The 111,409-nt window shown below is 68.1% G+C and carries 105 protein-coding genes, 2 tRNA genes and 1 pseudogene (1 of these 108 running past the window's edge); 63 read left to right on the forward strand and 45 right to left on the reverse strand.

The annotated features are described in order from the left end of the window. From ACK4I0_RS00625 to ACK4I0_RS00650, 6 genes and pseudogenes are all read left to right on the forward strand, one after another. Position 1, forward strand: a 1-nt sliver of a protein-coding gene (locus ACK4I0_RS00625) for a MotA/TolQ/ExbB proton channel family protein (RefSeq protein WP_409606973.1). The gene continues 905 nt to the left of window position 1, outside the view; a 1-nt sliver of its 906-nt coding sequence is all that appears in the window; its start codon lies beyond the left edge, outside the window; the stop codon is cut by the window's left edge — 1 of its three bases falls inside, at position 1. Positions 2-6: 5 nt separating this feature from the next. After that, positions 7-441 carry a biopolymer transporter ExbD gene (locus ACK4I0_RS00630; RefSeq protein WP_135065108.1) on the forward strand — a complete coding sequence of 145 codons (435 nt, stop codon included), beginning with the start codon at positions 7-9 and terminating at the stop codon, positions 439-441. Between the two features lie 18 nt (positions 442-459). Beyond that, positions 460-1,182, forward strand: coding sequence for a TonB family protein (locus ACK4I0_RS00635; protein WP_409606974.1), 723 nt, complete (start codon positions 460-462; stop codon positions 1,180-1,182). Between the two features lie 127 nt (positions 1,183-1,309). Then, complete coding sequence (locus ACK4I0_RS00640; protein WP_409606975.1) at positions 1,310-2,068, forward strand: M48 family metallopeptidase; 759 nt, start codon at positions 1,310-1,312, stop codon at positions 2,066-2,068. Positions 2,069-2,156: 88 nt separating this feature from the next. Continuing rightward, positions 2,157-2,233 (forward strand) — tRNA-His (locus tag ACK4I0_RS00645). A 20-nt stretch (positions 2,234-2,253) separates the two neighbouring features. Next, positions 2,254-2,661 (forward strand): annotated as a pseudogene (locus ACK4I0_RS00650) (methyltransferase domain-containing protein); the annotation flags it as partial. A 232-nt stretch (positions 2,662-2,893) separates the two neighbouring features. On the opposite strand, the gene ACK4I0_RS00655 reads toward ACK4I0_RS00650, so the two are convergent. Further along, positions 2,894-4,768: a patatin-like phospholipase family protein gene (locus tag ACK4I0_RS00655; protein ID WP_409606976.1), complete on the reverse strand. Its 1,875-nt coding sequence runs from the start codon at positions 4,766-4,768 to the stop codon at positions 2,894-2,896. A 27-nt stretch (positions 4,769-4,795) separates the two neighbouring features. Then, positions 4,796-5,275, reverse strand: a complete 480-nt coding sequence (gene bamE, locus ACK4I0_RS00660) for an outer membrane protein assembly factor BamE (protein ID WP_409606977.1) — start codon at positions 5,273-5,275, stop codon at positions 4,796-4,798. Positions 5,276-5,360: 85 nt separating this feature from the next. On the opposite strand from bamE, the gene ACK4I0_RS00665 reads away from it, so the two are divergent. The 7 genes from ACK4I0_RS00665 (at position 5,361) to ACK4I0_RS00695 (ending at position 9,507) form a co-directional block, all read left to right on the forward strand. Further along, on the forward strand, positions 5,361-5,900 hold the full coding sequence (locus ACK4I0_RS00665) for a ubiquinol-cytochrome C chaperone family protein (RefSeq protein ID WP_409606978.1): 540 nt from the start codon (positions 5,361-5,363) through the stop codon (positions 5,898-5,900). Further along, the gene (locus ACK4I0_RS00670; RefSeq protein WP_409606979.1) at positions 5,897-6,415 is read left to right on the forward strand and encodes a YceD family protein; all 519 of its coding nucleotides are present in this window, start codon (positions 5,897-5,899) and stop codon (positions 6,413-6,415) included. The genes ACK4I0_RS00665 and ACK4I0_RS00670 overlap by 4 nt, the downstream gene beginning before the upstream one ends. Positions 6,416-6,512: 97 nt before the next feature. Next, entirely contained in the window at positions 6,513-7,586 is a 1,074-nt protein-coding gene (plsX, locus tag ACK4I0_RS00675; RefSeq protein WP_409607309.1) for a phosphate acyltransferase PlsX, read from the forward strand. Next, positions 7,583-8,560, forward strand: coding sequence for a beta-ketoacyl-ACP synthase III (locus ACK4I0_RS00680; RefSeq protein WP_409606980.1), 978 nt, complete (start codon positions 7,583-7,585; stop codon positions 8,558-8,560). The genes plsX and ACK4I0_RS00680 overlap by 4 nt, the downstream gene beginning before the upstream one ends. A gap of 91 nt (positions 8,561-8,651) precedes the next feature. Further along, positions 8,652-8,960, forward strand: a complete 309-nt coding sequence (locus ACK4I0_RS00685) for an integration host factor subunit alpha (RefSeq protein ID WP_135065129.1) — start codon at positions 8,652-8,654, stop codon at positions 8,958-8,960. 3 nt (positions 8,961-8,963) lie between these two features. Further along, complete coding sequence (locus ACK4I0_RS00690; RefSeq protein WP_409606981.1) at positions 8,964-9,368, forward strand: MerR family transcriptional regulator; 405 nt, start codon at positions 8,964-8,966, stop codon at positions 9,366-9,368. Positions 9,369-9,430: 62 nt separating this feature from the next. Further along, positions 9,431-9,507 (forward strand) — tRNA-Pro (locus ACK4I0_RS00695). Between the two features lie 281 nt (positions 9,508-9,788). On the opposite strand, the gene ACK4I0_RS00700 is transcribed toward ACK4I0_RS00695, so the two are convergent. Continuing rightward, complete coding sequence (locus tag ACK4I0_RS00700) at positions 9,789-9,926, reverse strand: hypothetical protein (protein WP_409606982.1); 138 nt, start codon at positions 9,924-9,926, stop codon at positions 9,789-9,791. On the opposite strand from ACK4I0_RS00700, the gene ACK4I0_RS00705 reads away from it, so the two are divergent. The 5 genes from ACK4I0_RS00705 (at position 9,925) to ACK4I0_RS00725 (ending at position 13,760) form a co-directional block, all read left to right on the forward strand. Next, on the forward strand, positions 9,925-11,235 hold the full coding sequence (locus ACK4I0_RS00705; RefSeq protein WP_409606983.1) for a DUF6880 family protein: 1,311 nt from the start codon (positions 9,925-9,927) through the stop codon (positions 11,233-11,235). The two genes, ACK4I0_RS00700 and ACK4I0_RS00705, sit on opposite strands and share 2 nt — an antisense overlap. Positions 11,236-11,453: 218 nt before the next feature. Then, positions 11,454-12,365: an endonuclease/exonuclease/phosphatase family protein gene (locus tag ACK4I0_RS00710; RefSeq protein WP_409606984.1), complete on the forward strand. Its 912-nt coding sequence runs from the start codon at positions 11,454-11,456 to the stop codon at positions 12,363-12,365. Positions 12,366-12,488: 123 nt separating this feature from the next. After that, complete coding sequence (locus tag ACK4I0_RS00715; RefSeq protein ID WP_409606985.1) at positions 12,489-12,842, forward strand: helix-turn-helix domain-containing protein; 354 nt, start codon at positions 12,489-12,491, stop codon at positions 12,840-12,842. A 147-nt stretch (positions 12,843-12,989) separates the two neighbouring features. After that, positions 12,990-13,532, forward strand: coding sequence for an NADPH-dependent FMN reductase (locus tag ACK4I0_RS00720; RefSeq protein WP_409606986.1), 543 nt, complete (start codon positions 12,990-12,992; stop codon positions 13,530-13,532). A 69-nt stretch (positions 13,533-13,601) separates the two neighbouring features. Continuing rightward, complete coding sequence (locus ACK4I0_RS00725) at positions 13,602-13,760, forward strand: hypothetical protein (protein ID WP_409606987.1); 159 nt, start codon at positions 13,602-13,604, stop codon at positions 13,758-13,760. Between the two features lie 150 nt (positions 13,761-13,910). On the opposite strand, the gene ACK4I0_RS00730 is transcribed toward ACK4I0_RS00725, so the two are convergent. After that, a complete protein-coding gene (locus ACK4I0_RS00730; protein ID WP_409606988.1) occupies positions 13,911-14,372 on the reverse strand; it encodes a MucR family transcriptional regulator in 462 nt (153 codons plus the stop codon). 273 nt (positions 14,373-14,645) lie between these two features. On the opposite strand from ACK4I0_RS00730, the gene ACK4I0_RS00735 reads away from it, so the two are divergent. Further along, positions 14,646-17,948, forward strand: coding sequence for a DEAD/DEAH box helicase (locus tag ACK4I0_RS00735; protein ID WP_409606990.1), 3,303 nt, complete (start codon positions 14,646-14,648; stop codon positions 17,946-17,948). 849 nt (positions 17,949-18,797) lie between these two features. Here the strand turns inward: ACK4I0_RS00735 and ACK4I0_RS00740 are convergent. Beyond that, positions 18,798-19,154, reverse strand: a complete 357-nt coding sequence (locus ACK4I0_RS00740; protein ID WP_409607311.1) for a response regulator — start codon at positions 19,152-19,154, stop codon at positions 18,798-18,800. 51 nt (positions 19,155-19,205) lie between these two features. Here ACK4I0_RS00740 and ACK4I0_RS00745 point away from each other — a divergent pair, with 51 nt between their 5' ends. From ACK4I0_RS00745 to ACK4I0_RS00755, 3 genes are read left to right on the forward strand one after another with little or no spacing between them, the layout of a single operon-like run. Further along, the gene (locus ACK4I0_RS00745; protein WP_409606992.1) at positions 19,206-21,677 is read left to right on the forward strand and encodes a CHASE3 domain-containing protein; all 2,472 of its coding nucleotides are present in this window, start codon (positions 19,206-19,208) and stop codon (positions 21,675-21,677) included. Then, complete coding sequence (locus tag ACK4I0_RS00750; RefSeq protein ID WP_409606994.1) at positions 21,674-22,057, forward strand: response regulator; 384 nt, start codon at positions 21,674-21,676, stop codon at positions 22,055-22,057. The genes ACK4I0_RS00745 and ACK4I0_RS00750 overlap by 4 nt, the downstream gene beginning before the upstream one ends. Next, positions 22,054-22,338: an Hpt domain-containing protein gene (locus ACK4I0_RS00755; RefSeq protein ID WP_409606996.1), complete on the forward strand. Its 285-nt coding sequence runs from the start codon at positions 22,054-22,056 to the stop codon at positions 22,336-22,338. Before ACK4I0_RS00750 ends, ACK4I0_RS00755 begins: the two co-directional genes overlap by 4 nt. Here ACK4I0_RS00755 and ACK4I0_RS00760 read toward each other — a convergent pair. From ACK4I0_RS00760 to ACK4I0_RS00775, 4 genes are read right to left on the reverse strand one after another with little or no spacing between them, the layout of a single operon-like run. Beyond that, complete coding sequence (locus tag ACK4I0_RS00760; protein WP_409606998.1) at positions 22,322-23,746, reverse strand: glycosyltransferase family 2 protein; 1,425 nt, start codon at positions 23,744-23,746, stop codon at positions 22,322-22,324. The genes ACK4I0_RS00755 and ACK4I0_RS00760 overlap by 17 nt on opposite strands. Next, positions 23,743-24,798, reverse strand: coding sequence for a HEAT repeat domain-containing protein (locus ACK4I0_RS00765; RefSeq protein WP_409607000.1), 1,056 nt, complete (start codon positions 24,796-24,798; stop codon positions 23,743-23,745). Before ACK4I0_RS00765 ends, ACK4I0_RS00760 begins: the two co-directional genes overlap by 4 nt. A 2-nt stretch (positions 24,799-24,800) precedes the next feature. Beyond that, positions 24,801-25,862, reverse strand: a complete 1,062-nt coding sequence (locus ACK4I0_RS00770) for a YaiO family outer membrane beta-barrel protein (protein ID WP_409607002.1) — start codon at positions 25,860-25,862, stop codon at positions 24,801-24,803. Further along, positions 25,837-26,244, reverse strand: a complete 408-nt coding sequence (locus ACK4I0_RS00775; RefSeq protein WP_409607004.1) for a response regulator transcription factor — start codon at positions 26,242-26,244, stop codon at positions 25,837-25,839. The genes ACK4I0_RS00770 and ACK4I0_RS00775 overlap by 26 nt, the downstream gene beginning before the upstream one ends. A 487-nt stretch (positions 26,245-26,731) precedes the next feature. Here ACK4I0_RS00775 and ACK4I0_RS00780 point away from each other — a divergent pair, with 487 nt between their 5' ends. The 4 genes from ACK4I0_RS00780 (at position 26,732) to ACK4I0_RS00795 (ending at position 30,448) form a co-directional block, all read left to right on the forward strand. Then, on the forward strand, positions 26,732-27,952 hold the full coding sequence (locus tag ACK4I0_RS00780) for an RtcB family protein (protein ID WP_409607006.1): 1,221 nt from the start codon (positions 26,732-26,734) through the stop codon (positions 27,950-27,952). Positions 27,953-28,089: 137 nt separating this feature from the next. After that, positions 28,090-28,677: a hypothetical protein gene (locus tag ACK4I0_RS00785; protein WP_409607008.1), complete on the forward strand. Its 588-nt coding sequence runs from the start codon at positions 28,090-28,092 to the stop codon at positions 28,675-28,677. A 291-nt stretch (positions 28,678-28,968) separates the two neighbouring features. Further along, on the forward strand, positions 28,969-29,871 hold the full coding sequence (locus ACK4I0_RS00790; RefSeq protein WP_409607010.1) for a helix-turn-helix domain-containing protein: 903 nt from the start codon (positions 28,969-28,971) through the stop codon (positions 29,869-29,871). A 49-nt stretch (positions 29,872-29,920) separates the two neighbouring features. Then, on the forward strand, positions 29,921-30,448 hold the full coding sequence (locus ACK4I0_RS00795; protein ID WP_409607012.1) for an SgcJ/EcaC family oxidoreductase: 528 nt from the start codon (positions 29,921-29,923) through the stop codon (positions 30,446-30,448). 169 nt (positions 30,449-30,617) lie between these two features. On the opposite strand, the gene ACK4I0_RS00800 is transcribed toward ACK4I0_RS00795, so the two are convergent. The 3 genes from ACK4I0_RS00800 to ACK4I0_RS00810 form a co-directional block, all read right to left on the reverse strand. Further along, a complete protein-coding gene (locus ACK4I0_RS00800; protein WP_409607014.1) occupies positions 30,618-30,833 on the reverse strand; it encodes a DUF4287 domain-containing protein in 216 nt (71 codons plus the stop codon). 219 nt (positions 30,834-31,052) lie between these two features. Continuing rightward, complete coding sequence (locus ACK4I0_RS00805) at positions 31,053-33,566, reverse strand: ABC transporter permease (protein WP_409607016.1); 2,514 nt, start codon at positions 33,564-33,566, stop codon at positions 31,053-31,055. Beyond that, positions 33,563-34,255: an ABC transporter ATP-binding protein gene (locus ACK4I0_RS00810; protein ID WP_409607018.1), complete on the reverse strand. Its 693-nt coding sequence runs from the start codon at positions 34,253-34,255 to the stop codon at positions 33,563-33,565. The genes ACK4I0_RS00805 and ACK4I0_RS00810 overlap by 4 nt, the downstream gene beginning before the upstream one ends. Positions 34,256-34,495: 240 nt before the next feature. Here ACK4I0_RS00810 and ACK4I0_RS00815 point away from each other — a divergent pair, with 240 nt between their 5' ends. The 3 genes from ACK4I0_RS00815 to ACK4I0_RS00825 all read left to right on the forward strand — a co-directional run bounded on the left by ACK4I0_RS00815 (position 34,496) and on the right by ACK4I0_RS00825 (position 36,651). Then, complete coding sequence (locus ACK4I0_RS00815) at positions 34,496-35,035, forward strand: arylesterase (protein ID WP_409607020.1); 540 nt, start codon at positions 34,496-34,498, stop codon at positions 35,033-35,035. Between the two features lie 514 nt (positions 35,036-35,549). Beyond that, positions 35,550-35,900: a putative quinol monooxygenase gene (locus tag ACK4I0_RS00820; protein ID WP_409607022.1), complete on the forward strand. Its 351-nt coding sequence runs from the start codon at positions 35,550-35,552 to the stop codon at positions 35,898-35,900. Positions 35,901-36,036: 136 nt separating this feature from the next. Next, the gene (locus ACK4I0_RS00825; RefSeq protein ID WP_409607024.1) at positions 36,037-36,651 is read left to right on the forward strand and encodes a glutathione S-transferase family protein; all 615 of its coding nucleotides are present in this window, start codon (positions 36,037-36,039) and stop codon (positions 36,649-36,651) included. 75 nt (positions 36,652-36,726) lie between these two features. Here the strand turns inward: ACK4I0_RS00825 and ACK4I0_RS00830 are convergent, their stop codons facing one another. The 8 genes from ACK4I0_RS00830 to ACK4I0_RS00865 form a co-directional block, all read right to left on the reverse strand. Next, positions 36,727-37,233, reverse strand: a complete 507-nt coding sequence (locus tag ACK4I0_RS00830) for a DUF421 domain-containing protein (RefSeq protein WP_409607026.1) — start codon at positions 37,231-37,233, stop codon at positions 36,727-36,729. Positions 37,234-37,264: 31 nt separating this feature from the next. Then, positions 37,265-37,732, reverse strand: coding sequence for a DUF421 domain-containing protein (locus ACK4I0_RS00835; RefSeq protein ID WP_409607028.1), 468 nt, complete (start codon positions 37,730-37,732; stop codon positions 37,265-37,267). A gap of 275 nt (positions 37,733-38,007) precedes the next feature. After that, positions 38,008-39,300 (reverse strand): ABC transporter permease, encoded by a 1,293-nt coding sequence (locus tag ACK4I0_RS00840; protein ID WP_409607030.1) that lies wholly within the window; start codon positions 39,298-39,300, stop codon positions 38,008-38,010. Continuing rightward, entirely contained in the window at positions 39,297-40,745 is a 1,449-nt protein-coding gene (locus ACK4I0_RS00845) for an ABC transporter permease (protein ID WP_409607032.1), read from the reverse strand. The genes ACK4I0_RS00840 and ACK4I0_RS00845 overlap by 4 nt, the downstream gene beginning before the upstream one ends. Then, a complete protein-coding gene (locus ACK4I0_RS00850; protein ID WP_409607034.1) occupies positions 40,742-41,467 on the reverse strand; it encodes an ABC transporter ATP-binding protein in 726 nt (241 codons plus the stop codon). The genes ACK4I0_RS00845 and ACK4I0_RS00850 overlap by 4 nt, the downstream gene beginning before the upstream one ends. A gap of 8 nt (positions 41,468-41,475) precedes the next feature. Further along, complete coding sequence (locus ACK4I0_RS00855; RefSeq protein WP_409607036.1) at positions 41,476-43,377, reverse strand: TonB-dependent receptor; 1,902 nt, start codon at positions 43,375-43,377, stop codon at positions 41,476-41,478. A gap of 355 nt (positions 43,378-43,732) precedes the next feature. Then, positions 43,733-44,629 carry a DUF5829 family protein gene (locus ACK4I0_RS00860; protein ID WP_409607038.1) on the reverse strand — a complete coding sequence of 299 codons (897 nt, stop codon included), beginning with the start codon at positions 44,627-44,629 and terminating at the stop codon, positions 43,733-43,735. Between the two features lies 1 nt (position 44,630). Further along, a complete protein-coding gene (locus tag ACK4I0_RS00865; protein ID WP_409607040.1) occupies positions 44,631-46,706 on the reverse strand; it encodes a TonB-dependent siderophore receptor in 2,076 nt (691 codons plus the stop codon). 101 nt (positions 46,707-46,807) lie between these two features. Here ACK4I0_RS00865 and ACK4I0_RS00870 point away from each other — a divergent pair, with 101 nt between their 5' ends. The 5 genes from ACK4I0_RS00870 (at position 46,808) to ACK4I0_RS00890 (ending at position 50,679) form a co-directional block, all read left to right on the forward strand. Then, complete coding sequence (locus tag ACK4I0_RS00870) at positions 46,808-47,995, forward strand: ABC transporter substrate-binding protein (protein ID WP_409607042.1); 1,188 nt, start codon at positions 46,808-46,810, stop codon at positions 47,993-47,995. Further along, positions 47,992-48,624: an iron chelate uptake ABC transporter family permease subunit gene (locus tag ACK4I0_RS00875; RefSeq protein ID WP_409607044.1), complete on the forward strand. Its 633-nt coding sequence runs from the start codon at positions 47,992-47,994 to the stop codon at positions 48,622-48,624. Before ACK4I0_RS00870 ends, ACK4I0_RS00875 begins: the two co-directional genes overlap by 4 nt. Then, entirely contained in the window at positions 48,585-49,034 is a 450-nt protein-coding gene (locus tag ACK4I0_RS00880) for an iron chelate uptake ABC transporter family permease subunit (protein ID WP_409607046.1), read from the forward strand. The genes ACK4I0_RS00875 and ACK4I0_RS00880 overlap by 40 nt, the downstream gene beginning before the upstream one ends. Continuing rightward, positions 49,034-50,023, forward strand: a complete 990-nt coding sequence (locus ACK4I0_RS00885; protein WP_409607048.1) for an ABC transporter ATP-binding protein — start codon at positions 49,034-49,036, stop codon at positions 50,021-50,023. The genes ACK4I0_RS00880 and ACK4I0_RS00885 overlap by 1 nt, the downstream gene beginning before the upstream one ends. 302 nt (positions 50,024-50,325) lie before the next feature. After that, positions 50,326-50,679 (forward strand): DUF4440 domain-containing protein, encoded by a 354-nt coding sequence (locus ACK4I0_RS00890; RefSeq protein WP_409607050.1) that lies wholly within the window; start codon positions 50,326-50,328, stop codon positions 50,677-50,679. 460 nt (positions 50,680-51,139) lie between these two features. Here the strand turns inward: ACK4I0_RS00890 and ACK4I0_RS00895 are convergent, their stop codons facing one another. Further along, positions 51,140-51,352, reverse strand: a complete 213-nt coding sequence (locus tag ACK4I0_RS00895) for a hypothetical protein (protein WP_409607052.1) — start codon at positions 51,350-51,352, stop codon at positions 51,140-51,142. 171 nt (positions 51,353-51,523) lie between these two features. On the opposite strand from ACK4I0_RS00895, the gene ACK4I0_RS00900 reads away from it, so the two are divergent. The 3 genes from ACK4I0_RS00900 to ACK4I0_RS00910 all read left to right on the forward strand — a co-directional run bounded on the left by ACK4I0_RS00900 (position 51,524) and on the right by ACK4I0_RS00910 (position 54,094). After that, entirely contained in the window at positions 51,524-52,225 is a 702-nt protein-coding gene (locus tag ACK4I0_RS00900; protein ID WP_409607054.1) for an SOS response-associated peptidase family protein, read from the forward strand. A gap of 24 nt (positions 52,226-52,249) precedes the next feature. Next, positions 52,250-52,525 (forward strand): hypothetical protein, encoded by a 276-nt coding sequence (locus ACK4I0_RS00905; protein WP_409607056.1) that lies wholly within the window; start codon positions 52,250-52,252, stop codon positions 52,523-52,525. A gap of 1,068 nt (positions 52,526-53,593) precedes the next feature. Next, on the forward strand, positions 53,594-54,094 hold the full coding sequence (locus ACK4I0_RS00910) for a hypothetical protein (RefSeq protein ID WP_409607058.1): 501 nt from the start codon (positions 53,594-53,596) through the stop codon (positions 54,092-54,094). 302 nt (positions 54,095-54,396) lie between these two features. Here ACK4I0_RS00910 and ACK4I0_RS00915 read toward each other — a convergent pair whose 3' ends face one another. Both ACK4I0_RS00915 and ACK4I0_RS00920 read right to left on the reverse strand, forming a co-directional pair. Next, positions 54,397-54,795, reverse strand: coding sequence for a host attachment protein (locus tag ACK4I0_RS00915; RefSeq protein WP_409607060.1), 399 nt, complete (start codon positions 54,793-54,795; stop codon positions 54,397-54,399). 146 nt (positions 54,796-54,941) lie between these two features. Beyond that, entirely contained in the window at positions 54,942-55,151 is a 210-nt protein-coding gene (locus tag ACK4I0_RS00920) for a hypothetical protein (RefSeq protein WP_409607062.1), read from the reverse strand. A 230-nt stretch (positions 55,152-55,381) separates the two neighbouring features. Here ACK4I0_RS00920 and ACK4I0_RS00925 point away from each other — a divergent pair, with 230 nt between their 5' ends. Further along, complete coding sequence (locus ACK4I0_RS00925; protein ID WP_409607064.1) at positions 55,382-56,401, forward strand: SDR family oxidoreductase; 1,020 nt, start codon at positions 55,382-55,384, stop codon at positions 56,399-56,401. A gap of 70 nt (positions 56,402-56,471) precedes the next feature. Further along, a complete protein-coding gene (locus tag ACK4I0_RS00930) occupies positions 56,472-56,735 on the forward strand; it encodes a TraR/DksA family transcriptional regulator (RefSeq protein WP_409607066.1) in 264 nt (87 codons plus the stop codon). 619 nt (positions 56,736-57,354) lie between these two features. Here ACK4I0_RS00930 and ACK4I0_RS00935 read toward each other — a convergent pair. Together ACK4I0_RS00935 and ACK4I0_RS00940 are read right to left on the reverse strand one after the other, a co-directional pair. Then, on the reverse strand, positions 57,355-59,046 hold the full coding sequence (locus tag ACK4I0_RS00935; protein ID WP_409607068.1) for an alkaline phosphatase D family protein: 1,692 nt from the start codon (positions 59,044-59,046) through the stop codon (positions 57,355-57,357). 11 nt (positions 59,047-59,057) lie between these two features. Next, complete coding sequence (locus ACK4I0_RS00940) at positions 59,058-61,601, reverse strand: TonB-dependent receptor (RefSeq protein ID WP_409607070.1); 2,544 nt, start codon at positions 61,599-61,601, stop codon at positions 59,058-59,060. A gap of 362 nt (positions 61,602-61,963) precedes the next feature. Here ACK4I0_RS00940 and ACK4I0_RS00945 point away from each other — a divergent pair, with 362 nt between their 5' ends. The 3 genes from ACK4I0_RS00945 to ACK4I0_RS00955 all read left to right on the forward strand — a co-directional run bounded on the left by ACK4I0_RS00945 (position 61,964) and on the right by ACK4I0_RS00955 (position 65,170). Continuing rightward, positions 61,964-63,253, forward strand: coding sequence for a cation:proton antiporter (locus ACK4I0_RS00945; RefSeq protein WP_409607072.1), 1,290 nt, complete (start codon positions 61,964-61,966; stop codon positions 63,251-63,253). 203 nt (positions 63,254-63,456) lie between these two features. Next, the gene (locus ACK4I0_RS00950) at positions 63,457-64,173 is read left to right on the forward strand and encodes an EAL domain-containing protein (RefSeq protein WP_409607073.1); all 717 of its coding nucleotides are present in this window, start codon (positions 63,457-63,459) and stop codon (positions 64,171-64,173) included. A gap of 700 nt (positions 64,174-64,873) precedes the next feature. Further along, positions 64,874-65,170 (forward strand): hypothetical protein, encoded by a 297-nt coding sequence (locus tag ACK4I0_RS00955; RefSeq protein WP_409607075.1) that lies wholly within the window; start codon positions 64,874-64,876, stop codon positions 65,168-65,170. Positions 65,171-65,202: 32 nt separating this feature from the next. Here the strand turns inward: ACK4I0_RS00955 and ACK4I0_RS00960 are convergent, their stop codons facing one another. Both ACK4I0_RS00960 and ACK4I0_RS00965 read right to left on the reverse strand, forming a co-directional pair. Then, complete coding sequence (locus tag ACK4I0_RS00960; protein WP_409607077.1) at positions 65,203-65,904, reverse strand: hypothetical protein; 702 nt, start codon at positions 65,902-65,904, stop codon at positions 65,203-65,205. 498 nt (positions 65,905-66,402) lie between these two features. After that, positions 66,403-66,726 (reverse strand): HPF/RaiA family ribosome-associated protein, encoded by a 324-nt coding sequence (locus ACK4I0_RS00965; protein WP_409607079.1) that lies wholly within the window; start codon positions 66,724-66,726, stop codon positions 66,403-66,405. 248 nt (positions 66,727-66,974) lie between these two features. Between ACK4I0_RS00965 and ACK4I0_RS00970 the strand changes: the two genes are divergently transcribed. Next, positions 66,975-68,768: an ATP-binding protein gene (locus ACK4I0_RS00970; protein ID WP_409607081.1), complete on the forward strand. Its 1,794-nt coding sequence runs from the start codon at positions 66,975-66,977 to the stop codon at positions 68,766-68,768. A gap of 96 nt (positions 68,769-68,864) precedes the next feature. Here ACK4I0_RS00970 and ACK4I0_RS00975 read toward each other — a convergent pair whose 3' ends face one another. Next, positions 68,865-69,104 carry a hypothetical protein gene (locus ACK4I0_RS00975; protein WP_409607083.1) on the reverse strand — a complete coding sequence of 80 codons (240 nt, stop codon included), beginning with the start codon at positions 69,102-69,104 and terminating at the stop codon, positions 68,865-68,867. A 167-nt stretch (positions 69,105-69,271) separates the two neighbouring features. On the opposite strand from ACK4I0_RS00975, the gene ACK4I0_RS00980 reads away from it, so the two are divergent. From ACK4I0_RS00980 to gspM, 14 genes are all read left to right on the forward strand, one after another. Further along, positions 69,272-71,770, forward strand: a complete 2,499-nt coding sequence (locus ACK4I0_RS00980; protein ID WP_409607085.1) for a PQQ-binding-like beta-propeller repeat protein — start codon at positions 69,272-69,274, stop codon at positions 71,768-71,770. Positions 71,771-72,488: 718 nt separating this feature from the next. Further along, a complete protein-coding gene (locus ACK4I0_RS00985; RefSeq protein ID WP_409607087.1) occupies positions 72,489-74,012 on the forward strand; it encodes a hypothetical protein in 1,524 nt (507 codons plus the stop codon). 70 nt (positions 74,013-74,082) lie between these two features. Further along, positions 74,083-76,728: a TonB-dependent receptor domain-containing protein gene (locus ACK4I0_RS00990; RefSeq protein WP_409607089.1), complete on the forward strand. Its 2,646-nt coding sequence runs from the start codon at positions 74,083-74,085 to the stop codon at positions 76,726-76,728. A gap of 112 nt (positions 76,729-76,840) precedes the next feature. Then, positions 76,841-77,647: a type II secretion system protein N gene (locus tag ACK4I0_RS00995; RefSeq protein WP_409607091.1), complete on the forward strand. Its 807-nt coding sequence runs from the start codon at positions 76,841-76,843 to the stop codon at positions 77,645-77,647. Beyond that, the gene (gene gspD / locus ACK4I0_RS01000) at positions 77,647-79,755 is read left to right on the forward strand and encodes a type II secretion system secretin GspD (RefSeq protein WP_409607093.1); all 2,109 of its coding nucleotides are present in this window, start codon (positions 77,647-77,649) and stop codon (positions 79,753-79,755) included. The genes ACK4I0_RS00995 and gspD overlap by 1 nt, the downstream gene beginning before the upstream one ends. Next, positions 79,752-81,233, forward strand: coding sequence for a type II secretion system ATPase GspE (gene gspE, locus ACK4I0_RS01005; RefSeq protein WP_409607095.1), 1,482 nt, complete (start codon positions 79,752-79,754; stop codon positions 81,231-81,233). The genes gspD and gspE overlap by 4 nt, the downstream gene beginning before the upstream one ends. Next, complete coding sequence (gspF, locus tag ACK4I0_RS01010) at positions 81,230-82,447, forward strand: type II secretion system inner membrane protein GspF (RefSeq protein WP_409607097.1); 1,218 nt, start codon at positions 81,230-81,232, stop codon at positions 82,445-82,447. The genes gspE and gspF overlap by 4 nt, the downstream gene beginning before the upstream one ends. A gap of 5 nt (positions 82,448-82,452) precedes the next feature. After that, positions 82,453-82,971 (forward strand): type II secretion system major pseudopilin GspG, encoded by a 519-nt coding sequence (gene gspG / locus ACK4I0_RS01015; RefSeq protein WP_409607099.1) that lies wholly within the window; start codon positions 82,453-82,455, stop codon positions 82,969-82,971. After that, complete coding sequence (locus tag ACK4I0_RS01020; RefSeq protein ID WP_409607101.1) at positions 82,940-83,413, forward strand: GspH/FimT family pseudopilin; 474 nt, start codon at positions 82,940-82,942, stop codon at positions 83,411-83,413. Before gspG ends, ACK4I0_RS01020 begins: the two co-directional genes overlap by 32 nt. After that, the gene (gspI, locus tag ACK4I0_RS01025; protein WP_409607103.1) at positions 83,406-83,762 is read left to right on the forward strand and encodes a type II secretion system minor pseudopilin GspI; all 357 of its coding nucleotides are present in this window, start codon (positions 83,406-83,408) and stop codon (positions 83,760-83,762) included. The genes ACK4I0_RS01020 and gspI overlap by 8 nt, the downstream gene beginning before the upstream one ends. Next, a complete protein-coding gene (gspJ, locus tag ACK4I0_RS01030) occupies positions 83,759-84,349 on the forward strand; it encodes a type II secretion system minor pseudopilin GspJ (protein WP_409607105.1) in 591 nt (196 codons plus the stop codon). Before gspI ends, gspJ begins: the two co-directional genes overlap by 4 nt. A 26-nt stretch (positions 84,350-84,375) precedes the next feature. Continuing rightward, positions 84,376-85,317 (forward strand): type II secretion system minor pseudopilin GspK, encoded by a 942-nt coding sequence (gspK, locus tag ACK4I0_RS01035; protein ID WP_409607107.1) that lies wholly within the window; start codon positions 84,376-84,378, stop codon positions 85,315-85,317. Continuing rightward, complete coding sequence (gene gspL, locus ACK4I0_RS01040; protein ID WP_409607109.1) at positions 85,314-86,399, forward strand: type II secretion system protein GspL; 1,086 nt, start codon at positions 85,314-85,316, stop codon at positions 86,397-86,399. The genes gspK and gspL overlap by 4 nt, the downstream gene beginning before the upstream one ends. Next, on the forward strand, positions 86,396-86,839 hold the full coding sequence (gspM, locus tag ACK4I0_RS01045) for a type II secretion system protein GspM (RefSeq protein ID WP_409607111.1): 444 nt from the start codon (positions 86,396-86,398) through the stop codon (positions 86,837-86,839). Before gspL ends, gspM begins: the two co-directional genes overlap by 4 nt. On the opposite strand, the gene ACK4I0_RS01050 is transcribed toward gspM, so the two are convergent. The 5 genes from ACK4I0_RS01050 to ACK4I0_RS01070 form a co-directional block, all read right to left on the reverse strand. Further along, positions 86,836-87,582, reverse strand: coding sequence for a recombinase family protein (locus ACK4I0_RS01050; protein ID WP_409607113.1), 747 nt, complete (start codon positions 87,580-87,582; stop codon positions 86,836-86,838). The genes gspM and ACK4I0_RS01050 overlap by 4 nt on opposite strands. 375 nt (positions 87,583-87,957) lie before the next feature. Continuing rightward, the gene (locus tag ACK4I0_RS01055; RefSeq protein WP_409607115.1) at positions 87,958-88,596 is read right to left on the reverse strand and encodes a 2'-5' RNA ligase family protein; all 639 of its coding nucleotides are present in this window, start codon (positions 88,594-88,596) and stop codon (positions 87,958-87,960) included. Positions 88,597-88,873: 277 nt separating this feature from the next. Then, positions 88,874-90,223 (reverse strand): ABC1 kinase family protein, encoded by a 1,350-nt coding sequence (locus tag ACK4I0_RS01060; RefSeq protein WP_409607117.1) that lies wholly within the window; start codon positions 90,221-90,223, stop codon positions 88,874-88,876. A 2-nt stretch (positions 90,224-90,225) separates the two neighbouring features. Continuing rightward, positions 90,226-90,720 (reverse strand): DUF427 domain-containing protein, encoded by a 495-nt coding sequence (locus ACK4I0_RS01065; RefSeq protein WP_409607119.1) that lies wholly within the window; start codon positions 90,718-90,720, stop codon positions 90,226-90,228. Then, positions 90,717-91,079, reverse strand: a complete 363-nt coding sequence (locus tag ACK4I0_RS01070; RefSeq protein ID WP_409607121.1) for a thiol-disulfide oxidoreductase DCC family protein — start codon at positions 91,077-91,079, stop codon at positions 90,717-90,719. The genes ACK4I0_RS01065 and ACK4I0_RS01070 overlap by 4 nt, the downstream gene beginning before the upstream one ends. Before the next feature lie 243 nt (positions 91,080-91,322). Between ACK4I0_RS01070 and ACK4I0_RS01075 the strand changes: the two genes are divergently transcribed. Next, entirely contained in the window at positions 91,323-91,784 is a 462-nt protein-coding gene (locus ACK4I0_RS01075) for a DUF3429 domain-containing protein (RefSeq protein WP_409607123.1), read from the forward strand. A gap of 714 nt (positions 91,785-92,498) precedes the next feature. Beyond that, positions 92,499-93,293: an exodeoxyribonuclease III gene (gene xth, locus ACK4I0_RS01080; protein WP_409607125.1), complete on the forward strand. Its 795-nt coding sequence runs from the start codon at positions 92,499-92,501 to the stop codon at positions 93,291-93,293. Between the two features lie 699 nt (positions 93,294-93,992). Here the strand turns inward: xth and ACK4I0_RS01085 are convergent. The 9 genes from ACK4I0_RS01085 to ACK4I0_RS01125 all read right to left on the reverse strand — a co-directional run bounded on the left by ACK4I0_RS01085 (position 93,993) and on the right by ACK4I0_RS01125 (position 103,371). Continuing rightward, the gene (locus tag ACK4I0_RS01085; RefSeq protein WP_409607127.1) at positions 93,993-94,775 is read right to left on the reverse strand and encodes an alpha/beta hydrolase; all 783 of its coding nucleotides are present in this window, start codon (positions 94,773-94,775) and stop codon (positions 93,993-93,995) included. A 174-nt stretch (positions 94,776-94,949) separates the two neighbouring features. Beyond that, complete coding sequence (locus tag ACK4I0_RS01090) at positions 94,950-95,843, reverse strand: alpha-E domain-containing protein (protein ID WP_409607129.1); 894 nt, start codon at positions 95,841-95,843, stop codon at positions 94,950-94,952. Continuing rightward, on the reverse strand, positions 95,840-97,237 hold the full coding sequence (locus ACK4I0_RS01095; protein ID WP_409607313.1) for a circularly permuted type 2 ATP-grasp protein: 1,398 nt from the start codon (positions 97,235-97,237) through the stop codon (positions 95,840-95,842). Before ACK4I0_RS01095 ends, ACK4I0_RS01090 begins: the two co-directional genes overlap by 4 nt. Before the next feature lie 158 nt (positions 97,238-97,395). Further along, a complete protein-coding gene (locus ACK4I0_RS01100) occupies positions 97,396-98,148 on the reverse strand; it encodes a ClpP family protease (RefSeq protein WP_409607131.1) in 753 nt (250 codons plus the stop codon). Between the two features lie 340 nt (positions 98,149-98,488). Continuing rightward, positions 98,489-99,265 carry a transglutaminase-like domain-containing protein gene (locus ACK4I0_RS01105; protein WP_409607133.1) on the reverse strand — a complete coding sequence of 259 codons (777 nt, stop codon included), beginning with the start codon at positions 99,263-99,265 and terminating at the stop codon, positions 98,489-98,491. A 28-nt stretch (positions 99,266-99,293) separates the two neighbouring features. Further along, positions 99,294-100,082, reverse strand: coding sequence for a peptidase (locus ACK4I0_RS01110; RefSeq protein WP_409607135.1), 789 nt, complete (start codon positions 100,080-100,082; stop codon positions 99,294-99,296). Positions 100,083-100,190: 108 nt separating this feature from the next. Then, positions 100,191-101,009 (reverse strand): transglutaminase domain-containing protein, encoded by an 819-nt coding sequence (locus ACK4I0_RS01115; protein WP_409607137.1) that lies wholly within the window; start codon positions 101,007-101,009, stop codon positions 100,191-100,193. A 2-nt stretch (positions 101,010-101,011) separates the two neighbouring features. After that, positions 101,012-101,950, reverse strand: a complete 939-nt coding sequence (locus ACK4I0_RS01120; protein WP_409607139.1) for an alpha-E domain-containing protein — start codon at positions 101,948-101,950, stop codon at positions 101,012-101,014. Then, entirely contained in the window at positions 101,950-103,371 is a 1,422-nt protein-coding gene (locus ACK4I0_RS01125; protein ID WP_409607141.1) for a circularly permuted type 2 ATP-grasp protein, read from the reverse strand. Before ACK4I0_RS01125 ends, ACK4I0_RS01120 begins: the two co-directional genes overlap by 1 nt. Before the next feature lie 234 nt (positions 103,372-103,605). On the opposite strand from ACK4I0_RS01125, the gene ACK4I0_RS01130 reads away from it, so the two are divergent. The 3 genes from ACK4I0_RS01130 to ACK4I0_RS01140 are packed head-to-tail and all read left to right on the forward strand — an operon-like array spanning position 103,606 to position 105,101. Then, positions 103,606-104,052 (forward strand): hypothetical protein, encoded by a 447-nt coding sequence (locus ACK4I0_RS01130; protein WP_409607143.1) that lies wholly within the window; start codon positions 103,606-103,608, stop codon positions 104,050-104,052. Between the two features lie 47 nt (positions 104,053-104,099). Then, entirely contained in the window at positions 104,100-104,801 is a 702-nt protein-coding gene (locus tag ACK4I0_RS01135; RefSeq protein WP_409607145.1) for an SOS response-associated peptidase family protein, read from the forward strand. A gap of 24 nt (positions 104,802-104,825) precedes the next feature. Beyond that, positions 104,826-105,101, forward strand: coding sequence for a hypothetical protein (locus tag ACK4I0_RS01140; RefSeq protein WP_409607147.1), 276 nt, complete (start codon positions 104,826-104,828; stop codon positions 105,099-105,101). A gap of 166 nt (positions 105,102-105,267) precedes the next feature. Here the strand turns inward: ACK4I0_RS01140 and ACK4I0_RS01145 are convergent, their stop codons facing one another. After that, a complete protein-coding gene (locus tag ACK4I0_RS01145; protein WP_409607149.1) occupies positions 105,268-106,026 on the reverse strand; it encodes an alpha/beta hydrolase family protein in 759 nt (252 codons plus the stop codon). Then, complete coding sequence (locus ACK4I0_RS01150) at positions 106,023-107,165, reverse strand: DUF3182 family protein (RefSeq protein WP_409607151.1); 1,143 nt, start codon at positions 107,163-107,165, stop codon at positions 106,023-106,025. The genes ACK4I0_RS01145 and ACK4I0_RS01150 overlap by 4 nt, the downstream gene beginning before the upstream one ends. A gap of 577 nt (positions 107,166-107,742) precedes the next feature. Here ACK4I0_RS01150 and ACK4I0_RS01155 point away from each other — a divergent pair. Next, positions 107,743-109,005 carry a dicarboxylate/amino acid:cation symporter gene (locus ACK4I0_RS01155; RefSeq protein ID WP_409607153.1) on the forward strand — a complete coding sequence of 421 codons (1,263 nt, stop codon included), beginning with the start codon at positions 107,743-107,745 and terminating at the stop codon, positions 109,003-109,005. 389 nt (positions 109,006-109,394) lie between these two features. On the opposite strand, the gene ACK4I0_RS01160 is transcribed toward ACK4I0_RS01155, so the two are convergent. Next, entirely contained in the window at positions 109,395-110,696 is a 1,302-nt protein-coding gene (locus tag ACK4I0_RS01160; protein ID WP_409607155.1) for a mechanosensitive ion channel, read from the reverse strand. Between the last annotated feature and the right edge of the window lie 713 nt (positions 110,697-111,409).

Consider the following 111,409-nt stretch of genomic DNA (forward strand, 5'->3'; position numbering starts at 1 on the left):
AGCTAGATGGGCGCCAAACTCTCCGGTTCGGGGGGTGGCAAGTACGCCATCGAGCAGAACAGCGAGATCAACGTCACGCCGTTCGTGGACGTGATGCTCGTCCTGCTCATCATCTTCATGGTGGCGGCTCCGCTCGCCACCGTGTCGGTGCCCATCGAACTCCCGCGTGCAGTCGCACCGCCGGCGCAGAATCCGCCCACGCCGGTCTTCATCTCGATCCAGAACGACGGCGACGTATATGTCGGCGACTTCCGGAGCAGTGTGGGGACCCTGGGGCAGGACCTGACCGACCAGATCGGTCGGCGCAATCCGGCGGACGAACGCATCTTCATCCGCGCTGACCGCACGACGCGTTACGGTGACTTCATGCAGGTCATGAACGCGTTGCAGGACAACGGTTTCTATTCCGTCGCCCTGGTCGGCGAAGACCAGTCTTCGTAAGGGGCAAAGGCATAAAGCATGACAGCTGAAACCCACGCCCACCGCGATCCGATTCTGGATCCGCCCAAGAAGAAGAAAAAGCTTTCTACGGGCGCCATTGTCGGCATCGCTGTCTCGGCGGCGGTTCACATCGCGGCCGGGGTCTGGCTCTACAAGTCCAAGTTCGAGTTGCAGCCGTTCGAGTATACGGATGAAGCGGTCGACGTGGAGTTGATCGAGCCGGTTCCCCCGCCTCCGCCTCCGCCTCCGCCTCCGCCGCCGCCAACGGATCAACCGCCGCCGCCGAAGCTTCAGGTGCGTCAGCCGGTTGTCCAGACGACGGCTCCGCCGCCGCCGGTGACTTTGCCGATCGAGCCGACGAAGAAGGAAGACCGCGTCGAATATTCGGGTCCGCCCGTCATCGTCCCCGGTCCGCCGCCTCCGCCGGCCCCTCCGGCTCCTCCGCGTCCGTCGGTGATCACGAACGTTCAGTGGTCGCGGGCTCCGCGTCCGACCGAACGGGACTTCCCGACCCGCGCCCTCGAAAGAGGGGTCAGCGGTGCGGCCACCGTGGAATGCACCGCGCGTTCCAACGGCGCTCCGGCCAACTGCCGCGTGGTCTCGGAAGAGCCCTCCGGCCAAGGTTTCGGCGCGGCGGCTGTTCGGGTCGTGTCGCGTGGGCAGCTTTCGCCGCGCACCGTCGACGGCGCCGCGCAGGACGCGACCTTCCGGGTTCGGGTGCCGTTCAACCTCGGCGACTGATCCGGTCGAAACACACAATACTGGGCGCCCCGGGCTTCGGCTCGGGGCGTTTTTTCTTTGTCCTCGGCCGTGGAGCCTTGGCGGTTCGCATGCGTTCTGGCGGACGCATTTCGTGGAGGAACCGCTCATGTCTCTCGTCGCCCGATCCCGCCTTGTCGCCGTCGCCGCCGTGGCGGGCGCGCTCGGCCTCAGCGCCTGCGCCTACAACGAGACCCTGGGACGCAGTCAGTTTCTGCTGGCCGACGAGTCCAGCCTGTCGGCCCAAGCGGACGCCGCCTGGCAAGAGGCGCTGAGGACCCAGAACGTCGTCTCCACCCCGGCGCTGAACGAGCGCGTCCGGCGGGTCGGGGGGCGGATCGTCCAGGCGGCGAACCTGGGCGATCGCTCGTGGGACTACGCCGTGTTCGAGAGCGCCAGCCCCAATGCCTTCGTCCTGCCCAACGCCAAGATCGGCGTGACCACCGGTCTGCTGAACCTAGTGCGCAACGATGACCAACTGGCCGCCGTGCTGGGCCATGAGGTCGGCCATGTCGTCGCGCGTCATGCCGTCGAACGCTATTCGAGCACGGCGCTGGCCAGCGTCGGCCTGCAAGCCGCCCAGGGTGTCGCCGGAAACCGTGCGGAGGCGGTGGGGGCGCTCGGCAGCCTGGGCGCCCAGTACGGCGTGCTGCTGCCCTTCTCGCGGCGCGATGAACTTGAGGCCGACCGGCTTGGCGTCGATTATATGGCGGCGGCAGGCTTCCGCCCGTCCGAAGCCGTGGCCCTGTGGCGGATCATGTCGGAACAGCGTCAAGGTGCGACGCCGCAGTTCGCCTCGACCCACCCTTCGGATCAGACCCGCATCGCGGCGCTGGAGCAGTACATCGCCAGCCGCGGCTGGAGCTGAGGAAATCTTAGCCTCCGCCGTCACGCCCGCTTGATCGCGGCGGTGGGGAAAGCTAGAGAAGCCGCCTCGCGCGGGTTCGTCCGCCTGTGCCGCCTTAGCTCAGTTGGTTAGAGCGCCGGTTTGTGGAACCGGAGGTCCTCAGTTCAAGCCTGAGAGGCGGTACCATTTTCCCTTGAGAGGACGGCATGACCGATCCGCGCTGGGACCCTCTTCAATACAGGCGCTTCGAAGCCGAGCGCGATCGCGCGGCCCTCGATCTAATGCTGCGCCTGCCGCCCGATCTCTTACCGCGCGAGATATGGGACTTGGGATGCGGGACGGGCCAGCATGCTTCCGTCCTGCGTCGCCGCCACCCGCAGGCGCAGGTCCACGGACTGGACGCCAGCGGCGAAATGCTGGCCCAAGCGCGCGCCGCCGATCCGCAGGTGGACTGGCGCCAAGGCGATATCAGCGCCTGGTCGCCCGAAACCTCGCCGGATCTGATCCTGGCCAATGCCTCGCTGCAGTGGTTGCCCGATCACCAAACCCTGCTGCCGCGTCTGGCGGGTTCGCTGGCTCCCGGCGGTGTGCTGGCCGTGCAGATGCCGATGGCCTTCGAGACACGACATCATTCCGTTCTTCGCGCCGTCGCGGCCGAACAACCCTGGGCGTCGGTGACGCAGGCCGTGCGGCCGATCCAGCCCCTTTTGTCGATGGAGCGGATCTGCGACCTTCTAACGCCCGCGTGCGACGAGATCGATCTGTGGAGCACCACCTATCTGCATGTCCTGTCGGGTGACGACGCCGTCCTGGAATGGATGAAGGGCACGGCGCTGCGGCCCTATCTCACTGCCCTGGAGGCGACAGCCTGGGCCGAGCCTTTCCTCGCGGCGCTTTCCGAGCGGCTTTCCGAGGCGTTTGCTCAGCGGCCGACCGGGACGACCCTGCTGCCGTTTCCGCGGCTGTTCCTGATCGCGCGGCGTCGTCTGTCGTGAGGGTGTCGGCCGGTCGGCGCAGCTGCTCGATCGGACGATCCAGCTGCTCCAATGCCTGGCGCATGGCGGCGTACCCGGCCGCTACGGGGATGTCGTAGGCCTTCCAGTCGCGGATATCCATGCCCTCGGGCGTAGGCAGCACCAGCAGGTCCGCGTTCTCCCGTGAGCTCTCCAGGTCGGCGTCCGTCGTGATGGTGGCCGCCCGCATCAGAATCGACACGATCGGCGGACCGCGCTTCCAGGCGCCCGAGGCGATCCAGCGCCACCAGGATGGCGGGTTCTCCAGCGTATGGGCGTCGACGCCGCGCGCCTGGCTCATGTCCACGCCGACAATGGGGCCGGCGTTCAGCTGGCGCATGACGTCCGTGGGGAAGTTCTTCAGCACCGCCCCATCGACCAGGACCTGCCCGTCACGCACCACCGGGGGCATGACGCCCGGAATGGCGATGGAGGCGCGCATGGCTTTGCGCAGAAGGCCCCTGCGATGCACCTCGATCCGCCCCGTGGTCAGGTTCGACGAGACGGCGAAGAAGGGCAGGGGCATATCGGCGATGTCGATGTCGCCATAGGCCTCGCGCAGCAGCCGCGCGACCTTGCCCGCGCGCGTCATGGCGATCATCGGGAAGGCCAGATCGGATAGCGGGTCCGATTTGACGAAGGCGGCCTTGATGCGCGCGTCCAGCTCGGCGTCAGACCAGCGAAGGGCCGGGCCGGCGGCGACAACCGCGCCCATGGAGGATCCGCCCAGGAAGTCGAGCGGCGTTCCCGCTTCCCGCAGCGCCCGGATCGCGCCGATGTGGGCATAGGCTCGCGCCCCGCCGCCCGACAGCACCAGCCCGACCGCCGAGCCGGTGATGACCCGCGCCATGCGTTCGGCGTCAGCGGCCGCGCCTTCGGTGGCGTGGAACCAGCGGCTGGGGTTGAGGGCGTCGATCCAAATGCGGGTATTGGCCGGCCGGGTCATGCGCGGATCACGCAGCAGAATCAGGTCCGTCCTTTGACTGGAGAGGGCCTGAGTGGGGCCATGAGGCAGGACGGCGGGCGGCGCCAGGAGGGCGTTGCCGACCACGAACAGCCGATCCACCTGGCGCGCGCACAGCGCCGCCCAGGCGGGCTCGTCAGCCTCGGCGACATAGAGGACGTAGTCGTGGGCGTCCTCGACGCGCGAGAACCAGTCCGAGGCGGACGACAGGGCCGAATGGTCGATCACTTGGCAGCTGTGGCCCTGAGCCTTGATGGCGGCGGCGATGCGCTCAACGAAGGCCCGGATCGGACGAGGGCGCGCCGAGATGAAGCCGAAGACGCTGGGCTCGCCGCCTGCGCTTGACCGGTCTCTCGCACGGCGGATCATCAGACGCGCCAGTTCGACCATGACTTCGGGGGCGGCGCGGGCAGCCTCGAAGAAGGCTTCGCGCGGCAGGGCGACGATCTCGCTGTCCCGCAGCGCGGCGACAGTGGCCGTGTGCGGAGTCCCGGCCAACAGCGCCATCTCGCCGGTCGGTTCGCCCGGCCGGATGACCCCGATGAGGCGCAGGCCGATCTCGCCCTCCGGCTGGAACACGCCCAGACGACCCGAACGAAGAATGTACAGGGTGTCGGCCTCGGCTCCGGCCGGAAACAGAACTTCGCCGCCGGTTAGAGCGAACCAGCTGGCGCGATCGGCCAGGGGGCCTTCGAAGAGACGCCCCAGGGCGGCGTCCAGAGTATCGGAGCGTTGGGGCGACATCACCGCCCCATTATCGCCGATTCGCCCCTAGTCGGGACGACGCTGGCCCGGCACGTCCTCGTCGGTTCGCGGCAGCTGGCCGCGGCCGACGTTGCCCAGAAGCTGTTCGAGGATGGTCAGCTGGCGACCGCGCGTCGGCGTCTCGCGACCGTTCATGGCGATCTGGCGTCCATCCTCCAGACCGAGAGTGCGAACCGTCGCGACCTGGCCCGAGGTCTTGTCGAAGGTGATCTCCGTCACGCTGCGCTGGGTCACCTGGGGCCGGTTGTAGGTGTATTTCTCGGTCACCTGGCCGATGTAGTACCAGACGCTGTCCGGCTCGAATGTCGATGTCGTCGAGGGCGAACCCAGCTTGGCCAGGACGGTTTCCTTGGTGTCGGTCCCAACCGCCACGTCTTCCGGCTTGGCGTCGATGGCCTGGAAGCCGTTGACCCCGATTGTAGGAGCGCAGGCCGACAGGGCGGCGGCGGCCGAAACGGCGGCGACGAAAGGAAGGAAACGAGCCATTGGCGAGCGCCTGCGCTGGAACAAGGTCTTTGACCTAACCGGACGAGCGTCCTAGTTCAACGGCGCGGCGGAAAAGGGGCCGCTTATGATGCTCAAAAGACTGTTCCGCTCGCGTGATCGCACTCGGCCCGACGCACTGTACGCCGCGGCGGCGGCCCAGGCGCGCACGCCGACCTTCTATACTGACCTGGGCGTCGAGGATCGAATCGATGCGCGGTTCGAGCTCTACACCCTGCATGTGCTGCTTCTGATCCTCCGTCTCCGGGACGAAGAGGGCGCGCGAGCCACCGAAGGGGCGGAGACGGCGCAGGACCTGTTTGACGTCTATGTCTCGGCGCTGGACCACACCCTGCGCGAACTGGGCGTCGGCGACGTCGTCGTCGGCAAGAAGATGCGCAAGCTGGGCGAGTCGCTTTACGGCCGCATGACTGCTTACGAGACCCCGCTGCGCGCCGGCGACGCGGCCGGCCTGGAGCAGGCGATCGCGCGCAACGTCTATGAGGCCGAGATGGCGCCCGGCGCCGCGGCTCTGGCGCGCTACACCCTCGCCAGTCGTGGCGCTCTCGGGGGCCAGACCCTGCCGGAAGTCTTCAAGGCGCCCGCCTGGGCGACGGTGGTCCAATGACCGCGCCCCTGGCCTATAGCGAACCGGTGCGGATGAATCAGGTCGGCACGGGCCTGGCCCGCCGGCTGGAGCCCGACGCCGCGACGCGTCAGCGGATCGCCCGCGCGCTGGACATGGCGGCGCTGGACGCCTTCGCCGTCGATCTGGAGCTGAAGCCGGTCGGTCAAGGGTGGCGGTTGAAAGGTCATATCGAGGCCAGCGGGGCCCAGACCTGCGGCATCACGCTGGAGCCGCTGCCCCTCGCCATCGCCGACGATTTCTCCATCGCCCTGATGGAGGGCGCGCCCGACGAGGACGGCGAGATCGACGTCGATCTGGACGATGATTCGCCTGACCTGATCGAGGACGGCCGCATCGACCTGGGTCAGTATGCGGTCGAGCAGCTGGCGCTGCGGCTGGACCCGTTCCCGCGCAAGCCGGGGGCGGAGTTCGTCCAGCCCCCCGAACCGGTCGAAATTTCGCCTTTCGCGGCCCTCAAGGCGTTGAAGCCGCGCGGAGACGCCGGCGAAGGTTGACCTTGCGTCGGCCCGGTTGCATCCCCACCCTGCGGCGTTATCGTCGCACCCTGACTGTAAGCGCTGCTGCAGACGGCGCGCTGGAGCCCTTTTGGCCTTGCCATCCGACACCGTAATCTCGCTCGACGCCATGGGCGGCGACCACGGCCCGCCTGTCGTCCTGGGCGGCGTGCGCGACTATCTGCGCCAGAACGACTGCACAGGCCTGGCCTTTCTCGTGCACGGCGACGAGGTCGCCATCCGTGCCGAAATCGTGCGGCTGCGTCTCGACGATGCGCCGATCCGGATCAGGCACGCGGAGAAAGTGATCGCCAGCGATGAAAAGCCGGCCCAGGCCATGCGGCGCGGCAAGGGCTCCAGCCTGTGGAACGCCATCGAGGCGGTGAAGACCGGCGAGGCTTCGGCCGCCGTCTCGGCCGGCAACACCGGCGCGCTGATGGCCATCTCCAAGCTGATTCTGCGGATGTCCGCGCCGGGCCTGGAGCGACCCGCCATCGTGGCGTCCTGGCCCACTCTGAAAGGCCATACGGCCGTGCTGGATGTCGGCGCCAATGTCGGCAGCGACGCCGAGCAGCTGATCGAGTTCGCCATCATGGGCGAGGCGTTCCAGTCCGCCGTGCACGGCGTGGCGCGCCCGACCGTCGGCTTGCTGAACATCGGCTCAGAAGACATCAAGGGCCATGACGAAGTGCGCGAGGCCCACGGCATCCTGCGGAGCGGCGCGGTCGATCTGGAGTATCACGGATTCGTCGAGGGCGACGACATCGCCAAGGGCACGGTGGACGTGGTCGTCACCGACGGTTTCACCGGCAACGTCGCGCTCAAGACCGCCGAAGGCACCGCCCGCTTCATCTCGACCCTGCTGAAGGAAGCGCTGGGCTCGGGCCTGCAGTCCAAGGTGGGCGCCCTGATCGCCCTGCCGGCGCTCAAGAAGATGAGCCGCCGCATCGATCCCAACGCCATCAACGGCGGGCCCCTGCTGGGTCTGAACGGCATTGTGGTGAAAAGCCATGGCGGCGCCACGCCCCAGGGTTTCGCCTCGGCCATCCGCGTGGCCGTCAATCTGGCGCGCAGCGATTACACCGCCAAGGTGGCGGCCAATCTGAAGCGGCTCGACGCCGTCTTCGACCATTCCGAGGGCGACAAGCCCGCCGGGGAGACTGTTCAGTGAGCGTCATCCGCAGCGCCGTCACCGGCGTCGGTTCCTATCTGCCCGAACAGGTCGTGACCAACGCCGACCTAGCTAAGATCGTCGACACCACCGACGAATGGATCGTCGAACGCACCGGCATCCGTCAGCGCCATAAGGCCCGCGACGACGAGCCGACCAGCGACCTAGCCGTCGAGGCTGCCCGCCGCGCCCTGCTGCAGGCCGGGCGCGAGGCGTCCGAGGTCGACCTGATCGTGGTCGCCACGACCACGCCAGACATGACCTTTCCCGCCACCGCCTCGATCGTGCAGCGCAAGCTGGGTTGCGGCGTCGGCATCGCCTTCGATGTCCAGGCGGTCTGCTCGGGCTTCGTCTATGCGCTGAGCGTCGCCGACGGATTCGTGGCGCGCGGGCTCGCGAAATGCGCCCTGGTCATCGGCGCCGAGGAGATGACCCGGCTGATGGACTGGACCGACCGCACCACCTGCGTCCTGTTCGGCGACGGCGCCGGCGCCTTTGTGGTCGAGCCGCGCGAAGGGCAGGGCGCCAAGACGGACCAGGGGCTGCTGGGCTTCGCCCTGCGCTGCGACGGGGCCAAGACCGATCTGCTGTACGTCGACGGCGGTCCTGCCACGACCGGCACGGTTGGCCACCTGCGCATGGCCGGCAATCAGGTGTTCCGCCACGCCGTGGTCAACATCGCCGAAGCCATCACCGCCGCGGCGCAGGCTTCGGGCATCGAGATCGCCGACGTCGATTGGTTCGTGCCTCACCAGGCCAACCAACGCATCATCAAGGGCGTGGGCGACCGACTGGGCCTGGACGAGAACAAGGTGATCTCGACCGTCGCCACCCACGCCAACACCTCCGCCGCCTCGATTCCGCTGGCGATGGACGCCGCCATGCAGGATGGCCGCATCAAGACGGGGGATCTGGTGTTGCTCGAGGCGATGGGCGGTGGGCTTACTTGGGGCGCCTGCGCTCTGCGACTTTAGGGGCGGTTTCGGGCCCAAAAGCATTTCACCCCTTTGATTCCCGCAGACTTTGCGTCTTTATGGGCACCCGACAGGGATAGGGGGCGACGCCATGGCCGGACAGCAGACCGTGACACGGGCCGATCTGTGCGAGGCGGTTCACGAGGACGTGGGCCTTTCACGGCAGGAATGCTCTTCGATGGTCGAGCGCACGCTCGAACTGATCGTGGAGTCGCTTGAGCGCGGCGAGACCGTCAAACTGTCGGGCTTCGGCGTGTTTCAGGTGCGCGACAAGCGCGCCCGCATGGGCCGCAATCCCAAGACCGGCGAGCCCGCCGCCATACATCCGCGCCGGGTAATCAGCTTCCGGGCCTCGCAGATCATGAAGAGCCGGGTGCATGACGCACCGGCCGCCGACTGATCCATGGCCGCCAAGGGCCCCAACGCCTTTCGCACCATTTCAGAAGCCGCCGACCAGGTCGGCGTTCCCCAGCACGTCCTGCGTTTCTGGGAGACCAAGTTCGCCTTTATCGCACCGGTAAAGCGCGCCGGCGGCCGGCGCTTCTATCGACCCCAGGACGTGGAGACGCTCAAGGCCGTCAAAAGGCTGCTGCACGACGAAGGCTTCACCATCAAAGGCGTTCAGAAGCTGCACAAGGACGGCGGCCTGACCCGTCTGTTGGGCGAAATGCCAGCCTCTCCGTCGCCGAATAGAGATTCGTTTGCGGTGGCGGGGCCCGCGCAGGGGCGAGATCTGGCCCGGTTGCGGCGCGTCCTGGCCGAGATCGAGACCGCTCACGCCCGCCTGGAATCGGCCTTGGGTCGATAAGGCGCCGATCCCGCGTTTTTGGGTTTGCGGCGACCGAACGGCCCGGCTATACGACCGCCTCTCGGAGCGTGGCGCAGCCTGGTAGCGCACTTGACTGGGGGTCAAGGGGTCGCAGGTTCGAATCCTGTCGCTCCGACCATTTTCTCTCAAGAAAATGAAGATGTTAGAGGGGCCGCTTTTCAGCGGCCCCTTTCTCATTCCGTGATGGGGTCCATTTGGGGTCCACGGCTCGAATCGCGACGCTGACCGGTCCTCTGATCTGCCAAGGCCTGGTCAGACCGTTTCACGACCGTTCAGTCGATAGACGGGCTGATATCGCAGCGTCGTCCCAGGCGGGGCTTTGGTGCTGAACGTCGCTCTTCATGCGGGTGCGCCAGAAACTCTCCAGGCGGGAGCCTGCGCCTTGCCATCCGGCCCCGTTTAGCTCGCGGCGGGATTCGCTTGAATGACCCAGAGCCGCGACTTTCCGTTGAGACGTTGATCCCCCGACGGGCGATCGGATTTGAGATCGCGCGCATTCATCGCCATCTCGATGGCCGAACGGAAGGATTCGTCCATGGCCAAGACCCCGCGGCTGACCAAGACCGTCTCCGCGCGCAACCTGGAACGCCTTGGCGCCGCCCGGCTGGCGGTGCTGCTGGAGGCCGCGGCCGACGCCCAGCCGGCCTTTCGACGTCGGCTGCGGCTGGAGTTGGCCGCCGAAATCGGTGTTGAAGAGCTTGACCTGGAGCTCGGGCGGCGGCTGACGATCCTGAGTCAGAGCCGCGCGAAGGTATCCTGGCGCAAGCGTCCCGAACTCATCCGCGAGCTCGTCGACCTTCTTCGGCTCATCCTGGAGCGGCTCGCCCCGGAGGCGGCCGCCCAGGGCCTGGCGCGTCTGGCGGACTGGATCGAGTTGAGCTCGAGGCTGGCGGCCCGCGTCAAGGATCCGAAGGGCGAGGTGGCGGCGGTTTTCGTCCAGGCGGCGCCCGCCCTGGTGAAGGCGCTCGACGGCGCCGACGCGCCGGACCTCGTGGCACGGCGGACGCTGGAGCGGCCCGAAGCCTGGGCCGTGGTCCTGGGCCCGGCGATTACGGAGATGAGCCCCGGGGCCGCCGCCGGCCTGCTGCGCCGCCTGGGCGCCAGGCCGGACGGGCGGCTCAACCGCCTGCGTCGGCGGCTGGCCGACCGCGCCGGGGACGTCGACGCCTGGGCCGACACCCTGTCGCCCGCGGAGCGGCGTCAGCCCGAGATCATCGCCGACTTGGCCGGACGCCTGGCGCAGGCCGGCCGCGCCGGGCCGGCCCGGGCGGCCCTGGACGCCGTCGCGCGTCTTCCCGGAGGCGACGCGGCGCGGGTGCGCCAGCTGACCCAGGACGCCACGATCGCCGTGCTCGACGCCGAGGGCCGCGACGCGGACGCGCTGGAGGCGCGCTGGGCGCGGTTCGAGTCCCGGCTGACGGTCGAGGCCCTCAGCTCGATCACCGACCGCCTCGACGATTTCGAAGACGTGGTCGCGGCCGACCGGGCCGTCGCCTACGCCGCCCGGGCCTTCGACCTGATGGCCGGACTCGACTTTCTCATGGCCTGGGGCGCCCCGTCCGAAGCCGCCGACGCCATAGAGGCCCGGACCGACGCGCTCCGGGGCGACCGCGAGGAGATGGCCCTGTGGGCCGCCCGACTCGCCGGCCGGCGTCCGCGCGCAGCGCTCCTGCTGCTCAGGGCGCGGCTGGGTCATCTGATCCGGACGGGCGGAGAGGTCGAGGGCTTGGAGGCCGAGGCGGAGGCCTTATCGCATCAGGTTCCCGATCTGCAGCCGCACGCCGACTTCCTGGCGGGGTTCCGCGCGGGATCGCCGGCGGCGATCGGCCGCCGGCGCTGGCGCTGACCACCAGAGACGGGGCGCGGAGCGTTGATTTGGGGTCCAGCTCCAGGCTGGGAGGAGGGCAACTGTATCCGGCGCCTCTACCCCTCCCGGCCCGCCCATGGAGCGGCTGCGAAGAGTAAGGCGCGAGGACGGCCTGACGGCCGGCCGCCGAAACGCGAAGCCCGTTTGGCCCAGGCGCACGGACTGGTCAGACGGCGACGGACGGGCGATAGGACGACATGACCTCCGCCGTCCTCCTGCGGGCCCTCGGCCGCTCTTCACTCGCCCTCGCGCTGTCGGCCCTGGCCGGGTGCGTCAGTCTCGCACCGGATGAAGGCGCTCCGGCGCCCCTGGTCCTGGCCAGCTTCAACATGGAGCATCTGGCCGTGCGGGACGGAGAGGGATGCAGACCGCGGTCCGAAGCGGACTACGCCGCGCTGCGCGGTTATGTCGATCGGGTCGGGGCGGACGTCTTCGCCCTGCAGGAGGTCGAATCCGCTGAGGCGGCGCGGCGCGTCTTCACCCCGGACGCCTGGGTGGTCGTGGTCGAGACGCGGGCCGGCTCCGGCCGGTCGGCCGAATGCCGCGGACTTGCGGGCCGGACCCTCACCGACCAGAGGACCGGTTTCGCGGTGCGTCGCGGCTTGGACTTCGAGCGGCTGCCCGACGTCACGGCGCTTCAGCTGGGCGACGCCGACCTGCGCTCGGGGGTTGACCTCGTCCTGCGGCCCGCAGGAGGACCGGAACTGCGTCTGCTGTCCGTTCACCTGAAGTCCGGCTGCAGTTCGGGCCAGACACAGCCGGCCTGCCCGGTCTTCTTCGAACAGGCCCCGCAGCTCGAGGCCTGGATCGACGCGCGCGCGCGCGAGACCCGGCCGTTTGTGGTGCTCGGCGACTTCAACCGCCGGCTCGCCCTTGCGGGCGATCCCGTCTGGACGGACTGGGATGACGGCGATCCGGCCGAGGCCGACCTGACCCTGGCCGCCGGCGACCAGAAGGCCCGCTGCAATCCGCGCTATCCGGAATTCATCGACCATATCGTGCTCGACCGGCGGGCCTCGCAGCGCCTGGAGCAGTTCGATGAGACCGTCTTCGAGGGACCGGCGCTGAGCGACCATTGCGCCATCTCCGTCCGGCTGCGGATGGACTGAGGCGCCGGGAGCTTTCATGTCGCGCCGACCGGGCGCGGCTGATCTGAGCCCCGGATCGGCTTTCGGACCTTGAAGGCGCGGGAACGACTTGGCGCGCGACGCGGCTTGAGGCCTAATCCCCGCATGTCACGCACGGTCACGGCCTATGATGTGAAACTCGGACAGGCGGTCCGAACGGCGCGCCAGCAGGCGGGTATGGCGCAGAGCGAACTCGCCCGTCGCATCGGCGTGGCCTTCCAGCAGATCCAGAAATACGAGGCGGCCAAGAACCGCATTGCGGTCAGCACCCTGGTCGACATCGCCGGCGCCCTCGAGGTCTCGCCGTCGTCCCTGTTGGGTCTGGCCGACGCACCCCTGCCGCTGAGCCCGACGGACCTGGAGATGCTGGAGGTATGGCGGCGCCTGGAGCCCGATGATCAGGCCACGGCGCTTAAGCTGTTCGCTTCCCTGGCGCGGCGGGTCGGCCCAGCGGACTGATCGCTGGTCGGATCGCTCCGATAGGCGTTCAATGCGGCGGAACCGCTAAGGGGGCGCGGTCATTCGCTCCTTAGAGAGCGGTAGTGACCGCCGCTTTGGCGGCCTGCCCGGATACAATCATTCAATTCACTAGATCTGAGGCCCGAGATGACTCTGCGTATCGCAACCCTGGTGGGCAGTCTGCGTGACGACTCGATCAACCGGCGCTTCACGGAAGCCCTGATCCGACTAGCGCCGGACGACCTGAGGTTCGAGCCTGTCGCCATCGGCGACCTGCCGCTGTTCAACCAGGATGTGGAGGCGGAGCCTTCGGAGCCGGTCGACCGGTTCAGGGCGGCAATCCGCGAGGCGGACGGCGTGCTGTTCGCCACGCCGGAGTACAACCGATCGATTCCCGGCGTGCTCAAGAACGCGATAGATCACGGGTCCCGGCCCTACGGACAGAGCGTATGGACCGGCAAGCCGGCGGGCATCGTCGGCGTGTCCGTGGGCAAGATCGGCACGGCGGCGGCCCAGCAGCATCTGCGCGCCATACTCGCCTATCTCGACATGCCGACCCTGGGACAGCCGGAGGCCTTCATCGAATGGACCGACGGGCTCGTCGATGAAAGTGGGCGGATCGGCCCGGACAGCCGAGACTTTGCGCAGGACTGGATGGATCGGTTTGCAGCCTGGGTTCGGCGGGCGTAACGCCTGTCGCGCTGCTGCATCACCAACCTCGCCGCCGGCGTGGAGGCGGCGCCGAGCCCGGGAGACGGAGTGCCCAAGACAAACGACGGGGTTCAGGTCCGCGTCTCGGTACGGGCCGGCGGCGGACCCTTCTGGCAGACCAACGCCACTGTGGCCTCGGTCAGTGGCGGCTCGGTGATCGTGGACGGGTTCGACCGGGTAGTGACGGCCGCGAGGAGCGAGTTGTAGCCCGCAGGGCCGGACCGCTGGACGGTGGACTGGGAGATCCGCACGCGACCGTAGCCCGGGCTGATAGAGCGAGAGAGGCCAGGTCTCCAGGTGAACGCCGACGGTCCTGGGCGTACAGGACCGTCGGGATCGGTCTGTCCGGCCAAGCCGTCAGGTGGCGATCTTGCGGCCTCGCTTGGCCGGCGTCTTGGCTGGAGTCTTCGCCGGCTTGCGGCCGCCCTGGCCCAGGCCGGCGGCCTTGGCCAGATCCGAACGGGCCTTGGCGTAGTTGGGCGCCACCATCGGATAGTCGATCGGCAGGCCCCACTTCTCGCGGTACTGAGCCGGCGTCAGGCCGTATTTGGTCGAGAGGTGTCGCTTCAGCGATTTGTACGGGCGGCCGTCCTCCAGGCTGATCAGATGATCCGCGGTTATGCTCCTGCGGATCGGCACGGCGGGCTTCAGCGGTTCCGGTTCCGGCACGGCTGTCCTGATCGTGCCGGCCAGCGCCTGGTGAACGCTGGCGATCATCGCCGGCAGGGCGTCTGCTGTCACCTGGTTGTTCGACACATAGGCCGAGACGATGTCTGCGGTCATGCCGATGAAGTCGGCGTCGTTATTGGCGTCGTCCATGAAGCGCGTGACCCTAGCTGCAATGTTGGAAAGAGGAGTCATTGTGATCGAGCGGGGCGTGATTTGGAACATCTGATCGAGACCGTGTGGCGGACTCGCGTGCGTGGCTGTTCTGCAGAGGCGGCGATTCCCACGAGCGGCCGGACCGCCGACCGATAGGGGGCAGGGCGTGGATAGCGTTCGCCGAGTTCTCGCGGGGCGACACGATATATTATCGCCCGTGCTGAACCCCGGCGGCCGCCTCGTGTTGGCAAGCCTGGAGATCCAAGCAGCATGACCGCAGACCAGACCCCGGCCGTTATCGGCGCCCAGGCCCTTGGCGAAGGCCCGCTGCCGAAGACGCCCGAGCGGCTCACGGGGAGGCCTTCGCCGGCGGCGGTCGCCTCGCGTCTGAGCGTCAAGCGGCTCCCCAAGGGGCGGCCGATGCTGGTCCTGGCGCGGGACGAGCGGCGGGCCGAGGAGATCGCCCGGGCCCTCTCGGTCATGGCGCCGCGGCGCGAAGTCCTCGTGTTTCCGCCGTTGGACAGCCTGCCCTACGACCGGTCTGAGCCTTCGCGCGACGCCATGGGGCGACGAATGGCGGTTCTGGCCGCCCTGACCGGGGCGGCCGACCGGCCACGCCTGCTGGTGACGTCGCCGGAAGCCCTGATGCAACGCACCGCGCCGGCCGCCAGCTTGCCTGCGCCCTGGGTTCTCAAGGTGGGCGACAGGCTGGATCGCACGGCGCTCGAGACCTTCGCACGGCGGACAGGATGGCGGTTCGACGACCGCATCGACGAACCGGGCGAGATCGCCCTGCTAGGCGCGGTGGCGGATCTCTATCCGCCCGCCGCGGCCCGTCCGGTGCGGCTCAGCCTCGATGAGCAGGACATCATCACGGAGATCCGCGACTACGATCCGGCGACCCAGCGCACGCATGACGCCGTCGGTACAGTGACCCTGGGCGCCGCCTCGGAGGTTCGCGAAGCGTCGGAAGAGACGATCGACGCCGCCGAGGTCGGGTTCGAGCGCCGCTTGCTGGACAGTCATGGCGGACTGGTCAGCCTGTTCGACCATATGGACGATCCGGTTCTTGTGGCGGAGCCGGATGCGATGGATCGCTGCGACCGGGTCTGGGCGCAGATCGTGGAGGCGCACGACACCCGGCGCCGGTTCGCAGACAGCGCGGCGCCGCCCGCGCCGCAGGCCTTGCACCTGGAGGCGCAAGAGGTGCGGCGGCGCTTCGGCGCCGCCGGCGCGCTGGCGCTGGGCCGGCTGGAGCCCGCGCCGGGCTTTGAGACGGAACGGTCTCCCGGCCGCGTGCTGAAGGCCTTCATCGAGGCCAGTCGCGCAGCGGACCGACGCGTCATCCTGACAGGGGCGGCGCACGAGCAGAAGCTGATCGGCCGGCTGTTGGGACGTCACGGCCTGAGCGGCCTGGCCGTCGCGGCCGACTGGCCCTCCGCCCTGAAGGACCCGGCCGGGGTCGTCCGCCTCGAGGCCGACCTGGACCGCGGTTTTGTGGACGTCCGGGCCGGGCTGGCCGTCATCACCGCGTCCGACATCTTCGGCGCGCGCGTGGCGCGGCGCGGCGGCGGGGCGGGAGTGGTCGAGCTCGGCGAGACGGAACTTCGGCTGGGCGATGTGGTCATTCACGAGGATCACGGCCTGGGCGTCTTGGAGGGGCTGGAGACGGTGACGATCGACGGCGTCCAGCGCGACGTGCTGCGTCTCGGATATCAGGGCGGCGCTTCGATCCTCGCCCCGGTGGAGGAGTTCGGGCGGATCTGGCGGTATGGGTCGGACGCCGACGCCGTGACGCTGGACCGGCTCAATTCGGACGGCTGGATCCGTCGCCGCGCCGAGGCGAGCGCCCAGATCGACGCCGCCGCGGAGGTCCTGGCCGAACGAGCGCGCCGCCGCGAGGCGACCCGCACCGATCCGATCGTGCCGCCGTCGGCCGCCTATGCGCGCTTCGCCGCGGGGTTTGGCTTTCCGGAATCCGTCGACCAGGCGGCCGCCATCGAGGCCGTCCTGGAGGATCTGGCGTCCGGACGGCCGATGAGCCGGCTGGTGTGTGGGGACGTGGGGTTCGGCAAGACAGAAGTAGCCCTGAGAGCCGCCGCCGCGGCGGTCCTGTCCGGACGGCAGGTGATGGTGGTGGCCCCGACCACGGTGCTCGCGCGCCAGCACCATGAGGTGTTCGTGCGCCGCTTCGAGGGAACCGGGGTTGCGGTGGCCTGTCTGTCGCGGGCCATAGAGCCGGCGGCGGCGGCTGAGGTGAAGGCGGGCCTTGCGGATGGGCGCGTTCGGCTGGTGGTGGGGACGCAGGCCCTAGCCGCGGAGGATATCAAAGCCCCGGATCTGGGCCTGGTGATCATTGACGAGGAACACCGCTTCGGGGCCGAGATGAAGGCGGCTCTGGCCGAGCGGGCGCCCCATCTTCTGACCCTGTCGGCGACGCCGATCCCGCGCACCCTTCAGGGGGCGATGGTCGGCGTCCAAGACGTCAGCCTCATCGCCAGTCCTCCGGCGCGCCGTCGCCCCATCCGCACCCAGATGGCCGACTTCGATCCCGCCGCCGTGCGGCTGGCCCTGCTGCGGGAGAAGGCGCGCGGCGGGCAGAGTTTTGTCATCGCGCCCCGGGTGGAGGATCTGGCGCCCCTGGCCGAGCGGCTAGCCGCGCTCGCGCCCGAGCTCAGGGTGCTGACCGCCCATGGCCGGCTGAAGCCCGCTGCGCTCGATCAGGTCATGGGCGACTTCGCCGCCGGAAGCAGCGACGTCCTGCTGGCCACCAATATCGTGGAAAACGGCCTGGACGTGCCGCGCGCCAACACCATGATCGTCTGGCGGCCGGACCGGTTCGGCCTGGCCCAACTGCACCAGTTGAGGGGCAGGGTGGGGCGGGGACGCCGTCAGGGCTTCGCCTGGCTGGTGTCCGACTCTGACACGCCGATCGGCGAGAGCGCCGAGGCGCGGCTGCGGACGCTTGAAGCCCTCGATCGGCTGGGCGCGGGTTTCGCCATCAGTGCGCGCGATCTCGATCTCCGGGGCGGCGGCGACCTGGTGGGCGACGAGCAGGCCGGCCACATCCGGCTGATCGGTTCGGCCCTGTATCATCGGGTCATGGCGCGCGCCCTGAGACGGGCGCGGGGCGAGCCGGACGTCGACGCCGCGCCGCCCCGGCTGAACCTCGGCTTTTCCGGGGCGCTGCCGGTCGATTACGTCCCGGACGCCACGGTCCGCATCAATCTCTATGCGCGCCTCGCCCAGGCGATGTCGGCGGAGGCCGTGGATGCGCTTCATGCCGAGGTCGAGGACCGGTTCGGCCCGCCCCCGGACGCGGTCGAGACCCTCCTCGCCGAGCGCCGTCTGTCCGCCCTCGCGGCGACCGCCGGCGTTATTGAGGTGACAGCCGGACCGAAGGCGACGGCCTTCAGGGTGGATGCAGCGCGGTGCGGCCTGCTGGCAGACCGGCTGCCCAAAACGGAAGGGCGTCGGTGGTCCGATGACCGGCTCTTGGTCGAGGCCGCCAATGACGAACCGCACGATCCGGCGGCGATCGAGGCCCTACTTGTCGAGCTGGCCGCCGCCTAGCGGCGGCGTCGTCGGCCCGGCGGCGGAGCCGACCCCCGTCGTGCGTGACGTCAGGAGCGCCTCGATCGGTGGCGCCGCCTATTCGAGGGTTGGTAGCCGCTGACGTATTTGGGGCGTCAGACGAATTCGGGCGACCCGAACACCGACCAGCCGGTTTCAGCGCGGAGCCGCTTCAGCCTCACGACGGCCAGGATGCGGTTGCCGGACTCGTTCAACCGGGCTCGACCAGGCGCCGATGGAGGCGACGCCGGGGGGACCGGCCACAACGGCGCCGCTGACCCGCTCTTGGACGGCAGGCGGGTCGTTTCGCGGCCGGGTCTCGGCCTCCGGGAGCGGCTCGGTCTCCCTTCGAGGGTCCCGTGATAACGAGGAGAACTGAGACGCGGTTGAGGTCGCCCTCTTCCAGCTGCGAGGCTGGCCCGGGGTCGAGCCACACCGGGGCCTCTAGCCGTCGGGTGACGTCGGCCGCCATTGGCCGCGACATATCGACAACTCGAGTTGGGCTAGGTGCAAGCCCCTAGGATTGTCCGTAGGCTGATCTGCACGCCGAGCGATGCTCGTGACGGACTACGCGGGTGCGGGTGGATGAGCCCATGGTGAGGCCCAAGACTATGTGAACGCGGGTTGGCGTCGCCTCGCCTTTATCGGTTAGACTCGCCTGATGCGGTCTGATTTGCACCATCTCCCGGAGCGGCAGCAGCGCCAGCTGGAGCGCGTGCGGGACACCCTGCTGACCGGGTTCGAGGCGGCCAAGAACGGGGGAGGGGGCGGCATGGCTGCTCCTGACTCAAAGCGGCGCTTCGGAAGGTCCGCATCCGGATCCAGAAAAGCGTGGAGTGAATCTCCGCCTCAAGCTCCGGACAGAGCCCCCTTCAACGCTTCTTCGGTAATCGGTTTGATCAGGGTGGCGTGAGCGCCGAGGCCTGTAGCCATTTCGAGAATGGGTCCGGGGCCGAGCCTGCCGCCGCCCGTGATGGCGATCACGCGCATGGTTTCCCTCAGGTGCCGAGTCTCCATGATGAAGTTCAAGCCGTCGCGGTCCGGCATCAGAATGTCCACCAGGACGGCATCGGGCGACCAGTCCCGGACGACGCGGAGACCATCATCGACCGTCTCGGCGGTCATGACCTGGTAATCCATGCGCTTCAGCATGTCTTCCAGATGGCCCAGCATCAGGGGATCGTCCTCGATGACACAGACCTTCATGCCCAACCTCCGGATGCATCAATCATACGGGTCTAGCCGATGAACCCCGGCGTGCGTCAACCCGGCAGGCGTCGTTTCCGGCTGATCGTGGGGCTGGCGTCCGCGATCCTCGCCGTTCTTCTGATGCTCACTGGTCTGGAGCTCCGCCGTGAGTTCGCCAGCGTCGGTGAAATGAGGGCTGCGGTTGAGCGGTCTTATGACACCCGGCTGCACATCCAGTCTGTGTTCTCGTTGCTTCAGGACGCGGAGACGGGGCAGCGGGGCTACATCATCACGGGGGATGAGCGGTTTCTGGAGCCCTACGACGAGGCGCTGACCCAGCTGGACGCCCAAATGGCCGCCCTCGGCGCTCGGTTCGGCGGGGATGATGTGCAGGGCGTGCACCATCTGCGCCTTTCGGAGCGCATCACTCGCAAACGCCTGACGATGGAACGCAGCATCGACCTTCGCGAAGCGGGGCGCACCGACGCCGCTTTCGCCGCCGTTTCCAGCGGGGAGGGTAAGGCGGCCATGGACGAGATCCGACGCCTCGTATTCCAAATGACGACGCGAGAGGCACAGCGTCTGTCGGCCCTTTCCGAGGGCGCAGCGACGCGCACCGAGCGAACAGAAATCATGGTGGTGCTTCTGTTCGCCACGCTTGTGCTCATTGCGGCGGCAACAGCCTTTCTGGTGTGGCGCTATCTGGCGACACGGGGCGCGCTTCTGGAACGACTGGAAGCGGCGGCGGCTCGCCACAGCGCGACACTGGACAGCGCCTTTGACGCCATCGTCACACTGAACCCCAGCGGCAGCATCGAGACCATGAACCCGGCAGCGGAACGCATGTTCGGCTGGCGGTCGGACGAGATCGGGCGCCGGGATGTGAATGTGCTGATCGACCTGGCGGAGAATGGCGAGGGTTCGTTTCTGGATCGACTGGGCGCCAGCCAAGGCGGGCTGGAAGACGGGCTGCTTCGGGAACTGACCGGCAAGCGCCGGTATGGTGAGACCTTTCCTGCCGACGTCGCCTTGGGCGCCATGGATTTGCCCACGGGCCGTCATGTGGTGGCGGTGATCCGCGACATCACCGAGCGCCGACGGGTCGCCGAGATGAAGGACGCCTTCGTCTCCACAGTCAGCCACGAATTGCGCACGCCGCTGACCTCTATCGCGGGATCGCTGGGTTTGCTGGCGGGCGGCGCGGGCGGCGACCTTCCGGAGAAGGCGGCGCGGCTGATCGGCATTGCGCATTCCAACAGCCAGCGCCTGGTGCGGTTGATCAACGACATACTGGACGTGGAGAAACTGGAATCCGGGAAACTGGTTCTGGCCTCGTCGTCTCTGGACCTGCGCGACATCGCCACACGGTCAATCGACGGCGTGCGCGGCTATGCGGAGCAGATGGGCGTGACCCTGGGCCTGGGCGACGGCGAACCTGCTCACGTGCGCGGCGACGCCGACCGGTTGATCCAGGTAGTGACTAATCTCCTTTCCAACGCGGCCAAATTCTCGCCGTCAGGCGGCGAGGTTACCGTTACGGTCAATCCCGAAGCACGGATTGCCCGGCTCAGCGTCGCGGACCACGGGCCGGGCATCCCGGAGGAATTCCGCGCCCGCATCTTTGACAAGTTCGCCCAGGCGGATTCCACGGACACGCGTGCCAAGGGCGGAACAGGCTTAGGTCTGGCCATCGCGCGCGAGATCGCCGAACGCCACGGCGGCCGGCTTTGGTTCGAGTCGGCCAAGGGGGAAGGCGCGACCTTTCACCTCGACCTGCCCCTGGACCGGCCGGAAGAGGCGACCAGGAATGGAACGGGACGACTGCTCATCTGCGAGGCCGACCCCGACGCCGCCCGGGTCCTGGCCGAGATGCTGTCCCACGAAGGCTATCAGGCCGATGTGGTCGGGACGGCGCGCGAGGCGCTGTCCAGCGCCCGGACGGCTTCGTATGCTGCGGCGCTGGTTGATCTGCAACTGCCCGACGCAGACGGCGTCAGCCTGATCCGGGCCCTGAAGGCGAGCAATGAAACCCGGTCAATGCCAGTGATCGTGGTCTCCGGCGATGTGGGGCGCGGACGGATTCGCGGACGCTCGCTGGAGGTGGCCGACTGGATGGAGAAGCCGGTCGACCAAGCTCGCCTGAAACTGGCCGTCCAGTCTCTCTTCAGCGGCGGTGAAAAGCCGCTGGTGCTGCATGTCGACGACGACAGGGATATTCTAGAGATCACGCGGCAAGCTCTTGGATCGGTGGAGATGATAGCGGCCGAAAGTCTGACCGAGGCTCGGGCTGCGCTGGCGGCCCGGCGTCCGGATCTAGTCATCCTGGATCTGGGCTTGCCTGACGGTAACGGCCTGGATCTGCTACCGGAACTTACGGACGAGGATGGCCGCACAATCCCTGTCGTGATCTATTCAGCCCAGGACATGGACCGTGAAGCCGGGCCGGCGGTGCGGGCGGTGCTGACAAAGTCGCGCATGTCCCTGACCCAGTTGTCGCGCACGGTGCGCCGCCTGATTCGCCGCACCGGAGGACTTTTATGAGTACATTGAGGATTCTGCACGTCGACGACGAGGATGACATCCGCGAGGTGGCGGCCTTCGCGCTGGAACTGGATCCGGACATTACCCTGACCTCGGCCGCATCTGGCGAGGCCGCTCTGGCGGCTCTGGACGGCGGGCTCTGTCCCGACGTGGTCTTGCTGGACGTGATGATGCCGCATCTGGATGGCCCCGGGACCCTGGCCCGCATTCGAGAACGGCAGGCGCATCAGATAACGCCGGTGATCTTCATGACGGCCCGCGTGCAGTCCGGTGAAGTGGACCACTACCGTGCTCTGGGGGGTCTGGACGTCATTACCAAGCCGTTCGACCCCTTGACCCTTGCCGCCGACGTGCGGGCCATCCTGGCGGCCCGGCGATGAACGACGTGCTGGCCGGTCTGCGGGAGCGCTTTCTGGCTCGATGCATTGGCGACCTGGAGCGGCTCGACGATCTGGCTGCGCGGGGCGCCCTGGATGTCGACGAGATGCAGGATTTGGTGCACAGCCTCGCGGGCGCCGCGGGCACGTTTGGTTTTCCCGAGATCAGCGCTGCGGCGGGAGAATGCGACGACGCTTTTGCGCAAGGCGCCGCTCCAGATCGCGCGAAGGTCGAGCATCTGGCGGCGACCATGAGAGAGGTCCTGGCTACGCGGACGGGCTGAAGCCTTTTCGGGTCATGGTCCCCCACGACTGGCTGCGACGCAGGTACTGCCACAGGCCGCGCAGACGCCACAGGTTGTTGAGCTGGCGATAACCGAAATTCTCCAGCACTGCGACGGTGGTCAGCAGCAGCAGATGCCGGGCGCGGGGAAAGCGCCGCAGCTCCGATTCCTCAAGGGCCAGCGCACCGACGGAGATCGCGACGCCAAAGGTGAAGCTGACCGCCAGGAAGCCTAGCAGATAGTCCAGCGACAGCAGTCCCAGCGCCCAGAACGCCGGGATCAGCAGATAGCCCAGCAACTCCACAATCGGCCCCAGCACATCCACGAGGACGATATAGCCGAAACCGATGGGGCCGAGCCGCCCGTAGCGGGGACGGAACATGACGTCCCAGTGGCGCTCGAAGGTTTCCAGCGCGCCCCGGTGCCAGCGGGACCTCTGGCGACCAAGAACGCGCAAATCTTCTGGGGCCTCGGTCCAGCAGACCGGTTCAGGGATGAAACCCACCCGGTACGGTCGATGCTGATCGCGCATCAGCCGGTGCAGCTTCACCACTAGCTCCATGTCCTCGCCGACCGTGCCGCGGGTGTAGCCGCCGGCCTCAACCACTCGTGCGCGTCGGAAAAGGCCGAAGGCGCCGGAGATGATGGTCAGGGTGTTGATGCGGCTCCAGGCGAGCCGGGCCATCAGGAAGGCGCGTAGATATTCCACGGTCTGCAGCAGGGCCAGAAGGTTGCGCGGCGGACGGACCTCCAGAACCTGGCCGTCGCGGATGAGGCAACCGTTGGCGATGCGCACCGTGCCGCCGACCGCCACGGTACGCTCTGGGTCCTCCACGAACGGCCTGACGGCGCGCAGCAGGGCGTCCGGCTCCAGCAGGGAGTCCGCATCCATGGAACAGAAGATCGGCGCGCGGGACACGTTGATCCCGGCATTGAGCGCATCGGCCTTGCCGCCGTTCTCCTTATCCACGACGATCAGGCGGGGCTGGTGCGCGGCCGCGTACACACCGCGAATGGGCTGGTGGTCCAGCGCCTGATCGTAATGGCGCTGCACCGGCTTCAGGTCATAAGCATCAATCAAAACTTGCAACGTCGTGTCTATGGAGCCGTCGTTGATGACGATCACCTCGAAACTGGGATAGCGCAGCGACAGCAGTGACCGGACGCTCTGAACGATCGTGAGCGCCTCGTTGTAGGCTGGCGCCAGCAAGGCGATGGGCGGCGAGGCCTCGGCGTAACGGCGCCACAGCACACCCGACTGCGGGATCGACGGGCGCGCAGAAAGGGCGCCAGCCGCCAGTACCAGCTGGATCAGATAGATGACGTTCTGGGCTATGCCCATGCCGATAACGAAAAGGGCGATGGACTGGGCGAACCCCGCTATGACGACGGCCAGGCCCTGGGTCATGGCGCCGCCTCCGCCATTCCGCGCTCAGCCAGTGCGAGTGAAGCCGCGCGGCGCACCACGTCCTGATCGATGCCGACCGCCATGCGCAGGCTGGCGACACCCTTTTCGCCCAGGGCGGCGAGGGCCTCGCCGGCGCGGAACCGCACCCACCAGGCGGGATCTCCCAGCGCCTGGATCAACATGGGCGAGGCCCGCACCAGGCCGATCCGGCCGGCGGACTCGCACGCGGCGGACCGCACCTCCCACGCCGGGTCTGAAAAGGCACTTGTAACGGCTCCCTCGGCAGCGGGGTGGCCGAGCAGCCCCAACGCGCGGACCGAGGCGATGCGCAGCTCCAGCTCAGGCGCGGCGGCGGTTCGGCATAGCGGCTCCACAGCCCGATAGTCACCCGAGGCTCCCAAAGCGTCGGCCAGCACAGCCCGGGTGGCGGACGGCGCTTCGGACAACAGGAACACATGCAGCGCCTCAAGCGGCGAGGCGGCCGCCGCCCGTCGGATGACCGGTTCGTACAGCAGCGAGTCCTGCAGGTCGCGATTGGCCAGGTCGATGACCATGTCCTGCAGCGGCGGCGCGGCCTCCATGTCCAGAAGAGCTGTGAGAACCGCCACACGAAAATCGCCGTCACGGGATCGCCCGAGCGACGCGCGCAGGGCATCTGCGGTCGCTAAGTCTGGAAACGCCGCGAGCGCTTCGGCCGCGGCGATGCGCCCAGCCTTGCCGCCGCGGTTGAGCCGAAGTCGCAGGTGTTCGGCCAATCCCAGGTTTGCGAGGTCTTCGGTCAACCGTTCCCGCTCCACCCCCCGCACCAGAGCGAGCACCTCAACAAGCGTCTCCGCCATCAACCGAGCACGTTCGACGTAGGGGTTCAGACGCTGCGCCGCGTTCGCGTCGCCGGCCATGATCTCCAGAAACAACGCGCGGACGCGCGCCTGATCCGTAGCTCGCTTTTGGTCGATGCGCTCGCGCAACAGACGCGCCAGGATCAGACCGGTCATCCAGATCAGCGCCGTCGCTCCGAAGACCAAAGAGCTCCACCACAGGAGCGCCAGCATGCTCACCTGGACCGCCAGCCAAGACCCAGGGTGATCGCGTCCCGATCATAGGCTCCACGCTCTTCGTGCAGGGCGCCTAGTCGCAGGGTGATCTGATCAGTCAGGCCGATTTCAGCGCCCAGGCTGACGGCGCGCACGTCCACGGTGACGCCTTCGCTCGTTTCCGGCGCGTCGGCGTGACTCAGGCGCAGGCTCAGACGGTCGCTGGCCGCCCATTGGGCACTCAGGGAATAGCCGGTCCGGTGCTCATCCGCCTCGTCCCATAGATTGATCCAGCGCGCCGCCAGCCGGACCCGCCCTTGCACGAGATCGGCCGCCAGACCCGGCTGTAGGCTGATGACATCGCCGCTGGCGAATCGGGCGACGGAAGTATCCAGGGTGCCACTGAATGTCGGCGAGAGACGGATGTCGGTTCCGGCGCGAAGCGAGACTTCCGGTCGATACTGGGCCTCCACCGCTCCGCCCAGCGCGGCATAGGCCGCGCCCCATGCGAAACGACGATCCAGCCGCGCCTCAAGCAGCAGGTCTTCATTGTCGAAGCGCTCGGTCCACTCCGCCGAGCCGGCGAACGTCCAGCGCTCATCCAGCGCGCGGACAACGCCCAGTCGAACCTCCGTCCAGTCGGGCAGGTCAGCGCCGAGACGGCTTTTTGATACGTCGAGATCGACCCGCCAGGCTAATGACGGCCGCAAGGCGCGGTCCAGCGCTGCGACGTCGGGCCGGTCAGGCGCAGCCGCCGCGGCCCTCTGGACTTCTGTTCGGGCGCGAGAAAGATCGCCGCGTCGCTGAGCCACCCCCGCCAGACCGAGAAAGGCGTCCACATAATCCGGCGCGTCGACCAGCACGCTCTCGAAGTCTGCTTCAGCCTCATCCAGCCGATTGAGGGCCAGCAGGCAAAGGCCGCGATTCAGTCGAGCGTCCACGTCGCCAGGACGGGATTGCAAGACCGTGTTCAACTTGATCAGAGCCGCCTCGTGTCGTCCCGCGCGCCGGTCGGCCACCGCCGCCTCGTACAGGGCTGTCGGGTCCGTGCGGACCTCAGGCGGGACGTCTTGAACGATCATCACCTTGCTCCATGTCCGAGGCGCTCAATATGCGACGAATACGCTGCACCAGCTCGTCCGGAATGAAGGGCTTGGCTAGGTAGTCCGCGGCGCCGAGCTGAAGACCGCCAACCACATCCTGCTCCCTTTTCAGGGCGGTCAGCATGACCACGGGAATGTGGCGCGTGGCTTTATCAGCCTTCAGCCTTCGCAGCACCTCAAACCCGTCCATCACCGGCATCATGGCGTCCAGCACGATCAGGTCCGGCGCGTGGTCCCGAATCAGCGCGGCCACCTCTCCGCCATGCTCGGCCGCAAACACCTGATGATCTTCCGCCGCCAGCTTGTGCTGCAGCAGCGCCCGCAACAGCGGATCATCGTCAGCAATCAGGATGCGCGCCATAACTCACTCCACAACCGGCCCGCCCTCACATTGGGCATGATGCAGGCAAGAAGTGAATCAAGCCCTAGGAAAGGGAGATGATGCTGGACCCTTGGAAGCACGGAGCGCTTCGGGTCGCCCCCCGTAGTGCTCGACTTGGGGACCGAATGTCTTTCTTTCGGGTTGAAGCCAGGGTTTACTTTTGGCGCATAGGTGAAGTGTGAGTTCACCGAACACTGGCGTTGCGAGCCGGGCTGAGCTGTGAGCTGCCTCCCGATAACGAGAAGACCCATGCACGGCACCTACGCCACCTTGAGCCTGCCCATGCAGCTCGACCGCCAGCCGGTCGAGGGCAATGTCGCATGCGCGGAGGGAGTGTAGGGGCGAACCGGTCTGACCGTTTCGGATTTCCAGCAACCCCTCCCGCCACCGGCCGGAGGGGTTTCTTGTATCCGCGAGAGCTCCGCCGGCCGGTCCGAGAGGATCAGACGAAAGAGGAGAAACGACCATGTCGCACTACGACGTGATCGAAGGTCCGGAACACGTGCCGATAAAGGCATGGACCCGGGGAGTGCCCATCGAAGATGCCGCGCTCAAGCAGCTGAAGAACGTCGCCTCGCTGCCGTTCATCCACAAGCACGTGGCGGTGATGCCGGACGTGCACTGGGGCATGGGCGCGACAGTGGGGTCGGTGATCCCGACAGTGGGAGCCATCATCCCCGCCGCCGTGGGCGTGGACATCGGCTGCGGCATGATGGCGGTGCGGACCTCGATCCGCGCCGAACATCTGCCGGACGATCTGTCTGCCATCCGTTCCGCGATCGAGGCGGCCGTTCCGCACGGCCGGACCGACAACGGCGGCCGCAACGACAAGGGCGCCTGGGCGTCCGAGCCGCCGGTCTCGGCCCATTCCCGTTGGGAGGTGCTCAAGGCCGGATACGACGCCGTGGTGGACAAGCACCCCAAGGCGGCGCACGCGCGCGGCTATGGCCACCTGGGCACGCTCGGCACGGGCAACCACTTCATCGAGCTGTGCCTCGACGAAGCGGGCGACGTGTGGGTGATGCTGCACTCCGGCTCTCGCGGCGTGGGTAACCGGTTCGGGACCTACTTCATCGAACGGGCCAAGCACGAGATGCGCCGCTGGCACATCAACCTGCCGGACCAGGACCTGGCCTACTTCCCCGAGGGGACCGAAGGCTTCGTCGATTATGTCCGGGCGGTGTCGTGGGCGCAGAAATACGCCCGCGCCAACCGCGAGGTGATGATGGATCAGGTCCTGGGGGTGCTGCGCGCCTTCTGGCCCGACTTCGAGACCACAGCCGAGGCGGTGAACTGCCACCACAACTACGTCACGAAGGAAAAGCACTTCGGCAAGGACGTCTACCTGACCCGCAAGGGCGCGGTGTCGGCCAAGGACGGAGAGCTGGGCATCATCCCCGGCTCGATGGGGGCCAAGTCCTTCATCGTGCGCGGCAAGGGCAATGCGGACTCATTCTGCACCTGCTCGCACGGCGCCGGTCGGGCCATGAGCCGCACTGAAGCCAAGCGGCGCTTCACGGTGGAGGACCACGTCCGCGCGACCAAAGGTGTCGAATGCCGCAAGGACGCCGAGGTGATCGACGAAACGCCGATGGCCTACAAGGACATCGACGCGGTCATCGCGGCCCAGTCCGACCTGATCGAGGTGGTTCACACCCTGCGTCAGGTGGTGTGCGTCAAGGGATGACGGGAGCCGGTTCCGCAGCAATGCGGTGCCGGCTTTCGTCGTTCGGGGACGTCCAGTTTGGGCGACGAAGCGAGTGTCCGCTCTTGGCGCTCATTCGACCTCTGAAAGTGGGTAGGCTCAGCGCTGGACAGGCCTGAATGAGCGTGCAGTCTCCACCCATGATTAAATTCTGGGTCGTTCTGACAGTATGTGTGACGGTCTCGCTGCTCATCGGCTTGGCAGTGCTATCGCCTGTCCCTCACGACAGCGCGGGGTTCGCTGCTTGGGCGCAAGCTATCGGGACCGTAGGCGCTGTGCTGATCGCAGTACTGATCGCGCTTTACCAGAATGATCACGCCGCTCGCGTACGCAGAAGTGAGTCGAGTGAGCGTCGGTCGAATGCATTTGCGACCTTTCGGGTCGCTAGCGAGCGGGTAGTTGAGGCTATCCGTGACGCGAGGGCTCGCGTTATCGAAAAGCGGACGAACCAGGCTGCGGCCTTAATCGCAATCGAAGCAATCACCGGATCCGTTCACCAGCTTGAGGCCATTCCCGTAGCGGACTTCGGCAGCCACAGGGCGTCGCTTGCGGCGGCTCGTTTCAACGGGAAGGCACGAGAGACATTACTGACGCTTCGCGTTGTCGCCGACAATCCTACCGTCACTGACGCTATCATGCCTTCGGCATTCGCGACCGAGCTCGACGACCTGGTGACATGGCGCAAGCTGGTGATCGAAGCGGCGTAATGTCTCATATTCGGACTTAGGCCAAAGTCTTCTTCTGGCGCTTCTGAGACCTTGTCAGGCAATCGCCGATCTTGATTCATTGCCGCTGCTCCGACGGGTTACGCCGGTTGGCAGTGTTAGCCCTTGGGCCAGAGGGCCCGACAGGGTTGCTTGATCAAGTTCAGATGCGCCGAACAATTCCGTTCGCCTCACCGAGTTGCAGCATACTTCGCTGGAAGAAGGTGCTGAGACGGTGGCGACGATCCGCTCAACCGCTGCCGTGCGTGGAGGCATGATGCCTGACGAGCACCCTTGCGTGAGGCACGCCTCCATCATTTGATCGTGCTAAACTTGGGCCGAGCGGGAGGCTGTGGTGGATCGGCGATCTCCACGACTGGTGCAAAGACCATGATATCGGCGCTTGCTTGTCGGGCCTCGCCCGCCGTTGCAACTGTCGTGCGCGGTTATCGCGAGCGCACAGGTTTCAGCGCAGGATCCGGCGTTGTTGTGCCGCTGCCGGGTCGGCCGGCGCAGTTTCTGGAAGTCTATCTGGACACGCCCTATCGCGTCAGCATCGATGGCGGCGTCTTCGATGCTACGCCCGAGGCCGTGGTGGTCGGTCCGTCGTCACGCCACAGCGCGCGGCTGTTGCTTGCGGGACCTGTTGCCGCGTTTCATGTCGCCTTCCAACCGACGGGATTTCAGCGGTTGTTCGGCGTCGGCATGGGGCAATTGAGCGATGTCGCTGTCGCGACCGGGGACCTGGGCCTGAAGCCGCTTGACGAACTGGTGGATAGGATCAGGCTGGCGTCTGACTTTCCCTCGCGCGTCAGGGCCGCCGACCACTGGCTGGCTCATCAGTTAGCGCAGGCGCGCGCGGCCGAGCCGCTGGACCATTTAGCGCGGCTGATCAGGCGGACGAACGGAGCGCCGCAGGTTGCTAGGATGGCTGAACGGCTGGACCTGTCGCCGCGCCAGTTGCAGCGGCGTTTCATCGACCATGTGGGGCTGACGCCGAAACTCTACGCGCGCACGGTGCGGTTCGAGTCCGTTCTGGAGGCGCGGGAGCGACGGCCGGATCTGACTTGGACGGCGCTGGCCCACCGCTTCGGTTACTTCGATCAAGCCCATCTGCTTCGCGACGCCCACGCCTTCACAGGCATGCCGCCGAGCGCGCTGGTTTCGGAAGCCGCGGCCATGTCCGATTCTTCCTAGCGAGCTTTTCTTTGCACACGGCATCCTTCGATTGAACGAGGAGAAGCCAATGAACCGCCGCACCCTTATGACCATCCTTGCAGGAGCCAGCCTGATGACCGCCGTCCCGGCCCAGGGCCATACACAAGTCGCAGATGCAGACCGGGCCGCCGTCCAGGCCTGGCTGGAGGAATGCACTGCCGCCTGGGCGACGAGTGACGCGGAACGGATGTTCCGCATGGCGTCTGACGATGTCGAGTGGGTCAACATCGTCGGCATGCATTGGCGCGGGAAGGCGCAGGTCGTCAGCGTCCACCACCTGTACCTGACCACGATGTTCAAGGGCGTGCCGATGTCGCTCAAGTCGATCGAGAGCATCAGGGCTGTAAGTTCCGATGTCGTCATCGCGGTGGTGCGCTGGTCGGTTGGCCAGTTCAGCCCGCCTGATGGATCGATCGTTCCCGCCTCAGACGACCGGATGACCCTGGTGTTCCGTCGGACGTCGGCGGGCTTGCAACTGGTCCACGGCGCTAACGTACAGATCAACGCCGTGGCGGAGCAGTTCGACCCGTCTAGGGGACCGCCTCCGTCAAACTAATGGCGGGGCGTTGCTTGACTATATTACCGAGGGTGACCTGTCTCTCATCGCGATGTTTGAACAGGCGCTCTAAACCTCGGCCCGGCCAACGTCCTTCAGCCAATTTCCGCAGGTCCCGCGTCCCCAACCAGAAAAATTCACCGTCGAAACACACCAAGCCTGATGGCGGCTACTTCAAGCCATCCTGCGTCAAGGTGTGGGCCACGAGAGCGTTGGCGTGGCCGTGGCCTAGGTCATGCTCGTCCTTCAGAAGTGCGACAAGCTCCATGTGTTTGGCGGGGTAGCTGTCGCGGACGATCTGCTGCCAATGCGCTATCGGTCGGCCGTACTTCTTCTCGATTGATGGAAAGTAAGAGGCAGGCCCCTTCAACACGCTCTCGGTCATCTGAAACCCCTAACGTCGACCCCGCGCCGGAGACAGCACATTAGCACGAACGTCTGATCTGCGACCCTGCGGCAGCGTCCGGTTCCGGCGCTTATCGGTCGTTCGACCTCAGCGTAGACACGGATGGGCTGGTTAAGACGGCGTTGGTGATCATTCGCTTCGCCGCCATCGCGATCGGGGCTCGGGTCTGAGCGGCGTAGGGCTGGGTCGTGGTTGCGGTCAATCCGAGCGGAGGACCGGTGCGGGGCGCCGCGAGAGGGCATGCAAGGCCGCCAAGCCGCCGCCCAGAGCCGCGACGCCCGTTGCGCCGCCCAAAAGGAGGACGACCCCGGTCCAATCCATAGTCCAGCTCGCCTTGAAGGCGAGGGTCACGACGGGCCAGGCGCCGGCGGCGCCGAGGAGCAGGCCGGCAAGGCCGGCGATCGCGCCGACCAGGCTGTATTCGACAAGGTAGGCCGTCAGGATCTGGGCATGGGAGCCCCCCAGCACCTTCAGGATCGCCGCCTCGCGGGCGCGTTCGCGCACGCCTGCCGCGATGGCTCCGATCAGGACGAGCAGGCCGGCGAGACCAGCGACGGCGGCGGCCCCTCGGATGGCCAGGGCCAATCGATCGAACAGGGTGGCGGCGGCCTCAAGCTGCTCTCTGACGCTGATGATGTTCACTTCGCGGAAGTCCGCGCCGAGCGCCTGGGTCAGGGCGCTTTCCTCTGCGGGCGACGCGCGGGCGAGGGCGACGCTGCGGGGATTGGCGCCCTCGATGGCGGCGGTGTTGATGACGAGCAGGAAGTTGGTGCCGAAGCCGCCCGGATCGGTTCGGCGCAGGGCGGCGATACGGACGTCCATCTCGCGCCCCAGCAGCTGGAGGGTCAGGCTGTCGCCCACCTTGAGGTTCGCGGCCCTGGCCAGGTTTTGAGAGAGGGCGATCTGCGGCGGACCAGCGTAGTCGGCGGCCCACCATCGGCCGCTGACGATGTTCGCATCGTCCGGCGCCTCGGCCAGGGCGGTCAGGAGGATGTCCTGATCGAAGGCCCAGCGTTCGCCTGGCGGCAGGGCTTCCGGATCGACCGGCTCGCCCTTCAGCCGAACAATCCGCCCGGTGAGCAGAGGCAGGCGGCGGTAGCGATCCGGGCCGGGGTTGGTCATGATTTCAGCCACCGCGACATCAAAGTCCGCCCCGCGATCGGCCGGGATCTCAGTGAAGACCACGGATGGGGCCGATCGCGGGGCGACTTCGGTGATCTGGCCGAGCAGACTGGACTGGATGAGCACGACCATGGCCAGAAGTGCGACGCCCAGGCCGATGGCGGGTGACGCCGTGCGCGCCGCAGAGCGCGGGCCGGCGAGGTTGGCCAGGCCCAGGCGGACCGCGCCGCCGGCCTGGCTCCGCAGACGTCCGGCCAGGGCGGCCGCCGCGCGGCCGAGCGCCCAGAGAAGGGCGAAGGCGACAACCGTGCCGCCGATCAAGGCCGCCGCGGCGGCTTTGGACGGCGCGCTCCACAGGGCGAGGCCCGCCAGTCCGGTCGCGGCCAGCAGGGCGAAGACCAGCTCGATGCCGAGACGGGGTCGATCGGTCAGCTGGCGGCGGAAGAGCGCCGACGGCGGCGTCGCACGGGCGCGCGCCAGGGGCGCCAGGGCGAAAGCGGCGGCGGCCAGCAGGCCGAAGGTCCCGGCCTTGATCAGCGGCGCCGGATAGAGGGCGAAGAGGGCGGGGATGGGCAGGCTGTCCTTCGCCAGCGCGCCGATGACGAGCGGCGCGACAGCCCCGATCACCAGCCCGATGGCGACCCCGACCGCAGCCAGCACTCCGATCTGGATCAGATAGATGTCGCGGATCAGCCCGCCCTCCGCGCCGAGCGCCTTGAGCGTCGCGATCGACGGCTTGCGGCCCTCCAGATAGGCTGAGACAGCCCCCCCGACGCCGAGCCCCCCGGCCACCAATGAGGCCAGGCCGATGAAGCCGAGAAAGTATTCGAGCTGATCGATCAGCCGTCCGGCGCCGGCGGCGGCCTCGGAGCGATCTCGGGCCTGGAGCCGGCTTTGCGGAAACCGGTCTTCGACGTCGGCGATAGCGGCCTTCGGATCGGCCGCGGCAGGCAGGGCGATGCGCACCGCTTCGCCGAACAGGCCGCCGGGCGCGACCAGGCCCGCCTGTTCGACGGCGGAGACTGTCGTGACCACGCGCGGACCGAGCGCGAAGCCTCGACCCAGCCGGTCGGGTTCGGAAAGTAGGACGGCGCGGGCGACGAACCGCGCGCCGCCGACGGTGAAGGTGTCGCCGAGTCTCAGACTTAAGCGATCCAGCAGGCCCTGCTCGACGACGGCGCCCGCCACGCCGTTCTCGACGCGCAAGGCCGTGGCCAGATCCGGCGCGCCGGACAGCTGGACTGCCCCAACCAGCGGATAGGCGGCGTCTACGCCGCGCATGTCCACCAGCCGACGCTGGCCGGCGCGGGTTTCCGCCATGCCGTTGGCCCGCACCGAATAGGCGACCGGCCCCAGAGCTTCAAAGGCCGCGCGTTGGTCGGGGCTGAACCGGCCCTGGTCCAGGCTGAAGACGACGTCTCCGCCGAGGATTTCTCGCGCCTGGCTGGCCAGGCCCTGCCGGAAGGCTTCGGCGGTCGAACCGGACGCCGCGATCGCCGCCACGCCCAGCGCCAGACACGCCAGGAAGATGCGGAATCCGGCGATGCCCAAGCGCAGTTCGCGGCGGGCGAAGCGAAAGGCGAGGCTCATGCGGAGGCGGGCGCCGGGGCGACGATCTGGCCGTCGCGCATCGTCACGATCCGGTCGGCGCGGGCCGCGAGACGGTCGTCATGGGTCACAAGCACCAGGGCCGCCCCGCTGTCGCGCACGAGGTCGAACAGCAGGTCGGCGACCAGGGCGCCGTTGGTCCCGTCCAGATTGCCGGTCGGTTCATCGGCGAACAGCAGTTCCGGTCCCACGGCCAGGGCGCGGGCCAGGGCGACGCGCTGCTGCTCGCCGCCAGACATCTGGTGGGGATAGTGCGACCGCCGGGCGCCAAGGCCGACCCGTTCCAGCCAGGCCCGCGCCTGCGCGACCGCCTCCGGACGGCGAGCCAACTCCAGCGGCGCGGATATGTTTTCCTCGGCGGTCATGTTGGGGAGCAGGTGAAAGCTCTGAAACACCAGGGCGGCGCGCCCCCGGCGCAGACGCGCTCGGCCGTCTTCGCCCAGGGCGGCCAGGTCCTGATCGAACAGCATCGCCCGGCCGCGGGTCGGCGTTTCAAGACCGGCGGCGATGGAGATCAGCGAGGATTTGCCTGAACCGGAGGGGCCTACGATCGCGACGGTCTCCGACGGTCCCACGACCAGATCCACGCCGCGAAGGATTTCCACGGGGCCTGCCGCCGAAGGCAGGGTGAGGACGACGCGGTCCAGGACGAGCGGAGCGGCTGAAGCCATCGATATGTCGTCCGCTGCATTGGGAGTGGGAAGGCTGACCCCTATATGGGGGCGCAGATCATCACGCCAAAGCCTGCCTGTCTCATGCCGTCTATTCCTCGTCGTACGCTTTTGACCGCAGGGCTGGGGCTCGCGGTCGCCGGATGCGGCCCCTCGCCCGGGGACACGTCGCCGTCACCGGCGGAGCCCTCGGCCGCTTCTCCGTCGCCGACAAGCGTCTCAGGCGCGCCGGAGAAGATCGTGACCCTGCTGGGGGATTCCATAACCGCCGGCTACGGCTTGCCGTCGGCCGAGGCTCTGCCGGCGCGACTGGAAGAGGCCTTGCGTGCACAGGGTCTCAAGGCGAGGGTTCGCGGCGCCGGGGTGTCGGGCGATACGACCGGCGGCGGGCTCGCCCGGGTCGGCTACAGTGTCGAGGACGACACCGATCTGTGCATCGTCGCCCTGGGGGGCAACGACATGCTCCAAGGCGTGGATCCGGAGACGGTGCGGGCCAATCTGGAAGCCATTATCGCATCGCTCAAGGCGCGCGACATTCCGGTTCTGTTGGCCGGGATGAGAGCGCCCCCGCAGTATGGCGCCTATGCCGCCGAATTCGACCGCATCTTCGTGGATATGGCTCACGATGAAGATGTAATGTCCTATCCCTTTCTGCTGGAAGGCGTGGCGCTGGATCGTCGCTATAACCAGCCAGACGGCATCCACCCCAATGCTGAAGGGGTGCGCATCATCGCCGAAGGTCTTGCGCCAGTCGTGGCGACCGCCCTGTCTGGCGGTTGAGGGGCCGGCGGTGTCGTGCAGGACCGCCCTTCAACCCTCTCACCCGTCGTCGTCTTGGCTCTGCGCTGAGCGCCTTGTTACGAGACACCCCGGCTCGGCAGGGCCGGGGTCTGCTGTTAGCCTCCAACTGGGGACAACAGTCGAGCTCATGTCGCTCGAACTCCAGCGCCCGATTCGACAGCGCCCGCTGTCGCCATGCCGCTCTTGATCTTGCGGGCGCAGGACCACTCGCGGAAATGAAGGCCGGTAAAGAAGGCGAAGGGGTCGGGTTCGCCTCCGGCTAGCCGAAACCAGACTGGTCGATAACGGCCCTCGGCGTCGCGGCCGGGCTCGCTGAAGGACGTGAATGGCACCAGTCACCGAGCTCCGGCGCTAACGATTGCCGAATGACACAAAGCGAGCCCCTGACAATAATGCTCGTTCGGGGTCCAAGAAGGCTCAAGTCCAGACGTCTTCCAGTCTCGGAACCAGAACCTGCACCTTCTCATTCAGACCTCGAACCGAGGAAGACATGATGAGCCGCATCCAAAGCATCGCGCGTTTCAAAATCCATCCCGGCAAGACGGATGAGTTCAAACGGCTGTCGACCAACTGCATGGAGCTGGCGCGTGCGAACAATGCCGGCACCCTCCGCTATGACATCTTCCTCAACGACGATGAGACTGAGGCGGTGGTCTACGAAGAATACGAGAGTTCCGACGCGGCGTTGAAGCACTTCGAGAACATGGGCGACAACGCCGAAGCAATCTTCAAGATCGTGAATATGGAAGGCGAGACGTGGGGCGAGCCGAGCGACGAGCTTCGCAAGGGCTTGGACCAACATGGTGTTCGCGTCCTAAAACCTTTCATGCGTCTTGCCGATTAGGTCTTCGTCGGACTTCTCGTGGATGCCAGCCATGATCACCACTACAGCTTTCAGATGGGTGCCGTCCTTCGCTGCCGGACAGGTCCGCGACCATCGGGTGCGTTGAATCCTCAATGAATGCGGAGTGGTCCTACGAGTGCGCATTCTCGACGCCGCGGACCAGAAATCGGCGGCCCATCGGGCGAAGCAACCCTGTGGTCAGGTTCCTACGCTTGAAGAAGACGGCAGGCCGCCGATGTTCGAAAGCGGCGCCCTGGTTTGGACGGTGGCTGAACGGGCGGGCGTTTTGATCCCCACCGGGGCCGTGCAACGCGCCCGAATCCTCGAGTGGTATTTTGCGGCTCTCAAAACGATCGAGGGGGTGCCGATGAACATTGCGGAGGCAGAGTTCTTCCTGCCGGACGAGGCCGCCAAGGCCGGGCGGCGGCCTCAGGTCCTGCCCTTCGCTCACCATCGACTAGGGCGGCTTCATGCGGCTCTCGGCGATCATGACTGGCTGGTCGGCGACACTTTCTCCGTCGACGATTTCATTATGAGCTCAGGGCTTAAGATCGCCGTGTCTGTGGACCTCCTGATAAAATATCCCGAGCTGGAAACTTTTAGACACGCTGCCTGGACCGTCCCGCCTATCGAAGGGCGATCGACGACCAATGCGCCATCATCGCCGCACACCGTCCTGAGAACTTGCGTTACGAGGAGGCCCGGTGCGCCCCAAGTGAATGCTCAGAGGCGCAGGCGCGCCAACGTCTGATCTCCACTCTCATCGGAAATCCCCCACGGCCGTTTGCAGACTGAAAAGCCGGGCTGGCGGCTTCTGAGCCAGAAACTATCGCGACTTCGTGATCACGCTGATGTCGCCGTTGCGCTCAAGATAGACGGTCTCTGCGTCTTCGATTTGGGCGACGCCCTGAGCGCGCAAAGCCATGCGCAGGTCGCCTTCACCTATCCCGTGGCGGCGCAGGGCGAGCTTATCCAGCGTTCCGGCCTTGATCAAACATACCGGGCGGCCTTTGAGCGCCCGGGACAGAATGGGCCATCGGACAACGGCGTGTGACAACGCGGCGTGCAAGGCGACGATCACCAGCGTAGCGATGATCGTCGGCCAGAAAGGAGCGCTGCCGGTCAGCGCCCGGCTTAGATTCGATCCCACAATCACGGCCAGGATGATGTCGAGCGCCGTCCATTTGCCAAAGGCTCGTGCAGCCGCAAACCTCATGATGGCCAAGCCGATTGCAAAGATCAGCGCGGCCCGAAGTGACATCTGCGACCAACCTATCACCTCGCCCTGTGTGCCGATGAGATGGTGAAATGTTTGGCCGTCCAGCACAGTCATCGTCGGCTAACCTCTGCTGCCCAGTGAAGATTCAACGCTTGAGGATGGCCGTGAGAGCGCCGTCGCCCTCCAAGATCACCACGTCTGCCTGAGAGAGATTCCGCCCACCGGCGTCGCGAACGGCGCTCAGCAGCTCTTCCTCGGTGATCCTTTCACGCTTTAGGGCGGCGGGAATGGATTGACCGTCGCGGGCCAGCACCGCCGGCTCAGCACGAACAGTCCTGGCCAGCGCCGGCCACCGGACCGACGACCACGCCACCAACCATTGCAGGCCTATCAGAGTCGCAAAAGCGACCAGACCCTCCGCCAGGGCAATATCTTCGTTCAATAAAATGGTCGCTAATGTGGACCCCAAGGCCACAGTGACGACTAAGTCGAAGGCGTTGAGCTTTGAGAGCGTCCGCTTGCCCGACAGCCGAAGAAAAACGACAAGCCCCACATACGCCAGCAGGCCAACCAGAGCAGTTCTCGCTAACCCCTGCCAGTCTTGAAAGAGCATCCCTGCGACATCCATCAGGGGCAAACGGGTCGGAACTCACATGGGTCCGACGCGAGCATTTTTCTTTTGTACTGTCGCTGAGCGCATCGTCGCCGGATCAGCGGCCGGAGGCCTCCGCTTTTCACAGGTAGGCGCGCTTCGAAACGTCCGCTTTGATGAGGAGGCCGGGCATTTCGGCCCGCCGTTGGGTGGCGGAAACTCCAATGTCTCAGATGCGTCAATAGCGGTCATCGCCCCGCTCTGACCAAGGCGGGCAGGGGAGATCCGCTGCTGAATTAAAGGCGCGGGTCGGAAGCTCCGCTTCCGCGCTCCGGCGCGGCAGGCGACGCGACATTGAAGCGAGGGCCCGACGCATAGTCGGCTGCACCGAAGTCGCGGTCCTCAAAGAGATACGGGTAATAGAAAGTGCGCAGCTTCTCGTGGAAATCCCGGACGCGTTGCTGATAGGCCAATTGCGCGACGACGTCGGTTTCCGCAGCGCGGTGCATGATGCGCTGGAAGCCGACGGGCGGCATCAGCCAGCCGGCCGTTCCGGCCAGTGCTTCGCGCCGTTCAACCCCTTCCCTATAGGCCGCTGACATCTCGGCGACGGCCACGTCGCCGAGGTGCTGGGCCGCGAAATACCATTTCCAGTGAAAGGGTGCGGTCATGGGCTCGGTGTCCGACCACTCCGGATATAGGGCGAGAAACCGGTCGAGGGTCGCCTGCCGGGGCAGGTCCCACGCGCCGTGAACGGCGTCCCGGTTCTCGCGCATGAGCCGGGCCCCCTCCGGCGTGGGAACCGCCGCGTTGACAACCAGGCTTGCAGCGGCAGGACCAACCAGCGTCAAGGCGAACCACAGTCCGGCAAGGGCGGCGGCGTTAACCGTCGACCGGCCGCCAAACCGCGCCACCAGCACCACGAGGAGTGTCCAGAAAGCCACCAGGCCGACCAAGGCGGAGGCGAAAAGAGCAGCCTTGTCTGGAGAAGCGCCTTCGAACGCGGCGCCGACGGCGAACGGGAGCGCCAGGGCGGCTCCGACCAGCCCTGCCCGTACGAGGACGCGGGGCAGGAAGATGCGCGAAGCCGCCCTCGGGAGGGCTCGCAGCGCGCCGAGCCGCCCAGCCTCCCGCTCGCCGGACCAGAGGTCGTGCAGCAGAACGATGAGCACCAACGGTGCGAGATAGATGGCGACGAAGGCGAGATCGAACCGGCTGGGCAGGGCCAGCTCGGGATTGGTCTGTTCGTTCTCATAAATCTGGGCTTCGAGCGCGAGGGGCCGGACGCGCAGGATCGACGGGGCGGTGTCCCGTTGTCCCAGCGCGGCGAACGCCAGGCCGGACGGCGCATTCCAAGTCACGCGGAAATCGCTGTAGGCGTACGTTCCCGCGTCCTCGGCATGGCCGATCAACGCCTGCTCCTCACCCGCCTGCAGCTGAAGGACGCGCGTGATCGACGCGCGCTCGCGCGCAACCTCCGCCATTCCGAACGCCACCGCGACACAGGACAGCAGGCACAGGACGATGACCCCGGCCAGGGCCGCTGGCGACCGACCGAAGAACCGGATTTCACGAGCCAGAGATCTCATGTCGTCACCTGCCCGAGCCGCCGGCCGGCGATCACAAACAATCCAATGGCCGCGAGCAGCCAAGCGGTCAGAACCGCCAGGCCCGGCAGCATCCCGCCCACGCGTTGCGCCGGCGTCGCGGGGCGGAACTCGAAGTCGGGCAGGGTCGCCCAGTTGTCCGCCGACACGCGCGTCCGCCTTTCCGCTTCCGGGTCCCGACTGCGGGCTGCGTCGTCCTCAGCTCGGACGCCCTCCGTATGCAGGCGGTTAAGCCGCTGGATCAGGTCGAAGCGGTAGGCCTCCGCCTGTTCGAGAAAGCTGACATGGTTTTCGAGACCGGTGGCGGCGCCTGCCATAGACGCCTGACGCACCGCGAGGGCGGGGCTCAGGACGGCGCCGGCTTCGAGCCAGGCCGACTGGGCGCGCTGCTGATCGGCCGTCCGCTTCGCAGAGTCGGCGAACAGACGCGATGTCAGGGCCTCCCCCTCGGCCGCGACCAGACCGCGGAAATTCACGGGAAGATCTTCGACCTGCTCGACGCCATAGGCCGCCAGTGTCCGCTCTCTGAAGGTCGTAAAGAAGGGATCGTCCGGGTTGTGACTGTCGCCGATCCGGCGGGCGTCCTGGGCGAGGCGAAGATCCATCTCCACGCGCGTCGGCGCAGGCTCGGCCTGAGCGGCCAAGGCCGCGGCGCCGCGAGGCACGACAACGACCGCGACCGCCCATACGGCGATCAGGCTCAGCAGGGCGCCGCGGCTGGACCGGGCCAGGGTCGAGACCGCCACCACCCCCAGAACCCAGATCGCCAGATAGGCGGCATAGCCGCCGCCGATCAGGGCTGCCGAAGCGGCTTCGGCCGGTGCGGAGGCTGCGGGGACAGCCAGTGAGACAAGCGCCGGCGCAAGGGCGACGCCACCGATGGCGCCCAGCGCCAGCGCCTTGCCGACGAGCACGTCGCCGGCGTGCGCGCCATGAAGCCGCAACTGTTTGAGCACCCCCGTCTCGCGCTCGCGGGCGACCGTGGAGAAGCCGAGGAAGATCAGCAGCAGCGGGGCCAGCGTTTGAAGCACGAACGCCGGTGTCAACTGGCCGAAGCGGATCAGGCCCGAGGACTCGCGCATCGCTCCGAAAGTCGCGGAGTTCTGACGGTGGCCCTCCAGGAACAGGGTTGTGCCGGTGAAGGGATCAACGCCCGGTTCGAAGGCCGCAAGCGGGCTGACCGGTCGCTGGACATAGGTGCCGTAGTGCACGGCGCGGTGCGGGTGGCGATCCGGTTGGGCTTCGAATGCATGATCTGCGGCCGCCTGGTGTTCGGCCCGGGCGGCCCGCTCGCTGGCGATATGCGCTGAGGAAGTGGCGGCGGCGACCGCCGAGAGGAGAACAAGAGCGATCAGGCCCAGCCAGGCGGTGCGCGTGCGGGTCATCAACCGTAGCTCGCCCGCCGCGATACGAAGGGCGCGTCTCATGCGGCGTCAGGCCCTGCATAGCTCTGGTGCAGAGCTTGGATGTCGAAGCGCGGTCCTTGCGCTGCAGCCGTCCATTCCTGGGCGATGCGCCCGCCTTGGAGCACGCCGATCCGGTCAGCGGTGTCAGCGGCGCCGAACAGGTCATGAGTGACCATCAGGGTCGCCACCCGCCGCTTCCGCAGGTCGATCAGCAGATCGTGAAAGTCCCGCGCCGCCGCGGGATCGAGGCCCGAAGTCGGCTCATCGAGCAGCAGAACCGGCGTCTGTCGCAACAGGGCCAGGGCGATCGCCGTCTTCTGACGCATACCCTTTGAGAAGCCGCTGACGCGGCGCGTCCGAGCCGCGGGGGCCAGCTTCACGGCGTCGAACGCCTGATCCAGCTCGGCCCCGGTCCGCGTCTGGCCGGCGAGGCCAAGGAAGTAGCGAATGTTTTCGAGCGCGGAGAGGTGGTCGTAGAGGGCGACGTTTTCTGGGAGATAGGCTGCGGCTGCCCGGACCGCGTCGGGGGCGACCTCGGGATCGTGCCCAGCGACTTGGATCACGCCGCTTGATCGCTTGATCAGACCCAGGATGGCGAACAGGGTGGTCGACTTGCCTGCGCCGTTTCCGCCCAGCAGGGCGTAGATCTCGCCGGGCGCGACCGTGAGCGAGGCTCCGTCGACAGTCTTCCGTCCGCCGCGCAGCACGACGAGATCATCGGCGATGAGGGCGGGTGTATCCATGTCAGCTCTCAAAATTCGGCCCTCAGCGACGCGCGGAGGGTTCGTGGGGCCCCCGGATAGATCCAGTTCGAATTGTACGAACTCTGGGCATAGTGTTCGTCCAGCAGGTTGTCCGCCTCGGCCCGGAAGGTGAGGTTGGATGTGACTGGCAGCTCGAAGGCGGCCTTGGCCTTCCAGTAGCCGGGCAGCAGCAGTCCGCTGGTGTCCGTCGCGCCCGACCGTTCACCAACGTAGCTGACGCCGCCGCTGAGCGACCATTCGCGCGGCCCTTCGGAGCGATAGACCGCGAAGACTGCGCCTGACCGATCCGGAACGTTCAAAGCCAGGGGCGTGGCGAAGGCGTCGTCGTTGTTGCGGGCCTCGTTCCAGATGAAGTTGGCGACCGCCTGCCAGCCTCGACCGAGGCGCAGGGAGGCATCGAACTCGACGCCCCGGCTCCGCAATGATCCCACCGGCGCCAGGAAGTTGACGTCGTTCGGGTCGGTGGTCAGGACATTGCTCTTTTCAATGTCGAAGCCGGTGATGCCCACATCCAGGACGTCCCACCGCCCCGACAGGCCAATCTCCCAGCCCTTTCCCTCTTCGGGCGCGAAGGCGGCGCCGCCCGCCCCGCTGCCGGAGTTGAGCTGGAAGGACTCGCCCCAGTTGGCGTGGACCGAGACGGCGTCACTGACGGCGAAGCGCGCGCCGAGGCGGAAATTGAGCGGCTTGTCCTCGGCGATGCTGGTCGCCCCGGTTAGGTTTTTCAGCAGTTCCTGTTTGTAGCTGTCCAGCCGCACCCCGCCGACGAGCGTCAGGCGATCCGTCACCTCCCAGAGATCCTGGGCATAGAGGGTGACGACGCGACGGGTCTCGCGTTGGTCAATCGACGGCAGCAGCGGCAGGGCCTCGGCGACGCCGTAGACGGGATTGAAGATGTCGATCGCATAGGGATTGGCGGCCGTTGGGTTGCGCCGGTTCAGCAGCTCCAGATAGTCCAGCCTATAGGCCTTGAGCCCAAGGCTGGGCCGGTGCGTGCCGAAGGCCTGGACCTCGCCGCGTAGCTCGACCCGGGCGGACAGGTCCTCCACCTCGTAGCCGCGCTCCCGGCGTTGGCGCCACAGCGTCCGCCCATCCGGCTGCAGCCGCGACTGGTCGGCCGAGAAGCCGCGCAGGGAGCCTGTGCGCCAGGCGACGCCGCCGACCAGCGACCACCCGCCCGACAGTTCAATATCGCCAGTCAAGTGATGCCGGGTGTCGCGAGCATCCGTGTCGCCATTATCCGGCTCGCCGAGAAACCGCGAGGCGGGCAGGGCCAGCGGGTCGCCGTTGACCGCCGCCACGCCCCGATCGAAGGGTGAATCGTAATGAATGTGCTGACCGATGTAGGTCAGACGGACCGTATCGGTCGGCAACCAGGTAAGGGACGGCGAGAGGACCCGGCGATCGAGCCCGACATGATCGCGGTAGCCGTCGCTTTCCTCCGCCGCCACGACCAACCGCGCCGCCAGGGTGTCGGACAACGGACCAGCGGCGTCCAGCTCCACCCGGCGCGTGCCGAACGAGCCGAGGGTCAAGGTTGCCGAAGCCTGCGAGGAAAAGCGGGGCGTCTTCGTCACCATGTTGACGCGGCCGGCGGGATCGATGTCGCCGAACACGGCCCCGGCCGGACCCTTCAGGATTTCGATCCGCTCGATCGTCGCTGGATCGCGCGCGGGGGCGCTGCCGCGATTGGCGATGAAGCCGTCAACGTAATATTCGCCGCCTCCGTCAGCCGTGCTGAGAAAGCCTCTGATGGCGAAATTGTCGGCGAAGCCGCCGCGGTTGTTCTGTTGGCTGCTGCCGCTTACCAGCTCCAGGGCGTCGCTGAGGCGATAGGCTCCGGCGGCCTGCAGGATGTCCTGTTCCAACGAACGACTGGACTGGGACATGACTTCCGTCGCCCGGTCAGAGGACAGGGTCTGGTCCCGGGATGTGCGGGTCCCGATCACAACAATCGAGCCGATCTCGACCGGTCCTTCGCTCACTGCCTGCGCTGAAGCCGGGAAGGCTGCCACAAGTCCGAGGAGACTGGCCCCGGCGGTCAGGAGTCTGCTGCGGCCCGATGTTGAGGACGGCGGGAACGGAAACGCGCGGGGCAAGACACAAATCCAGGGAGCGAATGGAGGGTGTTATAACGTATCGTTTCGGGTGAGCGCGGGCAATCGCCGAAAAGGTTTCTTTTGTCATCGACGCCTTTCCAGAGGCGCCAAGGACGGTGGATAGGCGTGTTCCGGAATCGGATGATTACGGCGCCCAGCGCATTTGGCCGACGACGTGAGGCAGGAGCCTTCCGCCGCCGAGGGTAAGGGGCTCGGCGAGGGCTGAGCCGGTGCTGAAATCGATGGCCCTGAGTTGCGGCTGATCGGAACGGCCAAGCTCCAGGGCCCAGTCGGATCCCCTAAGCACGGCCCCGTCGGTCGTGTCCTGACGGATGAGACCCGCCTGCGTCAGCTGCTCGGCGAGCCGGTCGAAAATTTCAGGGGTCACGTCGAGGGACAGCCCGATGATGTCAAAGCGGCCCTGGCCCTGCGCCGCCCGAGGGGCGAGGATTTCGGCGCGCGCGGTCCGCGGGGCCCCGGCGACGTCACCCGTCTGCCAAGCGTGAAACTGCGGCAGATAGACCATGGCCCAGACGGAGAGATGGTCGCCGGCCGCAGTCTCGTCGCACTGAACCGCATCGTACCAGGGGACCGGAGGCTCGGCCCGCCGGTATGATACGGGGGTGCGCGTGAATTCTTCCCGACAGGTCGCGCGCCAGGCGGCGTCAAGCGCCTCGAAGGCGGCAGGGTCGTCATGGCCGATCGCAAGCCCGACCTTGCCGACCGGCTCTCCAAACCGGTTGTCCGGCGCGAAGATCTCCAGATAGGTCCGCCGCCCGCGGAAGAAGACCCTGTCCGCGCCGGGCGTCGGCGGCGCGTAATCCGGCAGCCCGCCGTCGGTTCGTCCCAGGAGTTTGGCGAGTTCCGCGCTGTCGCGGAAGACAGCGAAGGTCTCGGCGTCGACGACGACATAAACGTGGTTCAGCGCCGCGGCCTGCGTGGCCGGCTCTGAAGCGCCGGGATCGGGCCCGACCGCGCCGGCCCTGGCGACCGGGGCGGTCGCCAGGGCGATCAAGCTGACGGCAAGTGGGACGATCCGCATCCTACCACCGCTTGCTGAGCGTCAGGCGCGCGGTGCGCGGCGCCTGCGGATAGATCTGTGAGAAGCCCCCGGTGATGAAGATGGTCTCGTCTGTCACGTTGTCGACGTTCAGACGGACTTCGTAACCTTCGCCGAACGCGTAGGCGGCGTTCAGATCCACCCGGGTATAGCCGGGCAGATCGAGGGTGTTGCTGGTGGTGGCCGCCTGGCTGGAGGCGTGGAAGACGCCGCCGCCGACGGAGAGGCCTTCAAGCGCGCTGTTGAAGGCCCAGGACGTCCACAGGGCGGCCTGATGGTCCGGAACGCCGGCCAACCGGTTGCCGACAATGAAGCTCGAGGTGTCTTCGACGATCTCGCTGTCGCTGTAGGCGTAGGAGGCGACGAGGGTCCACGGCTCCAGCGGCCGCGCGGACACCTCGGCCTCGACGCCGCGCACACGGATCTCGCCGGCTTGGATGACCAGGTTGAAATCGACGGGGTCGGAGACCACGGCGTCGGTCTTGGTGATCTCGAAGGCCGACAGGGTCAGTTCGGCCCTGCCGTTGAACGCCAGCGCCTTGGTTCCGATCTCGAACTGCTCGCCGCGGGTGGGCTTGGGCGTCAGCCCGCTTTCAAGCAGGCCGGCGTCGCCCTCGTTGCGCGAGGACCGGGCCCAGCTGCCATAGATCGACCAGTCCGGCGTGACCAGATAGGTCAGGCCGGCCCGGGGTGAGAAGGGCCGGTCTGTGCGGCTGACGCCCGGATCGACGAAGTCGGCGCTGAAGGCGTAGGTCTTAACCTCCTCCAGACGTCCGCCGAGCAGCAGCCGCCAGTTGCTCCAGGCGATCTCGTCCTGAACATAGAGGCCGGTCGAGGTGTAATCGTAGTGGCTGTCGCCGACCGGGATGTAGCCCGTTGGGCGGCCGGTGCGGACCGGGTTCAGCAGATCGATCGGCTGGCCGTAGGCGATCTGGCCGTTGAGGAAGGACAGCTCATCGCGGCTGTAGTCCAGCCCGATCAGCAGGCGGTGGGTGAGCGGGCCGGTGACGATCCGGCCGTAGAGTTCGGCCTGGAGCGTCAGATCGTCCTGGGTCTCGTCGTAACTGACGAAGCTGCGGTTGACGGTCGTGCCGGACAGCGGAGGGAAGCCGTAGTTGAAGAACTGTTCCTCCGGCACGTCCACCGCCGAAACGAAGCCGCCCAGGCGAAGGCGCCAGTCGGCGTTCAGGCGGCGGTTGAACTCCACACCGGCGACCCATTGCTCCTTTTCGATCCGCATGAAGTCCTCGCCGTAGTTGCGGCTGACCGGCTGAGCGAGGAAGGCGGCGCCGTTGCCAAAGCCGCGGTCGAAGGCGGCGTCGCGCTGGAGATATTCGAGCCGGGCCAGCAGGCTGGTAGCAGCGTCCGGACGCCATTCCACGACGGGGGAAATGTAGAGTTGCCTGTTGTCGACCAGGTCGCGATAGCTGCCGGCGGTCTCATAGCCGACGTTGAGGCGCGCCAGCACCGTGCCGTCGGTCGTGATCGGCGTGTTCACATCGAGGCCGCCGCGCCAGTATTCGTTGGACCCGCCGACGAGGAAAGCCTCGCCGCCCGACCAGCCGTAGGGCCGTTTGGAGACGAAGTTGACGACGCCGCCCGGCTCGAAACGGCCGTAGAGGGCCGATGCGGGACCTTTCAGGACCTCGATGCTCTCGACGCCCTGCAGGTCGATCTCCGGCTGACTGACCGACTGGCGGAAGCCGTCACGCAGGGTCGAGATGTTCTGGAAGCCGCGGATACGGAAACGCTGATTGCCCGAGAAGCCGATGGTGCGCTGGACGCCGCTGACGGTCTCGGCGGCCTCGCCGATGTTGGAGACGTTGCGCAGGTCGAGAAGCTCCCGTGACACGATGCTGACCGTGAAGGGCGTCTCGAGAACCGGCGCGCCGGTCTTGGTCGCGGTTTCCCCGGGAAGCCGGCCAAGCGGACGGCCGAAGACCGTGATGGCGTCCAGTTCAACGACGTCGTCGTCGGCTGTGAGGATCGGAGCGTCCTGAGCGAGCGCTGGGGCGGCCAGAAGGGCGGCGAGGCTGGCGGTGGTGAGCAAAAGTTTCATGGATCCCCCAACGAATGGTGGGGCTTGTTAAGCTATAACATTGCATCTAGTCACCCCTGCGGGATGGATTTTTCAGTTCCATCAATCCGGACGCGTGAGACATGCTGAGACGAACCTTCCTGTTGGCCGCCGGGGCATCGGCGCTCTCAGCCTGTTCGGCTCCTCAGGAAGAACTGTCGGAGACGCAGGACGGCGAGGGGACGCCCATCCTGCTCAGACACGCCCGCTACCTGAAGCTCGAGCGCCACGACGGATATGTTGTCGCGCGACTGCGGGCGCCGGTGGCCGATCAGAGCGGCGGTCAGGCAAAGGAGCAGGAGGCCGTCCTTGTCCTGGCTCCGCGCGAGGGGCCGGAACCGAAGCTTCCGGCCGGACTGCGAGACGCCGCCCTGATCCGCACCCCGGTGACCCGGATCGCCGCCAACGCCGGGTCCGACGAGGCCTACCTGGGGCAGCTCGGCGTTAAGGATCGCCTCGTGGCCGTAGGCGGCCGGGTGTCCTTCGACGACGAGGTGCGACGCGGCGTCATCGAGGGGCGGATCGGTCAGATCGGCTACAACTGGCACGCTCCGCCCAATCTCGATGTGCTGCTCGCCGCGCGGCCCGACGTCTTTCTGATGCGCCTGTCCGACCTGGCCCACACCCCGGTGCTGGATCGGGCGCGGCGGCTCGGCCTGGTCGTGGCGCCGACCTTCGCCGAGGATGAGCCCACCTATCTGGGCCGAGCCGAATGGATACGGCTTCATGGGATGCTGACGGGGCGGGAGGCGCAGGCCGATCGCCTGATCAGCCAGATCGAAGCGCGGGTCGAGGCGCTCAAGGCCGCGGCGGCGGCGCGCCCGGCCGTTCCGACGCTGTGGGCCTATCCGGCTGGCGGAGACCGCTGGGTGGCCACCGTTCGCGGGGCGGAACAGGCCTATCTGTCCGACGCCGGCGGGCGCAACCTGTTGCTCCGGCCGGAAGACCCGCGCAGATGGTCGTCCGAGACCCTGGCGACCGAACAGATTCTGCCGGTGGCGGAACAGGCCCAGGTCTGGATTGTCGGTGACCTGCACGCGGCCCCGCCGCGCAGCACCGTGGTGGAGGGCCTTTCGCCAGCGTTCCGCGCTGGTCGGTTGTTCGCCAACACCGGGCGCAGCAATCTCCCCGCCAATGCCTATGACTGGTACCAGACCGCCTTTGTCCGGCCGGACTGGGTCCTGGCCGATTTCGTGAAGGCGCTGCATCCCGACCTGGTCGACGAGCCCTTTCGCTTCCTCAAGCCCGTCCCCCGAGGCGCCTACAGATGACCGCCGCCCACGCGCGGCCCGCGCTCATCGCAGGAGCCCTAGCCCTTGTGCTTCTGGTCGTGATTCTGGCCGGCCTGATGATCGGCCAGGTCATGCTGAGCCCCGGTGACGTTTTGTCCGGCCTCGGATCGATCGGAACCGGATCGATGGAATCCAGGATCGTCGTCGATCTTCGCCTGCCTCGGGTCCTGGCGGCCGTCATCGGTGGCGCCGCCCTGGGCCTGGCCGGCCTGCTGATGCAGACCCTGTTCCGCAACCCGCTGGCCGACGCCTGGTCGCTGGGTCTGATGGCGGGGGGGCAGTTCGGCGCGGCGCTGGTCGTCGTGGCCGGGGCGATCGTCGGTCCCGGCTTCCTGATGGTCCTGAGCGGCTTCGCGGGACTGGGTGTCGTCGCCGGCTCGGTGCTCGGCACGCTGGGCGTGGCGCTGGCCATGAGCGCCATGGCGCGTCGCGTGGGCACGGTCACCCTGTTGGTCTTGGGTCTCATGCTGGGTTTCCTCGCCCAGGGCCTGATCAGCGTGCTGCTGCATTTCACTAACCGCAGCCAGGGCGGATCTTCGCCGCTTGGAACGACGCCACTTTCGCCAATGTGGTCTGGGGCGACTTCCTCACCCTGGCGCCTTTGCTGATGATCGGTGTGGCGGGCGCCGTCGTGCTGGCCAAGCCCCTGACAGCCCTGATGCTGGGCGACGTCTATGCCGAAAGCCTGGGCGTGAATGTGCCTCGGCTGCGGCGACTGGTGCTTGGGACGACCATTCTGCTCGCCGCGCCTGTAACGGCCTTCTGCGGTCCGGTGGCCTTCATCGGCCTCATCGTGCCGCATCTGGCGCGCGCAATGATCGGGTCAGCGCGGATCGGCGCCTTGATCCCGGCGACGGCCCTCATTGGGGCGGCCCTGGCCTTGGCGGCGGATCTGGTGGTTCATCTGCCGTGGGACCAGCATTTCCTGCACCTCAACGCCATCCTGGCGCTGATCGGCGCGCCGCTCGTGATCCTCCTCCTTCTGAAATCCCGCAGCCTGCGGGGAGGGGAGGGCTGATGTACGAGATTGAAGGTCTGGAGATCGGCTATGGACGAACCGTCCTCTCGACGCTCGAAAACGTACTCGTCGAGCCGGGCGAGTTCATCTGTCTTCTGGGCCGCAACGGCCAGGGTAAGTCGACCCTGCTGCGCACGCTGGCGGGATTCATTTCCGCCGTGAACGGCGAAGCGCGGCTGGATGGACGGCCGGTCCCGCAGTGGCCCGCGTCCGAGCGAGCGCGCAAAGTCGCCGTGGTCCTGACGGATCGACCCATGGTCGGGTCGCTGCGGGTCCATGAGCTGGTGGCCATGGGCCGGCAGCCTTACACGGGCTGGACCGGCGCGCTTTCGGACAAGGATCGCGAAATCTGCGACGGAAGCCTGAAACAGGTCGAAGCCGCCCATCTGCGCGACCGCTTTGTCGACAGCCTGTCCGATGGCGAACGGCAGCGGGTGATGATCGCCCGGGCCCTCGCCCAGCGCCCTCGAGTGATGCTGCTGGACGAGATCACCGCCTTCCTCGACCTGCCTAGCCGAGTGACGATCACCGCGACCCTGCGCCGGATAGCGCACGAAACAGGGGTGTCCATCATCCTGTCCAGCCATGATCTGGAGCTTTCACTGAACGCCGCGGACCGGGTCTGGCTGCTGCCGGGCGGAGGCAGGTTCATTGATGGCGCGCCTGAGGATGTGGCTTTGTCAGGCGCGATCGGCGAGGCCTTCGATCAGGCCAATCTGGCGTTTTCGCTGCTGAACGGCCGATTTGAGACGCGGGGGGGCCACCGTGGAACGGTCTTTATCGAAGCCAACGGTCCATCGGCGGTCTGGCTCGGCCGGGCCGTCGAACGGCTGGGCTTTTCGGTTGGAGGTGCAGAGGCAGACGCTGAGGCCATCGTCCGCCAAACCTCACGGGGATATGAATTCAAAGGCGAGACCTTTTCGACGGTTTGGTCCCTGAGCAAGGCGCTCAACAGGCAGCTCGGCGAGGCGCCGCGTCGATGTCGCTGACGGTCACCAATGCCGGGCGCGAACTGGCTGGATCTCTAGGGTTTTGTGAACTGGGACGAACGGCTGGCCTTTGACGTCCAGCGACAAACCGCAGATCGACAGGTGAAACGTGGGAGCGCCGCTGGGACCACCCCTTCGGACACGTTCGCCTCTCCCAATGGTCTCTATCTTCGTGATCTCCACGGCTTCGTAGCCGACTAGGCGCGGCGGGCGGGCTGCGTTTCGGCCGGGAACGGTCGCTGTCCGATCAAGTTGTCCGGTGACTGGCGGCTCGGTTCGCCGATCATCTATGGAGCAGTTGCATGGAAGACGCCCGCGTCTGGCAAACCGAAAAAAGTCTCTGGACGGAGGGCGAGGATCAATACCGCAGCCTAATCGACGACGACTGTCTGATGGTGGTTCCAGCCGACCCATTCATCGTCGCCGGCGAAGAGGCTGTGCAAGCCGTGAGCGACACTCCGCGGTGGACCGAAGTGGATATCCTGGACGGCCGCATCTCGCGCCCGCAGCAGGGCCTGATCGTCGTCGCCTATGGTGTTCGCGCCAAGCGATCCGACGAGGTCTATCAGGCCTTTTGCACCTCCACCTACCGCCGCCTGGGCCACGATGACTGGCGCGTGGTCCAGCATCAGCAGACCCTGCGGCCTGTGGCCTAGACCATCGCGCCTTGAGGTTGAACCCAGCAGAAGACCCCGCAGATCGTCCCCGCCGCCGGGCAGGGGGCTCGGCGGGACCTCGTGCCGGGTCCGCCTGCAGCCTCGACAGACCAGAGCGTCCGCGGGATAAATCCAGGACGAAGCCGGGCGAGCCTGCGACGAAGCCACGTCGCGCGCGCATTGGCTAGGGGCAGAACGGGTTCGATTTCCCATCCGGGGGCGGCCGGGCGGGCCGAACAGCGATCCTCCGACATCAACCCGAGGTCCGTCCGTGCCGCTCGCCACGCCTCAGGCCAGGCTCCGGGACCTTCCCTCCTTACATTTTGGCCTGGCCGGACGGCGCGGCGTCGGCCGCTCACAAAGCCGGCTGGATCAGCCGAAGCTCGACAAGCTGGTCGCGGTCCGCGTCCGACGAGCCGGTTCAGTAGGGGCACCCGCCGCGCGCGGTCATGGGGTCCGGTTAAAGGGGGACGACGAAGACCCTTTCATATCCCTGTTCATCAGGGGTCGGAAACACCACAACGCCAGCATTGGCGTCGTTGATGAGCGACCGCGCCAGTCGATTGAACTCTTTCTCCCGACCCTTCCGGCGTATGAGCATCAGGCCGTCGTCGCTCGCTTCCAGCCGATAGGCCGGGTGATTGTCGCGCACCTTGTCCAGAAAGCGCCCCATTTGCGCAGACTTCACGACGTGAAGCCTGGGTCAACCGCGACCTGACCGCGCATGGGACGCCTAAGCGATCCTCGGGACGGCGGCGGGCGGCGGCATCCGCCGTGAAGGCGTGCCGATGGGCGAGGCGAAGATCGGCTACACAAACCCGCTTCGCCATGAGAGCGTCGCGCCATGTGCAATCTCTACCGCCAGCGCAGCGGCCCGCAGGCCATCCTGGATCTGGCCAACGCCATGCGGTCGGACGTGGGCAATCTGGCCCCGGGTGACGTCTATCCCGACTACGCCGCGCCGATCGTGCGCTGGGAGGGCGGCGAGCGTGTCCTGACGTCGGCGCGCTGGGGCCTGCCGTCGTCGAAGAAGGCGCTGTTCGACGCCGCGACGAAGCGGGCGGACAAGCTGCGCGGCAAGGGCAAGGAGGTCGACTTTCCGAAGATGCTCGAAATGGAGCCCGACAGCGGCACGACCAATGTGCGCAACACAGCCTCGTCGCACTGGCGGCCGTGGCTGGCGCCGGAGCACCGATGCCTGGTCCCGTTCACAGCCTTCAGCGAGCCGGGCCGGGACGCCGAGGGCCGCTATCGTCCGGTCTGGTTCCGGCTGGCCGGCGACGACCCCGATCCCCTGGCCTTTTTCGCCGGCGTCCAAGTCCGAGAGTGGTCCTGCGTCCGCAAGATCAGGACCGGCATGGAGACGTGCGACCTCTTCGCCTTTCTGACGACCGAACCCAGCGAGCCGGTGAAGTCGGTGCACCCCAAGGCCATGCCGGTTATCCTGACGACGGCTGAAGAGCGCGAAGCCTGGATGCGGGCGCCGTGGGAGGAGGCGAAGGGGCTGCAGCGGGCCCTGCCGGACGGCGCCTTGACGATCTGCTGAGCGACTCGGCTTAAACGCCGGCGCATGACGCCCGAAGACCTCAACGCCCGTCTCGACGCCATGGCGGCGGAAGCCAATGGCGATCCTGACCGGATGCCAGGCCTGATCACCGTCCAGACCGACGACTGGATCGAGCGGATCGCCACCATCGACCGCCCCCGGCCGCGCACCATCGCGGACGGCATCCGTATCAGGGACATCAAGGTCGCGGTCAGTTCGACGGCGGAAACGAAGGTGCTTACGCGCGCCGAGGCCGGTGAAGCCGGTGAGCCCTATCGTGATCTGACGGCGGCGCCCTGACGCAAAAAACGCCGGCTCTGGCGAACCGGAGCGGGCAGGCTTCGAGCCCAGGCTCGACAACTGCTTTCGCAGCTGTGTGCGCTACGTTGACGGTGTCGAAAAAGGCGGATCGGAGTGTTTAGCTTGGTATTGGCGAAAGCGGCCCTGTCCGTCGCTGCCCTGCGACGACCCCCCAGCCCTGCTACGGGGTTTGCCTTGTTTATCGGCGAGCAAAGGGTCGTGATTGTCGCAGGGAGACTCGCCGGACAATAGCGCTGCTAAAGTTCGATGAGCTGGCGACCGCAAACCGTCAGCTTGGAGGAAGCCTTGTGGCCGAGGCTTCGACCGGACGGCCTGGCTGAGTTTCTGCTTTCTCCGTCAGGCCGTTTCCGTGTGTTGCTGCGTTCAACTCCCGACACCGGCAACCTAATTATCCTGTGCGGCGCTAGACCAGCGCCGACGTCACTCTACCCCTCAGTGGCGCGGCTTGCTGGGCCTCGTGCCGAGGTTCGGCGGGCGGTCCGGGCGGGTGCGGCGTGCAACCTGGCCGGATCGCTTCCACCTTCTTGTCATGGCCTAGCTTTGGATGCCGAGCGATGACGAGCACGAACTCTGATGTGACGCTTTAGACAGTCTATCGAGCGGCTGTTGCCTCTGAGCTCCAGTCGTTTCCGGGGACGCCCTACGGATGGGGCACGGTGCTTGCGTCAGACCACCGCGACGATGCTTTTCGGGGCGATCTTTCTGGCGGCGTTTGAAGCGCTGTCAGCCTGCGGCGTCGGCTGCGATCTCTGGGAAGACTTGCCCTCGTTTTCGTCCCGCTGCCGCCGCAAACGCGGGCCGGGCCGGACCGATTTTGGACATAACGGCGTGCGGTCATGAGGCCATGAGCCCCCTAAACCTCTCGATTTTAACGGCTAGCGCTGCTGTGGTGTTAGTGGTTGGATATGAACTCTATTCGAGATGGCAGGATCGCCGCGACCGAAATCGCTACGATGATTAGGGGTCTGCTCCGGGCCGGTTAGGTCTTCGCGATCGGGAAAGGGTTGATAGAGACCCGGCTGATCAAGACGCGCAGACAGGAACAGCATGTCGCTTAAACGGTACAAAATGTTTGTGCGCGAGGCCTTCCAGACTGCGCGGGCAGACCTGGATTTGGCTGTCGAACAGACCATCGCGGCCAACGCCGCTACTGGCGGCCTGGCCAGCAGCGCGACGGTCCATCAGCTGGCCAAAACCTTTACAGGCTTCGCAACCGACGCGGTTGATCGTTGCCGGGCCGCCGCTGGGAGATCGCTCCCGCGCCAAGCCCACCTCCGTGCCGTTCTGCCCGGCGAAGTGGACCGCCTGGCCAAGGCCGTGACCGACTCCCTCGCTCGCCTGGGCCATTTCGACCATGTCCAAGAGGCAGTGCGCGCGCTGATGGCGGAACACACCGAGCGTGTGTTGCACGATCGTTTGCAGCCGCTCCAGCCCGCAGCGGCCATCGACCCGCCGCGCGCCGATATCGCCGATGGTGCATCGGGGTCTGTGTTGGCCGCTGCGCACCGATTAATTTTGATCCTGACTGGGCGAAAGCGGCTGTTGTAGCCGCAGAGCATGCGCGCACGATGGCGAGTCGAGGTTGAAGGTCTTCTTCCTGGTCCGACGGCTTCCATGCCGTCTCCGTTGCGGCACCCCCGCCCCCCAGGGCCCTCGAAGCCTGGGGGTGAGCCGGGACGTCTTCAAGGGAGGCCTCGCCAAGGGGATCGACAGCGGCCCGGACTACTACGAGGCCACAGCCTCCCCCGGAGAGGTGATCCAGCGGGGCGAGGCTATCGACAGAGGCAAGCGGGTCTTCGACTTGTGGGGACGGCGGCTCGCTTCGGTCTCCTTGACAGCGCAGACCTTCGTCAGCCCTCGTCGTGCAGAGCCTGCTCAATGTCCTTGACGGGAGAATTGATCAGGGTCTTGGCCTGTTCGAGAAGAAGCTTGTCGGTCACGGCCTGGTGAAGAAGCGGACGAATCTCACCCAAGGTGCCGGGATCGGCGATCAGGATGAGATGGTCGAAAGCCCGGGCATGGGCGGCTTTGTGGAGCCGTTCGGCGATCTGTTTCGAGAACGTGGCTTCATTAAGGTCTCGGGCTGAGACATCCGGGGGGCTCTTTCCCGCCGGCCCCTCTTCGCCCAGATTGGCCGCGGTCCAGTTGGCGTCGTGCGCCAGTGACCCGCCCTTTACATGAAACGTCTTGGCTTCTTCTCCGCTGGCGATGACGACGAATGTCCCGTCCGGAAAGCGCAGCTGGGTCATGGTTTAGTCCTTTGTGGGGGGCGGGGGGAGGAGCCGCAGCAAGCTGCCGGCTGGTTGACCCAGCTTCATGACGAGGAGCGCGTCGGGCTTTTTTCCGAGAACCGATCGGGCTTTGCCGTTTTTGCCCGACCCGTCGGGTTCAAGGGCTAGGGGTTCGCCCGGCCGCGATCGTCTGGGTTGACCGACCCATCGGGCTGGACGTTGTTGTCGGTGTCGCCGACTACCGTGCTTTCGCCTTCAATCGGTTCCAGGCCCTCACGACGGTACACTCCGCCGCCTTGGCCGATACCGGGGTTGCGCTCGAGATCGTCGGGCCCCTTGACCGGTTGGTCCTGGGGTGCGGGATGCTTGCTCATGGCCGTCTCCTATCAGCCTAGCAAACCCTACGCAGACCGCGGGGTTCCGACGGGTTGGGTCACAGGACCGCGACAAGCGGAGCGTTCGCCTTCAGCCGGTTCGTTCGAACAAAGCTTCGCCTTTTGATCCTGAGATGGCGGCCGGAGTGCGACCATCGGCCCGCGTCGGACAGGAACATGGGCGGCGCGGAGCGGTTCGCTGGATACCCCCAGATCAAAGAGGAAGCGACATGACCGTTCGCCAGAAGCCGCTCAGCCAGCAGACCATCGTCATCACGGGAGCGACGTCTGGAATCGGACTAGCGACCGCCAGGAGCGCAGCCAAGCAGGGGGCGGCCGTGGTCCTCGTCGCCCGCACCCGCGACGCGCTGGAACAGGTTGCTGGAGAGATCACAGCTGCGGGCGGTCGCGCGACGACCAGGGTCGCCGATGTCGGGGACGAAGCCCAGGTTCAGGGTGTGGTGGATCATGCGGTCGAAACTTTCGGCGGCTTTGACACCTGGGTGAACGACGCCGGCGTCGGGATCTATGGAGAGATCATGGACCTGCCGTCCGACGAGCATCGGCGCCTGTTTCAGACCAACTACTGGGGCGTGGTTTTCGGCTCAATGGCCGCGGTGCGGCATCTGGAGACCCGCGAGGGCGGAGGCACCCTGATCAACGTCGGCTCGATCAATTCGGACTTCGCGATCCCGCTCCTGGGGGCCTACGCTGCAAGCAAGCATGCGGTGAAGGGCTTCACCGACGCGCTGCGGATGGAGCTGCGGCATGCAGACAAGCCGGTCCAGGTCACCCTGGTCAAACCTTCCGGCATCGGCACCCCCTTCTCCGAACACGCTCGAAACCACACCGAGAACGAGCCTCAGGTGGCGCCCCCGGTCTACGCGCCCGAAGTGGTGGCCAAGGCCATCCTGCACGCCGCGACGCATAAGGCCCGCAGCGTCACTGTGGGGGGCGCCGGCCGGGTGATGGTGGGCAGCGCCCAGCTGATGCCAACGATTATGGACCGCGTATTCGGCTGGTCGATGCCTATGGTGCAGCAGAGCGACGACCCAGAGACGCCGGGCGACAACCTGTTCGAAGGCCGGTCGGAAGGCCGGCTGCACCGCCGGAAGGGCGCTGGCCGTCCGTTCAGCACCTACACCATGGCGGTGCGCAGGCCTGTCCTATCGGCAGGCATGCTCGGCCTCGCGGCGATCGGCGTAATGGCCCTGGTCGCCAACAGCGGATGGCGTCGTCCGCGCGCCTGACCACCGCAGGCAGGTTGGCCTTGGAAGATCCTATCTCTCCATCTCTAACACGCTTGGGACGGAGCCTCCGATGGCTGGTGGCTGGACCCGCGATGGAGCGGTGCTGGATCAAATCCACGACACCATCCTCGAGGGCGTCCTGACCGCACGCGCGCCCATGCCCGCGGCCGTGGGCGCCGAGGATTGCGTTGAATGCGGTGATTTCATACCCGAAGCGCGCCGTCGGACATTGCCGGGCGTCGCCACTTGCGGGCCCTGTCAGTCCAGCCGCGTCAGCCGGGTGATCCTCGGCGGCGTCAATCGCCGGGGCAGCAAGGACAGCCAGCTCCGCTGACCTCCTTAGGGAGATTGCCGGCGCTCTTTCCAAGGCTTTATCCCACGAGGACCGGGCCCGCAGCGATCGACCTGCGTTAAGCCGATGGAATCCAGACGCCCCATGGGGATTTCATCGACTGTGCTCACGCGCTCGCCTTCGGCCCATTCGATTGTCGGGGGTTTCAAGGCAGTCGGCTCACGGTCGTGCGGTTCCGGCGCTCGCTTCATGTCAGTCCGATTCACATGGCCCTCGGCGTCACGCCCGGGGAGGGGCGTGGCGGCGCGTCCAGCCTAGGCCCATTCAGGCCGACGGTGAGCGCTATCCAGCACGAGACGCCAACCGTTGGTCTCGACAGTGGAGAGAAGATCGTCGCGGTTCGTCGATGTATGGCCGCCGCCGTAAACGCGAGACCAATGGCTGTTGACCCCGCTCCGGGTTTCCAGCTGGAACACACGCAGCCCGCCTCTGGTGAGCCGATGGTCCTGAACAATACGAGCCTGCATTTGAACAGCGATAAGCCGCGCCCGAACCACTTGTCTATCGCGCGCCGCCGAGAAGAGGTCGATCCGCCGCCTCCGGTGCGTATCGACGCCCGGTCCATCCTTGCGCGACGGCCCCGCGCGACACTCCGACGGGTCTAGCTCTCCACCAGCCGCAGTTCGGCTCCGGCAGGCGTGCGCGTGACATGGGCGCTGGCCAAGGTGCGAACCTCGAAGGGCTTCTTCAGGATTGTCGAGACGGCCATGAGATCCGCTCTGGCCGATTTCGGCGTCAAGGTCAGAAGGATGTATCCCTTGGCGGTCTGATCGCACAGCCGGACCTCTTCCGGATTGGCCGAGACCAGCGCCTGGCCCAGAGGCAGGCCGCGGATGAAGTCTCCCGGGGAAGGGCTGGAAATGGCGGTGACGCCGAACTCCACGGCGCGGCGCTCGCCACGGGCGTCGTGCAGTTCGTTCACCCAGAAAGCATGGCTGTCGCCGGCCAGGACGATCGGCTCCACGCCGGCCTCGCGGAAGAGGTCGTAGAGGCGCTCGCGCGCGGCTGGATAGCCATCCCAGCTATCGAGGTTGAAAGGCAGGCCCAACCTGAACAGCTGGATCGAGGCCTGGACCTGGGTGCGGACATCCTCGGGCAGGGTGGCCAGCAGGGCGGCCACCTGTTCAGCCGGCATCATCCGTTCGACATCCGGCCCGCGCACGCGGGCTGTGACGACCTGATTGCCGAGCACCTGCCACGCCCGGCCGGCGGCCTTGGACGACGCCAGTTCGCGGCCGAGCCACCGGCGCTGATCTGAGCCGAGCAGCTCGCGGGAAGGGGCGTTGAGACGGGCCCGGAAGGCCGCGACGTCGGGCCGCCCGTCCGCGCCTGGACTCAGGTCCGCATAGCTCAGGGGCTCGGTGCGGGCGAGCAGGCGGGTTTCGACCATGATCAGGGACGCGAGGTCGCCGAAATGGAAGACGCGGTTGACCGCCTCCTTCAGCGCGCCGGCCTTTGGTTCGCGGATCGGCATCCACTCGTAATAGGCCCGCAGGGCCGCGGCCTTGCGCTGGGCGAAATCGCCCTCGGTCTCGGGCGAATGGTTCTCGGCGCCGGCCAGCCAGCTGTCATTGGCGACCTCGTGGTCGTCCCAGACGCAGATGAAGGCCGCGCGCGCATGGGCCGCCTGGAGGTCGGGGTCCGACTTGTACTGGGCGTGACGCGTTCGATAGTCGGCCAGGCTGACGATCTCATGGGCCGGTTCCGGCACGCGGTTCAGAGGCGCGCCGGTGACCATGCCATAGGCGTCGGGATCCGCCCCGTATTCGTAAATGTAGTCGCCCAGGTGCACGACGGCGTCGAGCCGCTCCAGCCCAGCCATGGCCTCATAGGCGTTGAACAGGCCGCCGGGATGAAGCTGGCACGAGGCGACGGCCAGCACGACATCGGCGGTCGGACCGGCCGGCAGGGTGCGCACCCGGCCGACAGGCGAGGTCACGCCCTCGGCGGTGAATCGATAGACATACTCCTGGCCGGGTTCGAGACCGCGTCCGCTCAGGTCGTGCTTGACCGTGAAGTCCCGCTCTGAACGCGCCGCCAGTTCGGACGATCGGAAGACGACGTTCTGAAAGGCCATGTCCCGGGCCACCTCAAGCGTCACGGCGATGTCTCCGGCCGCGACGTCAAGCGGCGTCACGCGGGTCCAGAAGACAGCGGAGGTCTGGTCCGGATCGCCGCTGGCGACGCCGTGACGGAAGGCGACGGGGCGGGGACCCGTAGCGGGCGCGGAGGCGCAGGCGCTGGTCGCGCCGGCGCCCAGGAGGCCGAGGAGGCCGCGACGATGCAGGTTCATGGCGCTCGACCTCAATACCGCACGCTGAAGCCGACGCCGTAGGTGGCGCCGCGTCCGGCGATAAAGGTGGGCAGGCCCAGGGCGTCGCCCGTATTGCCGGCGTCCTTGACGTACTTTTCGTCCAGGATGTTGTCGCCGAAAGCCTCGACGCCCCAGGCGCCCGAGTTGGGGGCGTAGCGGAGGCGGAGGTTCAACAGGCCGTAGCTGTCCTGGAACTCGTCCTGGACCAGGTCCGGCACAAAGTTGCCGGTCTGGAGTTCGGGCCGGTCGTTGTCGTCATCGAAGAAGATCTTGGACTGCCACGTCCAGGTCGGCTGGATTTCGACGGCCCCCCCGGTCACCGGCATGCGCCACACGGCCCCGATCGACGCCATATGGTCGGGGGAGAGGCGGAATCTATTGCCGTCACGCGCGCCGGTGGTGAAGCGCGAGTGGTTGTATCCATAGGTGCCGAACAGCTGGAAGCTTGACGTCACGTCGAACGACGCTTGGCCCTCGAACCCGTAGGCCCGAGCCTCGCCGGCGTTCACGGTGATGAAGGTGGTGCCGACCTGTTCGGTGGTCTGGAAGTTGTCGTAGGCGTAGTGGAAGACCGCCCCATCGAGCCGAAGGCGGCCGTCCATCAGCGCGGTCTTGGCGCCAACCTCGACGCTGTCGACCGTCTCCGCCTCGATGACCTGGAAGTTGGGCGCGCCCAACGGGACGGACGGTGCGCTGACGCTCACGACTTCGGGGCGGCGGCCGCGCGCATAGTTGGCGTAGAGGCTGACGTCGTCGGACGGGGCGTAGCGCGCCGTGACCCGCCAGGTCAGGCCGTCGTCCGTGTGATCCTGATAGATGAAGTCGCCGTTATTGGCCGTCGGCTGTGCGGTGAGGCCGAATAGCGGCAGCCCGCTGGCGATCGGGAAGTTCGCGGCGCCGGGGCTGGCGAGCGCGGGAAGCAGGGCGTTGATCTGGGCCTGGATCGCCGCTGCTCCCGCCAGGTCGCCGGCGGCGGCCAGGGCCTGGGCGCGCGCGCCGAGTGTCTGGATGGCGATCAGGCCGCCGGCGATCGAGCGGCCGTTCGTCACCGTGTTGGACAGACCCGTGGTCTTGTCATCGCGCGTCCAGCGCAGGCCGGCCGACATCTCGAACCGGTCGGTGAACCGATAGGTCGCGTCGGCGAACACATCGTAGGAGGTCAGCTCGCTGCTGTTGGTCGAAACCTCGGTGTGATTGCCTTTGAGATTGGTGACCAGCCCGGGGACCAACGGCTGGGCGCTGGCGGGCAGGAGGCCGCCGACCACGCCGTTCAGCAGGGCGTTCAGGGGAAGGGCGTAAGGCAGTTTGAGCCGCTGCGGCCCCAGCGGGACCGCCAGCTGCAAGAGGGCGTAGCGCTCGTCGAACTGGGTCGGCGCGCGCTGATAGCCCTCCTCACGGAACCAGCCTGCGCCCAGGAAGCCCGACAGACGGCCGCCGTCGTCGTAGTTCAGCCGCAGCTCCTGGCTCCATTGCTCGCCACGGGCGTCTTCCGCGGCGGTCAGGATGGGCAGGGACACGCCGTCCGCGTCGAACGTCTCGTACGAACTGAACTCGCGGTAGGCGGTGGTGGAGGTCAACGTCAGTGACGGTGACAGATCGACCTGCGCCAGCCCGGTCACGCCCCAAACATCGCGGTCCAGCCCGAGGCTCTTGCCGCCGTCGAAGTCAGCGCCTGGAGTCAGGGCCGCGCCCTCCCACGGATCGGCCCCGCCGAGGACGGCGCCGGTCACGGGGTCGAATGGGGCATAGGCGATCGACTTGAAGGGCGTCCCTGAGGCCTGATCGGTCTGATGGTTGGCGATCAGGTCCAGCCGCACCGCATTGGTCGGGGTCCAGGCGCCGGCCAGACGGAAGGCCCGGGTGTCGATGGCGTTGTAATCCTCACTGCCCAGCAGGTTCTCGACAAAACCGCCTCGCGTCTTCATTCGCGTGGCTAGACGCAGGGCTGCGTCATCGCCGAGCGGCAGGTTCACCGCACCCTCGACCAGCCGGTAATCCAGGTCGCCCGCCTCGGCGCGCGCATAGCCCTCGCTGACGCCCGGTCGAGCCCGGTTCTGAACCAGATTGACCGCGCCGATCAGCGCGCCCCGACCATACAGCGTCGACTGAGGGCCCTTGGCGATCTCGACGCGCTCCAAGTCGAACAATTCAACATAGGACCCCCGGGATTTGGAGATCGACACGCCGTCCTGAAACACGGAGACGCGTGGTTCGGCCGTCGCCGCGCCCGAGTCCGATGTGATTCCGCGCATGACGAAGCCCGGATTGTTGGGCGACTGGTTCTGAACGAGGAAGCCGGGCGTGAAGGCGGACAGCTGGTCGAACTCCTGAACCCCCAAGGCGTCCAGGCGCTCCCCGGAATAAGCCGTCAGAGCAAAGGGCACTTCGAGCGCGCGCTGCTCACGCAACTGGGCCGTGACGATGATGTCGCCCACCTCCGCCACCGGCCCCATGTCTTGGGCTGACGTCGCCGAGGCGAAGGCCAGGGCAGCGCCGGCTGCACCGGCGAAAACTGTGTAGCGAAGATGGGCCATGAACGTTTCCCCCGTCAGGCGTTGTGAGGCGTGACTAGGGGCAGCCTGCGACGGCAGAACGAAGGGGAGGCATAAACGCGGCGACAGCGCTGCGGAGGTTTCGTGACAAGGCACGGCGCCCATGGCGCGAGCGTCTGCTGTCAGGCTTGTGGCGCCTGGTCCAGCAGACGCCTGTGACTGATTTTATTGGGGGGCGGCCGACCCGGCCTCCAAAGGGTCGGCCCAGGTCCTCGACGGGGCAGCGGCAGGACAGTTGGCCTTGAGGGAACACCGGGCGGGTCTGACGACAGCCCAGGGGGGGCGGCGACTTTCCGACGGCTGGGGCATTGTAGATCGGGATCGGTGGATCCGCTGGAAGCCCGATGCCTGATCCCTACATCCTCGTCCTCTTCCTGGTTGGAGCGCTCATTGCGCTGGTGGCCTGGCTGCCCCTGGTGTTCAGGCGTGCGCCCCTGTCCTTGCCGATCGTCTGCGTCGGGTTGGGCGCCGTACTCTTCAGCTTGCCGCAGGTCGGATTCGATCCGTTGCCGCAGTCTCATCCAGAGATCACGGAGCGGCTGACCGAGTTCGTGGTGATCATCGCCCTCATGGGCGCGGGACTGAAGATCGACCGCATTTTCAATCTGGGGCGCTGGGGCGTCACATGGAGGCTGCTCGGCGTCACCATGACCCTCTCGATCGCAGCCATCGCTCTCCTGGGCTACGGCGTTCTGGGGCTCGGCGTGGCCGGCGCCATCCTGCTGGCGGGGAGCCTGGCCCCGACCGACCCCGTCCTTGCCTCGGACATTCAGGTCGGGGCGCCCCGGCAGGGGCGGGAGGACGAGGTCCGGTTCGGGCTGACATCCGAAGCCGGCCTGAACGACGGCCTGGCCTTTCCGTTCGTCCATCTGGCCATCGCCCTGGCTCTGGTCGCGTCGGGAGAGAAGGGCGAGTGGTTCGCAGAGTGGCTGACGGTCAATGTGCTGTGGGAGACGGGAGCGGGCCTGGTCGTCGGCTGGCTGATCGGGTGGCTGTTCGGCTGGCTGACCTTCACCATCCCGGTCAGCACCCGGCTGGCGGCCACCCGCGACGGCTTCATCGTCCTGGCCGCCACATTCATCTCCTATTCGGTGACGGAGATGTTGCACTGCTACGGCTTCCTCGCCGTCTTCATCACCGCCCTGGCCTTCCGTCACGCGGATCGCGACCACGACTTCCACATCGAGATGCATGACTTCATCGAGCAGATCGAGCGAATGGCCATGATGGTGGTGCTGGTTCTGTTCGGCGGCGCCCTCGCCTCAGGACTTTTGGCCCCGCTCCGGCCCCTGGACATGGCGGTGGCCTGCGCCATCGTTCTGGTCGTTCGACCGCTGGCCGGAATGGCCGGTTTCATCGGCTGGAAGGCGCCCCTGCGCGAAAAGATGATCCTGTCTTTCTTCGGCATTCGGGGCGTGGGTTCGTTCTATTACCTGGCCTACGGCCTGAACGCCGCGCCGTTCGAAGGCGGGGATCGCCTGTGGGCGCTCGTGGGGCTGATCTGCCTGATGTCCATTCTTCTGCACGGCGTCACCGTCACCCCGGTGATGCGGTGGTTCGATCGCCGGGAAGGCCGCGATCCTGATGCCGGCGAAGGCGCCGCCGCCCTCGCCGGGCGCGGGGCCTCGTCCTGACCTCCAGTCCATCAGCGGACTTCCCAGCTCGCGATGCATGGCTCGGCTTACGCAGGCGATCCGCCCGATAGGGCGTCCATGACGGTGATCCCGAACGGGGGAGACGGGTCCTTAACACTCGTCGCCCAGTGTCAGCTTGAAATGGAGCCGAAATGTCCTGCGTAGCGTGCAAAGGCGGCGGTGGTTTTGAGCTGCCGATAACCATGGCCTTCCAGCCGATCGTCGATGTCGATCGACAAACGGTCTTCGCCTATGAAGCTCTGGTGCGGGGGCGGGACAATCAGGGTGCCGGAGCCGTTCTGGCCCAGGTCTCGTCGGGGAACCGCTACGCCTTCGATCAGCTTTGCCGGAAGACGGCGATCACCCTCGCCGCCAGCCTGGACCTGGCCTCGACGGGCGCCTTCTTGTCGATCAACTTCCTGCCTAACGCGGTCTATGAACCGAGGGCATGCATCCGGGTCACCCTGGAGGCGGCCATGCAGACCGGCTTCCCCCTCGACCACATCATTTTCGAGTTTACCGAGGCCGAACAGGTCGACGCCCAACATGTGCTGAACATCCTGCGGGCCTACCGCGCCATGGGGTTCAAAACAGCCATAGACGACTTCGGGGCTGGTTTCGCCGGACTGGGTCTGTTGACCAGATTTCAGCCCGACATCGTCAAGCTCGACATGGACTTAATCCGGGACATCGACAAGGACCCGGTCAAACGGACGATTGTCCGCAACACACTGAGCATGCTGCGGGACCTTGGCATCGATCCGGTATGTGAAGGGATCGAGACCGTCGGCGAGCACGATGCGTTGCGCGATCTGGGCGTCTCACTGATGCAGGGCTATCTCCTCGCGAAACCTGAGATCGAAGCCATGCCTGTCGTGGCGTGGGCCAGGGCGACACCCGGAGTGGCGCGCCGCGCCTGAGCACGCCTTGCGGACAGGTGGTGACGATGTCCGCGTGAACGAGGAAGCGCCCTTCAGCCTGTGACGCTCATGGCCGCTTCGGGCCGAAAGCAGAACGTCGGCGGGCTCCCTGAACGGGATGTCTTTCTGGCCCCGGCTGCGCAGAGCGTGCGGGCTGGGTCGAAAGAGCTGCCAGGCGAGGTGAGAACGTCTCACATCCAGGGACGGCCGGGGCCGGTGACCCTGTGCCCGACCCTGCCGGGCGTGGACGCTGGATGCGCGCCCCAAACCGTCGCGGGTGGCCGCGCTCAGCGGGAAGTGCGGGTTGGGCCTCGGCGCACTGGACCTTCGAACCCCTCCCGGAAGGCGCCAAATGGCTTCTGTCATTCGGCATGCTCCGGGGCCGCCTTGAACTCTTCACCATCCTGGTCCTCCTCGTGCCGGGCTTCTGGCGACGGTAGGGGCCGGGAGACGCTCGGGCCGACCGGCCGGCGGCGTCCTGGTGTCCACGGCCCCTAGCGTGGGCGGAGACGACGGACGCGAGACCTTGACTCCGGGGAGCCGCCGCCTCGGGCGTCCTCGAGCGCCCGGGCCCGACACGGCCGTGACGACCGGGTCCGGCGCCGTGACAAAACCCGGCGAACGGCCCAGGGGTCGGCCGGCTCGAGCGGCGGGGCGCATTCCTGACGGATCCCGCCAGGACCCAGGGTGTTCATGCGCCATGGACGACGCCCTGGATTCCGACCGTCGGCTGTATCTCGTTTGGACGAGCGCGCCCTGGCGGCCGGGCACGGGACCCGATGCGGTCTTTGAACTGGCCACCGGCCTGCACTTCGTGCGCAGCACCGCCTTGCGGTCCCAACTCTATCATCGGGTCAAGCGGGGCCTGCCGGCCGGGTCTTCGCTTCTCGTCGGCCTCATGGAGGACGCACCCAAGCTCAGGGGTCTGGCGAGTGGGGCGGACGCCTTCCTGCGAGGCGCCCCGCCGGCTCCGGACCAGGATCTGGGACTGATCTGACGACGCCGGCCCCGGATTTGACGGGCGGGGCGTCAGCCTCCGACAACCATGATGTAGCCGGCGAGAGCGATGAAGCCCACGAAGAAGGCCGTGGTCGTCGTGGGCGAATTCTCCTCGTCGTTTCCGCGCAGCAGGAGCTCTTCCGCGACCAGGTACAGCAGGGCGGCGAGCGCGAAGGCGAGGGCGGCCGTCTGCGCCGCCGGGGGCGCGTCTGACAGGCCGTGGGCCCCGACGGCCGCGCCGACGGCCAGCGCAAGGGCGGTGAGGGTGGTGAGGGCCATCACCGTCCAGCGCTTCATCCTGAGCGCCAGAAGCTCCGACGCGACCGACATGTTGAGCACGAACAGCTCGATGCCCAGCCCGACCAGAACCAGCATCGCCAGCTCGGGCCGCACGGCGAAGGCCGCGCCGATGAGGACGCCGTCGATGAAGGTGTCGATGCCGGCGGCCGCCACGAAGCCGACAGGGGAACGGTCCTTCCGCGGCGACTGAAACCGACGCAGCACGGTCTTCATGGCCACCATGAAGGCGGCGCCCGCAGCCAGCCCGCCGACCGCGGCGGCCAGGTGATCTAGCTGGCGGATCTCATAGCTCACGCTGAAGGCGATGACGGCCAGGAGCACGCCGGCGGCCAGGTGTTCGATGTGCGCGCGGACCCGGTCGCCGGGCGGGTGAAGGTGCGGGATCAGGCCGGCGATGACGCCCGCCGCGACCGCGGGGGCGACCGAAAGCACGGCGGCGAGCAGAGGACCGGGCAGGGCGGGATCTCCTCTCGTCGATCGCGGCCGCAGGGCGGCCGGGCATGGCGTCGAGCCTAGCGCCGCCTGGGAGAGAGGTCGAGGCGGGGTTCGGCGCCTGGCCCGTCTGCAGCCGCCCCGGCTCCGGACGTCCCGGCGCCGACGTCGATCATCCAGGGCGGCCGAAACTGCGGGGGGCGGCACGGCCAGGACCGGATCGAAACCGGCGAAACGTCCGGACGGGTCGGAGCAGAGCCTTGTGAACGGTCCAGGTCAGTCGCGGACCGGTGCGGTGCGGTCGATCGTGAACGCCCCCGATCCGAGAGATTCAGGCCGTCCGCAGGGATCACGCGCTGCCCGTCGACCTCGATCCCGCCGATCGCCACATCCTTACCGGCGGCCCTCGCCGCCGTCGCCGCGTGGCGGAGGGCCCGTCAGGCGCAGACGCCGATCATGGGCGCAAAGCCGTCCTGCCGGAATCCACGAGCGTCGTTCTCAGTGGCCCTTGCGGTTGGTGGTCTTTCCGAACGCCCTGTCCAGGGCCGTCGCCATCTTCGCCAGGGCGCGCGTCGCGGCCTGATCGATGCTGTCGGCCTGGTCGCTGACCGAGAGAGGGTCCTGGCCCGCGGGACGGGCTTCGATCTGGCAGCGGATGTCTCCCCCGACGCTGCGCTCGCCGTTCACGTCGCCGACGTGCAGTTCGATCCGGGTCACCCGGTCCTCAAAGCGCGACAGGCGGTTCCGCACCGTCGCCTCAAGCTTTTCGGTGACGGCCTCGCGGCCGGCCACATTGTTCGCGGTGTTGATCTGGATATCCATGGGGTCTCCTTGCTGGGGAACCGGCTCAGCGCACCGTGCGCGCCCACTCCGGACCAGGGCGTCGCCCAGTGAAGTTGAAAGCGCCGTTCGGAGGTGCGCCTCCGCTGTCCAGGAAAGAACCCGCCCCCCTGGTCGAGGTTGCCTCGGCGCGCGCGGCCCTCGGTCGCAGGGGCGGGCCGCTAACCCTGTCGATCAACGCCTCGGCAAGAGCCGGCTTACTAAGGTCCGCTCCAGTAAGGGACGCGTGCATGCCGGCTTCCGACTTCCGCCTTCTCGCGCGCGCCGCGCCGCCCGTGCTCGGCGACGAGATGCCGGACCGGTTCAGGCTCACCCTGGCCGGCATGCGGACCGAGCCCTGGCTGCTCTACGGCGCCTGGGCCGTCGGCGGGCTGGTCCTGGCGCTCCTGGGCTACTGGCAGGTCGGCCTGGTCGCGAGCCTGTGCGGGGCGGCCGTCGACGCCGTGTTTCAGAGGCGGCTCAAACGTCTTTCGGCCGACCCTGGGCTGACGGCCGCTGCAGGGATCGCCCGCCTGACGCCGATCGTCGCCACCCGGTTCACCCTGGGCGTGGCCGGGGCGCTGGTCGTCGTATCGACGGACCACGCGCCGTCCACCATCGCCGCGATCCTGATGCTCCAGGCCTGGTCCATCTGCGTTGCGCTGGCCCAGTTCTGCGCCGTCCCGCGGCTCTTCTTCATCGCCATCGCCCCGCCCCTGGCCACGGTGGTGGTCGCCATCTGGCCGTATCTGCTGGGCGTGGACGGCCCGGCGCTCGGCCTGTCGCTTGGGCTGCTCATTCTCATGCTTGTCGTGATCGGCCGGCAGGTCGGCCGGGTCTGGGCCGCCTGGCAGGCGTCCTGGTCGGCCAATGGAGCGCTCATCGGCGACCTGCGCTCCGCCACCGTCGCGGCGGAGGCCGCGTCCCGGGCCAAGTCAGTCTTCCTGGCGACCATGAGCCACGAGGTCCGGACGCCCCTGAACGGCATACTGGGCATGGCCCAGGTGATGGACCTTCACCCGCTGGATGAGGCCCAGCGCGCACGCCTCAAGGTCATACGCAGGTCCGGGGAAAGCCTGCTGACCACCCTGAACGCCGTGCTCGACCTCTCCCAGATCGAGGCAGGGCGGCTGGACCTGAGCGCGGGCCGGGTGGAGCCGGAGGCGCTTGTCCGGGAGACGGCGGCCGCCTTCGGGGCCTCGGCGCGCCTCAAGGGCGTCGGACTCGTGGCCCGGTGCGATCGCTCCGCCGCCGGCGTCTTCGAAGGCGATCCCGCCCGCCTCGGCCAGATCCTGGGCAATCTCGTGGGCAATGCGATCAAGTTCACGGATGCGGGCGAGGTGAGGCTCACGGCGACGGCGGACGCCGAACACCTCCGGTTCTCGGTCGAAGACAGCGGGCGGGGGATTGCCCCTGAGGACCTGGACCTGATCTTCAGCCCGTTCGAACAGGGCCGCGCCGCCGGGCCGGCGCATCCCGGCGGATCGGGACTGGGCCTCAGCATATCGCGCCAGCTGGCGGAGCTCATGGGCGGGCGGCTGACCGCCGAGAGCCGGCTTGGCCACGGCAGCGTCTTCACCCTGGTCCTGCCGGCCCGTCAGTCCGCCCCGCCCCAGCCGGCGGCCGAAGACGCGGCGCCGCCGCCGCCTGCAGGCGGCTTCTCCGTCCTTGTGGCGGAGGACAATCCGACCAACCAGCTGGTCATCGCCGGCCTGCTTCAGTCCCTGGGCGCCGAGGTCGAGATGGCGGCGGACGGCCGCGCCGTGCTTCAGGCCCTGAACCGACGGCTCTTCGATGTGATCCTGATGGATGTGCAGATGCCTGAGATGAACGGTCTGGAGGCCACGCGCGCCATCCGGAGGGGCGAGGCCGGCCCGGCCGCGGCGCGTCTGCCGGTCATCGGCGTGACGGGTAATGCGATGCGGCACCAGGTCGAGGAGTGCCTGGACGCCGGCATGACGGCCGTCGTGCCCAAGCCCATCGCGCTTCCTCTCCTGGTCGAGGTTCTGAATACGCATCTGGCGGAGATCGGACAGGACGGGTGACCTGAGCGGACGGCGCTGCCTTGGGCCCCCGGCCGGGGGCGGACCACCCTCGCCGGCGCCGGGGCTGATGTCGCCAAGACCGAAGTGTGGTCGCCCTCAGGTCGTTCCGGGGTCCGCGTCGTCTAACGGAACCAGCAACAGGCGGTCGTAACCCGATGTCCCGTCCGGAGACGGGAGCACCAGGACCTCGGCGTCCGGCTTGTTGATGAACTGGCGCGCCAGGCTGTTGAACGCCTCATGGCGGCCGTCGCGGCGGATGAGGGTGAGCCCGTCCTCGTTCGTCTCCAGCCGGTAGGCCGGATGATCGCGCTTCAGTCGATCGAGGAGTCGCCCCATGCGCCAGTCCTAACGCGGTCGGCAGCCGGGAGCCACCGTGCAGCCTGCCGCAGGCCTGTCAGCGCCAGAGGGTCCCCAGCCTGCGGCATTGCGTCCTCGCAACCGATCGCGGCCCTGGGCGTAGCGTGTGGGCGGCCGCGTGGCCCGTGCCGGGGGAGGGGCGGCTGATGGCGAAGTCGACGGACACGGACTGGACGTCCAGGGTCTGGCGCTGGACCTTTCTGGCGTTCGCGACCCTCCTCGGGCTTTCCGGCGCGGCGATGGCCGTCCTGGGCGTCTGGCTGATCAGCCTCGGCGGAACGGCCTATTACCTTCTGGCCGGGGCTGGCCTGTCCGCCGGGTCGATCTTCGCCTGGCGGGGCCGCCCCGCCGTTGCGCTGGGGCTCTTCGGGATCGTGCTCGCCGCCACGGCGGTCTGGTCCCTGATGGAAATCGGCGGCAAGGGCTGGCTGCCCGCCTGGGGCATCGATCTGGCGGGGCGCGTCGGACTTCTGGCCGCGCTGACGATCGGGGCAGGCTTCAGCCGCCTGCTCGGACACCCGCATTGCGGTGCGCTCGCGCGCCGACTCGCCATTGGCGGCGTGGCTGGACTGGCCGTCGCCCTGGTCGGGCTTGTCGCCGTCAGCTGGGAGCGGCCGTCGCCCGCCGCCTCGGCCTTCCGGCCGGTGGGGATGGCCGGCGCGCCCGAGGCCGGGGCTGACTGGCTGGCCTATGGCGGCACGAACGCCGGACGGCGCTACTCGAGCTTGTCGCAGATCAACGTCGACACTGTCTCCGGGCTCGAGGAAGCCTGGTCCTTCCGCAGCGGAGACCTCAATCCGAGCGAGGGCCGCGTCTTCTATTCATCGCAGAACACCCCGATCAAGGCGGCAGACCATCTTTATGTCTGCACGCCCTCCAACCGCGTGTTCGCCCTCGATCCCGGGTCCGGCGAGGTCCGCTGGAGCCACGATCCCGGAGTGCAGCCCCGCCATATGGAGTCTCTCTTCACCGCCGCCTGTCGGGCCGTGGCCTATCATGACGACGGCGCGGCCGAAGCGCGGCCGGAAGCCATCGCCCGCATGCCCGCAGCCCCCGGGGTGCACAGCCCTGTCCCGCGCGACGGCGCCCGATGCCATCGCCGCGTCTTCGTGGCCACGGCGGACGGGCGCCTGATCGCCCTGGACGCGGTGGGCGGGTTTGTCTGCCGAGACTTCGGCGAGGAGGGGATCGTCGACATGACAGCGGGGATGGGCCTTCGCGACCCGGGCTTCGCCTCCAACACCTCGGGCGCGACGGTGGCGGGCGATCGACTGATCCTCGGCCAGCAGGTCAGCGACAATCAGCGGCGCGATGCGCCGTCGGGCGTGGTCCGCGCCTATGACGCGCGATCGGGGGCGCTGCTCTGGGCCTGGGACGCCTTGCGGCCGGACGCACGGGCCGCCCTGGCCCCCGGCGAAATCTATCCCCGGGGCACGCCGAACGTCTGGAATGTGATTTCGGCGGACGAGACCCTCGGCCTGGCCTTTCTCGCCACCGGCAATGCGGCTGCGGACCAGTGGGGCGGCAATCGATCACCGCAGGAGGACCGCCACACGGACGCCGTGGTGGCGGTGGACCTCGAGACCGGCGAGACGCGCTGGGTCTACACCACAGTCAATCACGACCTGTGGGATTATGATCTGGGCGCCCAGCCGATGCTCGTCGATGTGGCGATCGACGGTCAGACGCGGCGCGCGGTGATGCAGGCCAGCAAGACGGGCAACCTGTTCCTGCTCGACGCCGCCAGCGGTCAGCCGCTGCGCCCCGTCGAGTCCCGCCCCGCGCCGCAGGGGCCTCCGCCTGGGGACTGGGTTGCAGCCGCACAGCCCCAGTCCGTGTTCTTCCCCAATGTCGGCGGCGTGCCGGGCCGTGAGCCGGAGCGGATCGACGCCCGGTCGGCCTTCGGACTGACGCCGATCGACGCCGCCCTCTGCCGCATAAGCTTCCATCGCCACCGGTATGAGGGCATGTTCACGCCGCCGACCGTGGACAAGGCCGGGACCCTTCTGTTTCCGGGCACGGTGGGCGGGCCGAACTGGGGCGGCCTCGGCTTTGATCCCGAGCGGCGCCTCATCATCAGCAACAACTCGCGCCTTCCGAACCTGATCGTCCTCCACCCGCGCGAAAAGGTGAGCGACGCGCCCGTCGGTTCGGGCGGGGCCCGGCCGGACCAGGCGGTGGCTCCGCATTCCGGCACGCCCTTCGGCGTCACGCGGCCGATCTGGTGGTCGCCTCTCAAGGTGCCCTGCCTGTCGCCGCCCTGGGGCTACATCACAGCCACCCACATCGACACGGGCGAGATCGTCTGGTCCAGGCCGCTCGGCACCGGCTTCGATGTGGGTCCTCTCGGCCTGCCCACCTTCCTCAAGATCGCCATGGGCACGCCGAACCTGGGCGGACCGCTCGTCACCGCCGGCGGACTGACCTTCATCGGCGCGGCCCAGGACGACTTCCTGCGCGCCTTCGAGACGGAGACGGGCCGGCTGGTCTGGGAGGCGCGGCTTCCCGCGGGCCCACAGGCCGGTCCCATGACCTATGAGCACGACGGTCGCCAGTACGTCGCCATAACGGCGACGGGACACGGCCGGTTCGAGACGACGCCCGGCGACTTCCTTCAGGTGTTCAGACTGTCCGGCGATCCCTAGGACCGGGACAGGCTCGGACGGATCTGCCTCTGCCGACCGCCGAGGCGGTGCAGGCCGGAGGCGGGGTCTCCCGCTTTCCACCCAGAACCGCGTCGCTTCAGCTGGCCGGCACGGCCTCGCAACGCCGGGCCCGGGAAAGCTGCGGCCGCGCGGGTCCCCGTTGCTGCCCAAGACTGAGGGCGTGCTGCCGATCTGAGCCGGATTACGCGAGGCGGTGTGCAAGGCCGGCGGCTAAGGCGAACTGAGCGCCCCGGACGCTTCGTCGTCGCCTGGCGTCCGAACGAGCTGCGCCAAACGTAAGTTCGGGTCTGCTTCTAACGTCCTGCGGACTGAACGGGCCATGGGCCGCGCATTCGGTCTCATCCGGCGCTTTAGCTTGTTGTGCGGAGATCGCAGACCTCACGGATCTTCATGTTCCGCACCTTAATCAACCGACCGCCGTCGATGTGCCGCCAAGAGCCCGGCTGACATGGCATTCTGATCATCGCTCTGGACCCGCACGTCCCCCACAGATGGGGGGGCGCGCGTTGCGCCAATGTCACACGTGCGTCTCGGAAGGTTTGCGGAAGATTGGTCCAAGCGTCACCCAAGCCATCCGTCATCGTCACACAGCGTCGCTATTCCGGCCTCGGGTGGGCAAGGCGCTGGGCGCTGTCGGGGCGGAGCATGACGCTCCGCTCCATGTCTGCCGAAACCCTTGGCAGTCACGGTGACCAAAATGACCGGCTTGAAACTGAAAACCCTGCTGACCGTAGCGGCCAGCGCCCTCCTGCTCTCGGCCTGCGGGTCGGCCGAGGTGGCTTCGCCCGGCGAAGGCGACTTCGGCGGCGGCGGCGGCGGCGGGACGACGCCGCCCCCCACCACGCCGCCGCCGGGCACCCCGGCGGCCGACTGCCCGACCGGCCTGTCGAACATCGGCGTAGTGGCCAACGGCACGTTGCGCGCCTGCCAGCTGCCCCAGCAGATCATCGGCAATCTGACCTTGCCGCTGCGCGCCGGCACCATCTACGCCATCAGCGGCCGCACCGAAGTCGGCACCGACCGCGGCGCCAACCCCAACGCGCCGGTGGCCGGCAGCCAGCAGGGCGTGCTGACCGTTGAGGCGGGCGTCAAGGTCTTCGCCTCGGGCGGCTCGGATTATCTGCTGGTCAATCGCGGCTCGCAGATCTTCGCCGAAGGCACGGCCACCAACCCCATCATCTTCACCAGCCGCCAGAACATCGAGGGCCAGACCACGGCCAACTCACAGGGCCAGTGGGGCGGCATCGTCCTGGCCGGCCGCGCGCCGGGCGCGGTTTGCCCGGTCGGCGTGACGGCCCCGAACGAAGCCTGCGTCGGCGTGGTCGAAGGCACGAGCGCTAACTACGGCGGCAACAGCCCCGACGATAACTCGGGCCGCCTGCGTTATGTGCAGATCAACTATTCCGGCTTTGAAATCTCGCCCAACAACGAGCTTCAGGCCCTGACTCTGGCCGGCGTCGGCCGCGGCACCACTGTCGAATATATCCAGTCCTACAACAGCTCTGACGACGGCATCGAAATCTTCGGCGGCACCGTCAATCTGCGCTACATCGTCATCAACGGCGCGGACGACGACGGCTTCGACGTCGACACCGGCTGGCGCGGCGGGGCCCAGTTCGGCATCGTCACCCAGCGTCCGACGGCCGTAACCAACGGCAGCCGCGGCTTCGAGTGGTCGGCCGCCCCGACTGGAACGGCCTTCTACACCCAGCCCAAGGTCTCCAACTGGACCATTGTCGGCCGCAACGCCGCTGTCGCCGCCGACGCCGTGATCACCCTGAACACGGGCGTGCAGCCGACCATCCTGAACTCGGTCTTCACCAATCCGTCGACCTCGGCCGCGGCCTGCCTGGACATCGACGACGCCCAGACGGTGACCAATGCGCCTGTGTTCCGCTCGGTCTACCTGGCCTGCTCGCGTCCGTACGAAGACGACAGCAACGTCAACGCGGCGGCTACCGGCGCCATCTTCATCAGCGCCACCAACACCGGCAACACCGCCAACGGCACGTCGACCATGACCGCCCCGGCCGGCGCCACGATGCAGAACACCAACCTGGCCTTCATCAACGGCGCCAACGAAACCGCCGTGGCCCCGGTGAACCCGCAGACCATCTACAGCTACTTCCAGCCGGTGACCTACATCGGCGCGGTCCGCAACGCGGCGGACACCTGGTACCTGGGCTGGACCTGCGGCCTGCAGGCCGGATCGACCTGCTGACGATGGACGGGGGGCGGATGACCGCCCCCCGATCCTCCTTTTCCCGTCGAGATCCACTCCGAGGCCCAGAATGAAGACCGTCACCCTGACCCTGGCCGGCGCCCTGATGGCGACCAGCGCCCTGATCCTGCCGTCGCTCGCGATGGCTCAGACCGCGCCTGCAGCGGCTGCTCAGCCTGCTCAACAGGCGCCGGTGGTCGAGCAGGAGCAGGTTTCGACGGTCGATGAGATCGTCGTCCTCGGACGCAACATCCCCGAGCCCAATCGTCAGAGCTCCGAGGTCGCGGCCTTCCTGACCTCGGAAGACCTGCAGCGCACCGGCGACAGCTCGGCGGCCGAGGCCCTGACACGCGTGACGGGTTTGTCGATTGTGGAAGGCCGCTTTGTGTATGTCCGCGGTCTGGGCGAGCGGTATTCCTCGGCCCTGCTGAACGGTTCGCCGCTGCCCAGCCCCGAGCCGCTGCAGCGCGTCGTGCCGCTGGACCTGTTTCCCGCCGACATCCTGGCGGGCGTGACGGTTCAAAAAACTTATTCGGCCCGCTATCCCGGCGAGTTCGGCGGCGGCGTCATCGACCTGACGACCCTGGCTACCCCGCGCGAGCCGTTCCTGAACTTCGGCCTTACGGTCGGCGCCAACAACGAGACGACGGGCCGCGAAGGGCTGATCCACTTCGGCTCGCGGACTGACTTCACCAGCTTCGATGACGGCACGCGCGACCTGCCCGGCGGCTTCCGCCTGGCCTTCGCTTCGGGCAACCGCATCATCGCCGGTCAGAACTATTCCGACGCCGAACTGCGCCGTCTGGGGCAGTCGCTTGTCAATTCGCCTCTGCGCCTGCTGCAGCGTGAGATCCTGCCGGCCAACTTCGGCGTCAAGCTGAGCGGCGGCAACGCCGTGCAAACCGGCTTTGGTGAGGTCGGCGCGGTCTTCGTGGCCGCCTATGACAACAGCTGGCGCCGTCGCGTAGGCGTTCAGCAGGAAGGCCGCCTGTCGCAGGGCGAGATCGAGGCCCAGGCCGACTACGACTTCCAGAACACCCAGAACAACATCGGTGTGGATCTGTTCGGCTCGCTGAGCCTGGAAAACGGCGCCAACACGGTGAAGTGGACTAACCTTTATGTACGCAACGTCACCAAGGCCACGCGCAGCCGCGAGGGCTTCAACGACCTGACCGGCAACAATACGCGCGACGACTACACCGAATGGTTCGAGCGCGAGCTTTTCTCAACCCAGCTGTCGGGCGAGCACTATTTCGGCGGCCGCGACGAATGGGCGCTGGAATGGCGCGGGAGCTGGGCCCAGACCTCGCGCGACGCCCCCTACGAAACCCGCTTCGGCTACGGCCAGCTGCCGGACGGGACGTTCGTGCATAACATCCAGTCCAACCGCATCTCGTTCAGCGAACTGGACGACACGGTGGTCAGCGGCGGTGCGGATCTGAGCTACATTCTGCCGCTGTCGAACGCGCGCGAGGCCAAGTTCACCGTCGGCGTCTCCGGCTATGACAACCAGCGCGACAGCGTCCAGCGCACCCTGCGCTTCATCGCGCCGAACGGCCTGACGCCGGACCAGGTGCGCTCGCGGGTTGATTTCCTGTTCTCGGACTTCAACATCGGTCCGGTGCTGCAGATCGAAGAGGTCACCGGCTCGAACGGCGCGGCGGCCTACGAGGCGGACATGCGCGTCTGGGCCGGCTATGCCCAGGTCGAGGCCGAGATCCTCCCGCTGGTCAATCTGACCCTGGGCGCGCGCTATGAGGACGGCCGGCAGAGCGTGACGCCGATCGACCTGTTCGGCGGCCAGACCGGCTTCCTGCCGACCCAGATCGAGCAGGACTACATCCTGCCGGCGGCCACCCTGACCTGGAACTTCGCCGAGGACCTGCAGCTGCGCGTGGGCGCGTCCAAGACCCTGGGACGGCCGCAGTTCCGCGAACTGGCGCCCCAGCAGTACACCGACACCGAGAGCGACCGCACCTTCATCGGCAACCCCTACCTGGTGAACACCGAAATCGTGAACCTGGACGCGCGGCTCGAATGGTACTTCGCCAGCGGCCAGTATGTGACGGCCGGCGTCTTCTACAAGGACCTGGACAAGCCGGTGGAATCCAGCGTCGTCGACCAGGGCGCCTCGATCTCGCAGACCTTCCTGAACGCTCCGGCCGCCGTCGTGCGGGGCTTCGAGGTGGAAGCGAAGAAGTACTTCGACTTCCCCAATGCGGGCCTGGGCTTCGTCGCCGACAAGCGCTGGCTGGTGCAGGGCAACTACACCTGGGCCGACTCGGAGGTGCAGGTGAGTGACGGCGACACCGTCATCACCCAGAACAGCCTGGGCGTGGCCCAGCCGGCCAGCTTCTACATCATAGACGGCAGCCGCCTTCAGGGTCAGTCCGAGCACGTCGCCAACCTGCAGCTGGGTTGGGAGGACGACGCGGCGCGCTCGCAGGCGACCCTGATCGCCAACTATGTGTCCGAGCGCAGTTCGGCGCGCGGGCGTCCGGGCGAGCCCGACCTGATCCAGCGGCCCGGCGTGATGCTGGACTTCGTCTACCGCAAGGATCTTGACGTCGGCCGGCGCACCCTCGGCTTCGCCCTGGAGCTGCGCAACCTGCTGAACGAGGACTTCCTGGAGTATCAGGAGCTGGGCCAGCGCGTGATCGTGAACGGCTATGATCTGGGGGTTTCGGGCTCGGTCAGCCTGACGGCCCGGTTCTGATCCCGACGCTGTCACCGTAGCGTCGCGGGACTGTCGCGCCAGCGATCAAGCAGCGTCACGCTTGCGCCGCTAGACATCGCTCGAAAGGCCCCGATGGGCCGAGGGGCGTTTGGTGATCCGCGGCATTCCCCAGTTCCTGGCTTCGGCGCGCGAGGCGGTCGCGATACGGCCTGTCCTCGCACGTCGGGCGGTGGAAGCGACCTTGATCGCCCTGCTTGTGGTCCAGGTGGGGCGGGCAGCCTGGCCGTTCGTGGCGCCACAGCCGGCGGCGACGACGGCCGAAAGGCCGACGCCCGACCTGTCGATCCTGTCGCGCTTCGACGCCTTCTTCCGCACCGGCGAAGCCGGGTCGCTGGCGGGAACCCAGACGGACGCCGCCGGCCAGATGCGGCTTTACGGCGTGCGTTCGGGGCCGCAGGGCTCGGCCATCATCGGCCTGGCGGACGGCCGCCAAGTCTCGATCGGCGTGGGCGAGGAGGTCGAGCCCGGCCTGGTCCTGCGCGAGGTCGGTGCGGACCATGCGGTGCTGGCGCGGGGCGAGGCCCTGACCCGGCTCGAGTTTTCCGAGGTTCCCGTGGGCGCGCCGTCACCCCCGCCGCCGCCCGAAGGCGAGCAGATCGTCGCCCCGCCGCCCGCGCCCGCCGTCGTCGACCCGTCGCGTCTGGCGGGCGCCCTTCGTCCCCGGATGCAGGGCCTCAGCATGCGCGGTCTCAGCATCGCCGACGGCCCGGACGCCGCCCTGTTCAGGGGCGCCGGCCTTCAGGCCGGAGACGTGATTTTGGCGGTCGATGGGACCGAGCTGAACTCGCCCCAGGCCCTGGCGTCGCTGCGCACGCAACTGGCCGACAAGGCGTCGGTCGAGATCCGATACGAGCGCGACGGCGAAGCCCGCGCGACAACCCTGAGGACCCGTCCCTGATGACGCGACCCCGTTCGCGCGCCGCCCTGCGCGGCGCCCTCTGCAGCACCCTGGCGCTGACCCTGGCTGTTGCGCCGGTCCTGCCCGCCGCGGCGGCGCCGGCGGCCCAGGCCCAGACGCTGAACGTGCAGGGCGCCGACATCCGCGCCTTCATCCAGGACGTGGCCCGCATGACCGGCCGCACCTTCATCGTCGATCCGGCCGTGACCGGGACGGTGACCGTATCGAGCCAGCGGCCGCTGGGGCGCGCCGAACTGTTCGAGGTCTTTCTGTCGACCCTGCGCGCCAATGGGCTGGTGGTCACGCCGACGGGGTCGGGCGCCTATCGCATCAGCCCGGCCCAGGGCGCGGCGCAAGGGCCGTCCACTGTGGGGTCCGAGCGCTTCTCTACCGAAGTCTTCCCGCTTCGAAACATTGACGCCGCCTCGGCGGCCGAGACCATCCGCCCGCTGGTGGGGCCTCAGGGACAAGTGCTGGCCAATCCCGGCGCCAACAGCGTGGTGGTCGCCGACTTCGCCGACAACCTGCGCCGCATCCGCACCCTGGTCGGCCGCATCGACGTCGACCGCTCCTCGTTCGAAGTGGTGACGCTGGAGAACGCCTCGGCGCGCGAGATCGCCGGCGTTCTGGAGCGCGTGCTGGCCGCGCCCGGCGGCTCGGCGGGCGGCGTTACCGCCACGGCGGTCGAAAGCTCCAACGCCATCGTGCTGCGCGGCGATCCGACCGCCGTCGCGCGGGTGCGGGGCCTGATCCACGACCTGGACACGCGGGCGCAGTCCAGCGCCGATATCCGCGTGGTCTTCCTGGAGCACGCCAACGCCGAGCAACTGCTGCCCGTGTTGCAGCAGATCGTCGGTCAGACCCCTGAGACGGCGCCCTCGGCGCCGACCCCGAGCGGGGCGCAGACGACCACCGCCGAGGCTGCATCCGTCGCCGCGCCGGCCGCGCCTTCGCCGGGCCAGCGCGCCAGCGTGGCGCGTTTTCCTGGCGCCAACGCCCTGGTCATCTCCGCGCCGGCCGACACCCAGCGGATGCTAGGTGACGTGATCCGTCAGCTGGATGCTCGCCGCCAGCAGGTGCTGATCGAGGCCATAGTGGTGGAGCTCAGCGACACGGCGGTGCGCGAACTGGGCGTCCAGTGGCTGCTGGCCGGGTCCGACGGCAATCCGGTGGGTCTGACCAACTATTCGGATCGCGCCGCGCCGCTGCTGCCCATCGCGGGGGGCGCGGCCGCCGGTCAGCTGGATCGGGACGATCCATTGCGCGAGCGGTTGCAGAACCTGGCGCTCAACAGCCTGCTGGGCGCCAACGGCTTCGTCGGTGGAGGCGGGGGACGCATCGGCTCTGACGGGCTCTTCGGCTTCATCATCAATGCGGCCAAGTCGGATCAGGGGTCGAACCTGCTGCAGACGCCGTCGCTGATGACGCTGGACAACGCCGAGGCCACCATCCTGGTTGGGCAAGAGGTGCCGATCACCACGGGCGAGACCCTGCTGGACGGCAACACCAACCCGTTCCGCACGACCCAACGCCAGGACATAGGCGTCAAACTTATCGTCAAGCCGCAGATCAATGCGGGCGGATCGATCACGCTGAACCTGCGTCAGGAGGTGTCCAGCATCAACGGCGTGCTGAGCGCCGGCGCGTCCGACCTGGTGCTGAACAAGCGCGAGCTGGAGACGACCCTGGTGGTCGATGACGGCGACATCGCCGTGGCGGGCGGCCTGCTGGACCAGAACGACCGGCTGGACGTGCAGAAGGTGCCGGGGCTGGGCGACATTCCGGTTGTCGGCGGCCTGTTCCGGTCCACCAGCCGCCAGCGCGGGCGGACCAATCTGATGATCTTCATTCGCCCGACGATCATCCGCAGCCCGGCCGACGCCCAGGCGCTGACCGCCGATCGCTGGGGCTACATGCGCGGCGAGCAGCTACGCGCGGATCCGACCCGCGAGCCAGGCCTGGACGAGATGCTGCGCGACTACATGCGCACCCAGCCGCCGGCGGCGCCCAACCTGCCTGACCGGCCTGCAGTCGGTCCCGCAGCGCCGACCGCACCGGTAGAGGCGCGGCCCCTGCCGCCGACGAGCACTCCTGCAGGCGGCGCATGATCACTCTGGTCAATCCGACGCTGCCCTACGCCTTCGCCCGTCGTCACGGCGTGGTGCTGCTGGATGCGGGCGAGATCGCGGTCGTCGGCCTGCGCGAGGACGCCGACCCGCTGGCGCTTGTCGAGACCCGGCGGGCGCTGGGACGGCCGCTGAAGGTCGAGCGGATGGCGCGCGGCGTTTTTGAGCGGGCGCTGTCGGACATCTACGCCGACGAGGGTCTGTCCGGCTCGCTGGACATGCCCGCCGGGCTTGAAGGTCTGGCCGAAGACCTGCCGGCCACAGCCGATCTGCTCGACGGCGCCGACGATGCGCCGGTCATCCGCCTGATCAACGGCGTGGTGGCTGAGGCGGCGCGGGCCGGGGCGTCGGACATCCATTTTGAACCCTATGAGACGCTCTTGCGCGTGCGCATGCGGGTGGACGGCGTGCTGCGAGAGATGCTGACACTCGACGCGCGGGTCACGCCGCTGCTGGCGTCGCGCATCAAGGTCATGGCGCGTCTGGACATCGCCGAACGCCGACTGCCGCAGGACGGTCGCATCGCCCTGAGCCTGGGCGGGCGGGCGCTGGACGTGCGGGTCTCCACCCTGCCGGCGCGGGCAGGCGAGCGGGTCGTGATGCGGATCCTGGACCGCGATCAGGCCGGTCTGGGGCTGGCCGACCTGGGCATGGATCCCAAGACGCTGGACGTCTTCCGCCGCAGCCTGTCGGAGCCCAACGGCATCGTCCTGGTGACCGGGCCGACGGGCTCGGGCAAGACCACCAGCCTGTACGCCGGCCTGTCGCTGCTTAACGACGGCAGCCGCAACATCCTGACGGTCGAGGATCCGGTCGAATATGCGGTGGAGGGTGTCGGCCAGACCCAGGTCAACGCACGTGTGGGCATGACCTTCGCCGCCGGCCTGCGCGCCATACTGCGCCAGGACCCGGACGTGGTCATGGTCGGTGAGATCCGCGACGCCGAGACCGCCTCGATCGCCGTCCAGGCTGCCCTGACGGGCCACCTGGTGCTGTCGACTGTGCACACCAACGATGCGGCGGGCGCGGTGGTGCGGCTGCGCGACATGGGGGTGGAGTCCTTCCTTCTGGCCTCGACCCTGCGTCTGGTGGCGGCCCAGCGTCTGGTGCGTCGGCTTTGTCCGCACTGCCGCAACGCCGAATCGGCGGACGCCGCCGCGGCGCACCTGGCGGGGATCGACGAAGGCGAGACCGTCTGGCGTCCCGCGGGCTGCGAGGCCTGCGACAACACCGGCTATGTGGGCCGCGTCGGCCTGTACGAAGTGATGGCGGTGGACGACCGCATCCGCCGTCTGGTCGCCGCGGGCGCGGACGAGCACGACATCCGCGAGGCGGCCTTCGCCGGCGGCGGGACCCTGGGCGATCAGGCGCGGCGTCTGGTCCGTGAGGGCGTGACCTCGGTGGAGGAGGCCGTGCGCGCGGCGCGTCAGGACGCGCCGCCGGCCGGGGCCGCGGCATGAGCCAGGCTTTCGCCTATCTGGCGGTCGATCCGTCCGGCCGCGGCGTCTCGGGCGAGGTGACCGCAGCCGACGAGGTGCAGGCGCGGCGGGCTCTGGCGCGCAAGGGCCTGACTTTGCTGGAGCTGCGGTCCGGCGCGCAGGGGGCCGGGGAGGCCGGGCCGGAAGCGCGCGGCGGTCGGCCCCTGGACACCCGCGCCCTGGCGATGGCGACGCGGCAACTCGCAACCCTGATCAGCGTCTCACCGCTGGAAGAGGCCCTTCGCGGCCTGGTGCTGCAGGCGGAGAAGCCGGCGCTGAAGCGGGTCCTGAACGGCGTGCATCTGGGCGTGATGGAGGGCCAGAGGCTGTCGGACGCCATGGGCCGTCAGGGCCGCGCCTTTCCGCCGCTGTATCGCGCCATGATCGCCGCCGGCGAGGCCTCGGGCGCGCTGCAGCCTATTCTTGAGCGGCTGGCCGAGGGGCTGGAGCGCGAACGCATGATCCAGGGGCGCGTATTGACGGCCCTCATCTATCCCGCCGTTCTGGCGGTGGTCGCCCTGGGCGTGATCGCGGCGCTGATGACCTTCGTGGTGCCCAAGGTGGTCGAGCAGTTCGACAGCATGAACCAGACCCTGCCCCTGCTGACCCGTATCGTCATCGGCCTGTCGGACGCGATGCGGACGTGGGGCTGGGCCGGCGTGCTGGCCCTGGTGCTGGCGGGCCTCGCCTCGGCCGCCCTGCTGCATCGACCCGGTCCGCGGCTGGCGTTCGACCGAGGGTGGCTGAGGGCGCCGGTGGTCGGGCGGCTGACCCGCGACCTGCACGGCGCGCGCATGGCGCGGACGCTGGCGACGATGCTGAGCGCCGGTCTGCCGGTGCTGGAAGGGCTGACCCTGACGGCCCGCACGGTCCGCAACCGTGCGCTCCAGGCCTCGACCCAGGCCATGGCGGATGCCGTGCGCGAAGGCGGCGGCCTGTCGGCGGCCATGAAGCGCGGCGGGGTCTTTCCGCCCATCCTGATGCACATGACCGCGTCCGGCGAGGCCGCCGGTCGTCTGGCCCCCATGCTGGACCGCGCGGCCGACTATCTGGAGCAGGAGTTCGCCGCCTTCACCACCGCCATGCTGAGCCTGCTGGAACCGGCGATCATCGTCGTCATGGGCGGGCTGGTGGCGCTGATCGTGCTGTCGATCCTGCTGCCCATTCTTCAGATCAACACCCTGGCCCTGGGATGACGTCCATGCCCCTGACCGCTCTCCGAACCCGCCCTCAAGCCGCATGCGAAAGGGCGAAGACCTGTCCTGAAACGGCGGGCCGCCGCGCGCGCGCGCGGACCAGATCACGTCAAGGCTTCACCCTAGTCGAGATGATGGTCGTCATCGTCATCATCGGTCTTCTGGCCACGGTCGTGGTGATCAACGTCCTGCCTACCCAGGACCGCGCCATGGTCGGCAAGGCCCGGGCCGACATCGCCACCCTGGAGCAGGCGATCGAGACCTATCGTCTGGACAACCTGAACTTTCCGACCGACGCGCAGGGTCTTGAGGCCCTGACGCGCGCGCCCGCCGACCTCGGCCAGCCGGACCGCTATCGCCAGGGCGGCTACGTGAGGCGTCTGCCGGCCGACCCCTGGGGCAATCCCTATCAGTACCGCCGCCGCAGCGCGCACGGCGGGGCCTTCGACGTCTATTCCTTCGGCGCCGACGGCCGAGAGGGAGGCGAGGGCGATGACGCCGACATCGGCAACTGGCAGGCGTGACCGGACGTCACGCCAGGGCTTCACCCTGGTCGAGCTGATGATGACCCTGCTGATCGTCGGTCTGGCCGCAGGCGCCGTCGTGCTGACCGCGCCCGACGCGCGGCCCAGCGTCACCTCTGAAGCCGAGACGTTCGCGGCCCGCCTGACCCGAGCGCGCGAAGAGGCTGTGCTGACCAACCGCCCCGTTGCGGTGGCGGTCGATGCAGCCGGCTACGGCTTCTCCGCCTTCGACGTCGAGTCGGGCTGGACACCGCTGGCGCAAGGGCCTTTCAGGCGCGCGGAGTGGGCCGAAGGGGTCGAGGCCACCTTGGCGCCGGCCAATGGGCGCTTTGTTTTTGACCCGGTCGGCGCGGCCGAAGTGGCCCGTCTGGTGCTGAGCCGCGACGGGGTCCAACGCACCGTGGCTGTGGACGCCGCTGGCGAGGTGTCGGTCTATGACTGACCGGGGGGGCTTCAGCCTGCTGGAGATGCTGGTCGCCCTGGCGGTGTTCTCGCTGGCGGCGCTGGCGCTGCTGCACCTGACGGGCGAGGCGACGCGCTCGGCCGTGCGGGTGGAAGAGCGCACCCTGGCCGGCGTCGTGGCGGACAACCGCGCCATCGAAGCCGTCATCGCGCCCACACCCCCGGTCGGTCTCAGCGACGGGGTGGATCAGCTGGCCGGCCGAGACTGGGCCTGGCGCAGAGAGGTCGTGGCCACCGAAGACCCGGCCATTCTGCGCATCTCGGTTCAGGCGCGCGTCGACGGACGGTTGGCCGGCGAGCGCGTAATGTTCCGACGGAGCCCGGCGTGAGCAGGCGCGCGGGGTTCTCGCTGGTCGAGGTGCTGGTCGCCCTGGCTGTCTTCGCCCTGATCGCGAGCGCAGGCGCCGCGGTCCTGGCGGTCAGCCTGAACACTCGCGACAGCGTGCGCCAGGCCGGCGAGGGCGTGGCCGAACTGCAGCGCCTGCGCGCCATGCTGCGCGCCGACATCGGCCAGGCGACCGAGCGGCGCACCCGCGGGGCCAACGGACGACCCTCGGCCCAGCCCATGATGACCGGCCAGGGGCCGGGGGAGGCGCTGCTGGTGCTGACCCGCGCCGGCTGGACCAATCCGGGAAAAGACCCGCGCCCGTCGCTGCAAAGGGTCGAGTATCGGCTGGTGGAAGACCGGCTGGAGCGCCGCTTCACCGACCATCTGGACGGCGCCCGGCCAGGCCCGCCGCAGGTGCTGGCGCGCGGAGTCCGCGCTGCCGAGGTCAGCTTCATGGTCGACGGCCAGGCCGCGCCCGCCTACGCCGCCTCGACGGACCGCGCCCTGCCCGACGCGGTGCGTATCCGCCTGACGCTGGATGGTCTGGGCGCGATAGAGCAGTTGTTCCTGACGGGGGCGGAGGCATGAGGCAGGGACGGGCAGAGCGCGAGGGCATGGCCCTGCTGACCGTGCTGCTGCTGACGGCGGCCATGGCGGCGGTGGCTGTGGTGATTCTGGATGACGTGCGGTTTTCGGTGCGCCGCGCGGTGAACGCCGAGAGCGGCGCCCAGGCCCAGGCGCTGGCCGCGGGCGCCGAACGTCTGGCGGCGAGCCGCATCGCGGCGTTGCGGGACCCGGCGGCCAGACCCGCTCCCGAGGCCTGGCGAGGCCAGACCCTGACGCTGCCCATCGACGGCGGGGCGGTGGCGGCCACGCTGGACGACGGCCAGGCCTGCTTCAATCTGAACAGCGTGGTCCAGGGCGTGGGCGAGGATCTGTCGGTCCGCGAGCTGGGGCTGGCGCAGTTTCTGGCCCTCGGCCGTGCGCTGGGCGTCGAGACCGGCCGCATGGCGGCGGCGGGCGACGCTCTGGTCGACTGGCTGGACGCGGATACGCAGGCGCGCCCGCTGGGCGCGGAGGACGCCGCCTATGGCGGGGCCTATCGCACCGGCGGCGTGATGCTGGCCGAGGTCAGCGAGCTGCGCGCGATCAAGGGCTTTGCGCCCGACCTCTATGACCGCCTGCGTCCTTGGGTATGCGCCCTGCCCACGACCGCCTTGTCGCCCCTCAATCCCGACACCCTGAGGCCGGAAGAGGCGCCGCTGCTGACCATGCTGACCCTGGGCGGCTTGCCGGCGCCGGCCGCGCGGCAGGTGCTGGTCGCGCGCCCGGCAGGAGGCTGGGGCCAGGCCGAGGTCTTCTGGAGCCAGCCGCCGCTGACGACCCTTCCGATCTCCGACGAAGCCCGCGCCCAGCCCGCGTTCGACCCGCGCTGGTTCCGCCTGAGGATCGAGGTCGAACAGGGCGGCGCGCGCGCCGTCCGCACCGCCGTTCTGCACGCCGCGCCCGATGGCGCCGTGCGCACCGTCATCCGCCGCTGGACGCTGGAAGAATGAAGCCGACACGCCTGATCCTGATCCCCGAACGGGCGACCGATCCCGCGCCCTATCGCCTGTTCGACAGCGCCGGCGCCCTGCTGGAGCGCGGAGAGATCACGCTCGAGACGGCCCGGCCGCGGCCGGAAGTTCGCGACGTGGCCCTGGTTCCGGGGTCGGACGTGCTGGTCCGATGGGTCGAGCCAGCGCAGGGCAACGCCGCCCAAAGGCGCGCGGCGGCCTTGTGGGCGCTGCGCGACGAGCTTGCGGCCCCGGCGGACCGCCTCGTGGCGGCTCTGGGGCCGATGCAGGAAGACGGGCAGCTGATTGCGGTCGCCGCCGCCTCCCTCGTGGAGGCGTGGGGCGACTATTTCGAGGCCCTGCACCTCGAGCCGGTCGCGGTCGTGCCGAACAGTCTCGTCCTGCCTCGGCCCGACGAGCCTCAGGCGGTTCTGACCGCCTCTGCGGCGGGCGGCGTGGTCGCACGCGGCCGCGCGCTGGCGGCGGTGGTCCAGCCCGATCTGGTCGAAACCGTCACGCCGGGGCTGGCGTACACGCCAGCGGACGACCTCTTCGAGGCGACCTTATCAGGCCTCGCCCTGAACCCGCCCCTGAACCTGGGAGGCCAGGCCAAACAGGCCGGAGAGCCATTGAAGCGCTGGTCGCTGGCCGCCGGTCTGGCTGCGGCTCTGGTCCTGAGTCCGATGATCGTGGACCTCACCCAGGCTCTGGCCTTCAAATCGAGGACGGCGGAGGCGCGGCGCGAAGTCCGATCAACCGCAGCCCTGATCTGGGCCGACGTCGGGCAGGCGAGCGACGCGGAGCTGTCTCGCCGGATCGGGGCCGCCCGCGCGCCTGGCGATCTCGCCGCCGGGGCCGCCGCCCTGTCCGCCGCGATCGAGCGCGTGCCGGGCGCCGAGCTGGATGCATTCGGCGCCGAACCGGGCGAGGGGCTGAACGCCGTCGTCACCTATCCCGCGTTTCAGGATCTCGATCAGCTGAAGTCCGAACTGGCCACGGCGGGCTTCGTTGCGGACGACCTGTCCACGGTGGAAGACGAGGGGCGTATCGTGAGTGATCTGCGGCTGGAGCGTCAGCCATGACCGCCTGGGCCTGGTTCTCGGCAAGGACCGCGCGCGAACGCGCCCTCATCGCCGGCGCGGCCGTGCTGGCCCTGTGTCTGGGGCTGTGGTTCGCAAGCGGGGCCGCGCGACAGGCGCGGCACGGTGCAGAGGCGGGTTGGCTGGCGGCGGAAGAGACGCTTGAGGCGGCTCAGCGGCTTAAGGCGCGAGGCGGGAGTGGTCGAATTGGGCAGGCGCTGCGCGACGAGGCGGAACAGTCCGGCCTCGGCGTGGAAATTGCTGAATCTGGCGATCAGATCGATTTGACGGTCGCGGCCGCCCGCACAACCGCACTGCTTCCGTACCTGGCGCAACTCGATACCGACGGGTTGGGGCCGGCCGCCTTTACAATCGTGGAGAACGCGGACGCCACCTTGCAGATGTCGGCGACCTTGCCCGAGCCAGCGAACAGAACGCCTTAAGCCTCTGCCCCTAGCTTGGCGTTGCAATCCTCCCAAAGCTCGGCGGACACGATGGCTTCGACCTGAATGTGTGCGAACGCCTCGGACCTGATGCTGTGATGGCGTGTGTGGTCTACGGCGCTTTTGAAGTTCCCCCGAAACAGGCCTTTTGCCACCGGATCTTCAAGAAGGGCGCGAACATGGCGCTCGGTGAACCTCTGTCCGCGGCGCAGTCGAAGGCCTCGAGAATTGAGGGTTGAGGCGACCGTTCTGCGGTTAGGCGTTGCGGCGTAAAGCTCGAACAGCAGTCGTCTGATCGGGGCCTCACGACTGTTTATCACGAGGCGGCCTTCCAGCCACTGGTAGCCGAAGGGTGCTGTGTTGCGTACGGCCAGCCCCTTCTGACGAACGTGAAATCCCGCAGGGACCTCAGCTGCGCCGCTGCGGTGATGCGCCCATTTCGCCATCGATTGAGCGAATGCGTACAGGACCTCACCGCCGGGATCGGCCGTATCGACGCCTTCCGCCGCCAGCAGCAACCGCAATCCGGCTGCGCGGAACTCGGCAAGCATTCGGGTCAAGTCACCGGGGTCGGCGGCCAGGGTTGAAAGGCTCGGCGAAACGACGGCTTCAATCTGACCTGAAGCGGCGTCTTCAAGCAAACGATCGATCCAGAACCGGCGCAGGCGGTCACCAGCGCCGCGCTCCAGTCTATAGTCACGACCGATGACCAGGCCTCGGCCTTCGGCGAAGCCTTCCGCCACAGACCGATCCGCCTCCGGATTCCGACTGAAGCCCTCGTTGATCCAAATCGCCGCCACGCGGGGCCGCGAGGCTGATCCTGTCGAAACGTCGGTTCCCATCGGCCTGTGTGCACAAGAGCGTCAAGCGACGCAGTTCCGGCGAGCCTATGACATTGACGAGACGGAACGATTACCAAGATGGCAATCAGATATGACGAAACGGGCGCCGCTTCGCCTTGTCCGCGAAGCCATCTCGCTCTCAGTCGGGCAGCATGGCGTAAAGCCTGGGTCTGCGTCTGGGCCGCGCGGCAGGTCGTATTCCAGCCCTGAAGCGGCAGGACCGAAGGTCTGCTATCGGGCGGGAGGTCAAGGTCTGCTTTCGGCGCTGAGCGGTCGTCACGGCGCAGGGGCGCCGAATTCGAACCGTTCGACCCTGGCCCAGGGCCCTCCGAGATAACGCCAAAGCAGCAGGCCTTCGGCACGGATGGAGAAGGGCTCGAACTCCACCTGCAGCTGCTGAAGCAACTGGCGGGCCTCGTCCGGCCCGACCTTGTTCTGAACCGTGATGTGAGGCCGCAGGGGCGCCTGATCCTGACGCGTGAGCCAGGGTGAGAAGGCGTCCGCCAGATCGCGGCGCAGCTGTTCGAGGTCTGCGGAGGCGAGCCTGTAAGCGACGCCGCGACCCAGGGACCACGGCCCCCGGACATCCATCTCGATGGGCGCGACGCCCCGGCACGCCGCCTTCAGCGTCTGCACAACAGCGTCCTCGTGTTCGCCCGGCAGCGCGTGAAAGAGGGTCAGATGCGCGGGGACCTGGTTGCGATGACGGGGGAAGTGCGCCTGGCGGAGATCCTCGAACCAGGCCCACGCCTCCCCGTCGAGGGCCGCCGTTACGATCAGGGGGGCCTGTTCAGCCATCGCCCAGTCCGCCTGTCGGATCGGGGCGCCGCGCCAGACGTCCGCCGCCACGCGGTGCGGGGCGGCGCGGCGATGCGCCGGACGCGCTCCCACGGCCGTCAGCGCGCGCGAAGACACCACAGGTCATGGCCATGCCGGTCATCTGGCGGACCGTGGACGACCGTGCAGGTCCGAGCTCCTGACGCACAGGGGCGGGGACGTGCAGGGCGGCGATAGGGTTAGGACGTGCAGGCTCGGGATTGTGGACACCTTCACGTCCTATCAGATCCGCTTCATTCGGCCTCTGGGCCGCGCGGGCGTGTTTGCGGTTCGGCAGGCGACGGCCGGTCGCAGGCTGGGCGGCGCACGCCGGACCAGGGAAGGCCGGGGAGGGGTCGCGGTCCGCATGTGCTGGTCAGACGGGCCCCTGGCCCGGCGCCCCATCCAGCCAGGGACCGACCAGGGCGCGCACGTCCACCCGCGCCCTCAGTCGTGCAGCCAGCAGGGCGGTGCCGCTGATCTTGCGCTGGGCGAACAGGACGCCGGCGGGCGGCAGATGCCAGGCGGCCGGGTCCGACGCGATCTCCATTCCCTGGTCCCGAAGGGCGGCGACGAAGGCCCGCTCGCCGAAGTCGAACGGACCCGGCCGGTTCAGTTCGCCGAGGATGACGTCGATCATGCGGTCCAGCCCGTGCGGGTGCCTCGCCACGACGGCGGGCCCGATGAATCCGGCCGCCAGAGCCGCGTCGCGGACAGTGTTGCGCTCGCCACCGATGGCCGCGCGCAGAAGGTCGCGATAGCCGTCCGCCGTCGCGGCGTCGACCGGCCGGGCCGCGCCAAAGTCCAGAAGCACGATCCTGCCGGTCGCGGGCTGGACGCGGTAGTTGGCGAAGTTGGGGTCGGTCTGCATCACGCCGAAGGCGAAAAGCTCGCGCAGCACCAGGGTCATCAAGGTCAGCATGATCGCATCGCGCCGGTCCTGCGGCGCGGTTTCGAGCGACTCGATCGGCTCACCCTCCAGATACGTCATGGCCAGCACGCGCGCCGTGCTCAGGTCCGGGTCCAGCACCGGCACGATCACCTCAGGGGTGTCTGACAGCAGGCGGCCGAACAGGGTCATCTGCCGACCTTCGCGGACGTAGTCGGTCTCTTCGGCCAGCTGACGCTTGGCTTCGGACAGCAGCGGGGCGATCTCCAGGCCGCGGGGCAGGGCGCCCGACATCCTGAGCAGGGTGGCGACATTGTCCACGTCGGCGTCGATGCTCTCCGCCACGCCGGGATACTGGACCTTGATCGCCAGCTCCCGTCCGTCGCGTGTGACCGCCCGGTGAACCTGGCCGATGGAGGCAGCGGCGATGGGCTTCAGGTCAAACCGCGCGAACCTCGACCTCCAGTCCGCGCCCCACTCCTGCGCGAGAACCCTCTGGAGCTGGGCCGGCGGCATGTGATGCGCATCGTCGCGCAGCCGGGACAGGATCCGGGTCAGTTCGGCGGGCAGAAGGTCGCCGGCGTCCATCGAGATGATCTGGCCCAGCTTCATGGCTGCGCCGCGCAGATGAGACAGGCGGTCGGCGATCTTGCCGACATTACGGGGCGTCAGCAGCATGTCCCGCAGATGGGGGCGCTCGCCGTCGGCCAGCCGGCGAACGCCCTCGGCCATCATTCCGCCGGCGACAGATCCCGCCAGGCGGCCGAACTGGCCCAGCCGTGTCAGCCGCCCGTGCGGAACGCTTCGGCCCCGGGCCGTGTGCTTGCCCGTCGTCATCGTCACCAACCCTGTGTGCCGGGGCCGCCCTTGAAGGGACCGGCCAGCCGCGACGTGATCCAGCCGCCATAGAAGCCGCCCGCCTGGGGCCTAACCGTTTCGCCATCGACGGCGCAGAGGTCGAACGGCGCGGCGTAGAAGGCGACGTGGTCTCGCAGCAGGGCAAAGCCCGGGGCGGGCTTGGGATAGCTCCAGCCCGCCCGAGGCAGGACGGCGTCGCCGATCGCGACATCCCAGTAAAGGGCGTCGCCCTTCCATTCGCAGAATGAGCCGCCGCCTGCCGGCCGCAGGCAGTCCGGCGCTATGTCCTCGGGGGGGATGTAATAGGTGGGCGGATGGCTGGTTTCGAGCGTGCGGACGGCCCTTCGGGTGTCCGCGACAACCAGCCCGCGATGGCGAATGAGCAGATGGGCGGACGTCGCCTCGGCCACGGCCGGGCGCGGGAAGGCCCAGACGCTTTCCTGGCCGGTCTGGGGAGCGTCAGGCTGCGGTCTCATCGATATCCCCCTCGCGCCGCGAGCCGTTGCAGCCCGGGCCGGATGCGCAGGAAGATGCGGTAGGCCGCCTCCAGCCCGGCAAGCACAAGCGGCGACCTCGCCGCCAGGCCTAGGGGGCGGAGCAGGGGGATTGCGCGCCACATCGCGGCGAAGGCGGCGGCGCCCGACAGCAGCCGACCGTCCTCGCTGGCGTGAAACCGGGCGAGAAGGGCGCTGCGGTCGACAGGGCAGGACGCCGTCGCGGTTGCGCTCAGGTCGACGAAGTCGATGGACCGGCGCCGGTCCAGCCGGCGCATCAGCGCGATCTCGCGCCTGCACAGCGGGCAGCCTCCATCGAACCAGACGATCAGAGTGGTCATGCTTTTGATATGGGGCGCGCCGCGCCGTTTTCATCCGGCCGCGGCGACAGGCCCCGGGCTCTGCGGCGAAGGGTCAAGCCATCTTCAGCCGAGGAGTGCGGCTTTTGGGTCGAGGCGAGCGACAAAAGCTCGACTGAGAGCGGGGTTGGACGTCTCATGGCTTGAGATTCGAACGCGTCGATCGCACGGACGGGTGAAACTGCGTCGTTCGTCCGAGATGTTCAACTCAGGAGGTCCAGGCCCGTGAACCCTCAAGACCCGCCGCCCGTACCGACCTTCGCCCGGCTCTTGGGCTACGCCGGGCTGCTTCCACAGGTCGGCGTGGTCGCCTGCCTCATCCTGGGCGGGCCGGACATCAGGTTCACCGCCCAGACCGTCGGCTTGGCCTATGCGGCCCTGATCTTCAGCTTTCTGGGCGGGGTGTGGTGGGGCTTGTCGGCAGCCGCCCGGCGGACGGTTCCACGCGGGATCTGGGCTGTTGCGGTCCTGCCGTCGCTGATCGCGCTCGCCACTGCCCTGCCGTGGGCGGCCGGCCTTGCGTGGCGCGGGCCGTCCCTCGTGGTTCTGGGCGTTTTCGTCATGTCGAGCGCGATCGTGGATTTGAGGCTTCGGTCGCTGGACATGACCCCGCCAGGGTGGCTGGCTCTCCGCCTGCCGCTCTCGGTCGGGTTAGGCGCCCTGACGCTCTTGGCCGGCCTGGTCTAAGCGAAGGCGCCGAGGGTTCACACACGCCATCTCGTCGCTCGCGCGCCGCGTCGGCGAAGTCCTGGCCAGTCAGCTCAGTGACAATCCTTCCACGCGCGCCGGGCTCGTCGCGAGGCGCGCCCGGCACATCCGCCGAGGCGTCGAAGGCCGGCGCACGCGCGGTGAGACGTTCGCCGCCGGGCGCGAACGGGCGCACCGCGTCGGCCGGCCCCGCGCGTGAGGAGATGGGACCATCTCCAAGTGTCGGCGGATGCGCGGGGCGTAGCCCTTTGCCAGCGTCAGCCGATGCGAAGGCCGCGCCTGTTCATCGTCATGCAGATGTTGGGGCTCGCCTTGCCGAATGGTCGGGCGCCCTGGTTTTTTGAGCGTGCCCGCGACGTCTGCATGGTCGCAGCCGGTCAGGATGACCGGAAATGCGAGGACGTCCTGATCGCCCCCCGGAGAATGATCAGCGCAGCAACATCCAGGCGCTGAAGCCAAGCTGCAGCAGCGTCAGCCCGACGACGCCGGCGATCAGCAGGTGCTCTTTCGTGCGCTGGCGCATGGGTCGATCCTGGCCCCGCGCGCGGGGGCAAGGCAACAGGCGCCGCTCACCCCGGCGATGGAGCGACGCCGCGTGCGGAGCGTTGGACCGAACGGTCGGGCGGCGCCCGCTCAACGGTCGAGGTTGGGGCGGGGGCACTCACACGGCCGTCCGGAAAGAAGGAGGGGCCCGTGCGCATCGCGACCTACAATGTGAACGGGGTGCGCGGCCGTCTGGACGTCCTCCTGCGATGGCTGGAGATGCGCCGTCCCGACGTGGTCTGCCTGCAGGAGCTCAAGGCGCCCCAGGACGCCTTTCCCCAGGCGGCGATCGAGGCCGCCGGTTACGGGGCGCTGTGGAGCGGGCAGCCGCGCTGGAACGGGGTCGCCATCCTGTGTCGCGGCGCCGCGCCCGTGCTGACCCGCCGCCGGCTGCCCGGTGACCCGACGGACGACCAGGCCCGTTACGTGGAGGCCGCCTGCAAGGGTGTTCTGGTCGGCTGTCTCTACGCGCCCAACGGCAATCCCTCGCCGGGCCCCAAGCTGGCCTACAAGCTCGCCTGGCTGGACCGATTCGAGGGCCATGCCCGAAGCCTCCTGGACACCGGCGCGCCCGTGATCCTGGCGGGCGACTACAACATCATCCCCGACGATCTCGACGTCTGGGCGCCGGACCGCTGGCGGGACGACGCCCTGTTCAGGACCGAGGTCCGGGCCGTCTTCGGGCGGCTGGCGGACCAGGGCTGGACCGACGCCCTCAGGTCGCTCCATCCCGATGCGCCGCTCTACACCTTCTGGGACTACAAGCGGCGTCGCTTCGACCGGGACGAAGGCCTGCGCATCGACCACCTTCTGTTGAGCCGGGACGTCGGCCGGCGGCTCCGGGGAGGCGGGGTCGACCGTCAGGTGCGGGGCTGGGACAGGTCCAGCGATCACGCCCCGGTCTGGCTGGAGCTCGACCGCAGAGGGTCGGCGGACGCACCCTAGCGGTTGAGTGTCGGGCGGGCGGCTTCCGCTCCGGATCCAGGGGAATCAGCGCCTGCGCCGCAGGTTCCACACCAGGCCCGACAGCGCCGTCAGGAGGACGGCGAGGGCGGTGATGTGCTCCGGCGTGACAGCCATGATCGGTTTCCTGTTCAAAAAATAGGACTATAGTCCTACCCTGCGTCAGGGTCGGTCGTGGCTCTATGGCGCCGCGTCGTCAGGGCCGTTGCGCGCGGCTCAGCGCGCCGCGGATCGGTCGGGCGGGCGCCGCCGCCCGCAGCGGTCTGAGACGTCGGGGGGCCAAGAGGCGGTCTCCGGTGAACGGCCCTCCTGGCGCCTTATGGGCCGCCATTGGGGTGTGTTCAGCCGCTCGTTGATCTGACGATAGGCCCGTTCGCGGCGCTGCTGGAAAGTCGCCATGACCCGGCGGATGCGGGCAATGATCAGAGCGGACAGCGCGAGCGCCACCAGGCTGACCGGAAGGCTTTCGCCACGCGCAGAAATCCATGCCGCGCACGGGCGTCCCCTTCGTTCGGCGCCGGGAGGGCGCGATTGTCGCAAAGCGCGGGGCGACAAGCGGCGCCATTCGATTCGCCTGTATAAAGGGCGATGGCCCCAAGGCCGCCTTCGTCCGGCGTCCGTCCAAGCACCGGGTCTGGAACGCCTTGGGCGCCGGCACGGCAATCATCCGTGCCCGGACATTCAAAAAGCCGTCTGATCCGGCGCGAATGCGGCCCAGACAAGCGGCGCCAGGCGGCGCATGTCCGGATGGTGATCGGCGCCCTGGAGGGGGACGACCCGCGCCCGGCCGCCGGACGCCGACCTGAGCGCGTCGGCTGAAGCGAACGGGACTACGGGGTCCGCGGCGCCATGGAACAGGATGACCGGCGCGCTTATCCGCACGATGGCGGCGGTGTTGTCGAAGCGGTCGGGCATGAAGGCTCTGACGCCCCAGGGCGCCAGATCGCCGATCCGCGCGAAGGTCCCCAGGGTGGCCACGCCGTCGACCGGCTGCCGGGCGGCGGCGCTCAGGGCGACCGCCCCGCCCAGGGAATGGCCGAACACGAAGAGCCGGCCGCCGGGCGGGAGGCGTCGGCGGGCCTCCGCCAGAAAGGCGTCGGCGTCGGCGGCGAGCCCCTGTTCGGTGGGGCGGCCGGGGTTGCCGGAATAGCCGCGATAGCTGGTCATCAGCAGGCCGCGGCCGTCGCCGGCCAGAGGCGAGGCGTAGTCGCCGTCGTCGTTCAGATTGCCGCCATTGCCGTGAAAATAGACCAGGATGTCGCGGTGGTCGCCCTGCGGCGACCAGAACAGGCCGTTCAGGGTCAGCCCGTCGGCGGTCGTGACCTGCAGCGTCTCCGGGGTGCGGACCCACACAGGAGGCTGCGCCAGAGGCGAGGGTTGGAAAACCTGGTCGCGAATGACATCGGCGCAGCCGCCCAGCAGGGCGGCGGCGGCGACGGCGGCGATCAGCGGCTTGCGGTTCATCGGCGGCCTTCCCCTCGGTCCGGGGGTGACGATAGGGCTTTGCACCGGCGCGCGTCAGGGCCAAACCCGCCCCGGCTCTCGTCGGCTCCAATCGGTGCTAGCCGCCGCCTCCAGTCCGACCAGCGTGAGCAGGACCAAGGCCGCCAAGACCAGGACGCACGGATTTGCGCGCCGTCAGGCGGAAGGGAGGCCGGCATCCGCCAACCGGGACGGCCTGTCTCGGGGCGCGGAGGCGAACGGCGGGAGGTCCGACATGAGGGCGCCATGGAGGTCCGCGACCGCGGCCTGCATGGAGGCGGCGGCGGAGGGGGTCTGCGGGTCGAACGCCAGCCGGACAGGCAGGTCGAGCTGCTCGAGGGCCGAGCGGATGCGGCGCGCGCTGGTCTCCAGCGAAGCGAGGTCCGTGGGCGAGGCGGTCAGCCGCTCCAGGGCGCCGGGAAGATCGACCGGCCCGCGGCGCGGGACGCCGGCCTGGATCAGCAGGATGTCGGCCAAGACGGTCTCGGGAGCGTCCTCGGCGGCGGCTTCGCCATAGGCCAGCATCAGCCGGGCGACGCCGTCGGCGCGTTCCACGGCGTCCCCGAGGGTGAGGCAGGCCAGGGCGTCGTCGAGCGGCTGGGTGGCGACGATCGCGCCACGCACTGCGAACAGCAGGCTGCGGACCTCGTCGACATGGGAGCCAAGGGGGGCCGGGCCGCCGCCAGGCCCGTGGACGGCCGCCTGCAGATGGGCGGTGTTCAGCGCCTCCCAGACCTCGTCGGTCACCAGGGCTCGGCATTCTCGGGCGTTGGACCGCGCCAGGGCCATGCAGGCCCGGACCGATGCGCGATTGACCGGCGACATGAGCAGATGGTCCGCCATATCCGGTGGCGCTGACCGGGCGAGGGGCTGGTCGTCTTTCAACGGACAGGCCGCCTTCAGGGAGGCGGCCTGGATCCGGGCCTGCGCGGCCGGATCGGCGGCCTGGGCCGCCGCCGCCAGGCCGCCCAGCACCCTGAGGCCGAAGTCCGCCCGTTCCAGGTGACGCCCGAGCCAGATCAGCTCCCAGGCCTGGCGGGGGGTGATCATCCGGCGAGCACCCAGGTGTCCTTGCCGCCGCCGCCCTGGCTGGAGTTCACCACCAGGGACCCCGGCTTGAGCGCGACCCGGGTCAGGCCGCCGGGGGTGACGCTCGCCCCGTCGGGGCCCAGGACCACGAAGGGCCGAAGATCGACGTGCCGGGCCGCCCGGACATCGCCGTCGGCGGTCGGGGCGGTGGACAGCGCAAGGGTGGGCTGGGCGATGTAATTCTGCGGGGCCGCCATCAGTCGGGCGCGGAAGCTTTCGATTTCGGCGCGGGTGGCCGCCGGGCCGATCAGCATGCCGTAGCCGCCGGAGCCGTCGACCGCCTTGACCACCAGGGTGTCCAGACGGTCCAGGACCGCCTTGAGATGATCGGGCTCGCGGCAACGCCAGGTCGGCACGTTCTCGAGCCTCGGCGTCTCGCCGAGGTAGAAGCGGATCAGGTCCGGCACATAGGTGTTGACGGCCTTGTCGTCCGCGATCCCTGTGCCGGGGGCGTTGGCCAGGGTGACGCGGCCGGCAGCGTAGGCCCGCATCAGACCAGGCACGCCGAGCGCGGAGTCCGGGCGGAAGACTTCCGGGTCCAGGAAGTCGTCGTCGATGCGCCGGTAGATGACGTCGACGCGGACGGGCCCGCGCAGGGTCTGCATCCAGACCGCGTCGTCCTCCACGAAGAGATCGGCGCCCGTCACCAGGGGCGCGCCCATCCGCCCGGCCAGGAAGAGATGTTCGTAGTATGCGGAGTTCAGGGCCCCCGGGGTCAGCACCACGACGAGGGGATCGTCCCCGGCCGAGGCCGGCGCGCAGGCCCGCAGCGCCGCATGCAGGCGGGCCGGATAGTCATCGACCGGCCGTACGGACGAGGCCGCCAGAAGCTCCGGGCAGAGCCGGGCGGTCATCTCGCGGTTCTTGAGCATGTAGGACACGCCGCTCGGGGTGCGGACGTTGTCCTCCAGCACCTGGAAGCCGCCTTCACCCGTCCTTACCAGGTCGATCCCGCTCACGTGGGTGAAGACGCCGGCCGGCGGCTGCAGACCGATCATTTCGGGGCGGAAGGCGGGATTGGACAGGATCAGGTCCGGGGGCACCACTCCGGCTCCCAAGCAGGCCTGTTGGCCGTAGACGTCGGCCAGGAAGGCGTTGAGGGCGCGCACCCTTTGGCTCGCGCCGGCCTCGACGGCCTCCCACTCCTCGGCCGCAATGACGCGCGGGATGAGGTCCATGGGAATGATCCGTTCCTCGGCGGCGGCCTCGCCATAGACGGCGAAGGTCACCCCCTGGCGTCGGAAGAGGGCTTCCGCCGCTGCGGTGCGTTCGCCGAGATCGCCTGGCGCCAGCCCTTCGAGCCAGTCCGCCACCGGCGTCCAGGGCGGGCGGACGCCCAGGCCGAAGCCGTTCATCTCGTCGAAGGCGGGCGGGGGCGCGGGCGCCGGAGCCGCCTCGGAGGGCGCAAAGCTGCGTGGCTCGGCCGGCCGAAGGCCCCCCGATGCGGCCGGGCCGGCGTCATTCGCGGGCGGAACGATTTGGAGATTGCGCGGATCCGCCGCCAGCGGCCCCATCACAGTATGTCCGCGATCAGGCCGAGGGACCGGGCTTCCTCGGCCTCGATGTACCAGTTGTCCGGTGCGCGTCGGAGCACCTCCTCATAGCTCACCGATGAACCGGACACGAGATTGGCGAAGCCCTCGTTCTGTATGATGATCGACTGCTCCAGCTCGTTGAGCACTGCGCGTACAGACGCCAGGCAGCTGGTGAGCGGGCCGGAGATCTGCAGCGACTTCATCATGATCCGTTCGTGGATCATGAGCCGGGCGCCGCGCGTGACGAAACGGTTTTCGCGAGCGAAGAAGCTCATGAGGGTCGCGCCGGCCGAATAGACGGCCGCCTTGCCAAGAAAGACGATGCGCCGCTCCGGATAGAGTTCGCTTTGGAAACGGACGTCCTCGCCCATCATTCGGGCCACCTCGGGGTCGCCGCCGAGCGTCGAGAGCTCCATCACCATGACGCCCTGGAGCTTGGCGCGGGCGAGTTGGGCGCGGAAATTGTTGTACATGGCGTGATCGACCGAGCCGTGGAGCACGATGTCGGGCGAGGCGAAGGCCTGGCGGTTCGCCTTGATGAGGGAGTCGGTCTGCTGGGTGGTCATCGGTCTCGATCCGGAGAAACCGGAAAATACGTTCGGCGCCAATAGGTTCCGTGGCGGCGGCGAATGTGCTGAGGCGTGAATGGCGCTTGTGAGCCAGCGCTGACCGCATGCGAAACGCGCAAGCGTCGGCGCTTCGACTAAAAGGAGCGTCTGGATATCGACCACCTTCTGTTGGGTCCTGACCCCGGCTGGCGGCTCTGGAGAGGCCGGGGCGCGGGCCGGCGGCTGGGACAGGCCAGCGCGCGCAGGCGGTGCGGGCCGGTGGCCGGACCGGCAGGCGGACGGGCTTGATTGCGGGGCTTGCCGGAGCGGCTGGCGAAGGCGTGATCGATGCAGCCTGGGCCGGAACTGACAGAGCAGGCGCCGCCCATGCTCTGGGTCCTACTCGGCGACGACATGCGCCGCCGGGGGGGGCTCGGCCCGGCGTCGGTTCTCGGACCGGCAGCGGTGGTCCGCCGGCTCGGCGGACCGGACGCCCGCCTCACCCGGATCGCTGGGGGCCGGGTCAGGCGGGCTGTACGGTTATGCTCTGCCGGATCAGCGTGCACGGACCGCGGGTGGTCAGGAAGGCGATGTCGGCGGCGTCCCGGCCGCAGGCGATCCGCACCAGGCCCTCCACGGGCGCCAGGCCGGTGGGATCGACCAGCCACCAGCCGCCGTCGAGCCAGACCTCGAAGACGGCGTGGAAGTCCGGGGGCTCGAGTTCGTGGGCGTAGGCGCTGACGGCGCGGGCGGGAATGCCGGAGGCGCGGCACAGGGTGATGCCGAGGTGGGTGAAGTCCCGGCAGACGCCCGCCCGGTCGATCAGGGTGCGGGCCGCGGTCGTGTCGGTGTCGGACACCCCGTGCTCATAGTCGATGTTGGCGCCGATCCAGTCGAGGACGGCCTGGACCCGGGCCCCGCCGACCGTGTCGCCGAACTCGCGCGATGCGAACCGGCCGAACTGATCGGAGGGGCAGTAGCGGCTGGGCGAGAGATACGGCAGCACCTCGGCGGGAAGGTCGCCCCAGTCCGCCTGGGACAGCTCGGGGCGGAGGGGCTGGAGCCGGCCGTTGTCGACGACCGCCTCATAGGTCAGGGTCACTTCTCCCGAAAGGTGGCAGCGCAGGGTCCGCGCGCCGAACTCGGGGTCGAGATCCTCGTGGCAGGCGAGCGGCGGATCGAGGGTCAGGGTCTCGCTGACGATGTCCTGGCCCGGCCAGCGCGCCGCCTGGATCTTGTAGATGGCGTCCGTCGGGGGGACGAAGCCGTAGGCCAGAACGGCCCGCACACGCAGTTTCATGGAGGGGTCCGTCAGTGTCGCCGGCCGCTCAACGCCCGCCGGCGCCCCCTGTTCCGGCGGCGGCCGGCGGGGCGTCCTCCAGCCACGGCGGATTGGGCATGGCCCGATGGGCGGCGGCCAGGGCTTCTGACCAGCGACGGCCGAGATCCCGGAAGTAGGGATCGTCGGCCTCCAGCCGCCGCGCCTCGCCGGCCAGGGCGTCGCGGGGGATGAGGATGAGGTCCAGCGGCGGACCGACGGCGATGTTGGAGCGGATGGTCGAGTCGAAGGAGATCAGCCCGAGCTTGACCGCTTCCGACAGCGGGGTGTCCGCCCTCAGGGCGCGGTCCAGGATCGGCTTGCCGTATTTCAGCTCGCCGATCTGCAGATAGGGCGTGTCTCGCCCGCAGGCGATGAAATTGCCCTGGCCGTAGATCAGGTAGAGCCCTGGGGCGCCGCCGGCGATCTGTCCGCCCAGGAGGATGGAGGCGTTGACGTTCAGCCCGTCGGCGGTCGGCGTCGGCGGGGTGTTGATCGTGGCCCGCACCGTCGCCAGCGCGTGACCCAGGATCTGGGCCGCGCGGAACAGGGTGGGGGCGGTCTCCAGCGTTTCCGGCGCGTCGGAATCCGACAGGACGATCCCCTCGCGCACCCGCGCCAGGGCGGTCTGGGTGACCGACAGGCTGCCCGCCGTGCAGACCGCCAGGACCCGCTCGCCCGGGACAGACCAGGTGTGAAGCTTGCGATAGGACGAGATGTTGTCCACGCCCGCATTGGTGCGGGTGTCGGCGATCATCGCCAGGCCCTCGTCCACCAGCATGCCGACGCAATAGGTCATGGCGGTCTTCGCTCCCCGGATGCGAAGGCCCCACGCTAGCAGATTCGCGGGCGGGCGGAGCGGGGCGGGCGGGAGGAGCCCGCACGGCGTGAGGCCCGGAGCGACGACCTACTGTTGTGACGCCGCCTGGACCGGGCGGACGTTGAGTACGACGGACAGCTGCTCGGAGCCTCCGCCGTAGCTGGACCCGCGGATCGGCGCGGCGCCGAGCGCGTCCAGACCGACCGCCACCCGGACATGGTGTTCGGAGGGGCAGACGCCGTTTGCGGGGTCGAAGCCGACCCAGCCCAGGTCCTCGACATAGGCCTCGGCCCAGGCGTGGGCCGCCTCCTGGGCATGACGGCCGTCGGACCGGTTCAGGTGGCCCGAAACGTAGCGGGCGGGCACGCCGAGGCGGCGGGCGCAGGCGATGAAGATCTGGGCGTGGTCCTGGCAGACGCCGCGCCCCAGGGCGAAGGCCTCCGCCGCGGAATGGTCGGCGGTGGTGGCGCCGATCTCGAAGGCCACATCCCGGCGGACGGCGCCCATCAGGGCGTGGAGCCGCTCGAGCGTGGGGCCGGGCCGGACCGAGCGGGCGTAGTCGGCCAGGGCCGCGTCCGCCCGGGTCAGCGGGGTGTCGCGCAGGAAGACCAGGGGGGACAGGCGCTCGACCTGGCCGCTCAGCACGCCGCCGGTGTCGCTGGTGGAGACGTCGCCGGTCACCCGCAGGGTCAGGGCGTCGGTCGGACGCTCGGTGTAGAGGGTGTGGACGATGTTGCCGAAGGCGTCCTCGGACCGGCGCAGGCTCGCGTCGACATCGGTCTCGATGCGCCAGTCCCCGACCTGCTGGCCGTCATGGCCGCTAGGCGTCAGCCGCAGCACCTGGATGATGTGGCGGGCGGCCCGGGCGTAGCTGTAGCGGGTGGCGTGGTCGATCCGGATCCGCATGGTCAGGCCAGGTACTGGTCGGAGATGGCGGCGCCCAGGGCGTTGTTCTCCTTGAGGAAGGCCTGGATGTATTCGTGCAGGCCGGACTGGAAGATGTCCTCGATTCGCGCTGCGTTGAAGCGGGCCAGGTGGGCTGAGGCCAGCCGCTGGGCCGGACCGCGTCGGCCGTAGTCCGTCGCCAGCCGCTCCAGATAGCTGACGATCATCCCCTGGCAGCTGGCCAGGGAGCGGGGCATCTGACGGTTCAGGACCAGCAGGTCCGCCACCAGCCAGGGGCGGACGGAGCCGCGGTAGACCCAGCGGTAGGCGGTGAGGGCGGACACCTCCCTGAGCAGGGTGGTCCACTGGAAATAGTCCAGCTGGCCGCCGACCCGCTCGCCGGGCGGCAGCAGCAGGTGATATTTGACGTCGAGCAGGCGCGCGGTGTTGTCGGCCCGCTCCAGCGCCATGCCCAGGCGCAGGAACCAGTAGGCGTCGTTGCGCAGCATGGTGCGGGACGCCGCGCCCTCGACGGCGAGGGCCGTCGCCTTGACGAAATCCAGATAGCCGACGAAGTCGTCGCGGCGGGTCGGCTGGCCGAGCTCGTTCAGCCCGTTGAAGGCGCCGTTGATCGCCTCCCACAGCTCGATGGTCAGGGCGGTGCGCACCGACCGGGCGTTGGTGCGCGCCCGGGTGAGGCAGGCTTTGATCGAGGTCGGATTGTCGGCGGCGAAGGCCAGGAATTCGCGCACCGACTTCTCGGAGACGGTCCGGCCCCCCGCATCGAACGCCCCCTTCATGCCGGACGAGGCCAGGGCGCCGGCCCAGGCCGGCTGGGCGGCGTCGTCGCGGGTCGGCAGGGCCGCGAGCCGCACCGCCGCCTCCAGGATGCGGGCGAGGAAGTCCGCCCGCTCCATGTAGCGGCCGGTCCAGTACAGGCTGTCCGCGGTTCTCGAGAGCATCAGTCGTCCAGGACCCAGGTGTCTTTGGTGCCGCCGCCCTGGCTCGAATTGACCACCAGCGAACCGGCCGTCAGGGCCACCCGGGTCAGGCCGCCCGGGATCACCTCGACCGCGCCGGGGCGGCTCAGGACGAAGGGGCGCAGGTCGACGTGGCGGGCGGCGAGCGCTCCGCCCGCCAGGGTCGGCGCGGTCGACAGGTTGAGCGTCGGCTGGGCGATGAAGGCGCCCGGATCGGCGATCAGCCGGGCGCGGAAGGCCTCGAGCTCCGCCCGGGTCGCCGCCGGGCCCACCAGCATGCCGTAGCCGCCCGAGCCGCCGACCTCCTTGACCACCAGCTGGTCGAGACGGTCCAGCACGGCCTTGAGGTGGTCCGGCTCGCGGCAGCGCCAGGTCGGCACATTGGCCAGCAGGGGCTCTTCGCCGGTGAAGAAGCGGATGATCTCCGGCATATAGGTGTAGACCGCCTTGTCGTCGGCGACGCCGGTCCCGACCGCATTGGCCAGGGTGACGCGTCCGGCCTGGTAGGCGGCCATCAGTCCGGGCACGCCGACCGTCGAGTCCGGCCGGAAGGTCAGGGGGTCGAGATAGTCGTCGTCGATGCGGCGGTAGATGACGTCGACCCGCCGGGCCCCCTCCGTCGTCCGCATGAAGACGGTGTCGTCCTTGACGAACAGGTCGCGGCCCTCGACCAGCTCCACCCCAAGCTTGTCGGCCAGAAAGCTGTGTTCGTAATAGGCGGAGTTGAAGGGGCCGGGGGTCAGGACGACCAGGGTCGGATCGTCGCCGGAGCCGGGCGGGGCGGAGGCCTGCAGGGCGCCGAGGAGGCTGTCGGTGTAGTCGTCGACGGGCCGCACCCGATGATCGGCGAACAGGTCCGGAAAGAGCCGCATCATCATCTCGCGGTTCTCGAGCATGTAGGAGACGCCGCTGGGAGTGCGCGCATTGTCCTCGAGGACATAGAAGCCGTCCTCGCCGGTCCGCACCAGATCGACCCCGGCGACATGGCACCACACCCCGCCGGGCGGCCGGCGGCCCTGCATCTCGGGGCGGTACTGGGGGTTGGTGAGGATCAGCTCGGCCGGCACGACGCCGGCCCGCAGACAGTCCTGAGGACCGTAGATGTCGTGGAGGAAGGCGTTCAGGGCGCCCACCCGCTGCTTCAGCCCGGCCTCGAGGCGCGCCCATTCCGCCGCATTGATGATGCGCGGCACCACGTCGAAGGGAATGAGCCGCTCGTTGGAGTCCGCGTCTCCATAGACGGCGAAGGTGACCCCCATCCGGCGGAAGAAGAGCTCGGCCTGCCGGGAGCGCGCCTGCAGCAGGTCCGGCGGCGCCTGCTTCAGCCATTCGGACAGGGCGTGGTAGCCGTCCCGAACTGGCCCGGATCCGTCGCCTGCCATTTCGTCGAACGCCTGGGTCATGGGCCCTCGCTGCGGTCAGCACCGCAGACTGAGCCCAGCGACAGGCGGGGTGCAACCGGTTTGTTGCGGTGCGGCATTCGATCTGGCCGACGAAATCGTGAGGCAACTCAGCACAGGCCCTTGCATTGGGGTTCCATGACCGTTCTGGGATACCTTGTCGCCGCCACGCACCGCCTGATCCTTGTCCTGTCAGGGCGCGAGCGGATGTTATAGCTGAGAAGAGAGCTTCTCGAGATGGCGAAGGCGAGACTGAAGGTCTTTTCGTGGTCGGACGGCTTCCATGCCTTCACCGTGGCGGCGTCCTCGCGCCCCAAGGCGCTCGCTGCCTGGGGCATGAGCCGGGACATCTTCAAGGACGGCTTGGCCCGTGAGATCCAGAGCGGATCGGACTACGACGCGGCGATGGCTGCCCCGGGAGAGGTCATCCAGCGCGGCGAGGCGATCGACAAGGGGAAACTCGGCAAGCGTCCAAAGACCCGGAAGGCGGCGGCGCCGTCAGCCGCCGACAGGAAGCGGAAAGCGCTTGAGGCCCAGGTCGAGGCGCTGGACGAAAAGTGGAAGGCCGCTCAGGCGGACCTCGACGCGCGCGAGGCCGCTTTGGCTGACGAACGCGATGAGGCGGCCAGTGTCCATCGCAAATCGCGCGAAGCGCTCATGCAGAAGATCCGCGGGCTGCGCTGAAAGCTGCTGGACTCCACAAACCCCGGTCGTCGTGAGAGCGTCCGCCGATGTGCAATCTCTATCGCCAGCGCAGCGGCCCGCAGGCCATCCTGGATCTGGCCAACGCCATGCGGTCGGACGTGGGCAATCTGGCCCCGGGCGAGGTCTATCCCGACTACGCCGCGCCGATCGTGCGCTGGGAGGGCGGCGAGCGTGTCCTGACCTCGGCGCGCTGGGGCCTGCCGTCGTCGAAAAAGGCGCTGTTCGACGCCGCAACGAAGCGGGCGGACAAGCTGCGCGCCAGAGGCAAGGACGTCGACTTTCCGAAACTGCTCGAAATGGAGCCCGACAGCGGCACGACCAATGTGCGCAACACAGCCTCGGCGCACTGGCGGCCGTGGCTGGCCCCGGAGCACCGATGCCTGGTCCCGTTCACAGCCTTCAGCGAGCCGGGCCGGGACGCCGAGGGCCGCTATCGTCCGGTCTGGTTTCGGATGGATGGCGACGACCCGGATCCCCTGGCCTTTTTCGCCGGTGTCCAGGTGCGCGGGTGGTCCTGCGTCCGCAAGATCAGGACCGGCATGGAGACGTGCGACCTCTTCGCCTTTCTGACCACCGAACCCAGCGAGCCGGTGAAGTCGGTGCACCCCAAGGCCATGCCGGTGATCCTGACGACGGCTGAAGAGCGCGAAGCCTGGATGCGGGCGCCGTGGGAGGAGGCGAAGGGGCTGCAGCGGGCCCTGCCGGACGGCGCCTTGGCGATCTGCTGAGCGACTCGGCTTAAACGCCGGCGCATGACGCCCGAAGACCTCAACGCCCGTCTCGACGCCATGGCGGCGGAAGCCAATGGCGATCCTGATCGGATGCCCGGCCTGATCACCGTCCAGACCGACGACTGGATCGAGCGGATCGCCACCATCGACCGCCCCCGGCCGCGCACCATCGCGGACGGCATCCGCATCCGGGACATAAAGGTCGCGGTGAGTTCGACGGCGGAGACGAAGGTGCTCACGCGCGCCGAAGCGGGGAAGGCGGGCGAACCTTACCGAGATCTGACGGCGGCGCCCTGAGACGGGGGACGCGGGCCGGGAATGAGCCGGAGCCGGCAGGAGCGGAGCGTCGGTCTGTCCAACGCGTCCGGCTCAAGCGAATCTGCTGCAGCTCGCCTATCGATCCGTCGTGGATATCCCCACAAACCACCTGCGTGCAGCCGTGGCCGCACGGTGGGAGACCCCGTCAGCGATAGGACTTCCGGCTGGCGCGCACCATCTCCTCGAGCCAGTTGATCAGGATCGTCGCATAGACGCGCTGGTCGGCCGGATCGCGCATCGCGTGGGTGGCGCCCGGAATGACGCGATGGGTGAAGGATTTGGCGCGCTTGAAGGCCGACTGGTAGGACAGGATCACTTCGGTCGGTATGCGGTCGTCCTCGCCGGATTCAACGATCAGGACATCGCCCTCGAAGGCTTCGCAGGCCGCCAGGGCGCGGTCCTCCTGCGGTGTCCGGGGCTGCTCGCGGTAGGCGCGGACCTCGGCCTTGTCCAGCCGGGCCTTGGGCGTCTCCCAGCCGGTGTCGGGATAGAGGGCGGGCACGCGCAGGGCCAGCCACCGCACCGGCCTGGCCGCCGTCAGCAGGGCGGACAGATAGCCGCCGTAGCTCGTGCCGATCACGCCGATGGAGTCGGCCTCGATGAGGGGCTGGGCGGCGAGATAGTCATAGGCGGCCGTGACGTCGTCCAGACCGTCCTGGCGGGTCACCTCATCGCGCCTTGCATCGCTCTCGGCGTGACCCCTCAGGTCGAAGGTGAAACAGACGCAGCCCAGTCGGGCGATTTCCTCGGCGTGGTCGAGATCCTCCTCCTGGTCTCCGCCCCAGCCGTGGACGAAGAGGAAGCCCGGGACGGGGGCCTCGGGCTGCAGCAGGGTGCCGGACAGCTTCTGGCCGTCGACCTTGAGCTCGACGCGGCCCTCCTGGATGTCGACCTGATCCTTCACGCCAGCCTCACCGCATATTTGGTCATGGCCCCGACCCTGGGATCGACGCCGCTGAAATAGGTGACGGCCTGTTCGGGCACGGCCGCCTCGCCATAGACCTCTACCGTCGCGGTCTCGACCTGGAGGAGATCGGGGAACCGGGCGAAGGCTTCGAGCGCGGCGACCTCGGCGCCGGTGGCGCCGCCGACTCGCCAGGACTGCTCCAGCACGCCGACGCGCCGCCGGCCGCGGACGTCCCGTCCGGCCAGGACGTCATAGTTGCGCCGGGTCAGGATCATGTCCGGATAGGCGCGTCGGGCCGCGTCGTCGAAGACCGCCGCACAGCGGACCGCCTCGACCGCTTCAGGCTGCAGGCCGAGGTGGGTGAGGCGGTCGAGGCCGCCGCGGACGCAGCGCAGCCGGCTCCCGCCGTAGACGGTCCGGCCCTTGTGATCGACGGTCTCCTGCTGGTCCCCGACATAGCTGATCTCCAGGCCGGCGACGGAGAGGCTGCCGACGCTGTAGGTCTCCACCTCGTCCATATTCTCCTCGATGACCACGCCGAACCGCGCGAGTTCGTCCGGATCCTGCGCAGCGATGACGGCTTCGAGCTCCTCGGCGCTGCGGACCACCGTCTGGCCCAGGCTCGCCTTGCCGTTCACGTCCTTGACCCGCGCCGGCCCGGTCTCGAGCAGCCGACGGCCGGCCTCGAGCGCGTCCGGAAGGCAGAAGGCGGTGTAGCCGTCCAGGGCGGCGTCGCCGAGCCGCTCCGCCATGGCGCTGGACCAGCCCGCCGCACAGGCGGCGTCGGGATGGATCAGGCCATGGGTGATGGCCTTGGTCGCCACGAAGGCGTGAGGCACCCGCACGCCGAGCAGGCTGGTCGTCGTGAGCGGCGCCTGCATTCCGACGCCGTCGACCAGGGTCTCGCGCGGGACGAGCAGAACGTCGGGTCCGACGTCGTCGGTCGACACGACTTCGGGCCTGAGAGGGAGGCGCAGGAGCGCCGCCAGGCGGGTCACCAGCACTTCGCGCGAAACCTGGTCATGGCGGTTGCCGCCCGTCTGGTCCGTCGGGCTGTACAGGGCGATGCCCGACAGGGCCCGCGCATTGGTGAAGGAGGGAAAGGGAGCGACGTCATGGGCGGCCAGGTCGATCATCGCGGTCTTTCTGAGAGGCCTGACGTGTCGCAACGTGTGATCGCGGAGCGCCTCGGGGTTCGAGTCTCCAACTCGCGGACGTCTGTCCTGATCCTGCGTCTGAGAAAGAAAGCGTATGATCGGAATCGGCGGCGAGGGACGACGGCGGGGGATAGGGATTTGCTGTCCTAGTGCGCCGGGCGCCGTCAGGGCCTGCCAACCGGGCTGGAGCGTCTGGTCATCAAGGGGCGGTCGCCGTCTGAGCCTCAAGCCGATAGCCGACACCGCCTTGGGCGAGCAGAGGGCGGGGCAGCGGGGCTGCACGAGGAACGGGGAGGCAAGGGCGGCTCGGTTGTCGCCAGGGGCAGGGTGCTCGGCCCGGACCATGCATGATGGTCGAGACCCCAAGGGTGTCGCGCACTCGCCCTGCGGCCGGCGACCGGTTTGAAGGCTCCCCCTCCAAGATCGAGGTACGCCCGCCTGGTTGAAGACGAAACGGCGAGCCCGCCGCCTTTGCCTCTCGCAGGCGCGTCGGCTACCCCCTTGCGTCCCCTTCAGGGCCGCCGCCGGCGCCCGCGCGGTGGGACGGAGGTTCGGGATGAAGACGATTCTGAGGTTGTGGCTGGCGACGCCGCTCTGGCGGAGGATCATGGCGGCCCTGATACTCGGCGCCCTGGTCGGATGGATCGCAGGACCTCAGATCGAGTCGATCCGCTGGATGGGCGACCTGTTCGTGCGCATGATCCGCATGCTGGTCGCGCCCCTGGTGTTCGTCACCCTGGTCGCCGGCATTACGGCGATGAAGGAGCCGACCCGCATCGCCTCCATCGGGGGCAGGGCGTTTGGCCTGTATATCGTGACCACCCTGGGCGCGATCGTCATCGGGCTCGGTCTCGCCGGCCTGCTGGGACCAGGCCGCGGCGTAACCCTGAGCGAGGGTGGGAATGCGGTCGAGCTGGCCGCGCCCGTGCCTCTGGCGGAGCGGCTCCTGGCCATCGTCCCCGAGAATGTTTTCGCGGCCTTCGCCGAGGGCGACATCCTGGCTCTGATCTTCTTCGGCGTCCTGCTCGGCGTCGGCGTCCTGCTGGCCGGCGAGCGAGGGCGTCCGATCGGACGCCTGTTCGAATCCGGCGCCGATGTCATGCTCAAGGTCACCGGCGTGGTGATGGAGCTGGCGCCCTTCGGCGTCTTCGCCCTGGTCGCCTGGGTCGTGGGGGTCCAGGGGGCGGGAGCCTTCATCAATATCTTCCTGATCGCGGCGATCGTCTACGTCGGCGGCGCCTTGCAGATGCTGATCGTCCATGCGGGCCTGGTCCGGGCTTTTGGCAAGATGCGGATCAGGGACTTCTTCGCCGCCATTCGAACACCCCAGGTTCTGGCCTTCTCGACCAGTTCGAGCGCGGCGACCCTGCCGGCCACCCTGACCGCCGCCGAGGCCAATCTGAGAATTCGGCCGCCGGTGGCGTCGTCGGTCATTCCCCTGGGCGCCACGATCAACATGGACGGCACCGCGCTTTATGTGGCCGCAGTCGCGGTCTTCGCCGCCCAGGCCTTTGGGGTTCAACTATCCCTGAGCGACTACGCGCTGATCGCGCTCACCACGACCTTCGTGTCCATAGGCACGGCGTCCGTGCCCTCGGCGTCGCTGTTCCTGATGGCGACGGTGCTGGACGTCGTGGGGCTGTCGGGCGCGCAGATCGCGCTGGTCATCGGCCTGATCCTGCCCTTCGACCGGCTGCTCGACATGTGGCGCACCGTGATCAACGTCACCGGTGACCTGGCCGTGGCCCGGGTCGTGGCCGCGTCTGTGGAGGAGCTGGAGCCGGTCGAGACGTCGCTGGATGCCGGGCGGACGGTCTGAGGAGGGAGACCGTTCCACCAAGCGAGCGGCTTGATCTAGGCTGAAAGACGCGCGGCGGCGCCCCTGCTCTTCGTCACTCTGGTTCTCATCAATCGCGCTCGAGGGTCCCATCGTCGCCAGACGGCCCGCCAGCTTTGAGGAAGGCTTATGGCCGAATCTTCGACCGGACGGCTCAGGCCCTGCCGCCAGTGGCAAGGCCCCTTCTAGCCGACTGTCATTTCTGCGCTGGCGTCGCTCGACATCCGGCGCCGTCACATACATTGGCCGCCGGCCTATTCTGCCACGCGTCGAGGCCGTTGGGACTGTCTGGCTGATGTGAGACAATTAGGCGGGCCCGCTTCGGCGTCTCGGCCGAAGCGGGTAGTTTTCCGCCCCTTGGGCAGGGCAGGTCAACCGCGCGGGCGACGCCCCGTGATCCGATCAGCCCAGGTCTGGGCGACCTCGGCGGCGGGTCCCCGGCCTCCAAGCCCGAACGCCAGAGCCGCAGCGACAGCCGCCGCTCCAAGCGTGAGCCCGAAGGCCATCAGAACAATGTCGTCAGCGATGCCCATGAACCGAAGCCCCATGGCTACAGCCAGAGCGATAGTCGCCCACCGAACGATGGTAGAGGCAAAGCGGTCGGCGCCAGCGGTGCCCTTGTTGATAAGCCGGGACAGGATGTCTGATATGAGCACGCCTGCCGTTATGATCACCGCGCCGACAATGACCCGTCCCGCTAGCCCAAGTATTTCCTCAACGGTCGCAGCGAGCGTGTCGAACTGAAGCAGACGGGCAGCCTCCACCGCAGTGAAAGCCACGATCGCAACCATGACGAGGCGTCCAACCACCCGCGACGGGGTGAGGGCAGGAGCGGCATCGCCGCTGAGGGCGGCGGCGGTGGCGGGCGTCACATCGCCTGCGTAGGGCGCGGCTCCGGTCGTGGACGCCGCCGGATCGCGTTTAAACAGCCGCGTAACGCCATCGACGCTCCGATCGAAACCTGTGGCCGGCAGAACCCTCTCGACCACTTGGCCGACCCAGCGCCCGATCAGCCAGCCGACGGCGAGGACCAGTGTGGCGGCAAGCACGCGGGGGATGGCTTCAAACACCATCGACAGCACAGCCACTGCAGGCAGGGTGATGGACTGGATGCCCAGCTGCTCCAGCGCCGCTATTGTGATGGGGATGAGAACAAGGACAAACACCAGGGTGCCGGCCGCCGTCGAGAGCCCGGTGGACCCGGTGGCTCGTGTCACACCGGCGCGGTCCAGCCAATGGTCTGCATTGGCCGCCTGCAGCGCAGCCTCGGTCACGCGTCGGGCCAAGGTGGCCAAGACGAAGCCGATGAAGAAGATCAGCGACGCGCCCAGTATGTTCGGCAGGAAGCCCGCGACCTGATTGAGCAGGGTGTTGAGGGGCGTGACGACCTGGCCCAGGTTGAGAACGCCCAGGGCGGCTACCACGCCGAACAGGAGGATGAGCCAGAAGGCGACCTCGCCCAAGCTGCGGCCGACAGTTAGCCGAGGATCATCGGTGAGATTGGCTCGTGATGAGCCGGGTATCCGGTCTACCCCCTTTGCCAGCGCCCATTTGACCGCCTTGCCGATGAACCAGGCGGCGACCAGGATAAGCACGGCCCCCAGGACCTTGGGAGACCATTCGTAGAGCAGCGGCTCCCAGCCGATGAATTCGTAGTTTGTGCGGTAAGTCATTCTCATCTCTCCCCATCAGCGATTGAATGCCAACACCAGACAGGCCCCGGCGTTCCTTGTGGAAAGAAACGAAGCCCGGCAGGAGGGCCAGCGCCGAGGCTGTGTTTGGAACCAGTCAGCCAGGAACCGCGGGGCGGGACCTGAAGCCGTAGGGCGATCGCGATCTCACGCTGCGCCGCCCGTCGGCATCGAATAGAGCCTCAGCCGATCCGAACAGTGAGCCGGAGCGCCGCTCGTCTATGGGCGCCGCCTTCACCGTGCTGAGATCAAGACAGAACAGGATGCGGGCGCCGGCTTCAACGGACGTTCGGGCTGAGTCAAGAGAGCTGTCAGGCGAAGACAGGCTGTTAGAGCCAGCCGCGGCGTTCCCCCGGAATCTTGGAAAGAGCCCGATGCCGGCGTCCGCTCTGGAGGGCCAGCCAGCGGGCGGCCAAGGCGAGCAGCATGTTCATGGGTCTGGAACGCCTGGCGCCGGGTCATGTCGCAAGCGCCCCCTTCAGAGTCCGGACCTCGACGTCCACCCGTTGGAATTGTCGGAAACCGGTCACAGGGGCGCCGGACGGCCCTCTGGCCGCTGTTCCGCATAGTGAAGGACACCCGAATGAATGACATCAACACGCCGTCTCAGGGCGATCCGGCTGTCGAAAGCGCTGGCGTGGGACAGCAGCGGGTCGGGGAGACAAGCCCGGCGCCGAAGCAGAAGGCCGAGGCTT

Origin of the sequence: Brevundimonas sp., assembly GCF_046295775.1 — a bacterium.
Taxonomy (GTDB): domain Bacteria; phylum Pseudomonadota; class Alphaproteobacteria; order Caulobacterales; family Caulobacteraceae; genus Brevundimonas.

Bases quoted from the DNA above. Each gene is read 5' to 3' on its own strand.
- ACK4I0_RS01150 (WP_409607151.1), bottom strand. From the start codon at position 107,165: ATGATCGACCTGGCCGCCCATGACGTCGCTCCCTTTCCCTCCTTCACC.
- ACK4I0_RS00855 (WP_409607036.1), bottom strand. From the start codon at position 43,377: ATGTCCCAGTCCAGTCGTTCGTTGGAACAGGACATCCTGCAGGCCGCC.
- ACK4I0_RS01120 (WP_409607139.1), bottom strand. From the start codon at position 101,950: ATGCTCTCGAGAACCGCGGACAGCCTGTACTGGACCGGCCGCTACATG.
- gspI (WP_409607103.1), top strand. From the start codon at position 83,406: ATGACTGACCGGGGGGGCTTCAGCCTGCTGGAGATGCTGGTCGCCCTG.
- ACK4I0_RS00865 (WP_409607040.1), bottom strand. From the start codon at position 46,706: ATGAAACTTTTGCTCACCACCGCCAGCCTCGCCGCCCTTCTGGCCGCC.
- ACK4I0_RS00935 (WP_409607068.1), bottom strand. From the start codon at position 59,046: ATGAACCTGCATCGTCGCGGCCTCCTCGGCCTCCTGGGCGCCGGCGCG.
- ACK4I0_RS00930 (WP_409607066.1), top strand. From the start codon at position 56,472: ATGGCTGGTGGCTGGACCCGCGATGGAGCGGTGCTGGATCAAATCCAC.
- ACK4I0_RS00765 (WP_409607000.1), bottom strand. From the start codon at position 24,798: ATGCTGGCGCTCCTGTGGTGGAGCTCTTTGGTCTTCGGAGCGACGGCG.
- ACK4I0_RS00905 (WP_409607056.1), top strand. From the start codon at position 52,250: ATGACGCCCGAAGACCTCAACGCCCGTCTCGACGCCATGGCGGCGGAA.
- gspG (WP_409607099.1), top strand. From the start codon at position 82,453: ATGCCCCTGACCGCTCTCCGAACCCGCCCTCAAGCCGCATGCGAAAGG.
- ACK4I0_RS00785 (WP_409607008.1), top strand. From the start codon at position 28,090: ATGAGCGTGCAGTCTCCACCCATGATTAAATTCTGGGTCGTTCTGACA.
- gspM (WP_409607111.1), top strand. From the start codon at position 86,396: ATGACCGCCTGGGCCTGGTTCTCGGCAAGGACCGCGCGCGAACGCGCC.
- ACK4I0_RS00630 (WP_135065108.1), top strand. From the start codon at position 7: ATGGGCGCCAAACTCTCCGGTTCGGGGGGTGGCAAGTACGCCATCGAG.
- ACK4I0_RS00700 (WP_409606982.1), bottom strand. From the start codon at position 9,926: ATGGACGAATCCTTCCGTTCGGCCATCGAGATGGCGATGAATGCGCGC.
- ACK4I0_RS01090 (WP_409607129.1), bottom strand. From the start codon at position 95,843: ATGATCACCCCCCGCCAGGCCTGGGAGCTGATCTGGCTCGGGCGTCAC.
- ACK4I0_RS00655 (WP_409606976.1), bottom strand. From the start codon at position 4,768: ATGTCGCCCCAACGCTCCGATACTCTGGACGCCGCCCTGGGGCGTCTC.
- ACK4I0_RS00910 (WP_409607058.1), top strand. From the start codon at position 53,594: ATGTCGCTTAAACGGTACAAAATGTTTGTGCGCGAGGCCTTCCAGACT.
- ACK4I0_RS00670 (WP_409606979.1), top strand. From the start codon at position 5,897: ATGACCGCGCCCCTGGCCTATAGCGAACCGGTGCGGATGAATCAGGTC.
- ACK4I0_RS00900 (WP_409607054.1), top strand. From the start codon at position 51,524: ATGTGCAATCTCTACCGCCAGCGCAGCGGCCCGCAGGCCATCCTGGAT.
- ACK4I0_RS00895 (WP_409607052.1), bottom strand. From the start codon at position 51,352: ATGGGGCGCTTTCTGGACAAGGTGCGCGACAATCACCCGGCCTATCGG.
- ACK4I0_RS01115 (WP_409607137.1), bottom strand. From the start codon at position 101,009: ATGCGGATCCGGATCGACCACGCCACCCGCTACAGCTACGCCCGGGCC.
- ACK4I0_RS00780 (WP_409607006.1), top strand. From the start codon at position 26,732: ATGTCGCACTACGACGTGATCGAAGGTCCGGAACACGTGCCGATAAAG.
- ACK4I0_RS01105 (WP_409607133.1), bottom strand. From the start codon at position 99,265: ATGAAACTGCGTGTGCGGGCCGTTCTGGCCTACGGCTTCGTCCCCCCG.
- ACK4I0_RS00750 (WP_409606994.1), top strand. From the start codon at position 21,674: ATGAGTACATTGAGGATTCTGCACGTCGACGACGAGGATGACATCCGC.
- bamE (WP_409606977.1), bottom strand. From the start codon at position 5,275: ATGGCTCGTTTCCTTCCTTTCGTCGCCGCCGTTTCGGCCGCCGCCGCC.
- ACK4I0_RS00635 (WP_409606974.1), top strand. From the start codon at position 460: ATGACAGCTGAAACCCACGCCCACCGCGATCCGATTCTGGATCCGCCC.
- ACK4I0_RS01110 (WP_409607135.1), bottom strand. From the start codon at position 100,082: ATGACCTATTGCGTCGGCATGCTGGTGGACGAGGGCCTGGCGATGATC.
- ACK4I0_RS00980 (WP_409607085.1), top strand. From the start codon at position 69,272: ATGGCGAAGTCGACGGACACGGACTGGACGTCCAGGGTCTGGCGCTGG.
- ACK4I0_RS00970 (WP_409607081.1), top strand. From the start codon at position 66,975: ATGCCGGCTTCCGACTTCCGCCTTCTCGCGCGCGCCGCGCCGCCCGTG.
- ACK4I0_RS00840 (WP_409607030.1), bottom strand. From the start codon at position 39,300: ATGAGATCTCTGGCTCGTGAAATCCGGTTCTTCGGTCGGTCGCCAGCG.
- ACK4I0_RS00830 (WP_409607026.1), bottom strand. From the start codon at position 37,233: ATGACTGTGCTGGACGGCCAAACATTTCACCATCTCATCGGCACACAG.
- ACK4I0_RS00755 (WP_409606996.1), top strand. From the start codon at position 22,054: ATGAACGACGTGCTGGCCGGTCTGCGGGAGCGCTTTCTGGCTCGATGC.
- ACK4I0_RS00950 (WP_409607073.1), top strand. From the start codon at position 63,457: ATGGCCTTCCAGCCGATCGTCGATGTCGATCGACAAACGGTCTTCGCC.
- ACK4I0_RS00730 (WP_409606988.1), bottom strand. From the start codon at position 14,372: ATGGACGACGCCAATAACGACGCCGACTTCATCGGCATGACCGCAGAC.
- ACK4I0_RS00820 (WP_409607022.1), top strand. From the start codon at position 35,550: ATGAGCCGCATCCAAAGCATCGCGCGTTTCAAAATCCATCCCGGCAAG.
- ACK4I0_RS00885 (WP_409607048.1), top strand. From the start codon at position 49,034: ATGTACGAGATTGAAGGTCTGGAGATCGGCTATGGACGAACCGTCCTC.
- ACK4I0_RS00890 (WP_409607050.1), top strand. From the start codon at position 50,326: ATGGAAGACGCCCGCGTCTGGCAAACCGAAAAAAGTCTCTGGACGGAG.
- ACK4I0_RS00955 (WP_409607075.1), top strand. From the start codon at position 64,874: ATGGACGACGCCCTGGATTCCGACCGTCGGCTGTATCTCGTTTGGACG.
- ACK4I0_RS00860 (WP_409607038.1), bottom strand. From the start codon at position 44,629: ATGCGGATCGTCCCACTTGCCGTCAGCTTGATCGCCCTGGCGACCGCC.
- ACK4I0_RS01135 (WP_409607145.1), top strand. From the start codon at position 104,100: ATGTGCAATCTCTATCGCCAGCGCAGCGGCCCGCAGGCCATCCTGGAT.
- ACK4I0_RS00710 (WP_409606984.1), top strand. From the start codon at position 11,454: ATGACCTCCGCCGTCCTCCTGCGGGCCCTCGGCCGCTCTTCACTCGCC.
- ACK4I0_RS01070 (WP_409607121.1), bottom strand. From the start codon at position 91,079: ATGACCACTCTGATCGTCTGGTTCGATGGAGGCTGCCCGCTGTGCAGG.
- ACK4I0_RS00925 (WP_409607064.1), top strand. From the start codon at position 55,382: ATGACCGTTCGCCAGAAGCCGCTCAGCCAGCAGACCATCGTCATCACG.
- ACK4I0_RS01130 (WP_409607143.1), top strand. From the start codon at position 103,606: ATGGCGAAGGCGAGACTGAAGGTCTTTTCGTGGTCGGACGGCTTCCAT.
- ACK4I0_RS00965 (WP_409607079.1), bottom strand. From the start codon at position 66,726: ATGGATATCCAGATCAACACCGCGAACAATGTGGCCGGCCGCGAGGCC.
- ACK4I0_RS00845 (WP_409607032.1), bottom strand. From the start codon at position 40,745: ATGAGACGCGCCCTTCGTATCGCGGCGGGCGAGCTACGGTTGATGACC.
- ACK4I0_RS01060 (WP_409607117.1), bottom strand. From the start codon at position 90,223: ATGACGACGGGCAAGCACACGGCCCGGGGCCGAAGCGTTCCGCACGGG.
- gspL (WP_409607109.1), top strand. From the start codon at position 85,314: ATGAAGCCGACACGCCTGATCCTGATCCCCGAACGGGCGACCGATCCC.
- ACK4I0_RS01065 (WP_409607119.1), bottom strand. From the start codon at position 90,720: ATGAGACCGCAGCCTGACGCTCCCCAGACCGGCCAGGAAAGCGTCTGG.
- ACK4I0_RS00985 (WP_409607087.1), top strand. From the start codon at position 72,489: ATGACCGGCTTGAAACTGAAAACCCTGCTGACCGTAGCGGCCAGCGCC.
- ACK4I0_RS00805 (WP_409607016.1), bottom strand. From the start codon at position 33,566: ATGAGCCTCGCCTTTCGCTTCGCCCGCCGCGAACTGCGCTTGGGCATC.
- ACK4I0_RS00690 (WP_409606981.1), top strand. From the start codon at position 8,964: ATGGCCGCCAAGGGCCCCAACGCCTTTCGCACCATTTCAGAAGCCGCC.
- ACK4I0_RS00945 (WP_409607072.1), top strand. From the start codon at position 61,964: ATGCCTGATCCCTACATCCTCGTCCTCTTCCTGGTTGGAGCGCTCATT.
- gspK (WP_409607107.1), top strand. From the start codon at position 84,376: ATGGCCCTGCTGACCGTGCTGCTGCTGACGGCGGCCATGGCGGCGGTG.
- ACK4I0_RS00835 (WP_409607028.1), bottom strand. From the start codon at position 37,732: ATGCTCTTTCAAGACTGGCAGGGGTTAGCGAGAACTGCTCTGGTTGGC.
- gspD (WP_409607093.1), top strand. From the start codon at position 77,647: ATGACGCGACCCCGTTCGCGCGCCGCCCTGCGCGGCGCCCTCTGCAGC.
- ACK4I0_RS00685 (WP_135065129.1), top strand. From the start codon at position 8,652: ATGGCCGGACAGCAGACCGTGACACGGGCCGATCTGTGCGAGGCGGTT.
- ACK4I0_RS00795 (WP_409607012.1), top strand. From the start codon at position 29,921: ATGAACCGCCGCACCCTTATGACCATCCTTGCAGGAGCCAGCCTGATG.
- ACK4I0_RS00850 (WP_409607034.1), bottom strand. From the start codon at position 41,467: ATGGATACACCCGCCCTCATCGCCGATGATCTCGTCGTGCTGCGCGGC.
- ACK4I0_RS00915 (WP_409607060.1), bottom strand. From the start codon at position 54,795: ATGACCCAGCTGCGCTTTCCGGACGGGACATTCGTCGTCATCGCCAGC.
- ACK4I0_RS01155 (WP_409607153.1), top strand. From the start codon at position 107,743: ATGAAGACGATTCTGAGGTTGTGGCTGGCGACGCCGCTCTGGCGGAGG.
- ACK4I0_RS00870 (WP_409607042.1), top strand. From the start codon at position 46,808: ATGCTGAGACGAACCTTCCTGTTGGCCGCCGGGGCATCGGCGCTCTCA.
- ACK4I0_RS01095 (WP_409607313.1), bottom strand. From the start codon at position 97,237: ATGAACGGCTTCGGCCTGGGCGTCCGCCCGCCCTGGACGCCGGTGGCG.
- ACK4I0_RS00940 (WP_409607070.1), bottom strand. From the start codon at position 61,601: ATGGCCCATCTTCGCTACACAGTTTTCGCCGGTGCAGCCGGCGCTGCC.
- ACK4I0_RS01140 (WP_409607147.1), top strand. From the start codon at position 104,826: ATGACGCCCGAAGACCTCAACGCCCGTCTCGACGCCATGGCGGCGGAA.
- ACK4I0_RS00665 (WP_409606978.1), top strand. From the start codon at position 5,361: ATGATGCTCAAAAGACTGTTCCGCTCGCGTGATCGCACTCGGCCCGAC.
- ACK4I0_RS00920 (WP_409607062.1), bottom strand. From the start codon at position 55,151: ATGAGCAAGCATCCCGCACCCCAGGACCAACCGGTCAAGGGGCCCGAC.
- ACK4I0_RS01020 (WP_409607101.1), top strand. From the start codon at position 82,940: ATGACGCCGACATCGGCAACTGGCAGGCGTGACCGGACGTCACGCCAG.
- ACK4I0_RS01085 (WP_409607127.1), bottom strand. From the start codon at position 94,775: ATGAACCGCAAGCCGCTGATCGCCGCCGTCGCCGCCGCCGCCCTGCTG.
- ACK4I0_RS00760 (WP_409606998.1), bottom strand. From the start codon at position 23,746: ATGACCCAGGGCCTGGCCGTCGTCATAGCGGGGTTCGCCCAGTCCATC.
- ACK4I0_RS00990 (WP_409607089.1), top strand. From the start codon at position 74,083: ATGAAGACCGTCACCCTGACCCTGGCCGGCGCCCTGATGGCGACCAGC.
- ACK4I0_RS00715 (WP_409606985.1), top strand. From the start codon at position 12,489: ATGTCACGCACGGTCACGGCCTATGATGTGAAACTCGGACAGGCGGTC.
- ACK4I0_RS00740 (WP_409607311.1), bottom strand. From the start codon at position 19,154: ATGAAGGTCTGTGTCATCGAGGACGATCCCCTGATGCTGGGCCATCTG.
- ACK4I0_RS00705 (WP_409606983.1), top strand. From the start codon at position 9,925: ATGGCCAAGACCCCGCGGCTGACCAAGACCGTCTCCGCGCGCAACCTG.
- ACK4I0_RS01125 (WP_409607141.1), bottom strand. From the start codon at position 103,371: ATGACCCAGGCGTTCGACGAAATGGCAGGCGACGGATCCGGGCCAGTT.
- ACK4I0_RS01160 (WP_409607155.1), bottom strand. From the start codon at position 110,696: ATGACTTACCGCACAAACTACGAATTCATCGGCTGGGAGCCGCTGCTC.
- ACK4I0_RS00640 (WP_409606975.1), top strand. From the start codon at position 1,310: ATGTCTCTCGTCGCCCGATCCCGCCTTGTCGCCGTCGCCGCCGTGGCG.
- ACK4I0_RS00735 (WP_409606990.1), top strand. From the start codon at position 14,646: ATGACCGCAGACCAGACCCCGGCCGTTATCGGCGCCCAGGCCCTTGGC.
- ACK4I0_RS00770 (WP_409607002.1), bottom strand. From the start codon at position 25,862: ATGATCGTTCAAGACGTCCCGCCTGAGGTCCGCACGGACCCGACAGCC.
- ACK4I0_RS00975 (WP_409607083.1), bottom strand. From the start codon at position 69,104: ATGGGGCGACTCCTCGATCGACTGAAGCGCGATCATCCGGCCTACCGG.
- ACK4I0_RS00800 (WP_409607014.1), bottom strand. From the start codon at position 30,833: ATGACCGAGAGCGTGTTGAAGGGGCCTGCCTCTTACTTTCCATCAATC.
- ACK4I0_RS00875 (WP_409607044.1), top strand. From the start codon at position 47,992: ATGACCGCCGCCCACGCGCGGCCCGCGCTCATCGCAGGAGCCCTAGCC.
- gspE (WP_409607095.1), top strand. From the start codon at position 79,752: ATGATCACTCTGGTCAATCCGACGCTGCCCTACGCCTTCGCCCGTCGT.
- gspF (WP_409607097.1), top strand. From the start codon at position 81,230: ATGAGCCAGGCTTTCGCCTATCTGGCGGTCGATCCGTCCGGCCGCGGC.
- ACK4I0_RS00810 (WP_409607018.1), bottom strand. From the start codon at position 34,255: ATGGCTTCAGCCGCTCCGCTCGTCCTGGACCGCGTCGTCCTCACCCTG.
- ACK4I0_RS00720 (WP_409606986.1), top strand. From the start codon at position 12,990: ATGACTCTGCGTATCGCAACCCTGGTGGGCAGTCTGCGTGACGACTCG.
- ACK4I0_RS00775 (WP_409607004.1), bottom strand. From the start codon at position 26,244: ATGGCGCGCATCCTGATTGCTGACGATGATCCGCTGTTGCGGGCGCTG.